Origin of the sequence: Hymenobacter jeongseonensis (assembly GCF_015694725.1) — a bacterium.
GTDB classification, from domain to species: domain Bacteria; phylum Bacteroidota; class Bacteroidia; order Cytophagales; family Hymenobacteraceae; genus Hymenobacter; species Hymenobacter jeongseonensis.
Genome location: NZ_JADQDQ010000001.1, coordinates 1 through 115,343, shown reverse-complemented (window position 1 = coordinate 115,343; position 115,343 = coordinate 1). Strand labels below are relative to the sequence as shown.

General features: G+C 60.1%; 100 protein-coding genes and 1 pseudogene (1 of these 101 running past the window's edge). 46 read left to right on the top strand and 55 right to left on the bottom strand.

The genetic code is table 11. The annotated features are described in order from the left end of the window. The 11 genes from I2I05_RS00500 to I2I05_RS00450 all read right to left on the bottom strand — a co-directional run. Positions 1-366, bottom strand: partial view of an SdiA-regulated domain-containing protein gene (locus I2I05_RS00500; protein WP_196280263.1) — the start only. The gene continues 582 nt to the left of window position 1, outside the view; 366 of the gene's 948 nt are visible here — the first part of the coding sequence; its start codon is at positions 364-366; its stop codon lies off the left edge, out of view. A gap of 74 nt (positions 367-440) precedes the next feature. Beyond that, the gene (locus tag I2I05_RS00495) at positions 441-689 is read right to left on the bottom strand and encodes a hypothetical protein (protein ID WP_196280262.1); all 249 of its coding nucleotides are present in this window, start codon (positions 687-689) and stop codon (positions 441-443) included. Between the two features lie 140 nt (positions 690-829). Continuing rightward, the gene (locus I2I05_RS00490) at positions 830-2,206 is read right to left on the bottom strand and encodes a HAMP domain-containing sensor histidine kinase (protein WP_196280261.1); all 1,377 of its coding nucleotides are present in this window, start codon (positions 2,204-2,206) and stop codon (positions 830-832) included. Next, complete coding sequence (locus I2I05_RS00485; RefSeq protein WP_196280260.1) at positions 2,200-2,883, bottom strand: response regulator transcription factor; 684 nt, start codon at positions 2,881-2,883, stop codon at positions 2,200-2,202. The genes I2I05_RS00490 and I2I05_RS00485 overlap by 7 nt, the downstream gene beginning before the upstream one ends. A gap of 101 nt (positions 2,884-2,984) precedes the next feature. Next, positions 2,985-3,428: a DoxX family protein gene (locus I2I05_RS00480; protein ID WP_196280259.1), complete on the bottom strand. Its 444-nt coding sequence runs from the start codon at positions 3,426-3,428 to the stop codon at positions 2,985-2,987. Between the two features lie 173 nt (positions 3,429-3,601). Continuing rightward, positions 3,602-6,493 (bottom strand): DNA polymerase I, encoded by a 2,892-nt coding sequence (gene polA, locus I2I05_RS00475; protein WP_196280258.1) that lies wholly within the window; start codon positions 6,491-6,493, stop codon positions 3,602-3,604. A 121-nt stretch (positions 6,494-6,614) separates the two neighbouring features. Then, positions 6,615-9,077, bottom strand: coding sequence for a hypothetical protein (locus I2I05_RS00470; protein WP_196280257.1), 2,463 nt, complete (start codon positions 9,075-9,077; stop codon positions 6,615-6,617). Positions 9,078-9,080: 3 nt separating this feature from the next. Further along, positions 9,081-10,262, bottom strand: coding sequence for a DUF4249 domain-containing protein (locus tag I2I05_RS00465; protein ID WP_196280256.1), 1,182 nt, complete (start codon positions 10,260-10,262; stop codon positions 9,081-9,083). Further along, positions 10,263-13,025 (bottom strand): TonB-dependent receptor, encoded by a 2,763-nt coding sequence (locus I2I05_RS00460; RefSeq protein WP_196280255.1) that lies wholly within the window; start codon positions 13,023-13,025, stop codon positions 10,263-10,265. It lies immediately after the preceding gene. Positions 13,026-13,077: 52 nt separating this feature from the next. Next, the gene (locus I2I05_RS00455) at positions 13,078-13,827 is read right to left on the bottom strand and encodes a hypothetical protein (protein WP_196280254.1); all 750 of its coding nucleotides are present in this window, start codon (positions 13,825-13,827) and stop codon (positions 13,078-13,080) included. A 65-nt stretch (positions 13,828-13,892) separates the two neighbouring features. Then, a complete protein-coding gene (locus I2I05_RS00450) occupies positions 13,893-14,603 on the bottom strand; it encodes a LytR/AlgR family response regulator transcription factor (protein ID WP_196280253.1) in 711 nt (236 codons plus the stop codon). 200 nt (positions 14,604-14,803) lie between these two features. On the opposite strand from I2I05_RS00450, the gene I2I05_RS00445 reads away from it, so the two are divergent. Beyond that, positions 14,804-15,220, top strand: a complete 417-nt coding sequence (locus tag I2I05_RS00445) for a hypothetical protein (RefSeq protein ID WP_196280252.1) — start codon at positions 14,804-14,806, stop codon at positions 15,218-15,220. A gap of 83 nt (positions 15,221-15,303) precedes the next feature. Here the strand turns inward: I2I05_RS00445 and I2I05_RS00440 are convergent, their stop codons facing one another. Beyond that, the gene (locus I2I05_RS00440; RefSeq protein ID WP_230688056.1) at positions 15,304-16,689 is read right to left on the bottom strand and encodes an FAD-dependent oxidoreductase; all 1,386 of its coding nucleotides are present in this window, start codon (positions 16,687-16,689) and stop codon (positions 15,304-15,306) included. Between the two features lie 256 nt (positions 16,690-16,945). After that, positions 16,946-17,113 carry a hypothetical protein gene (locus I2I05_RS00435; protein ID WP_196280251.1) on the bottom strand — a complete coding sequence of 56 codons (168 nt, stop codon included), beginning with the start codon at positions 17,111-17,113 and terminating at the stop codon, positions 16,946-16,948. Positions 17,114-17,284: 171 nt separating this feature from the next. Between I2I05_RS00435 and I2I05_RS00430 the strand changes: the two genes are divergently transcribed. Then, complete coding sequence (locus tag I2I05_RS00430) at positions 17,285-20,002, top strand: TonB-dependent receptor (protein ID WP_196280250.1); 2,718 nt, start codon at positions 17,285-17,287, stop codon at positions 20,000-20,002. Between the two features lie 64 nt (positions 20,003-20,066). On the opposite strand, the gene I2I05_RS00425 is transcribed toward I2I05_RS00430, so the two are convergent. From I2I05_RS00425 to I2I05_RS00405, 5 genes are all read right to left on the bottom strand, one after another. Next, positions 20,067-20,660, bottom strand: a complete 594-nt coding sequence (locus tag I2I05_RS00425) for an alpha-ketoglutarate-dependent dioxygenase AlkB family protein (protein ID WP_196280249.1) — start codon at positions 20,658-20,660, stop codon at positions 20,067-20,069. Between the two features lie 100 nt (positions 20,661-20,760). Beyond that, complete coding sequence (locus tag I2I05_RS00420) at positions 20,761-21,462, bottom strand: hypothetical protein (protein ID WP_196280248.1); 702 nt, start codon at positions 21,460-21,462, stop codon at positions 20,761-20,763. Between the two features lie 94 nt (positions 21,463-21,556). Continuing rightward, positions 21,557-22,834, bottom strand: a complete 1,278-nt coding sequence (gene kynU / locus I2I05_RS00415) for a kynureninase (protein ID WP_196280247.1) — start codon at positions 22,832-22,834, stop codon at positions 21,557-21,559. A 70-nt stretch (positions 22,835-22,904) separates the two neighbouring features. Then, on the bottom strand, positions 22,905-23,954 hold the full coding sequence (locus I2I05_RS00410) for an amidohydrolase family protein (protein ID WP_230688055.1): 1,050 nt from the start codon (positions 23,952-23,954) through the stop codon (positions 22,905-22,907). 28 nt (positions 23,955-23,982) lie between these two features. Next, positions 23,983-24,513 (bottom strand): 3-hydroxyanthranilate 3,4-dioxygenase, encoded by a 531-nt coding sequence (locus I2I05_RS00405; RefSeq protein WP_196280246.1) that lies wholly within the window; start codon positions 24,511-24,513, stop codon positions 23,983-23,985. A gap of 273 nt (positions 24,514-24,786) precedes the next feature. Between I2I05_RS00405 and I2I05_RS00400 the strand changes: the two genes are divergently transcribed. The 3 genes from I2I05_RS00400 to I2I05_RS00390 all read left to right on the top strand — a co-directional run bounded on the left by I2I05_RS00400 (position 24,787) and on the right by I2I05_RS00390 (position 26,742). Beyond that, complete coding sequence (locus tag I2I05_RS00400) at positions 24,787-25,581, top strand: SDR family oxidoreductase (RefSeq protein WP_196280245.1); 795 nt, start codon at positions 24,787-24,789, stop codon at positions 25,579-25,581. 79 nt (positions 25,582-25,660) lie between these two features. Further along, positions 25,661-26,386 carry a glycosyltransferase family 2 protein gene (locus tag I2I05_RS00395; protein WP_196280244.1) on the top strand — a complete coding sequence of 242 codons (726 nt, stop codon included), beginning with the start codon at positions 25,661-25,663 and terminating at the stop codon, positions 26,384-26,386. Between the two features lie 89 nt (positions 26,387-26,475). After that, positions 26,476-26,742 (top strand): glycosyltransferase, encoded by a 267-nt coding sequence (locus I2I05_RS00390; protein ID WP_196280243.1) that lies wholly within the window; start codon positions 26,476-26,478, stop codon positions 26,740-26,742. A 75-nt stretch (positions 26,743-26,817) separates the two neighbouring features. Here I2I05_RS00390 and I2I05_RS00385 read toward each other — a convergent pair whose 3' ends face one another. From I2I05_RS00385 to I2I05_RS00360, 6 genes are all read right to left on the bottom strand, one after another. Further along, positions 26,818-27,363 (bottom strand): carbohydrate binding domain-containing protein, encoded by a 546-nt coding sequence (locus I2I05_RS00385; protein ID WP_196280242.1) that lies wholly within the window; start codon positions 27,361-27,363, stop codon positions 26,818-26,820. 30 nt (positions 27,364-27,393) lie between these two features. Further along, positions 27,394-27,975, bottom strand: coding sequence for a hypothetical protein (locus tag I2I05_RS00380; protein WP_196280241.1), 582 nt, complete (start codon positions 27,973-27,975; stop codon positions 27,394-27,396). A gap of 14 nt (positions 27,976-27,989) precedes the next feature. Then, positions 27,990-29,567: a glycosyltransferase family 39 protein gene (locus I2I05_RS00375; protein WP_196280240.1), complete on the bottom strand. Its 1,578-nt coding sequence runs from the start codon at positions 29,565-29,567 to the stop codon at positions 27,990-27,992. Positions 29,568-29,667: 100 nt separating this feature from the next. Beyond that, on the bottom strand, positions 29,668-30,234 hold the full coding sequence (locus I2I05_RS00370; RefSeq protein WP_196280239.1) for a hypothetical protein: 567 nt from the start codon (positions 30,232-30,234) through the stop codon (positions 29,668-29,670). A 40-nt stretch (positions 30,235-30,274) separates the two neighbouring features. Continuing rightward, positions 30,275-30,865 (bottom strand): hypothetical protein, encoded by a 591-nt coding sequence (locus I2I05_RS00365; protein ID WP_196280238.1) that lies wholly within the window; start codon positions 30,863-30,865, stop codon positions 30,275-30,277. 20 nt (positions 30,866-30,885) lie between these two features. Next, positions 30,886-32,445, bottom strand: a complete 1,560-nt coding sequence (locus I2I05_RS00360) for a hypothetical protein (RefSeq protein WP_196280237.1) — start codon at positions 32,443-32,445, stop codon at positions 30,886-30,888. 185 nt (positions 32,446-32,630) lie between these two features. On the opposite strand from I2I05_RS00360, the gene I2I05_RS00355 reads away from it, so the two are divergent. The 4 genes from I2I05_RS00355 (at position 32,631) to I2I05_RS00340 (ending at position 36,748) form a co-directional block, all read left to right on the top strand. Beyond that, positions 32,631-33,992: a hypothetical protein gene (locus I2I05_RS00355; protein ID WP_196280236.1), complete on the top strand. Its 1,362-nt coding sequence runs from the start codon at positions 32,631-32,633 to the stop codon at positions 33,990-33,992. 219 nt (positions 33,993-34,211) lie between these two features. Continuing rightward, positions 34,212-34,919 carry a glycosyltransferase gene (locus I2I05_RS00350; protein ID WP_196280235.1) on the top strand — a complete coding sequence of 236 codons (708 nt, stop codon included), beginning with the start codon at positions 34,212-34,214 and terminating at the stop codon, positions 34,917-34,919. Positions 34,920-35,009: 90 nt separating this feature from the next. Then, positions 35,010-35,768, top strand: a complete 759-nt coding sequence (locus I2I05_RS00345) for a class I SAM-dependent methyltransferase (protein ID WP_196280234.1) — start codon at positions 35,010-35,012, stop codon at positions 35,766-35,768. Between the two features lie 29 nt (positions 35,769-35,797). Next, positions 35,798-36,748: a glycosyltransferase family 2 protein gene (locus I2I05_RS00340; RefSeq protein ID WP_196280233.1), complete on the top strand. Its 951-nt coding sequence runs from the start codon at positions 35,798-35,800 to the stop codon at positions 36,746-36,748. Positions 36,749-36,755: 7 nt separating this feature from the next. On the opposite strand, the gene I2I05_RS00335 is transcribed toward I2I05_RS00340, so the two are convergent. Further along, positions 36,756-38,696: a hypothetical protein gene (locus tag I2I05_RS00335; RefSeq protein ID WP_196280232.1), complete on the bottom strand. Its 1,941-nt coding sequence runs from the start codon at positions 38,694-38,696 to the stop codon at positions 36,756-36,758. A gap of 130 nt (positions 38,697-38,826) precedes the next feature. Between I2I05_RS00335 and I2I05_RS00330 the strand changes: the two genes are divergently transcribed. The 7 genes from I2I05_RS00330 (at position 38,827) to rfbA (ending at position 46,647) form a co-directional block, all read left to right on the top strand. Further along, on the top strand, positions 38,827-40,269 hold the full coding sequence (locus I2I05_RS00330; RefSeq protein ID WP_196280231.1) for an aldehyde dehydrogenase: 1,443 nt from the start codon (positions 38,827-38,829) through the stop codon (positions 40,267-40,269). A gap of 94 nt (positions 40,270-40,363) precedes the next feature. Beyond that, positions 40,364-40,996: an acyltransferase gene (locus tag I2I05_RS00325; RefSeq protein WP_196280230.1), complete on the top strand. Its 633-nt coding sequence runs from the start codon at positions 40,364-40,366 to the stop codon at positions 40,994-40,996. 17 nt (positions 40,997-41,013) lie between these two features. Next, positions 41,014-42,309, top strand: a complete 1,296-nt coding sequence (locus I2I05_RS00320) for a nucleotide sugar dehydrogenase (protein ID WP_196280229.1) — start codon at positions 41,014-41,016, stop codon at positions 42,307-42,309. Positions 42,310-42,364: 55 nt separating this feature from the next. Then, positions 42,365-43,399: a UDP-glucose 4-epimerase GalE gene (galE, locus tag I2I05_RS00315; protein ID WP_196280228.1), complete on the top strand. Its 1,035-nt coding sequence runs from the start codon at positions 42,365-42,367 to the stop codon at positions 43,397-43,399. 113 nt (positions 43,400-43,512) lie between these two features. After that, positions 43,513-44,568, top strand: coding sequence for a dTDP-glucose 4,6-dehydratase (gene rfbB / locus I2I05_RS00310; RefSeq protein WP_196280227.1), 1,056 nt, complete (start codon positions 43,513-43,515; stop codon positions 44,566-44,568). A gap of 108 nt (positions 44,569-44,676) precedes the next feature. Next, entirely contained in the window at positions 44,677-45,684 is a 1,008-nt protein-coding gene (locus tag I2I05_RS00305; RefSeq protein WP_196280226.1) for an SDR family oxidoreductase, read from the top strand. Positions 45,685-45,768: 84 nt separating this feature from the next. Further along, the gene (gene rfbA / locus I2I05_RS00300) at positions 45,769-46,647 is read left to right on the top strand and encodes a glucose-1-phosphate thymidylyltransferase RfbA (RefSeq protein ID WP_196280225.1); all 879 of its coding nucleotides are present in this window, start codon (positions 45,769-45,771) and stop codon (positions 46,645-46,647) included. A gap of 86 nt (positions 46,648-46,733) precedes the next feature. Here rfbA and I2I05_RS00295 read toward each other — a convergent pair whose 3' ends face one another. Together I2I05_RS00295 and I2I05_RS00290 are read right to left on the bottom strand one after the other, a co-directional pair. Then, positions 46,734-48,392 carry an FAD-dependent oxidoreductase gene (locus tag I2I05_RS00295; protein WP_196280224.1) on the bottom strand — a complete coding sequence of 553 codons (1,659 nt, stop codon included), beginning with the start codon at positions 48,390-48,392 and terminating at the stop codon, positions 46,734-46,736. An 81-nt stretch (positions 48,393-48,473) separates the two neighbouring features. Next, a complete protein-coding gene (locus tag I2I05_RS00290) occupies positions 48,474-49,892 on the bottom strand; it encodes a sensor histidine kinase (protein ID WP_196280223.1) in 1,419 nt (472 codons plus the stop codon). Positions 49,893-50,078: 186 nt separating this feature from the next. Between I2I05_RS00290 and I2I05_RS00285 the strand changes: the two genes are divergently transcribed. The 5 genes from I2I05_RS00285 to I2I05_RS00265 all read left to right on the top strand — a co-directional run bounded on the left by I2I05_RS00285 (position 50,079) and on the right by I2I05_RS00265 (position 58,947). Beyond that, on the top strand, positions 50,079-50,726 hold the full coding sequence (locus I2I05_RS00285) for a hypothetical protein (RefSeq protein ID WP_196280222.1): 648 nt from the start codon (positions 50,079-50,081) through the stop codon (positions 50,724-50,726). A 96-nt stretch (positions 50,727-50,822) separates the two neighbouring features. Continuing rightward, positions 50,823-52,220 carry a DNA repair protein RadA gene (gene radA, locus I2I05_RS00280; RefSeq protein WP_196280221.1) on the top strand — a complete coding sequence of 466 codons (1,398 nt, stop codon included), beginning with the start codon at positions 50,823-50,825 and terminating at the stop codon, positions 52,218-52,220. Positions 52,221-52,463: 243 nt separating this feature from the next. After that, positions 52,464-54,326 carry a TlpA family protein disulfide reductase gene (locus tag I2I05_RS00275; RefSeq protein WP_196280220.1) on the top strand — a complete coding sequence of 621 codons (1,863 nt, stop codon included), beginning with the start codon at positions 52,464-52,466 and terminating at the stop codon, positions 54,324-54,326. Positions 54,327-54,487: 161 nt separating this feature from the next. Continuing rightward, the gene (locus tag I2I05_RS00270; protein ID WP_196280219.1) at positions 54,488-55,510 is read left to right on the top strand and encodes an SPASM domain-containing protein; all 1,023 of its coding nucleotides are present in this window, start codon (positions 54,488-54,490) and stop codon (positions 55,508-55,510) included. A 47-nt stretch (positions 55,511-55,557) separates the two neighbouring features. Beyond that, positions 55,558-58,947, top strand: coding sequence for a DEAD/DEAH box helicase (locus I2I05_RS00265; protein ID WP_230688054.1), 3,390 nt, complete (start codon positions 55,558-55,560; stop codon positions 58,945-58,947). A 117-nt stretch (positions 58,948-59,064) separates the two neighbouring features. On the opposite strand, the gene I2I05_RS00260 is transcribed toward I2I05_RS00265, so the two are convergent. The 6 genes from I2I05_RS00260 to I2I05_RS00235 form a co-directional block, all read right to left on the bottom strand. Further along, positions 59,065-59,451 (bottom strand): hypothetical protein, encoded by a 387-nt coding sequence (locus I2I05_RS00260; protein ID WP_230688053.1) that lies wholly within the window; start codon positions 59,449-59,451, stop codon positions 59,065-59,067. An 80-nt stretch (positions 59,452-59,531) separates the two neighbouring features. Beyond that, on the bottom strand, positions 59,532-59,753 hold the full coding sequence (locus I2I05_RS00255) for a hypothetical protein (protein WP_196280218.1): 222 nt from the start codon (positions 59,751-59,753) through the stop codon (positions 59,532-59,534). Between the two features lie 39 nt (positions 59,754-59,792). Further along, positions 59,793-60,593 carry an inositol monophosphatase family protein gene (locus I2I05_RS00250; RefSeq protein ID WP_196280217.1) on the bottom strand — a complete coding sequence of 267 codons (801 nt, stop codon included), beginning with the start codon at positions 60,591-60,593 and terminating at the stop codon, positions 59,793-59,795. Positions 60,594-60,627: 34 nt separating this feature from the next. Then, complete coding sequence (gene lnt / locus I2I05_RS00245) at positions 60,628-62,286, bottom strand: apolipoprotein N-acyltransferase (RefSeq protein WP_196280216.1); 1,659 nt, start codon at positions 62,284-62,286, stop codon at positions 60,628-60,630. Next, complete coding sequence (rsmI, locus tag I2I05_RS00240) at positions 62,264-63,025, bottom strand: 16S rRNA (cytidine(1402)-2'-O)-methyltransferase (protein ID WP_196280215.1); 762 nt, start codon at positions 63,023-63,025, stop codon at positions 62,264-62,266. Before rsmI ends, lnt begins: the two co-directional genes overlap by 23 nt. Before the next feature lie 150 nt (positions 63,026-63,175). Further along, on the bottom strand, positions 63,176-63,427 hold the full coding sequence (locus tag I2I05_RS00235) for a 4a-hydroxytetrahydrobiopterin dehydratase (RefSeq protein ID WP_196280214.1): 252 nt from the start codon (positions 63,425-63,427) through the stop codon (positions 63,176-63,178). A 119-nt stretch (positions 63,428-63,546) separates the two neighbouring features. On the opposite strand from I2I05_RS00235, the gene I2I05_RS00230 reads away from it, so the two are divergent. From I2I05_RS00230 to I2I05_RS00215, 4 genes are all read left to right on the top strand, one after another. Continuing rightward, the gene (locus tag I2I05_RS00230) at positions 63,547-64,044 is read left to right on the top strand and encodes a hypothetical protein (protein ID WP_196280213.1); all 498 of its coding nucleotides are present in this window, start codon (positions 63,547-63,549) and stop codon (positions 64,042-64,044) included. Positions 64,045-64,111: 67 nt separating this feature from the next. Next, complete coding sequence (locus tag I2I05_RS00225; protein WP_196280212.1) at positions 64,112-64,336, top strand: hypothetical protein; 225 nt, start codon at positions 64,112-64,114, stop codon at positions 64,334-64,336. Between the two features lie 81 nt (positions 64,337-64,417). Then, on the top strand, positions 64,418-65,116 hold the full coding sequence (locus I2I05_RS00220; RefSeq protein WP_196280211.1) for a metallophosphoesterase: 699 nt from the start codon (positions 64,418-64,420) through the stop codon (positions 65,114-65,116). Between the two features lie 557 nt (positions 65,117-65,673). Beyond that, positions 65,674-68,232: a hypothetical protein gene (locus I2I05_RS00215; RefSeq protein WP_196280210.1), complete on the top strand. Its 2,559-nt coding sequence runs from the start codon at positions 65,674-65,676 to the stop codon at positions 68,230-68,232. Between the two features lie 133 nt (positions 68,233-68,365). Here the strand turns inward: I2I05_RS00215 and I2I05_RS00210 are convergent, their stop codons facing one another. Both I2I05_RS00210 and I2I05_RS00205 read right to left on the bottom strand, forming a co-directional pair. Continuing rightward, positions 68,366-69,181 (bottom strand): anti-sigma factor, encoded by an 816-nt coding sequence (locus tag I2I05_RS00210; RefSeq protein ID WP_196280209.1) that lies wholly within the window; start codon positions 69,179-69,181, stop codon positions 68,366-68,368. After that, positions 69,178-69,666, bottom strand: coding sequence for an RNA polymerase sigma factor (locus I2I05_RS00205; protein WP_196280208.1), 489 nt, complete (start codon positions 69,664-69,666; stop codon positions 69,178-69,180). The genes I2I05_RS00210 and I2I05_RS00205 overlap by 4 nt, the downstream gene beginning before the upstream one ends. A gap of 150 nt (positions 69,667-69,816) precedes the next feature. On the opposite strand from I2I05_RS00205, the gene I2I05_RS00200 reads away from it, so the two are divergent. The 4 genes from I2I05_RS00200 to I2I05_RS00185 all read left to right on the top strand — a co-directional run bounded on the left by I2I05_RS00200 (position 69,817) and on the right by I2I05_RS00185 (position 74,745). Next, positions 69,817-71,109: a serine hydroxymethyltransferase gene (locus I2I05_RS00200; protein WP_196280207.1), complete on the top strand. Its 1,293-nt coding sequence runs from the start codon at positions 69,817-69,819 to the stop codon at positions 71,107-71,109. Positions 71,110-71,269: 160 nt separating this feature from the next. Further along, positions 71,270-72,124 carry a twin-arginine translocase subunit TatC gene (tatC, locus tag I2I05_RS00195; protein ID WP_317192288.1) on the top strand — a complete coding sequence of 285 codons (855 nt, stop codon included), beginning with the start codon at positions 71,270-71,272 and terminating at the stop codon, positions 72,122-72,124. Positions 72,125-72,199: 75 nt separating this feature from the next. Further along, a complete protein-coding gene (gene rpiB, locus I2I05_RS00190; RefSeq protein WP_196280206.1) occupies positions 72,200-72,628 on the top strand; it encodes a ribose 5-phosphate isomerase B in 429 nt (142 codons plus the stop codon). A gap of 161 nt (positions 72,629-72,789) precedes the next feature. Further along, positions 72,790-74,745, top strand: a complete 1,956-nt coding sequence (locus tag I2I05_RS00185; protein WP_196280205.1) for a sensor histidine kinase — start codon at positions 72,790-72,792, stop codon at positions 74,743-74,745. A gap of 32 nt (positions 74,746-74,777) precedes the next feature. Here I2I05_RS00185 and I2I05_RS00180 read toward each other — a convergent pair whose 3' ends face one another. Continuing rightward, the gene (locus I2I05_RS00180; RefSeq protein WP_196280204.1) at positions 74,778-76,826 is read right to left on the bottom strand and encodes a M13 family metallopeptidase; all 2,049 of its coding nucleotides are present in this window, start codon (positions 76,824-76,826) and stop codon (positions 74,778-74,780) included. Positions 76,827-76,847: 21 nt separating this feature from the next. On the opposite strand from I2I05_RS00180, the gene I2I05_RS00175 reads away from it, so the two are divergent. Next, positions 76,848-76,994 carry a hypothetical protein gene (locus tag I2I05_RS00175; RefSeq protein ID WP_196280203.1) on the top strand — a complete coding sequence of 49 codons (147 nt, stop codon included), beginning with the start codon at positions 76,848-76,850 and terminating at the stop codon, positions 76,992-76,994. Positions 76,995-77,116: 122 nt separating this feature from the next. Here I2I05_RS00175 and I2I05_RS00170 read toward each other — a convergent pair whose 3' ends face one another. Next, entirely contained in the window at positions 77,117-78,751 is a 1,635-nt protein-coding gene (locus I2I05_RS00170) for an NADP-dependent glyceraldehyde-3-phosphate dehydrogenase (RefSeq protein WP_196280202.1), read from the bottom strand. A 160-nt stretch (positions 78,752-78,911) separates the two neighbouring features. Between I2I05_RS00170 and I2I05_RS00165 the strand changes: the two genes are divergently transcribed. Then, on the top strand, positions 78,912-79,343 hold the full coding sequence (locus I2I05_RS00165) for a hypothetical protein (protein ID WP_196280201.1): 432 nt from the start codon (positions 78,912-78,914) through the stop codon (positions 79,341-79,343). A gap of 79 nt (positions 79,344-79,422) precedes the next feature. On the opposite strand, the gene I2I05_RS00160 is transcribed toward I2I05_RS00165, so the two are convergent. Next, complete coding sequence (locus I2I05_RS00160; RefSeq protein WP_196280200.1) at positions 79,423-80,016, bottom strand: HdeD family acid-resistance protein; 594 nt, start codon at positions 80,014-80,016, stop codon at positions 79,423-79,425. Positions 80,017-80,242: 226 nt separating this feature from the next. Between I2I05_RS00160 and I2I05_RS00155 the strand changes: the two genes are divergently transcribed. Both I2I05_RS00155 and I2I05_RS00150 read left to right on the top strand, forming a co-directional pair. Then, positions 80,243-80,488, top strand: coding sequence for a hypothetical protein (locus I2I05_RS00155; protein WP_196280199.1), 246 nt, complete (start codon positions 80,243-80,245; stop codon positions 80,486-80,488). Positions 80,489-80,499: 11 nt separating this feature from the next. Then, positions 80,500-80,754: a hypothetical protein gene (locus I2I05_RS00150; protein WP_196280198.1), complete on the top strand. Its 255-nt coding sequence runs from the start codon at positions 80,500-80,502 to the stop codon at positions 80,752-80,754. A gap of 92 nt (positions 80,755-80,846) precedes the next feature. Here I2I05_RS00150 and I2I05_RS00145 read toward each other — a convergent pair whose 3' ends face one another. The 6 genes from I2I05_RS00145 to I2I05_RS00120 form a co-directional block, all read right to left on the bottom strand. Beyond that, a complete protein-coding gene (locus I2I05_RS00145) occupies positions 80,847-81,344 on the bottom strand; it encodes a YciE/YciF ferroxidase family protein (protein WP_230688052.1) in 498 nt (165 codons plus the stop codon). Positions 81,345-81,795: 451 nt separating this feature from the next. Further along, positions 81,796-82,410: a hypothetical protein gene (locus tag I2I05_RS00140; RefSeq protein ID WP_196280197.1), complete on the bottom strand. Its 615-nt coding sequence runs from the start codon at positions 82,408-82,410 to the stop codon at positions 81,796-81,798. 87 nt (positions 82,411-82,497) lie between these two features. Next, positions 82,498-83,160, bottom strand: a complete 663-nt coding sequence (locus I2I05_RS00135) for a carotenoid biosynthesis protein (protein WP_196280196.1) — start codon at positions 83,158-83,160, stop codon at positions 82,498-82,500. A gap of 70 nt (positions 83,161-83,230) precedes the next feature. Further along, positions 83,231-84,709 carry a 1-hydroxycarotenoid 3,4-desaturase CrtD gene (gene crtD / locus I2I05_RS00130; protein ID WP_196280825.1) on the bottom strand — a complete coding sequence of 493 codons (1,479 nt, stop codon included), beginning with the start codon at positions 84,707-84,709 and terminating at the stop codon, positions 83,231-83,233. A 58-nt stretch (positions 84,710-84,767) separates the two neighbouring features. Further along, positions 84,768-85,688: a citrulline utilization hydrolase CtlX gene (gene ctlX, locus I2I05_RS00125; protein ID WP_196280195.1), complete on the bottom strand. Its 921-nt coding sequence runs from the start codon at positions 85,686-85,688 to the stop codon at positions 84,768-84,770. A 60-nt stretch (positions 85,689-85,748) separates the two neighbouring features. Further along, a complete protein-coding gene (locus I2I05_RS00120; protein ID WP_394368719.1) occupies positions 85,749-86,945 on the bottom strand; it encodes a class I SAM-dependent rRNA methyltransferase in 1,197 nt (398 codons plus the stop codon). Between the two features lie 79 nt (positions 86,946-87,024). On the opposite strand from I2I05_RS00120, the gene I2I05_RS00115 reads away from it, so the two are divergent. Beyond that, positions 87,025-87,489, top strand: coding sequence for a GNAT family N-acetyltransferase (locus I2I05_RS00115; protein WP_196280193.1), 465 nt, complete (start codon positions 87,025-87,027; stop codon positions 87,487-87,489). A 16-nt stretch (positions 87,490-87,505) separates the two neighbouring features. Here I2I05_RS00115 and I2I05_RS00110 read toward each other — a convergent pair whose 3' ends face one another. The 6 genes from I2I05_RS00110 to I2I05_RS00085 all read right to left on the bottom strand — a co-directional run bounded on the left by I2I05_RS00110 (position 87,506) and on the right by I2I05_RS00085 (position 95,917). Further along, entirely contained in the window at positions 87,506-87,946 is a 441-nt protein-coding gene (locus tag I2I05_RS00110; RefSeq protein ID WP_196280192.1) for an SRPBCC family protein, read from the bottom strand. Between the two features lie 59 nt (positions 87,947-88,005). Next, the gene (locus tag I2I05_RS00105) at positions 88,006-89,991 is read right to left on the bottom strand and encodes an OmpA family protein (protein WP_196280191.1); all 1,986 of its coding nucleotides are present in this window, start codon (positions 89,989-89,991) and stop codon (positions 88,006-88,008) included. Between the two features lie 162 nt (positions 89,992-90,153). Next, positions 90,154-93,132: an SNF2-related protein gene (locus I2I05_RS00100; RefSeq protein ID WP_196280190.1), complete on the bottom strand. Its 2,979-nt coding sequence runs from the start codon at positions 93,130-93,132 to the stop codon at positions 90,154-90,156. A 120-nt stretch (positions 93,133-93,252) separates the two neighbouring features. Next, the gene (locus tag I2I05_RS00095) at positions 93,253-94,485 is read right to left on the bottom strand and encodes an ABC transporter permease (protein WP_196280189.1); all 1,233 of its coding nucleotides are present in this window, start codon (positions 94,483-94,485) and stop codon (positions 93,253-93,255) included. A gap of 104 nt (positions 94,486-94,589) precedes the next feature. Next, positions 94,590-95,399, bottom strand: a complete 810-nt coding sequence (locus I2I05_RS00090) for a class I SAM-dependent methyltransferase (protein WP_196280188.1) — start codon at positions 95,397-95,399, stop codon at positions 94,590-94,592. 95 nt (positions 95,400-95,494) lie between these two features. After that, positions 95,495-95,917, bottom strand: a complete 423-nt coding sequence (locus tag I2I05_RS00085; RefSeq protein ID WP_196280187.1) for a ribosome-binding factor A — start codon at positions 95,915-95,917, stop codon at positions 95,495-95,497. Between the two features lie 143 nt (positions 95,918-96,060). Between I2I05_RS00085 and I2I05_RS00080 the strand changes: the two genes are divergently transcribed. Next, positions 96,061-97,470 (top strand): hypothetical protein, encoded by a 1,410-nt coding sequence (locus I2I05_RS00080; RefSeq protein WP_196280186.1) that lies wholly within the window; start codon positions 96,061-96,063, stop codon positions 97,468-97,470. Positions 97,471-97,488: 18 nt separating this feature from the next. On the opposite strand, the gene I2I05_RS00075 is transcribed toward I2I05_RS00080, so the two are convergent. The 3 genes from I2I05_RS00075 to I2I05_RS00065 all read right to left on the bottom strand — a co-directional run bounded on the left by I2I05_RS00075 (position 97,489) and on the right by I2I05_RS00065 (position 99,751). Next, complete coding sequence (locus I2I05_RS00075) at positions 97,489-98,082, bottom strand: hypothetical protein (RefSeq protein WP_196280185.1); 594 nt, start codon at positions 98,080-98,082, stop codon at positions 97,489-97,491. A 20-nt stretch (positions 98,083-98,102) separates the two neighbouring features. After that, complete coding sequence (gene selD / locus I2I05_RS00070; RefSeq protein ID WP_196280184.1) at positions 98,103-99,140, bottom strand: selenide, water dikinase SelD; 1,038 nt, start codon at positions 99,138-99,140, stop codon at positions 98,103-98,105. An 83-nt stretch (positions 99,141-99,223) separates the two neighbouring features. Beyond that, positions 99,224-99,751 (bottom strand): DUF2911 domain-containing protein, encoded by a 528-nt coding sequence (locus I2I05_RS00065; protein ID WP_196280183.1) that lies wholly within the window; start codon positions 99,749-99,751, stop codon positions 99,224-99,226. 292 nt (positions 99,752-100,043) lie between these two features. On the opposite strand from I2I05_RS00065, the gene I2I05_RS00060 reads away from it, so the two are divergent. The 3 genes and pseudogenes from I2I05_RS00060 (at position 100,044) to infB (ending at position 105,200) form a co-directional block, all read left to right on the top strand. Next, positions 100,044-100,514, top strand: coding sequence for a ribosome maturation factor RimP (locus I2I05_RS00060; RefSeq protein ID WP_230688051.1), 471 nt, complete (start codon positions 100,044-100,046; stop codon positions 100,512-100,514). A 16-nt stretch (positions 100,515-100,530) separates the two neighbouring features. Continuing rightward, a pseudogene (gene nusA, locus I2I05_RS00055) lies at positions 100,531-101,763 on the top strand (transcription termination factor NusA); the annotation flags it as partial. A 359-nt stretch (positions 101,764-102,122) separates the two neighbouring features. Further along, positions 102,123-105,200 carry a translation initiation factor IF-2 gene (gene infB / locus I2I05_RS00050; protein ID WP_196280182.1) on the top strand — a complete coding sequence of 1,026 codons (3,078 nt, stop codon included), beginning with the start codon at positions 102,123-102,125 and terminating at the stop codon, positions 105,198-105,200. An 82-nt stretch (positions 105,201-105,282) separates the two neighbouring features. Here the strand turns inward: infB and I2I05_RS00045 are convergent, their stop codons facing one another. After that, complete coding sequence (locus I2I05_RS00045) at positions 105,283-105,732, bottom strand: hypothetical protein (protein WP_196280181.1); 450 nt, start codon at positions 105,730-105,732, stop codon at positions 105,283-105,285. Positions 105,733-105,971: 239 nt separating this feature from the next. After that, a complete protein-coding gene (gene mscL, locus I2I05_RS00040) occupies positions 105,972-106,400 on the bottom strand; it encodes a large conductance mechanosensitive channel protein MscL (protein ID WP_196280180.1) in 429 nt (142 codons plus the stop codon). A gap of 237 nt (positions 106,401-106,637) precedes the next feature. Between mscL and I2I05_RS00035 the strand changes: the two genes are divergently transcribed. The 8 genes from I2I05_RS00035 to I2I05_RS21715 all read left to right on the top strand — a co-directional run. After that, the gene (locus I2I05_RS00035; protein WP_196280179.1) at positions 106,638-107,429 is read left to right on the top strand and encodes an enoyl-CoA hydratase/isomerase family protein; all 792 of its coding nucleotides are present in this window, start codon (positions 106,638-106,640) and stop codon (positions 107,427-107,429) included. A 99-nt stretch (positions 107,430-107,528) separates the two neighbouring features. Then, positions 107,529-109,037: an oligosaccharide flippase family protein gene (locus I2I05_RS00030; RefSeq protein WP_196280178.1), complete on the top strand. Its 1,509-nt coding sequence runs from the start codon at positions 107,529-107,531 to the stop codon at positions 109,035-109,037. A gap of 59 nt (positions 109,038-109,096) precedes the next feature. Continuing rightward, a complete protein-coding gene (dut, locus tag I2I05_RS00025) occupies positions 109,097-109,531 on the top strand; it encodes a dUTP diphosphatase (RefSeq protein WP_068190758.1) in 435 nt (144 codons plus the stop codon). 62 nt (positions 109,532-109,593) lie between these two features. After that, positions 109,594-110,604, top strand: a complete 1,011-nt coding sequence (locus I2I05_RS00020; protein WP_196280177.1) for a sugar phosphate nucleotidyltransferase — start codon at positions 109,594-109,596, stop codon at positions 110,602-110,604. Between the two features lie 113 nt (positions 110,605-110,717). Next, positions 110,718-112,538 (top strand): tetratricopeptide repeat protein, encoded by a 1,821-nt coding sequence (locus I2I05_RS00015; protein WP_196280176.1) that lies wholly within the window; start codon positions 110,718-110,720, stop codon positions 112,536-112,538. Further along, positions 112,531-113,310, top strand: a complete 780-nt coding sequence (locus tag I2I05_RS00010; RefSeq protein ID WP_196280175.1) for a DUF4292 domain-containing protein — start codon at positions 112,531-112,533, stop codon at positions 113,308-113,310. The genes I2I05_RS00015 and I2I05_RS00010 overlap by 8 nt, the downstream gene beginning before the upstream one ends. Before the next feature lie 138 nt (positions 113,311-113,448). Beyond that, the gene (locus tag I2I05_RS00005) at positions 113,449-114,867 is read left to right on the top strand and encodes a murein hydrolase activator EnvC family protein (RefSeq protein WP_196280174.1); all 1,419 of its coding nucleotides are present in this window, start codon (positions 113,449-113,451) and stop codon (positions 114,865-114,867) included. Between the two features lie 293 nt (positions 114,868-115,160). Next, positions 115,161-115,343 (top strand): hypothetical protein (locus I2I05_RS21715; protein ID WP_230688050.1); only part of this gene is annotated, 183 nt, incomplete at its 3' end.

Here is a 115,343-nt window from a genome sequence, read left to right as displayed (position 1 = left end):
AATAAACCAGTCGTTGCCCACGCCGGCCAGGTCCTCAAAGTCTCCGTTGCCAGCGAATTTCACCGTGCGCTCCAGCTTGCGCGAGGTCAGGCTGTAGTGGTACAAATTGCCAGTTTCATCCTCCACGCCGGTGATGCCGTTCGGGCCGTCGAGCGCGATGCCGGAAAGCTCGGCTAGCTCTGAGGGCATGACGTAGGTGGCGGCCGGCTGGCTCAAGTTGTAGCTCATCACCCCAAAGGCCGGTCGGGTAGTAGACGAGACTGGCGGGGCACCGGCAGTAACGGGACTGGCGGCGAGCGAGGGAGCCGCGGAGGTACTGCACATGTTGGGCAACAGCAGCAAAGAAATCAGCAGAACAGGATTCATTAGAGAGATTGAAAAGTGGAGGAAAAGCCTCGGGAGAGAAATTAAAGTGGTAGTGGAAAAGGGGTATTTACTCGTCAGCGACGGGTTGTAACACCTTCAGCGAAGGGAGGCCGCGCCTGGCATTCCGCCAGTTGTTGGCGCGCTTGGCGCAGCTCTTCGGTGAGTGCAGCCCAGGAAGCATCGTCCTCTTCTTCGTCATCGTCATCCCAAGCGGTGCGCAGCGCAGCCACGTCGGGCCGCTCGGAACGGTACGGTGGGGTTAGCCAATACAGATTGGCCCCGACCGAGAGCAGCAGCGCTCCGGCCAGGACCCAGGTCAGCAATTGGAAAGTTGAGCGGGCAGCCAGTTGCATCCAGTGGTCCGTTGATTGACCACAAAGGACCCACCCCGACATTAAGACGGCCTGACTACGACATTAAAAGAGTATTAACGGCCCCTGGCCCAATGTCCCACTCGGCGCCGCTATAAAGCTGGCAGGCGCACCGTTACCTGCGTTCCTTGCCCTAAGGCAGAATGAATGCGCAGTTCGCCCCCGTGCGCTTGCACAATCTTGTGGGTGACGGCCAAGCCCAGGCCATAGCCGGGCTGGTTGCGGGCATTGGCGGCCCGGTAAAGCGGTTCCAGCACGCGGGCGGCCTCCTCTGGGGAAAGGCCCGGCCCGGTATCGGCCACGGTGAGCAGCAACCACTGGGGCGTTTCGTAACCTAAAGTAACCGAAACGGCCTGCTGGGAATACTTGCACGCGTTATCCAGCAAGTTGAGCACGGCCGTGTGCAGTAGTTGCGCATTGCCCCGCACCTGAAACGGCGCTTCCACGGATTCGGGCCAGCTGCCAAAGTCTACTTGCATGGCCCGGCCCGGGTGCCGAACGGCGCAGGCATCCACGGCTTGCAGCAGCACGTCATCGAGCGGCACGATGGCCCGCCGAAACGAGGTGTCGTCGGCCATGGCCAGGGCCAGCAGGCCGTTGGTCAGGTCGATGACTTTTTGAATTTCTTCCACCGCCGATTCCATGCTGTGCCGGGCGGCGGGCAGGTCGCGGTCGTAGGCGGCTGCGGTTTCTAGGGTGCCCAGCACGTTGGCCAGCGGGGTGCGCAGCTCGTGCGAGGCGTGCGAAAGAAAGCTTTTCTGCGCTTCAAAAGCTTGTTCTAGCCCGCTGAGCATCTGGTTGAAAGTGCGCGCGAGCTGGGCAATTTCGTCCACGCCGTTGCCCTCGTTCACCCGCTGGCGCAGGCTGGAGGCGCTGATGCTCCGCACCTCGGCCACCATGCGGGAAAGCGGCCGCAGCGAGCGGTCGGCAAAGTACCAGGCCGCGGCAATGATGAGCACCAGCGCGCCCAGGTTGCCGCCCAGCAAAATGGACCGGAGCGTCTCAAATTCCTTACCCCCAAACTGGTCGCGCCCGCTCACAAACACGAAATACGACCGTCCCTTGTGTCGGTACAGAATGCCCAGCGTTTCAATATCGCCTTCTTTAAAGCGGGCCGGTTCTTTGCGGGTGATGCGGTCGAAATACTCCGCGTCGCGAGCCGACGGCGTGGCCTGCTTCTTTTCCTGAGCCAGGTGAAACAGCAGCCGGCGCTGCTCGTCGTAGATGCTGATGCGCTCATTGTGCATGGTCAGCAGGTCCTTTTTGCGAAAGGTGCTGAGCAGGTCCTCGTCCAGGTTCAGGCGCCGGATGAGCAGGATGGCCGTTTGCACGGCCTTGCCTTCGAGCCGGTGGTAGAAACGCAGCTCGCGGGCCCGGGCGCTGTAGAAGTAGATAAACGCCGTGAGGCAGAGCTGAATAGCGAACACCAGCCCCAGAAAGCGCAAGATGAGCTTGTGCCGAATCAACATGGGTCCTCCCGCAGCATGTAGCCCATGCCCACTACCGTGTGTATCAGCTTGGGCGTGTGGCCCTTGTCGAGCTTGCGGCGCAGGTGGCTGATGTACACGTCGATGATGTTGGTATTGGTGTCGAAGTCCAGCTCCCACACTTTTTCGGTGATGTCGACCCGCGAAATGATTTTGCCGCGGTTCAACAGCAGGTACTCCAGCAAGGAGTATTCTTTGGCCGTGAGGTCGATGCGCTGCCCGGCGCGGGTCACGGTTTTGCTTTCCAGGTTCAGTTCCAGGTCGGCCACCCGCAGGGTGCGCTTCACGGCCGAGGCGTCGGCGTTGCGCTTGGTGAGCGCCCGGGCCCGCAGTAGCAGCTCCTGGAATTTGAAGGGCTTGACGAGGTAATCATCGGCGCCGGCCTCAAAGCCCTGCACTTTGTCTTCAATGCTGTCGAAGGCCGTCAGAAACAGCACGGGCACGTGGGGGTTGTCGGCCCGGATGAGGGCACAAAGTGCAAACCCGTTGAGGACCGGCAGGTTGACGTCGAGAATAATCAGGTCGTAGGCCTGCTGGCGGAACATAGAAAGCCCCAGTTGCCCATCAAAAGCCACGTCCAATTCGTAGCCCTCGCTGAGAAAGCCTTTTTGGATGAACGACGCCAGCTTGGGCTCGTCTTCGACCAGGAGTAGTTTCATGCGACCATCGTAAAGTATCCTTTCAACCCCAACCCAGTCGCTCGGTTGCCGTGGACGCTGGTTTGTACAAGGCGAGCGAGCAGGCGCTGCGGTGAGTGGGCCTATGTGTTTTCTTGGAACTGTTGCGGCCGCGCCCGCAAAGCCGTTAATGCGCCGGTAGACCACAGCGCCCAACCCATCAGTACGGGCTGGAAAAATAACCGCCCCAGCCGCTTGGCGTCGGTATCAAGGCCAAAGGCAGAAATGTGGTGGGTGTACTGGTGCACGTTGCCGGGAAATACCAGCGCATAGAAGGCGGCCAAACCCACGCCCATGCGCACCCGGTTCCGGCCCTTCAACAAGAGCAAGGCCAAGCCCAGCCCAATTTCCACTACGCCCGATTGCAACACGACGGTGTCTTTGTCGAAAGGCACAAAATCAGGCACCTGCGCCTGAAATTCCTGCCGCTGAAAGGTGAGGTGCCCCGTGCCGGCCACTATCATAAAGGTGCCCAAAATGCCACGGGCGACGTTCTGTAAGGTTGTGGTGTGCGTTTGGGGTGCCATAGCTTACCGAAGGGTTAGTCGAAAGCTTGTCTATACGGAAGGCCGCCGCCAGAGTGTAAGTAGCGTGGACTCTGCGAGTCCGCGTGTGGGCAGACGACTCCTGCAATGCGCGGACTCGCAGAGTCCCTCCGGGTACGACCACGCTACTTCGCGTTTCCGACTTCAAAAGCAGTTTAGTGGGCCTGCAGCCAGTTGTCGCCGGTGCCTACTTCCACTTCCAGGGGCACACCGCGGGGCAGTAGCAGGGCCGTGGTCATCAGCTCCTTGATTTTGGGGGTGATGTAGGCCACTTCCTCTTTCACCGCGTCGAACACCAATTCGTCGTGCACCTGCAGTATCATGCGGGTCTGGAGCTTCTCCTCGCGCAGCCAGTGGTAGATGTTAATCATGGCCATCTTGATGATGTCGGCGGCCGTACCCTGGATGGGGGCGTTGATGGCGTTGCGCTCGGTGTAGCCGCGCAGCGTGGCGTTGCGCGAGTTGATGTCGCGCAGGTAGCGGCGGCGCTTGAGCAGCGTTTCGGCGTATTCCAGCTCCCGGGCCCGGTTGATGCTCTCGTCCATGAACTGCTTCACCGACGGGAATTCCTGGAAATAGGTCTCGATGATGTCCGTGGCTTCCTTGCGGCTGATGCCGATGCGCTGGGCCAAACCGAAGGCCGAAATGCCGTAGATGATGCCGAAGTTGACCGTTTTGGCTTTGCGGCGCATCTCGCTATCTACTTCTTCGATGGGCACTTTGAAGACTTTGCTAGCGGTGCTGGCGTGCACGTCGAGGCCCTGGCGGAAGGCCTCAATCATGGTTTTATCGCCCGAGAAGTCGGCCATGATGCGCAATTCCACCTGCGAGTAGTCGGCCGCGAGCAGCACGTGGTTTTCGTCGCGCGGCACGAAGGCCTTGCGAATTTCCCGGCCCTTTTCCGTGCGGATGGGGATGTTCTGCAGGTTGGGGTTGGTGCTACTCAGGCGGCCGGTGGCGGTCACGGCCTGGTTGAAGTTGGTGTGCACGCGGCCATCGGCCACGCACACCAGCTGAGGCAGCGCCTCCACGTAGGTCGAGCGCAGCTTGGTGAGCTGGCGGTACTCCAGTATGAGGGCCACGATGGGGTTGTCGGCGGCCAGCAAGCTCAGGATTTCCTCGCCGGTGGCGTACTGGCCGGTCTTGGTTTTCTTGATTTTGCCGCCGCCAATCTGCATTTTGTCAAACAGCACTTCGCCCAACTGCTTCGGCGAGCCGATGTTGAACTCCTGCCCGGCTTCGCGGAAAATCTGCGTTTCCAGCTCCTGAATGTAGCCTTGCAGCTCGGCCGAGTACTCGTTCATGGCGTTGGAGTCAATGCGCACGCCCTCGTACTCGATGCTGCTCAGCACCGGCACCAGCGGGTTTTCCACGTCGTTGAGCAAGCCCAATAAACCCAGGTCCTGCAGCATGGGCTCAAACACATGCTTGAGTTGCAGGGTCACGTCGGCGTCTTCGCAGGCGTAGTCCTTCACCTCGGCGGGCGGGATGTCGGCCATGGTTTTCTGCTTCTTGCCTTTGGGGCCGATGAGGTCGATAATCGACACCGGCGAGTAGTGCAGGTAGGTTTCGGCCAGCACGTCCATGTTGTGGCGCATGTCGGGCTCGATGAGGTAGTGGGCCAGCATGGTGTCGAACAGCTGCCCGCTCACCTCCACGCCGTAGTGCCGCAGAATGGTGAGGTCGTACTTAATATTCTGCCCGATTTTGAGAATGTGCTCGGCCTCGAAAAACGGGCAGAATTCATCCACGATGGCTTGCACCGCTTCCGGGTCCTCCACCGGTACGGGCACATAATACGCCTCGCCTGGCAGCCAGCAAAAGCTCATGCCCACCAGCCGGGCCGTCATAATATCGAGCCCGGTGGTTTCGGTGTCGAAGCTCACTTCGGTTTGCTGCAACAGGAAGCCGAGCAGCATCTGGCGCAGCTCGGGCGTGTCAATCAAATGGTATTGGTAGGGCACGTCTTCCAAGCGCTTGCGCGGGCCGCTGGGGGCGCCGTACTGGCCGGTTTCGCCTTCTTCCGCGTCAACGGCAATGGCCCCGTCTCCCGGGTTGCCGAAGAGCGAAGCTTGGTCGCCGGCCACTAGTTTGGGGCGGCGCACCGGGGTGCTGCCGGGCTTGGCCACGCTGGCCGGGGTGCGGGCGGGACCGTTGCCGCCGAGCACGCGGGCCGCCAGCTGCCGGAACTCCAGCTCGTCGAACAACTCGCGCAGCTTGGCTTCGTCGGGCGCGTCGAGCACCAGCGCATCGGGCTCGAAGGGCAGGGGCACGTTCACGTGGATGGTGGCCAGCTCCTTGCTCATCAGGCCCTGCTCGGCGAAGTTGCGCACGTTTTCCTGCTGCTTGCCCTTGAGCTCGTCCACGTGGGCCAGCAGGTTTTCCACCGAGCCGTACTTCTGAATCAGCGTCTTGGCCGTCTTCTCGCCGATGCCGGGAATGCCGGGAATGTTGTCGGAAGCGTCGCCCTGCAAACCCAGAATGTCAATCACCTGCTCCACTCGCTCAATCTCGAAGCGGGCCAGCACGTGGGCCACGTCCAGGATTTCGGCCGCGTTGCCCATGAAGGCCGGGCGGTAGATTTTGATGTGCTCGGTCACGAGCTGGCAGTAGTCCTTGTCGGGCGTCATCATAAACACCTCGAAGCCTTGGGCCTCAGCCCGCTGCGCCAGGGTGCCGATGACGTCGTCGGCCTCAAAGCCGTCCAGCATCAGCACCGGAATGTGGAAGGCCTGAATGATTTTCTTGATGTAAGGAATGGCGATGCCTATGTCCTCGGGCATGGCCTGGCGCTGGGCCTTGTAGGCAGCAAACTGCTCGTGGCGAAAGGTCTTTTTCGGCCCATCGAAGCACACGCCGATGTGGGTGGGCTTTTCCTTTTGCAGCACCTCCACCAGCGTGTTGGTGAAGCCGAGCACGGCGCCCGTGTTCATGCCCTTGGAGTTGATGCGCGGGTTTTTGCTGAACGCGAAGTGCGAGCGGTATATCAGAGCAAAAGCGTCGAGGAGGAAGAGTTTTTTGGGAGGGGTGGCGGATTGTTCAGGCATAGTGCGAAGGTACGGGCGACCAGTACAGAAGGGTATAGCAAAATAGCCAGTTCCACTGTTACGGCTACTGGTATTGGCACCTTGGGCCACTGCCGCGAGTGGGGGCGCTCAGCCCGGCAAGCTACAGCGCCGGCTTCACCTCCAAGACAAAACTGCTGCTGCCCGCAAGGCCACTAGCGGCAAGGCCTTGAACTACAACCAGAAATCGCCCGGCTTGGTCACCGGTATAAAACTCTACCGGGCGGGTAGTGCCACTGGACGTTGCCAGTTCCGGATTCCAATACAGCAGATTGCGCAGGTCGGGCAAGCGACTTTGCTTTTCTTGGTCGGTTTCGTAGCGGGGGGCGTAAAACTCGCGCTGTTGTTGCACCCCTTCGTATTCCTGCACCAGCGCCCGTGCATCGAGCTGAAACCCTTCGAGGTTGCCCTTATACGTCGTGAAGCTCACAATGCCTTCATAAGCCGCCACACCGTGGAAATACCGGGCGTCGACAACTTCCAGCTTTTGGATTTTCAGCGGGTCCATCGCCATGATTTTGTTCATGTTAAATACGGGCACACCGTCCAGGAGCACCATGGGATTTTTCTGAAACAGTTCCTTGTTCAGCCGGTCGGTCACGGCTAGGTGAAAGCCGTCCTTGCGGATGCGCACCAGCACGCCTGGCACGTATTCGCGCAGCACTTCCTCCAGCACTTTGAAGCGGGTGTATTTATCAAGCAGATAGGATTCGTTGGGCTTGCCAAAAAAAGACAGACTATCGACGGGCTGGGCCACGAAGCGGTTACGGTACTGGCCCGCAAACACGTGCTGGACCTGCGCCTGCAGATGCCGCTTGGCGTAGTCGAGCTGAAAGCGCCCCGTTAGGCCAAACGCAGAGCCGACCGCACTGGCGTACTGCTTCGAAAAAGGAGAAAGCACCGTCAGCTGCAGGGTTGTGTCCTGCTGCGGGGCGGTTTGCAGGACCAAGTTTTGAGTGCCGGCAAACTGTTGCATCTCAAATTTCACCCGGCCATCGGCGGTGCTTTCGGAGTTGCTCAAGTGCGTGATGCGGCTCGGCGAGGACAAGTATGTGATGACGCCCTGGACCGGCGCGTTGGTGCCGGCCCGGGTAACATGGCCTTGCACTACCAGCCCGTTGGGCTCAGGCAGGTGCTCGAAGGGCTTGGGCGTCGCGGTCAGCACCTCTTCCCAGCGAAACCGACTCCAGCCTTGCGTGAGCATCAGGTTATCGACGGCTAGGGCTGCTTCGGCCGCCGGCGCGGTGAAATAGTAATCGGGGTTTTCCACTGCACCCTTCAGGTCAGAGCTCAGCCAGAGGTAGCGGTCGATGGCCGTGGCCTGGGTGGTGGTCAGCGAATCGAGGCGGTACACGGCCATCGAGAGGTTGGCCGCGATAAAGTGAGTGTGCTGGTCGGCTGTGCCTACCTGCACACTCACTTTATCGCGGAGACCGTACTGGGCCTTGCTGGGGCGTGCCGTAATAGCCAACTGGCGTTTGGGTGCCTGGAAGTATAGCCGTTCGCACAGCGGGCGCCGGGCCGAGTTGAACAGGGTGAAATGGGACACGCCCTCCAGCAACTGCGTTTTGTTTACTATAAACGCCGCCTGGCCGTTGACGAGCTGTGCCTGCAGGGCTACCGCCGGGTGCTGCCGCGAATGAGCCAGCAGAAACACTGTTTCGGGACTCATAGTGGTGGCTATAACGTTCACGGTGAGCTGGTCGGCCCCGGTATCCTCGAGACGTAGCACGTAACCGTGGTCCTGGGTCTGGGGCAGTAGCCGACGCAGCACCTGGTTTTTGCCCAGCGTTACAACTGCGGTGTAAGCACCTTGCCCGGCAACCGTTGGGGTAAGATTGAACGTGCCCATGCCCAGCTGCTGAGTCTGGAAAGTGGCCACCACGGCGCCGCTCTGGTTCAAGACCTTACCCGTGGCGGCAATGCCCTTGCCGGCCTTGTCGGTCACTTTGAAAGCTACTTTGCCTGGCAGGCCCTGCACGAGGTTGCCGCCTTCGGGATAAAACTGCGCGTCGTACGTAGACGAATCCTTGGTGCCCGCGCCCGACGACGTGAGGGTATTTATGACCGTGACCGACGTGTGGAAATACGCCTCCGGCCCGGCGTTTTGCATCCAGCTAGTGTACGCCCGCACCGTGTAGCGGCCCGCGGGCATGGAGGTGGGTAGCAGGAAAGAGCCCTGTCCCGTGGCGTTTTTCAACTCGATTTTGCCCTGCAGCACGGGCTGTTGCTCTGCGTTGATTATTTCCACGTAGGCCACGCTGCTCAGGCGCAGAGGGCTGCAGTACGTTCCTTCCACGGCGTAGAGCTTGAACCACATGGTCTCGCCGCTCAGGTACACCGGCCGGTCGTGGTGGAGGAATATCTTTTCGTGCGGCCCCCGTTGCTCGTATTCCGCCAGCTTGCGGGCAATGTCGGTGCTTGCATCGGCCTGTGCTGCAGCCGAGCCCAAGCCAGCCAACCCGCATAGCAGCACGGTTCCCAAACCGGTGCAAAAGTGCCGTGAAGCCAGATGTGTGAAGTTGGCCATGAAGTTTTTGCGGTGCTGGAAGGGTTTGAACGCCATATTCTACCAGAAAGTAGGCCTTACGGTCGTCCCCCGGGTGCGACAGTCAATGCAATCACGGGACTTGGCCGTGTAGCCCTGTAGCACGGGGCCTGGACCATAAACAGGTTCAATGGGCAGGTTACCGGACAAGGGGTTGAAAGCGCCGTACAGAATAACCACTGGATTGGGGATAGGAGGATTGGGACGGTCGATGTAAACGGTGTCGGGCGGAAGGCACCCCTCGTAACCAGTGCGCACATCCCACTCCTGGGGCAGCTCTTGCCGAGCGATAAAAAGGCGTTTCTCAGTGCAGGAATGGGCGCTGACAAAACCCAGGGCAAGCTGGTCGGGGGCGGAGAGGCATCGCACGTTGCCCGTGAGCTGGGCGGGCTGGGGGTCGAAGAGCGAGCCGAGGCTCTCAGTGTTTTTGCGCAGCAACTCCCAGTAGGCGTACTCCTCCTTGGTCAAGGCGTGCTGCTGGACCAAGACGCTGTAGCGCGAGGTCAGCCGCTCAGAGGTGCGTGCCAGCCGCCGCACCCTAAAGCCCGACACCACGTCTTGGCTCAAAGCCGTAGTCTTGTCAATTTGTATAGCAGTTGAAAGAGCACTGCCCCAGCAAATGGTCGGGTACGGCACCACGATGTCCCGCATTTGTCCGTTAACGTACTCCACATTAGGTCGGTAAGGCGGATTAATTTCCCAGGTCTCCTCATAGTCCCAACGATAATACTGGCTGGCGTTTTGGTCGTCGTGCGTGTCGACGAGCACGTCGACACCTTCCGGGGTAGCGCGCCAAGCCACCGCGTCGATGGGCGGGGTAAGCTTGACGGGTACGAATTCGGACGCATAGTCCTGCCCGGCTTGGGTCAGCACGCGCAGGCGGTACTTTTTGGCCGGGTCGAGCACCAGCGGGGCCGAAACATACGCGCCAGCTACGCCCTCGCGCAACCCCAGGCGCGCTCCGGCTTCGTCTTCAATAAAGGCGTTGGCGCGGAGTTCGGCTGGGGCCACTGCCTTCGAGTCCACCGCGTAGGTACGCGAAAGGCGGACGGTCGTCACACCCTGCGCGTTGAGGAAGCCGTCCACTACCAAATAGTTCGGTGGAGATTCAAGCGCCTCGGGCAAATACGAATCCGTACAGCCCATTAGCAGCGCCAAGCACCATATTAGACTCCGGCCAATGGATAGAGGAAAGGTGCGCATTTAGAACTTGAAATTGTAGGTTATACTCGGAATCGGCGCACCAAAAACGGCCAGTTGGTAGCCCTTGATTTGCCCGTTCACCGCTTTGAAGTAAATGGAATACGGATTGCGGCGGCCGGTTACGTTATAAATGCCCAGCGTCCAAGAACTGTGGGCCAGCTTCTTCACTTTGTGGCCGCCTTCGATGTTGAAAGCGAAATCGAGGCGCATGTAGTCAGGCACTCGGTAGGCATTGCGGTCCGAATAATATACCCGCAACGAGTTGGCCACGTAGTACTTGGCCAGCGGCAGGGTAATGGGTCGGCCCGTGCTATAGGTGGCGTTGAGCGAGGTGCTGAAGCGGCGGCTGAACCGGTAATTGCCCACCATGGTCACGTCGTGGGGCTTGTCGAAATTAGTGGGATAATAACGCCCGCCGTTTATCATGTCCGACGTGGTGGCCGCATTCACCTGCACCAGCGAGCGGGAGTAAGTATAGCCCACCCAGCCGTTGAGCTTGCCCGTGAGCTTCTTTAGAAAGAACTCCACGCCGTAGGCTTGGCCTTGGGCGTTGATGATGTCGGTTTCAATGTGGCGGTTGAGCACCAGCGTGGCGCCGCTTTTGTAGTCAACAAAATCGCGCAGGGTTTTGTAGTAAGTCTCGACCGATACTTCGATGGTATTGCCCTTGAAGTTGCGGTAATACCCCACCGAAACCTGGTCGCCAATTTGGGGGCGAATGTTGCCGTCGCTGAGCTTCCAGACGTCGGCTGGCGAAACAGAGGCAGTATTAGTCAGCTGGTGAATGTACTGGCGCGTGCGGGTGTAGCTCGCCTTTACCGACGAGTTGTCGTTGAGCGAATAGCGGGCCGAAAGGCGGTATTCCGGGCCGTGGTACTGGGCCAGCACCTTATTAGAAGCGTGCTGCACTGTGTCGATAATCGTCGCTTCCGTGCGCGACTCTCCCGGCGCGTACACGTACACCTCGCGCGGGCCCAGGGCTTGGAATAACGAGTAGCGCAGCCCCACCGAAAGCGAAAACCGCGGCGTGATGTCAAACCGGTCGGAGAGGTAGAGGGCGCTTTCCAAAGCCTTCTCCTCGGGCAGTACGTTGGGCCGTATCAGCGAGGCTTCACCGCGAGGTATGAAGCTGCCCGGGGCAATGCGGTAGAGTTGCGAACTACCGCCAAAGTCGACGGTGTGCCGGGAGTTCGGAAAAAAGCTAAAATCCGCTTTCAGGCCGCCTTGGTTGATGGCGTAGGCTAGCTCCGACGCCGTGGTTTCGTTTTTGATGCTGGTAATGCTGTAGTCGTAGTGGCTGTAGGTGCCCGTGAGCACTCCATAGAGTTGGTTGTTAAACGTGTGGCGCCACTTCACGCTGGCTGCCTGGTTGGTGTAGCGGTACGTGGTGTCGCTGGCCAAACGGAACCGGTCGGTGCTGAAATACCCCGTCGCGTACACCGAATTTTTGTCGTTTATCTCGTGGCTGATGTGGCCCGTAACATCGTAAAACCCCGCCGCGCTTTGCTTGAAATTTTTGTCCGACAGCTGCTTTAAAATCCAGTCGGAGTAGCTGGCCCGTCCGCTGATAATGAACGCGCTTTTGTCTTTGGCCAGCGGCCCTTCCAGCGTGAGGCGGCTGGTAAGCGGACCGATGCCGCCCGAACCCGAAAACTTCTTTTTGTTGCCTTCTCGCGTGGTAATGTCCAGCACCGACGACAGGCGCCCGCCGTACTTGGCCGGAATGGCGCTTTTGTACAGCTCCACACCCTGTAGGATGTCAGGGTTGAAGGCCGAAAAGAAGCCAAACAAGTGGGACGGGTTATAAATCGTGGCGTCGTTGAACAAAATTAGGTTCTGGTCGGTGGCCCCGCCGCGCACGTTCAGACCGGTGCTGCCCTCGCCCACCGTTTTCACGCCCGGCAAGGTCATCACCACGCGCAACACGTCAGTTTCGCCAAACGCCGTGGGCACTTGGCGCATGGTCTTGATGTCGAGTTTTTCCAGGCCCATTTGCATGCCCGATACGTTCTTGTCTTTTTCGGCCTCAATCACCACCTCTTTCAAGGTCACGATATCCTCCTCCACTTCCACCTCGAGCTTGCCGTTCCCCAGCAGCACCACCTGGCGCCGGGTGTTCTTGATGCCGACGCCCCTGATTTTGAGGTCGTGCCGGCCGGTGGGCAGCGTCAGCGAAAAGTAGCCAAACTGGTCGGTGCTCGCGCCAATGCTCGTGGCTTCGGAGTAGATGGACGCCCCAATCACGGGTTCGCCCGATTTCTGCGCGCGGATGTGCCCGGCCAGGGTGGCTCGGGTGCTGTTGCTTGCTGTTCCAATTTCGTACACCTTGAATTCCGACGCCGTCACGTAGCGCGAGCGCGCCACCGGCCCGGTGGCCGCGGCCTCGTCGGCCTGGGCCAGGGGAGTGCCTGCCTTGGGTTGGTAAAACTCACCGGGCAGGTTGGGATTAATAGTGACTCCCGATGTGATAAAGACCCGGTTTTCATCGTCGATGGCAAACCGAAACGGCGTGTTTTGCAGGACCTGCTCCAGTACGGAGCGCACCGGTTGATTCTGCACCTGCAGTGTTATAAACAAGCTGTCGACGACGCTGGGCTCAAAATAGAACCGCAGGGTCGTCTGTGACTCCAACTGTCGGGCAAACTGCTCAAAAGGTAATTGCGTGAAATTACCACTAACTGCTTTTTCGCTCTGCTGCGCGGTGCTGATAAAGCACTGCAACGTGAAAAACAACATGAGTAACACGGGGTAAACATGCTTCATGAACCGCAGAAAAGAGAATGGAACGGAATAAAATACTTGCTCGCCAGCGCGATTACGAACGCAAGCTCGAGTAATAGCGCAGCAGTTCAACGGTGGCTGCTTCGCGTTGCTTCTTGTTAAAATTCAGTTTGTGCTCCTGAATGTACCGCTGTATTTCCTTGTTGCGGTCGGCAAGCAGGCGCACAACCGAGGACTTGTTGCGGATAAGATGGTAAACGCCACCCTTTTTGATAAATAATTCATCGATATCAAAATACGCAACATCGATTTTGCCGTCGATGATTTGCTCTTGTTGGCGCTTGGCTCGTTTGGCCAGCAGCTGAACTTGGCTATCAACCAAGACTTCGTAGTAACCCGTGCGAATGACGTTGCGCGAAGCGCTATCGGCCACCAAGCGGACAAATTGGTGGTCGTTGAGGGTGAAAGCCCGCATCTGTTCGTTGATGAGCCGCATGGTCAGCGGGCTGGTAGGGTGCTGCAACACCACTTGGTCCAATACCACGTCGTAGTTCAGCCGCAGATTATTAAAAACCTGGTTGTTGTACTCAACGCTGCCCGGCTGCCTGTCTGGCGCCGAAAAGAACTGATGACCAATCTGAGCATGGTACCGCTTGGCATAGTCCACGTATTCGGGGCCATTGTATAACTTGGGCGACCCAGCAAAAGAGTCGGTGTACTGTTTTTGAGCTGCCGCTACGGACGCCGCTAGTCGGGCATCGCCCAAGGACTGCTGGCCCCAAGTGGGCAAACTGAGCGCGAACAGGCACAAGCTGAGCCCACCGGTAATGCGAAGCATCTTCATGGTTGCAAAATGCAGTAGAGACGGAAGTGACGGCGGCGAAGGGGAAGCTTACCCAATCAAACAGCTTAAATCCGCTGCAAGCTTTTGTAAAACGCGTCCTGGTACGATTTGCCGATGGGCACGAAGTGGCCTTCCCGTAAGTTGGCCGTGTTGTCCTCGATGGATTCGATGTGCTGGGTATTGAGCAAGTAGCTGCGGTGCACCCGAATGAAGTTCGGAAAAGTGCTGAGGCGGGTTTCCAGCGCCTTCAGGGTCGTGTAAACAATGTATTTGTGCTTGTTGGTCACGATGTTGACGTAGTCCGACAGGGCCTCCACGTACAGCACCTCATCGAAATTGATGCGCACCATCCGGCTGTTCACCTTCACAAATAGGTCCGTGTTGAGCGGCCCCTCGGCTGCGGCCGGCGTCACCGCCGGGCTCTGCCGGGATTGCACGCGCTGCACCGCTTGCGTGAAACGGGCAAAATCGAAGGGCTTCACCAAATAATCCGTCACGCGCAGCTCAAACGCATCGACGGCAAAGTCCTGCCGCGAAGTGGTGATGATGACTTCGGGCGGGTCGGTGAGCACGCGCAGCAGCTCCAGTCCGCTGAGGTGGGGCATCTCAATGTCAAGAAAAAGCACGTCGACCTGCTTGCCTTCGCGGAAGTACGTAAGCCCGGCAATGCCATCGGCTAACGACGCTTCCAGCTTCAGGTTAGGGGAAAGCTCGATGTAGTGTTCGAGCGTCAGACGATTGATTTCATCGTCATCAATGATGGCGCATGTCAACATAGCAAAGGAAAGGAGAGGCGGGCAACACAATTGACGAAAGAAGAGAAGAACCATTCGCCGCCATAAAGTAACCACTCGCTGGGCAATTAAGCCCAACGGCTTGGCACCAAAAAGGCCGCTCAACAGTAATCTCTAGTTTTGAGCACTCAACCACCTCGCTTTGAGGTGTTGCTTTCTTTTACTCCTTCTGCTTTTTTGCGATGTTTACTAAAGGTCTCCTCTTGCTGGCAATGGTAATGATTTCGGGTGCATCAACAGGACAGGCCCGTCCCCGCCCCCGGGCCGTTTCGGTGGCCGCAGCCGACGCCCGCGGCGAAAAAGCCACGCCCAGTTTTGCCGTCCAAGTCCGCGAAGCGCACCGCATCAGCGGTTACCTAACCGATGCCCTGGTGCTCACCAGCGCGCAAATGCACGCCGTAGAAGATTGTACCATAGCCGAATGCGAAGCCCTGGCGCTGGCAGTCACGCCCGCTGATGCTGCGCAGGCCCGGCAGCAGTATTTGCTTGCCTTGGGCCGGACGCTGGCTCCCAGCCAACTGGATGCCTATGTCGCCATCCGCGAGCAGTTGGCTGGTACCCTTATGCCGCTCGACGGCATGGGCCTCGCTTCCCGATAGCACCGTAGTCACATAAAGAGCGGGGCGTTGGCCGGAAGCACTGTGCTTCCGGCCAACGCCCCGCTCTTTATGTGGGATAGTTCTTAGTTCAGGTCCTTCTGCTGCATTTCCTGTTGCACCAGCGCCTGCACGGCCGGCAGGTCAAAATCGGCTTCGGTCTGAATGCTGGGCATCAGCCGGGCCATGATGGCTTCCTGGCGCTGGCCAGCGGCCCAGGCTTCGGCATAGGGCGTGTGCGAAAACGTGACCTGGGAGTAGAGCGGCGTCCAGCGCCCAGGGAATTGATTCGAGATTTTGGCCTCTATTTTCTTTTGCAGCAGGAAGCGCGGGTCTGCCACCCGGTCGCGCATCTCGGTGAAGTTGTAGAGGGCCAGGTCGGCCATGGCGTCGGCATTGGGCTTGCGCTGGGCCTGAAACTCGCTGAAAATCGTGGGCCAAGCAGCGTCGCCGTGCTGGTCGAGCAGCTCGTTGAGCACGCTGCAGTCTTCGAAGCCGGCGTTCATGCCCTGCCCGTAGAAGGGCACAATGGCGTGCGAGGCATCGCCGAGGAGCAGCACGTCGTCGTCGTACTTCCAAGGGTAGCAGCGAATGGTGACCAACGAGCCAGTGGGGTGCTCAAAAAACTCCTGCGTCAGGGCCGGCATGAGTGGCATCGCGTCGGGAAACACGCGGGTGAAAAAGGCGGTGACGTCGGCCGGCGTTTTCAGCGCGGCAAAGCTCTCTTCGCCTTCAAAGGGGAAAAACAGCGTGCAGTTGAACGAGCCGTCGAGGTTGGGCAGCGCAATCATCAGGTATTGGCCGCGGGGCCAGATGTGCAGGGCATTCTTCTCCAGCTGCCACGCGCCGCCGGGCCCAGCTTCGATGGTGAGTTCCTTGTAGCCGTAATCGAGGTAATCCTGCGAGTAGTCGTAGCGGTCCGTCTTTTGCAAGGCGCCGCGCACGGCCGAAAACGCCCCGTCGGTGCCGAACAGGCGGGTATACGGTTCGGTATGCTCCTGCTTGGTGGCGGTGTCGAGCAGGTGCAATTCCTGCTTTTTCAGGTCGAGGTGCAGGCACTGCTGGCCAAAATGCAGCTCCACGTTGGGGTTGGCATCGGCCAAGTCGAGCAGGCGGCGGTTGAGGTGGCCGCGATTGACGGAGTAGATGGCTTGGCCCTCGTGCCCGTAGGGCTGGCGGGTGAGGTTGCCCTGCACGTCGTGCATCACCCGGCCGCTCATCGGAATGCCTACCTGGCGAATGTCGTCGGCCACGCCCACGCCTTCTAGGGCCCGCCAGCCGCGGTCGGAAAGGGCCAAATTGATGGAACGGCCTTCCTGGAAGCCTGCCCGGCGCGGGTCGGCGCGCCGCTCAAATACCTGCACGGCATGCCCGCGCCGGGCCAGGTACAACGAGAGCAGGGACCCCACCAAACCGGCCCCCATGACGGTGAGGGGCTCGGCAGCGGGCAACGAAGAAGCAGGAGCGGACATAAGAAGAACAGTGTGAAGCAACGAAGCTACTACGTGCCGGGCATGCAAACCGGCCATTGGGCCAAGCCAGGCGATTCCAAAGCAGGGAATGCGTTTCCCACTTTGATTCGTCGGGTGCTGGCGAATGTTTGTCGGGCGCAGGGATTGGTTTGTCGGAATTTGGCCAATTACCAAGTCGACAACCAGACCTTTGATGCATTAGAACTAAACTACTTTCTACTATGAAAAATTTTCGAATTCGCCATCATCGCATCTGCTACATGCGGTGGCGCTGCCGGGCCACGAGCCGCCGGGCCATGTTGGTGGTGCTCCCGTTTTCAATGGTTGATAGTTTCGGTCCCAGCGCTGCTGCCTGGCGGCGTACCATTCCCGTAAAGGTGCTATTAAAGCCAGCGGCCAATGTATTGCGGGTGGGAGACTTCATAGTTGGCGAAGAAGGAGACCCTCAATTGTTGGGGCATCCCGGCATTCTTTACTAAGGGTTTATTAATCAGAAAAATAATCGCCTGCTAGGGCGGGGCTGCCGAATTAATTTTTTCAGCTGTCTGGAAAAAAAAGCAGTAGATTTGCAGCCTACTTTTTCAAATTTCCATACATGCGTCAACATTACTTTCTTATTATTTTATGCTTACTGCTGCCCCTGGGGAGCTGGGCGCAGGAATCCCAGGCCATCAGCGGTACCGTTCAAACCGAAGCGGGGACGCCGCTGCCCGGCGCCACGGTCTTTATCAAGGGCACGTACACCGGCGGCAGTAGCAACGAGGAAGGGCAGTTTCAGGTAAAAGCGGATTTTTCGAAAGGGCCGCTTGTCCTTTCGGTCTCCTTTGTGGGCTTCGAAACCCAGGAGTTGCCCATCAGTGCGCCCGATAATGCCCTTATCGTTACGTTGCGGCCCAGTGCCATGCTCGACCAAGTAGTAGTTGCGGCTTCCCGCGTGGAGGAAAGCATTGGCCAGGTGCCGGTTACGGTGGAAAAGCTGAACCAGCGGCAGGTTGAGCAAATCACGACGCCGGACTTGGTGGCGGGCCTGGCCCGGTTCAAGGGCATCGACATCAGCAGCTCCAGCATGTTGTCGACCAGCTTCAGCACGCGGGGCTTCAACTCCTCGCGCTCGGAGCGCGTGATTCAATTGGCCGACTACATGGACACGTCCATTCCCAGCCTGAGCAGCAACTTCGGCAACCTCCTTGGCACGCCCATTCTGGACATTGCCAGCGTGGAGATTGTGCACGGCCCAGCCTCCGCGCTCTACGGCGCCAACGCTTTCAACGGTGTACTGCTCACCAATTCCAAAGACCCCTTCAAGGACCAGGGCCTGACGGTGCGCCTGCGCGGCGGCAACCGCAGCCTGCTGGACGGCCAACTGCGCTACGCCCAGAAATTTGGCGAGCGGGTGGCGTTTAAACTCGCCGGTAGTGCCACCATGGCCGATGATTTCATTGCCGATAACGAAAGCGCCACGTCCAACCTGATTGAGCCAAATAACAACGCCATGGGTTCAAACCTGGGCTACGACGCGGTAAGCCGCTACGGCGACATCGGCAATACGTTTGGGGCCAGCGGAGGCGCCCTCAACGGCAAAACGGTGTTTCTGCCCGGCTACACGGAGGCGGCCCTGATTGCCGGCGACGACAAAACGCACTCCTATAAAGTGGCCCCCAGCCTGTCGGTGCTGCTCACCAACAGCATCAAAGCCACGGCCGATTACAAGTATACCAACGCCACCACCACCTACCAAAGTGCCAGCCGCTACCGTTTCGTGAACAGCGGCGCGCACCAGGGCCGGATTCAGGTAGAAGGCCGCAATTGGTTTGTGCGCGGTTTTACCACCCGCGACTATTCCGGGCAGCGCGACCCCAGCTCGGACGGTTCTTACAACCTGGGCTTTTTGGGAGCTTTCCTGCAAACGCGCTTGGTGCCGAATACCTACGCTGGTCAGCCCGGCCAGCCGGCTCAGCTGCCTTTCGCCAACAACTACTTTCAGGTCTATGCCCGCAACTACAACCAGGAGTTTGCCAGAAATGGCAGCAATGCCGATGCGGCAGCCCTGTTTGCCCGGACCGAAGCCAACCGCCTGAGCCCGCAGCTGAAGCCCGGCGAGGCTGATTTTAACGACGCCCGCAACGCCATCACCCACAATCCCACGCCGGGCCAGGGCGCGCGCGTGATTCTGCGCTCCATCATGAACGACGGCAGTGCCCAGTACAACTTCAAATCGGACATTGCCGACCTGACCGTAGGCGGCGCCTACCGCCAATACCTGCTCGGGTCGGACGGCTCGGTGTTCGAAGACACGAAAGACGGCGACCGCATTCCCAACTACGAGTACGGCGCCTATGCGCAGGCCAGCAAAACCCTGCTCGACGACCGCCTGAAACTGGCCGCGGCCGGCCGGGTAGACCGCTTCAAGAACTTCGGAACGGCGTTCTCGCCCCGCGCCTCGGTGGTGTACTCGCTGGGCGCCGACAAGCAGCATAACTTCCGCGCCAGCTACAGCCGCGCTTTCCGGGCCCCGACCCAGAACGACCAGTACATCAAGCTCGACGTGGGCCGGGCCATCTTGCTGGGCAACGTCCGCAACGGCTTCGACGGCTACTCCGTGAACGTGCTGCGCGGCGCCTCGCCCGCCGATGCGGCCAACCTGTACCGCGCCGACAAGCTCACGCTGGAGGAAGTGAACAGCTACGAAATCGGTTACCGCGCCCAACTGGCCAAAAAGCTGTATGTGGACGTGGACTACTTCCGCAACAGCTACAACAACTTCATTGCCACGCAAAACTTTGTGGGCAACGTGGACGGCACCCGCCCCACGCCGGCCCAGTTGGCCACCACCAACGCTCCTGGCAGCGCGGTGCGCGTGATTCAGGTGGCCGCCAACGTGGACCAGGAAGTGGAAAGCCAAGGCGCCGCCATCACCTTGAGCTACTCGTTTTCGCCGGCCCTCATCCTGAACGGCAACTACAGCTACAACGAGCTTAGCACCAATGATTTTAAGGCAGGCACCCAATCGTTCTTCAACACGCCCACACACAAGTTCAACGTGGGCCTCGACGGCTTGCTGCTCGAGCGCAAGCTGAGCTACAACCTGAACTACCGTTGGGTTGATGCCTTCCTCTACGAGTCGACGTTTGCGACCGGCACCGTGCCCGTGGCCCATACCATCGACGCGCAAGTGGGCTACACGCTCCCCAGCCTACACACCACCCTGCAGGTGGGCGGCACCAACCTGCTGGACGCTCAAAACCTGCAGGTATACGGCGCGCCCAGCATCGGCCGCATCGCCTACTTCGGGCTGTTGTTCGACATCAAGTAGCCGCGACTATCCCCAACTACAAAAAGCCCCGGCCTGCCACAGGTCGGGGCTTTTTATGTGCCATTCAAGGAGAATATACTTGCCGGAAGGTCAGGTTGAGCCGCGGGCCGATGGGCCGGGCGGTTTTGGGCAAGGCATGCTGCCAGTGCTGCTGGGTGGGGCCGCGCATCAGGAGCAGGCTGCCGGTGGGCAAATCCAGTCCGAAAGGGGGCAAATCGAGCCCGGCGCGGGGCCGCAGGCGAAAGCGGCGCGTGGCGCCCAGGCTAAGGGAAGCAATGGCGGGCGATTGCCCGAGTTCCGGCTCGTCGTCGGAGTGCCAGCCCATGCTGTCGCGGCCGTCGCGGTAGTAGTTCAGCAGCACGCTGTTGAAGGCCGTGCCCGTGGCGGTTTCGATGCGCTGCCGCAGGGAATGCAAGGCGAGCGTCCAGGGCCGCGGCTCCCAGGCCAGGCCCGAGTAGCTGTAGCGGGCATCCGGGTCGCCGTACCAGGCCGTGAGGCGGGGCTGCGGTAGCTCTTTTCCAAAAATGCGGATATTCCGGTGCTCCCAGGACACGTCGCGGATGAGTTGCGCCAGCAGGACGTCGGCTTCTGCCGCCGGCAGGAAAACAGGGTCAAACAGTAGGTCGGCCCGCGGCAGGGGCAAAGGCGAGAAAGTCATGCGGATGCTTAACCCAGCTTCGTGATGTTAACAACGCCTCCTTATAGCCCGGTTGAGCGAGGCCGGCCCGTTGCTGGAAACAAAACCGCCGGCCCTGCCCTCACTTGGGCAGCATTTTTTCCATCTGCTCGCGTACTTCTTTGGGTTGCTTCTCCATGATGTAGCCGTTCAGCTTTTGGAGGCCGTACTGGAGGCCAAGTCCCAACGCAAAGCACACGAGCAGGGCAGAAAACCAGTTTCGGCTGCGGTAATTAACGTTGCCCACGTTGCGCGGCCAGAACCATAGAATGTACACCAGCACGGCTGGCAGGTTGAACAGCGGACCATACCAAGAACTCAGGCCGTAGCGGGGCAGCGCCCATTTCAGCACCAGCCCGCCGAGTACCATGTAGGCCACCACGAACAGCACTAGGCCCAGTATTGCCCGCTTGCGGTCGAGCCGCCACAGATTCAGGCCCAGCAGGGCCCCGCCCGCCAGAAAACTGAAGGGAATCGAAAACAACACGATGGTGATGGGCGAGTACAGCGCCGGGCCCGTTGCGGCTTCGGTCCCGTCATCGACAGTGGCCGCGGCGGCGTCTTCGCGCTCGGCTTCGGCGGCGGCTTCGCGGGCGCGCTGCTCGGCGGCGGCAATTTCTAGGCCGGGGCGCAGGGTGGCTTCTTCGGGCGCGGGCTGGCCGCGGCGCCGGAGTTCATCGAGGGCGGCCAGCACGGCGGCCTCGCGGTACTGGGCATGGCCGGTCACGTATTCGCGCAGGGCCGCGTCGGTCTTGAGCAGCATCTTGGCGGCGTAATCTTCCATTTTCAATGGGGGAATGCGTGAATGAGCGAGTGGGTGAGAGAAAGAAGGTGGGGAGATGGACAGTTTAAAAACGAACAAATACACATTCGCTCATTCATCCATTCGCCCATTGTTGCAGCGCTTGACCCACCCGACTTACATCCTCAAACGAATTATAGAGCGGCACGGGTGCCAGCCGGATGACGTTGGGCTCGCGCCAGTCGGCAATAATGCCCTGACTGGCCAGGTAGTCGAACAGCTCGCGGCCGCGCTGGTGCACCAGCACCGACAGCTGGCAGCCGCGCTGCGCCGGGTCGGTGGGGGTGATGATTTCCAGCTGGCTGGTAGGCAAGCCCAGGCCGCGAATGAGGGCTTCGAGGTAGCCGGTGAGCTGCTCGCTCTTGCGGCGCAGCGCCGCCAGCCCGCCGGCCCGGTCCACCATGTCGAGGCTGGCGCGGTGAATGGCCATCGGGAAAATCTGGGCGTTCGAAAGCTGCCAGCCGGCCGCGCCCGGCATGGGCCGGAAGCCTTTTTTCATCTTGAAACGGTCCGAGGGGTCGTGGCCCCACCAGCCAGCCAGCCGCACCAAGTCGGGTCGGTTGGCAAACCGCTCGTGCACAAACACGCCCGACGTGCCGCCCGGCCCCGAGTTGAGGTATTTGTAGGAGCACCAGCAGGCAAAATCCACGTCCCAGTCGTGCAGGTGCATTTCCAGGTTGCCGGCCGCGTGGGCCAGGTCGAAGCCGACCAGCGCGCCCACCGCGTGCCCGGCCCGCGTAATAGCGGCCATGTCGAATGCCTGCCCGGTGTAGTAGTTCACGCCCCCGATGAGGACGGTGGCCAGTGAGTCGCCCAACTCCTGGATGGTGGATTCAATGTCTTCGGTGCGCAGGGTGTATTCGCCGGGGCGGGGCACCAGCTCCACAATCACGTCGGCGGGGTCGAGGCCGTGCAGGCGGGCTTGGCTTTCGATGGCGTATTGGTCGGAAGGAAACGCGCCGCCTTCCATCAAAATCTTGAAGCGCGTGGCCGTGGGGCGGTAAAACGACACCAGCAGCAGGTGCAGGTTCACCGTCAGGTTGTTCATCACCACCACTTCCAAAGGGCGGGCGCCCACCAGGCGGGCCGAGCCCGCGGCCAGGGTTTCGTGGTAGTGCATCCAGGGGGACGTGCCGTGGAAATGGCCTTCGACGCCCAGCCGCTCCCAAGCCTCGAATTCTTGCTCGACGGCCGCACGGGCAGCTTTGGGCTGCAAGCCCAGCGAGTTGCCGCAGAGGTAGGCGCAGGGCTGCCCGTCGGGACCCGGCGGAATGTGAAACTCCTGGCGGAATGCGGCGAGGGGGTCAGCCGCATCCAGTTGGGCAGCGGAAAGGGCAGCGGAAACGTCGTTCATAAAGCGCAAATATCGGCAGTAGGGCGCGCGCCCGGCTGTGAGTGGCTGGAAAGATTCGGGCCAACGCGGGCTAGCGGCCCGCCAGCAGGGAAGAGGCGTTGGCGAATTTCTCCTGGGTCAGCCCCAGCCAATCCAAGGCATTCTGGCCCAGTATTTGGGCCTTGATATCGGCCGGAAACGGCATCGACTTGATGAGTTGGCCGGGTTCCAACTCGCCGAGCGGGAAGGGATAATCGGAGCCCAGCGTGATTTTGTCGGCGCCCAGCGTCTTCACCAGGTAGTCCAGCATCAGCGGGTCGTGCACCAGAGAATCCACCCAAAACTTGCCCAGATACTGGCGCGGGTTGTGGGGGTTGTCCACGGCGCAGAGGTCGGGCCGCACCTGCCAGCCGTGCTCGATGCGCCCAATGGTGCTGGCAAACGAGCCCCCGCCGTGCGCCACCGCCACGCGCAGCTTGGGCAGCCGCTCCAGCACGCCGCCGAAGATGAGCGAGCAGAGCGCCAGTGTGCTTTCGGCGGGCATGCCCACCAGCCAGGGCAGCCAGTACTTGGGCATTTTCTGCTGGGCCATCATGTCCCAGGGGTGCACAAAGACGCAAGCGCCCAGCTCCTCAGCGGTGGCGAATACTTCGAACAGTTCGGGCTGGTCGAGGTTCCAGTCGTTCACGTGCGAGCCGATTTGCACGCCGGCCAGCCCGATTTTCATGCAGCGCTCCAGCTCCTTGATGGCCAGGGTGGGCGCCTGCATCGGAATGGTGCCCAGGCCCACGTAGCGGGTGGGGTAGCGGGCGACTACGCCGGCAATGTGGTCGTTGAGCAGCTGGCTCAGGTCGAGGCAGTCGGCCGGTTTGGCCCAGTAGCTGAACATGACCGGCACGGTGCTCAGCACCTGCACCTGCACCCCAAATTGGTCGTACTCGCGCAGCCGCACGGCCGGGTCCCAGCAGTTGTCCTGCACTTCGCGGAAGAACTTGTCGTCCTGCATCATGCGAGCGCAGCAGGGCTTGTGGTGCTCCAGCCGAATGAAGCCCCCGTAGCCGTAGCGGTCCGCTAAATCGGGCCAGCGCTCGGGCAGAATGTGGGTATGAATGTCAATGCTCAGCACAGGGTGGGGCGGCAACGGGGCAAGAGGGTGGAGCGGGCGGGAATTAGGCAGCAGGAACCGGGGCGGGCGGCTCCATCACGGTGCCGCAGTTCTTACACTTCCGCAGCTCTTCGGAAGCCCAGAATTTGTTCATGATGGGCGGGAGCTGGGCCACGATGTCGGTGATGACGGCGAACTCTTCGTGCAGCTTGTGCCCGCAGTTTTCGCAGTACCATTGAAAGCCGTCTACTTCCTCGGCGTCGCGGTAGCGCTCCAGCACCAGGCCCACGGTGCCGGCCGGGCGGCGCGGCGAGTGGGGCACGTTGGGCGGCAGCAAAAACATCTCGCCGGGCCCAATGGTGATGTCCACCGGCTGGCCGTCTTCGATGATTTTAACCGTCATCGTGCCTTCGATTTGCCAGAAAAGCTCCTCGCCGGCGTCCACGTGGTAGTCTTTGCGGGCGTTGGGGCCGCCCACTACCATCACGATGAAGTCCTTGTTGTCTTTGAACACCTGCTGGTTGCCCACCGGAGGCTTCAGCAAATGGCGGTGCTCGTCAATCCACTTTTGGAAATTAAACGGACGGGTTATCATGGGCGGCAAGGGTTGGTTGGGAATGCTAATCTACTGCCGAGCACCGGGCCCGCGCATGCTGTCGTTCTCCACTGGGGGGCGCTTTGCAAAAATAACGACTCCGGCACCGCACCGGTAGCGTGCGCGGGTTGGGTAGCTTTGCTTGCAGCAAGGCCAGGAGCAGGTGGCACGCAGCGCAACTTTGGCGTCGCATTGGTTCGCCTTTTCTAACCAAAAGCACATCACCTGCCAGCGCCAGCGCACCGGGCGTTCTTTTAATTTTTCTTTCTATTCATGACAAGCTTCCCCCTTTCTTCCCGGCGCGCCCTCGTGGGCGGCTCCACGCAGGGCATTGGCCGCGCCATTGCCGAAGCCCTGGCGGCCCAAGGCGCCACCGTGACCCTGCTAGCCCGCGACGCGGCTCGCCTGCAGGAAGTGGCGGCGTCGCTGCCCACGCCGGCGGGCCAGCAGCACGACTTCATCGCGGCCGATTTTACCGCACCTGAGGCCCTGGCGGCTACCGTGCGGGCGTACCTGGCAACTGCCGCCACCGGCTTCCACATTTTGGTAAATAACACCGGCGGCCCTCCCGGCGGCCCCTTGCTCGCGGCCACGCCCGCCGATTTTAGGGCCGCTTTCGAGCAGCACCTCGTGGCCAACCACCTGCTGGCCCAGGCCACGGTGCCGGCCATGCAAGCAGCAGGGTTTGGGCGCATTATCAACGTCGTCAGCACGTCGGTGAAAGTGCCGTTGCCCGGCTTGGGCGTGAGCAATACCATTCGCGGGGCCGTGGCCAGCTGGGCTAAAACCCTGGCCAATGAGTTGGGCCCGGACGGCATCACGGTGAACAATGTGCTGCCCGGTGCCACCCTCACGCAGCGCCACACCTCGCTCATCGAAAAGAAAACTGCCCAAACTGGCCAGTCGGCCGACGCCATCGAGGCCGACATGCTGAAGCTGATTCCGGCCCGGCGCTTTGGACTGGCCGAGGAAGTGGCGGCAGCCGTGGCCTTCCTAGCGTCGCCGGCGGCGGCCTACATCACCGGCACAAGCGTGCCCGTGGACGGCGGCCGCACCGGCAGCTTGTAAGGGACTTTCTACCCCAAAAGGCAATGCTGCAGCCGGTCAATGTCCTGTTACTTTTGCGCCACGCAAGCCCTTCCCGATTTTGGTAAAATTCGACACGCTTTCCATCGTTATTCCGGTATATAACGAAGCCCGTACCATTCATCAGGTTCTGGATTTGCTGCGCGAACTGAAATTACTAAACAACATCGGCAAGGAAATCATCTTGGTCAACGACTGCTCCACCGACGGGTCGGGCGATGCCATCCGGGCGTATGCCGTGCGTTACCCCGAAATGGGCCTGCGGCTGCTGGAGCACGCCGTGAACCAGGGTAAAGGGGCCGCCCTGCACACGGGCATTCGCGAGGCCACCGGCGACTACGTCATCATTCAGGACGCCGACCTGGAATACGACCCGGAGGAGTACAACATCCTCCTCAAACCCGTGCTCAAGGGCTTTGCCGACGTGGTGTACGGCTCGCGCTTTATGGGAGGCAACCCTCACCGCATCCTGTTTTTTTGGCACAGCATCGGCAATAATGTGTTGACGTTCCTCTCGAACATGGTGACCGACCTAAATCTGACGGACATGGAAACGTGCTACAAGTTATTCCGGCGCGACATCATTCAGAACCTTCGCCTCGAAGAGAAGCGCTTTGGCTTCGAGCCCGAAGTCACGGCCAAAGTGGCGCGGGTGAAAGACGTACGACTCTACGAAGTGGGCATCAGCTACTACGGCCGGACTTACGCCGAGGGCAAGAAAATTGGCTGGCGCGACGGATTTCGGGCCATTTACTGCATTATAAAGTATGGACTGTTGGGGCACTAGGCCAAGCCGCGTTACTTGAATTCAGCCGTAGTTTTAACGGCTTTACAACCCAACACCAGCGGGCAGGCCTCTGGTTTTAATGCACATCGGTGAAAATTTCTATCGTCATTCCCGCTTACAACGAAGAGGAAAACCTGCCGGAAGTGGCCGCTCGCATCAAAGAGCATTTGAGCGGGCGCTTCGAGCGGGAGCTGATTTTTGTCGATGACGGCTCGCAGGACAACACCCAGCAGGTGCTGCGCGACATGCGGGCCCAAGACCCTGACATCCACTTTGTGGTGCTGGCGCGCAACTTTGGCCACCAGAGCGCCTTGCGGGCGGGCATCGATTACGCCACAGGCGACTGCGTTATTTAGCTCGATGCCGACTTACAGCACCCGCCGCGCCAGAAATAATCTGGAATGCAGCCCATGAGGCTGTACACGCGCGCCTTACGGCTCGACTGATACTTTCAAGTCGTCGATGTAAACCGGCTGGCTTCCGCCCGTGCGCCACAGGAAAATGCTCAGCCTATGCGAAGCGTTGATGCTGGCGGGCAGCGTAATAACCTGGCTGACCTCCGTCCACTTGCCAGTGGTTTTCACCTGCTCGTTTAGTTTGATGCCTTGCCAGAGCAGGGGCTTGGCCGAAGCACCAGCGGCTGGGTCGGCAATAGAGGCCACAAGCGTCGCTTCGGCTTGGTTGCCGGGCAGGTAAGCCCAGGCCGACACCCTTATTTTGTCCGGACGCGCTTCGCGCAGCTCGCTTAGGACGTTCGTGTACGTGAGGCTGTACTCGTGGTTGGCGTCCACCTTGAGCGACGTTTTTCCCGAATGCGCCTGCTCGGTGGTCAGCGTGGCGCTCAGCGGCTCGGGTAGCCAGCCGTCGAGCGTTTCGAAACCGCTTACGAACAGCGTATTCGGGTCACCATCTGTCGTGGCAGTGCCGCCGCACCCTGTCAGGCTTAGCGTACTCAAAAAGAACAGAAGATTTTTCATCGAAATCGCAGGCAAAAAACGGGTGATGGGCTACCAAAGCTCGGTGATGCGCAGGTCGTCGGCATACACCGGGACCGGCGAGCCGGCTTGCCACATATAAACAACGAGCACGCTGCTCGACGGCAGGTCGGCGGGCAGGTCCAGGCTTCGGCTCACCGGCTTCCACTCCCCAAAAGGGCGGCTATCGGCCAGAAAAACGTATTTGGTGAAGAACGGATGGTCTGGGTCGCCGGCAGGAGCAATGGACAGCACGAAGCGGGCATCGGCTTCGGGGCCGGGCACCCACGCCCAGGCACTCAGGGTTATGCGCCGGGGGCGGTGGTGCGGGCTAAGCTTGCTCAGCAGCATGCGGTAGGTAACCGAATACGGGTGTTTCGAATCGACGCGGATGGCGAATTTGCCCGCGTAGGCTTTTTCGGTGGTGAGGCTGGCGTGCGGCTCGGGGAGCCAGCTGGCCAGTTCCTCGAAGCCGGTCTGCATCAGCACCCGGGGCTGCACTGGCTGGCGGCCAGCGCTGGGCTGGCACCCGGCCAGGCCCAGTAGGCCGACAAGCGCCAGCGCGGCGGCCCGGCAAGGTTTGGCAAATAAGAGCATGCGGCTGGCGTGTGTCATCAGATAAAAACCGGTTACCACGGGCGGCGACGGTCGCGGCGGCGCAGCACAACGCCCGGCTCCCGCCCAACCTGCTCGAAGCCGGCGGCAAAAGCCGCGTGCTGGGGCGCCAGTTGGGCGTAGACTGCGGGAGGCATCACCAAGTAGTCGAGGCTGTCGGCGGCCATGCGGTTGAGGCATTCTTCCGCCGTAATCTCGCCCATTTCTCCCGGCTGCCAGGCCACCCCGCGCCGGTCAAAGTAGACCTGCCCGGTGTTGACGGCTTCGTTAATTACCAGAATAGTGGCCGTTTGCGGAACGCCGGCCCGTTGGAGCTGCTCGGCGCCGCCCCGCATCCACAGGTGGGTGTAGTACTGCGAAAAAGGCGGGTAGTCGTCGCTCATGCGGCGGTTCAGGCGCTTGTAACCGGTGGCACCCAGAAACAGCACCAGTGCCGCCAGTCCCACGCTAGTAGCGTAGCGAACGGGCCCGGTGTACTTGCCCACGTTGAGCAAGGCCAGCACCAACAGCAGCACGGCCGGCGGAATAAAGGAGCATATCAGGTAATAGTCGTGGACGCCCAGACTGCTGCCCATCAACTGCACAAACAGGTAGGCGATGACGACGGAGGCCAGCAGCAGCAGGGTCAGGGGCAGGTAGCGGCGCAGGTTGGGCCGCAGAAAAACGAGCAGCAGCCCGCCGCATACCGCCAGCGTGCGGTACTGGGTGGTGGTGGCGTATTCGGCCAGCCAATTGGTGCGCACCGACTGCACAATGTCGTGCTGCGTCTCCGGGTCCAAAATAGGGTTGATGGACGAGAGGAACTGCCACGAGCGGTAGGTGTTGTTGAGGTACTGATTGTGCAGGAAAAAGGCGACAATGGCCCCAAAGCCCACCCCGGCCCACAACAGAAAATGGCGCCGGTGCCTGGGCAGCAGCAAGGCCGGCTCCAGAAAAGCCCACAGCAGGGTAATGCCCACCACCGCCCCCAGGTGCAGGGCCGTAGTGGTTTTTACCAGGCCGGCCAGCGTGAGCACCAGCAGGGCCAGGCGCAAGTCTGGGAACTGCCGGTTCTCGAAAAAACGGAACCAGTAGTAATAGCCGATAAAACTCAGACTCAGACTAAACGGGTCAGGCAGAAAGCTGCCGGCGTAGAAGGCGTAGAATGGCGAGGCCAGAAGGAAAGCTCCGGGCACCAGGCCGGCTACAAAGTGGTTGGTGCGCTCAAATACCAGCCGGAACAGGTAAAAAAAACCCGTCACCGTCATGGCCACATCCAGTAGGCGAAACAAGGGCACGATGCTGTTCCGGCCAAACACCACGCCGCCTAGGGCCGCCAGATAGGCCTGAATTGGAAACTCTACCCCCGTAACACCGCCAATGGACACCAGCGACGAGGTGCGCGGAGTAAGAAAGGGAAGCCCGTAATCGTAAAAATTCAGGGCCAGCGACAGCCGGTCAGACTGCGCCCAGGTGTGGATGCCGGTGGGCAAGGCGTGCAGGTAGGGCAGGTAATACACAGCCGCCACCACCACAAATAGCAGCGCCGCGGCCACGTGGTAGGGCCGGGACCGCAGGGGCCGCATCAGGGTATCGGAAAGGAAGGAACGCAAAACTAAAGGAGAGGTCGCTAGGGCAAGTGGCAAACAAAACTAGGGGCCGGCACCTGCGCCGGGGGACGGGGCTCGGTCCCGGCCTGCCACTGCCCGAGGGTTACTTCACGATGCTGACCGAGAAATCGTCGAGGTAAACGGGCTGGTCGACCGAAGTGCGCCACAAGAAGAAGCCGATGTTGTCAGTGGCTGTGGCGTTTTTTGGAATTTCCACCACCTTGCTGATTTCCACCCATTGGTTGTACTTATTGCCCACGGCCTGCGTCACATCGAAGCCATCCCAGAGCACGGGCTTGGTAGCGGGGGGCTGGTCGCCGACGTGGGTTACCAGCAGCGCCGTGGCGTTGCCGTTGGGCACAAATACCCAGGCCGTCAGTTTCAGCTTATTGATGCGAACCCCCTGCAAATTGCCTAGCGTGCTACTGAAGCCCAGGCTGAACTCGTTGTTGGCATCCACCTTGATGGCATACTGGCCCGAGTGCGCTTTCTCCGTCGTGAGCGTGGGCGTGGGCGCCGCGCCCAGCCAGCCCGCCAGATTATCAAAGTCGTTGTGCACCACCGTGGCGCTATCAGCCGCGGCGCCTTTGTCGGTGCTGCAGGCCGGGGCCACTAAGGCAAGCAAGCCGAGTAGCGCCAACCGCCGGCCGTAAGAAACTACATTATTCATAGGAGAAAAAAGAAAAGCAGGGAATAGGCAAGGAGGTTGGTTAGCGAATTTCAGTTAGCTTCCAGTCGTCGGCATACAGCGGGTGGTTGGCGCTGAAATGCCAGAGAAACACCACAATCTGGGCATCCGAGGCAATCTCGGGCGGCAGGTTAATGTCGCGGCTAATGTATGTCCACCGCTTGTAAGGCCACTTATCTGCCAGAAAAAGGTGGGTGGAAAAGATGGCTGGCATGCCCTCGACCGCGTTGGGCGGGTTGAGCAGGAAAATCAGGCGGCCTTCCTCCAAGGGGCCCTCCACCCAGGCCCAGGCGCTGAGCCGCAGCCGGCGCGGCCGCTTGCTGAAGCCGTCGCGCAGGGTGAGGCGGTAGGTGACCGAAAACGGGTGTTTCTTGTCCACTCTTACCGAGTAACGGCCGGAATGGGCGCGCTCGGTGGTGAGCGACGAATCGGGCACGGGCAGCCAGCCAGGCATTTGCTCGAAGTCGTTTTCGAAAATGACGTGTTCGCGCACCACGTCCGGGTCGTCGGTGCGCGCCCGGCACTGGCTCAGGCCCAGCAGCAGCGCCAGGCCCGCCAGCCGGCCCCAGCGGCGCATCAGTGCCCCGCCCCGGCAGCTCATTGGAATTTGCATAAAAGTGTTGCCGCCTTGCATTACCACGCGCGTTGTTCGGGATGAAGCCGCCGCAGCACTACTACCTGCTGTTCGACCACGGGGGCAAAGTTCTCGAGCAGGGCGGCGCGCTCCGGCTGCAGCCGCTGGTAGGCTTTCTGCTTCATAATAACATATTCCAGCCCAAAGGCCGACATGTACTCCACAATGGCGCCCAGCTTGGTATCGGGCAGGTAGGTGGCCATGTTGCGCCCGCGCCGGTCAAAAAACACCAGCGCCATGTTGGGCGAGTAGTCTTCCAGCACCAGTACCAACGCTTTCTGGGGCACCCCGGCCTTGGCCAGCAAGTCCGCGCCGCCGCGCATCCAGCGGTGTGTATAGCCGATGCTGACCGGCGGGTGGTCATCGCTCATGCGGCCGGCCAGTTGCCCAAAGCTGCTGTGCACCAAGTAGCCCGAGAGTACCAGCAGCCCTCCCGAAAAGGCATAGCGCAGCCACGGCCGCCGCACCAGCGGCGCCACCAGCACCAAGGCCATAACCACGGCCAGCACCACCGGCGGCAAAAACGAGCAGATGACGTAATAGTCGTGCACCGCCAGCTGGGCCCCCATCAATTGGTAGAAGAGAAACGCTATAGCCAGCGTGGCCAGCAACAGCATCAGCAGCCGCAAGTGCAGCCGCCAGCTGCGGTACACCAGTGCCACGCAAACCACCGAACACACCAACAAAATGCGGTATTGCGTGCGCGTCAGGTATTCGAACCACCAAGTTTCTTTGACCACACGCAGGTACTCGTGCCAGGTTTCCACGCCTTCGGCCGGCTTGGGCACGGCCAGGAATTGCTGAGATTGGTACTCCTCGTTGAGGTGGGTGTTGTGCAAGTAAAACCCGATGAGCAAGGCCAGCCCAACCCCCAGCGTGCCGAGAAACTGCAGCCGCTGCCAATGGGTGAAGCGGTTGGGCTCCAGAAAAGCGTAGAGCAGGGTGATGCCCGCCACCGCCCCCAGGTGCAGCGCGCATGTGGTTTTGATAAGTGCCGCCAGAATCAACACCGCCAGTGCCCACAGCAAATCCGCAAACCGATTGGAGGTATCGAAATAGCGCAACCAGTAGTAGTAGCCCGCAAACGTGAGCGACAAGCTGAACGGGTCGGGCAAGGTGCTGCCCGCGTAAAACGCGTAGGTGGGCGCCGTAAGCAGAAAAGCGCCCGGCAGCAAACCGGCGGCAAAGTTGCCAGTCCGCTCAAACACAATCCGAAACAAGTACCAGAACCCAAGCACGGCCATCGCCACATCGAGCCCCCGAAAGACGGCCACGATGTTGTCGCGTCCAAAAATCAGCCCGCCCAACGCCGCCAGGTAAGGCTGAATGGGAAACTCCACGCCCGTAATGCCCCCGATGGATTCCAGCGACGACGTGCGCGGGTGCCAAAAATCAAACTCAAAATCGTAAAAATTGACGGCCAGCGAAAGCCGGTCCGTCTGCGGCCATACGTGCGTGCCTTCGGGCAGCATCCAGAGGTAAGGCCCAAAAAGACAGGCCGCCGCTATTGCTAATAAAACGGCCGCCGCCACGTGGTAAGGGCGGGAAAGTTTCAACAAGGGGTTCGACGTAGCGAATGAAAACAAGGACAAAGCTAGGCGTGGGCTTATTGAATAACTTGGCAAAAGTATACATTTTAGCGCTGGCAATACCCGGCGTTTGCCGCTAAAACGAGCTTGTCAGTAGCAGCTTTTGGGTCGGATTTGCGTTATAACGAGCCCGCGCCTCCTTCTCTGCTCCTGTAATGCCTTGCCTTCTCCATTTTTATTCACGGCCCTTGTGGCACTATTGGGCTTTGCTGCTGGGTCTAAGCAGGGGACTGAGCGTGCCGGCGGCCGCACAGCCAGTGGCTGGCACGGGCCCGCCCCGCGTGGTTCTTTCCGACTCGTTGGTGCGGCATTTTTTGTCGCGCTCCATCACCGTGCAGGGGATTCATGGCCTGCCGCCGGCTGAGCGCCAAGCTTTTGCAGCGTGGGCCGGCTCGGCGGGCGCACGCTTTGCGGGTCGGGTCGGCGGCTTTTGGTACACGCCCGAAAACGCCGTCCAGGAGCGAGCGGCCTTCGATACCCTGCGCCGCATTGTGGCCGAACTGCACCGGGTGCAGCCGGGCATGGTGGTGCAAGGGGCCATTTTTGAAATTGTCTACGCGCAAGTCAACAACCTGCGCGTGCCCAACGCCGCCCGCGCCGAGTTTGGCGAAGACACCGTGGCCGTGCCCACGCGTAATTTCCGCCTCGCCGACATGGTGTACCCGGGCTATTTTAACGTGAAGGAAATCGACGGCTACCGTTGGGACAGCCGCCCGCCCGGCGAGGCCCCGGGCATCCCCGACATGAGCCGCACCGAAACCCAGCTCTGGTTTTACTGCTGCGCCCGCCGCCAGCTCGATGCCGGCTGCGAGGCCATCCATTTCGGACAGGTGATGCTGATGGACAAGCGCGACGCCGGCCACCATGGCTGGTGGAGCATGCTGCAGCGGGTGCGCGCCTACGCCCGCACCCGCAACCGGGGCTTCGTGCTCTGCGACGCCCACACCCACAGCGAGTACTACGACCCCGACCCCCAACGCCCGCTGCCCGATTCGGCCCGGCAGCTACTTTTTGACTTTCACAGCTACCCACTGCGTGCCACCGAAAACGACACTGTGCGCGCTGGCACGCACGGCGCCCGCCTCGAAATTGCTACCTCCGACGCCCGTAACGCCGCCATTTTTGGCCGCAGCGGCGGGGGCGTGGCGCCCGGTGGGTGGGCGGTGCGCCGGTTGCCGGCCCTGGTTGAGCTCGACAACTGGGGGCGCTGTACCCGGCCGGGCCAGCCGGGCCAGTGGCCGTGCATTTGGGGCTACGACGAGATTTCCTGGTTTGCCACCCAGCCCTCGGACTACCGCGACGAGTGGCTGGTGTACGCCACGGCCCGTGTTCAGCAGCTCGACCCCAACGTGTACTTACAGATGCCGGGCATTCGCGGCGTGGAGGCGCCGCCCCGCCCGGTGGGCCTGTACCGGGCCGATATTGCTGGGCAGGGCGACATCATTCGGGCCATCTGGGCGGGCGAAACCGCCCAGCGCGGGCAGCGCCTGCTGCTCTACGGCCCGTCGCCGCCGTGAAGGCCGCCTGGAACCCTGGCAAGTGGCCGCGTCCTGCACCCGCTGTTTACCTTTGCACAGCTAAATTTCGATGCAGAAGTTAAGTAACTGTTTGTCAGAATAAAAGCCAGGCATTGCCGCGGGGTTTCCCAGGCCTGGCACCAGTGTTAGCAGTTGCCGAATGGCAGTGCGTTCTTCAAAACCCTTCCTGGCTGCTCTGCCTGCGGCCGCGCTTCGCTGATGACGTCATTTGACTTGGTCTTGCCCTGTTATAACCCCATTCCGGGCTGGGCCACCAATTTGCTCGCGAGCGTAACCCGGCTGCGAGAAGCCCTGCCCGAAGCGGAGCCGCACATTATTCTGGTAAACGATGGTTCGGCCCAGGGCGTGAGCGCGGCCAATATTGAGGAGCTTCGCCGTGCCCTGCCGCAGTTTACCTACGTCGACTACGCGCTTAACCAAGGCAAAGGCCACGCCTTGCGCACAGGCGTGCAGCACTGCAAGCACCCGCTGTGCCTGTTTACCGACATTGATTTTCCCTACGAGGAAACCAGCATGGCCCAGTTGTTTCGGGTGCTGGCCGCCGGCCAAACCGACGTGGCGGCGGGTATTCGTGACAGCAACTATTACTCGCACGTTCCCCCAGCCCGCGTGGCCATCTCCCGCACCCTCCGGTTCCTGACCAAGCAGCTGCTGCACCTGCCGGTGAGCGATACCCAATGTGGCCTCAAAGGCTTCAACGACGCCGGGAAAGCCCTTTTCTTATCCAGCCAAACAAAGCGGTACCTGTTCGATTTGGAGTTTCTCTACATGAGTGCCCGCCAGCCGGGGCTCCGGGTGCAGCCCGTGGAGGTTCGTCTGAAAGAAGGGGTGGTATTTTCCAAAATGCCCTTGGGCGTGCTAAGTTCGGAAGGCTACAGCTTGCTTAAAATTCTACTGCGAGGCTGAGCAGTTTTCCCCGAGCTAAGTGTCAAGAGCGTCTTGGCGGTTCGGGAAATAAGCAGAAACGTGGCCCGCCCAAATGTGTACTTTTGAAAAATGGACCTGACTTACGAAGCCAAATACCATCAACTCGAGGAACAGCACTGGTGGTTTGCCAGCCGCCGCGACGCGGTTTATGACCTCATCAAAAGTCTGAATTTGCCCCGCACGGCCGCTATTCTGGAAATTGGCTGCTCGGGTGGCCCGCTCATGCAGCGCCTGCGCGCGGCGGGCTACATTGACCTCACGGGCATCGACGTGAGCACGCCCGCCATCGAGTTGGCCCAGGCCCGCAACGTACCCAACGTGTCGGTGATGGACGGGGCTGCCCTGGAATTTGCAGATGCCCGGTTCGACCTCGTAATTGCCTCCGATGTGCTCGAACACATTGAGGACGAAGAAAAAGCCTTGCGCGAATGGACCCGGGTGCTGAAGCCGGGCGGGCAGCTGCTGGTGTTTGTGCCGGCCCACGCCTACCTCTGGAGCGAGCACGACGTGGTGAACCACCATTTTCGTCGCTACTCGCGCCAGGGGCTGGTGGCCGCCCTGGAGCGCGCCGGCTTGCGCACCCTGCGCAGTTCGTTTTGGAACGCGGCCATGTACTTCCCCACGGCGGCCTTGCGCCTGGGCCGGCGGTTGCTGTCGGGCCCGGCTTCCCCGGAAATCAAGCCCGGCGCTACCGGCGATTTGCACCACTTTGCCGGCCCGGCCAACAGCCTGCTCCTGCACTGGGTAAAGCTGGAAAACCGGCTGCTCCGCCACGTCAACCTGCCGCTGGGCGTGAGCGTGTTCGCCCTTGCCCAAAAGCCTGCCTAATTCCTTCCCTTCGCCTGACCCTTACCCGCGTGGAACTGTCCGTCATCATTCCTATCTACAACGAGGAAGCCAACATTGGCGAGCTCTACCGCCGCCTGCTGAGCGTGTTGGAGCCGATGGCGCTGCCCGGTGGCTTCGAGCTAATCTTCATCAACGACGGCTCACGCGACCGGTCGCTGTCCCTGCTGCTGGCCCTGGCCACGCGTGACGAGAGGGTGCGCTACATTGATTTGAGCCGCAATTTCGGCCACCAAATTGCCGTGACGGCCGGCCTGGACCGGGCGGCGGGCGCGGCCGTGGTCATCATCGACGCCGATTTGCAAGACCCGCCCGAACTCATTCCGCTGCTGCACCAGCGCATGCGCGAGGGGTTCGAGGTGGTGTACGCCAAACGCCGCTCGCGGCAGGGCGACAGCATGGCCAAGCTGCTGACGGCCCGCCTGTTCTACCGCGTGCTGGCCAGCATCACGCACATATCCATTCCCGTGGATACGGGCGACTTCCGCATTATTTCGCGCAAAGTGGTGGAGGGCCTGCGCCTGATGCCCGAGCAGAACAAGTTCATCCGGGGCCAGATTTCCTGGATTGGCTACCGCCAAACGTTCATCGAGTACGACCGGGCCGAGCGCGCCGGAGGCGAAACCGGCTACACCTACCGCAAGATGATGCGCCTGGCCCTGGACGGCATCACCGCCTTCTCCGATGTACCGCTTAAAGTGGCTACCATCAGCGGGTTTGTGGTGTCCGGACTAGCCTTTGTGGTGGGGCTCTACACGCTGTACTCGCGCTTTGTGACCCACGATTACCAGCCCGGCTGGCCGTCGCTGATGGTCAGTATTCTGTTTCTGGGCGGGGTGCAGCTCATTTCCGTGGGCATTATCGGGGAGTACATGGCCCGGCTCTCGGCCAATGTGCGCCAGCGGCCGCTGTACCTGATTTCGGATACCAACATTCCGCCCGTGGCACCCCCGGCCCGCTAAAGCAAGCTTAGGGTTTGGGTGAGCTGGCCGCTGCCTTGGGGTACCATTCGTAGAGTGACCAGCTGCCTTGGTGGCTGACGCGCCGCATGTTCTGCTCGCGAATAAAATCGGGCGTGCGCTCAAACAGGGCGCGCATTTCGGGCCGGTCCTTCAGTTGGTCGCGGTAGTAATTGTTGCTGCCATTGTAGTACGCCGAGTCGAGGAACACGAGGATTGGCCGCTGGTCGAGCCGGGTCAGCAGCTCCGGGTCGGGGCCGCCGGGGCGCAGCACCGAGTACAGGAGTTCGGCTTGGTGGTACACGGTGCGCGCCGCTTTGTGCGACATCAGGGGCAGACCCGTCACCATCGACAGCTGGTAGGTTGTGTTGCTGTGCGGGTCGTCGGGGTCGATGATAATATTCAGCTGCCCGTTGGCGGCTTCCGTGCCTACGTGGAAATAGGGGAGGGGCAGAATGGCCTGATAGGCTTCCGATTTAATCCAGCCGGTGAGGCGGCGCACGGGTTCCGTATCGGCTGGCAGCGCGAGCAAATTGGTGCTTTGAGTGACTTTGTGGTAGTGGTGTGTGGCGTTCACCGTATCGATTATCAACAGGCCGCACAGCACCAACAATCCCCAGCGCAAGCCCGCCAGTTGCCGCCACCGTGCCACGTACCAGCTAAAGCCGAGCACCACCGCCCACCAGAAAGGCCAGATGAACCGGCCCAGCGTCCGGAACTGGGTGATGCGCTCGGTGAGTTTGTGGGCGACAAAAAAGACGTTGAGGTAATTGTGAATAACGTAAGCGCCGTTATCCAGTTCAATGGTTTCTCCCAGCGAAGCCAGCGCCAGCGGCAGGCTGGACAGGAAAAGCAGCTTAAGGAAATGCGCTCGCGAGTCGGCGTCGCTGCGGGGTAGGCGCGCGGCGGCCGGCAGGCGCTTGAGCAACAGCAACACCCCCACCAGCAACAGCCCAAACAGCACAAAGCTGGTCAGATAGGCCGAGGATTCGTACGGAATGTGGGCCGTGCGCTCCAGCGGAAAGCGCACTTTATTGTAGTCATAACCTCGAAACAGCGCGCCAAACTGGAATTTCCATTCTATCCAACCATAGCCGCCGCCGCCCACTGGGCGCTCGCGGGAGAGCGGGTCCAGCGCGGTGAGGAGGCCCCAGGTCATCAGCAACGCGCCGAACAAAGTCAGGCCCGTGCCCACCACCAGCGGGCGCCACGGCCGTTGGCGGCGCCACCCGTCGATGAGCAGGCAGGCCACGAAGAAAGCCAAGCTGCCACCCAGCAACGGCAGGTAGTAAAAGTGCAGCCACGACGCTACCACAATGCCCAAAAACAGCCACACGAAATGCTTGCGCAGCGGCGCGTTGGTGCGCCACGCTTCGTGTAGCCCCTGCAACGCCCAAATCAGGAACAGCAGCGCCGGCGTGTAGGCTAGGTTCATGTGCCCCACATTCAGCCGGATAGTTTGGGGGCCGAGCCAGGGCAACGCCACGCTCAAAAGCACGGTGAGCCACGCCGGCAGGGCCAGGCGCCGGAAAATTAATACCAGCAAACCAGTGCTTACCACGAGGCTGGAGAGGATAAACAGGTCGTATAGGTACAAGCCGTAGGGCGCCAGAGCCGGAATGGCGTGCACCAGTGCATGCAGCGGCGCCATGAGCAAGGGCGCGCTATCAGTAAAGTACATGTACTCACCGAAAGGATAGTTGTGCCCGTGCACCAGCATGCCATCGCGCTGGGGCTGACGCAGAAACGAAGCAATGGAGAAATAGCTCTTAATGCCGTCGTAGTGCGTGACAATAAGACGTTTGCCAGGGTTAAAAATGAGGTAGGAGTAGGTGTAGCAAAGCAGCACCAACTGAACCAAAATGGCTATCAGGCCTACTTTCCAGCGGGAAAAAAGCGTGGGTTCGGCCACAGGTAGGGTATGCTGAAAAGTTTCTTGGGTGGGGGCCATATAATAAGGCTCGGTATAAACGGCCCGCAAGTTAGGGCCATGACGTTGCGAAAGTAGGGGTGCGGCGTACCCACCGAAGGGATGGTTTTGGTCCAACGCCTACTTTTGGTGCCTACACGTCCCGCCTCCCATGCTTCGCATTCAAAACTATATCAACGGCCAGCTCGTGGCGCCCCAATCCGGCCGCTACCTTGATAACATTGAGCCTGCTACCGGTCATGTATATGGCGAGATTCCGGACTCGGAGGCCGCCGAGGTGGCCGCCGCCGTGCTGGCGGCCACGTCGGCGCTGCCCGCCTGGCGGGCGTTGTCGGCCGAGGAACGGGGCCGCCTCCTGGTTCGGATTGCCGCGCTGATAGACGCCAATCTGGAACGCTTGGCCCGCGCCGAGAGCCAAGACAATGGCAAACCGCTGAGCTTGGCGCGCGCCATGGACATTCCCCGCGCCGCATCTAATTTCCATTTCTTCGGCACGGCTGCCGAGCATTTTGCCAGCGAAGCACACATGCAGGAGGGCGTGGCCCTCAACTATACCGTGCGCCATCCCATTGGCGTGGTGGGTTGCATTTCGCCCTGGAACCTGCCGCTTTATTTATTTACTTGGAAGATTGCGCCAGCCTTGGCCGTGGGCTGCTGCGTGGTAGCCAAACCGTCGGAAATCACGCCGGCTACCGCGTTTTTGCTGAGCGAGCTGTGCATCGAAGCGGGCCTGCCGCCGGGCGTGCTCAACATTGTGCACGGCACCGGCCCGGCCTGCGGGCAGGCTATTGTGGAACATCCCGGCATCAAAGCCATCAGCTTCACGGGGGGCACGGCCACCGGGCGGCACCTGGCCCGCACGGCCGCGCCCCTGTTCAAGAAGCTGAGTCTGGAACTGGGTGGCAAAAACCCCAACCTCGTGTTTGCGGACTGCGACCTAGCGGCGGCCGTGGCCACCAGCATCCGCAGCAGCTTTGCCAATCAGGGCCAGATTTGTTTGTGCGGCTCCCGAATATTTATTGAGCGGCCGATTTACGACGCCTTCAAAGCCGAATTTCTACAGCAGCTGGAAGCCCAAAAAATTGGCGACCCGCTGGCCGCCGACACCAAGCAGGGCGCTTTGGTGAGCGAAGCACACTTGAATAAAGTGCTCGACTACATCAAGCTGGCGCACGAAGAAGGCGGCCACTTGCTGGCCGGGGGCCAGCGTGTAGCTGTCCCCGGCCGCTGCGCCAGTGGCTATTTTCTGGAGCCCACGGTGTTCGAAAACCTGCCCCACGACTGCCGCACCAATCAGGAAGAAATCTTTGGCCCTGTGGTCACGCTCACGCCGTTCGATACCGAGGCCGAAGCCGTGGCCTGGGCCAATAGCACCGATTACGGCCTGTCGGCCTCCATCTGGACCAGCAACCTCACCCGCGCCCACCGGGTGGCACAGTCGCTGCACAGCGGCATCGTGTGGGTGAACACTTGGCTGCATCGCGACCTGCGCACGCCCTTTGGCGGCATGAAGAATTCCGGCGTGGGCCGCGAAGGAGGCTTGGAGGCGTTGCGGTTCTTTACCGAAGCGCAAAACGTGTGCGTGAAGTTCTAAGGATAGGAGCGTTAGCCGTTTAAATTTCAAAGAGCGTCCGGCCAACCCCGACCTTCGCCTTACCTTTGCAGGCTGAACCACCCGCTTGCCCCGAATGCCGCATTCTACTACTGATTACTACGCCCATCCCACCGCCATCCTCGACGAGGGGTGCCAGATAGGTTCAGGTAGTCGCATCTGGCACTTTTGCCACATCTGTGCCGGCGCCGACATCGGGGAGCAGTGCAACCTGGGCCAGAACATCTTCGTGGCCGATGGCGTGACGCTGGGCCGCAACGTGAAGGTGCAAAACAACGTGAGCCTCTACGGCGGCGTTATTTGCGAAGACGACGTTTTTCTGGGCCCGTCGGTGGTGTTCACCAACGTGAAAAACCCGCGCAGCGCCGTGCCGCGCAAAGGCAACGGACAATACCTGACCACTTACCTGGAGCAGGGCGTGACCGTGGGCGCCAACGCCACCATTGTGTGCGGGGTGCGGCTGGGGCGTTATGCTTTTGTGGGGGCGGGCAGCGTGGTCACGCACGACGTTCCGGCCTACGCCCTCGTATACGGCACGCCCGCGCAGCCGCAAGGCTGGATGAGTGCGTATGGCCATCGCCTGAAGTTCGACAGCAACCGCCGTGCTACCTGCCCAGAAAGCGGGGAAACGTACTGCTTAAGCCCCGATGGCCAAACGGTTCAGCCAATGCCGGCGGCCACTGGTAAACCATCAAAAACCAGCAACTAATACTAATTCTTACTCCAGTGTACGAAAAACTATTGCGCAAAGAGGCCACCCTGGCCGTCATCGGCCTCGGCTACGTGGGCTTGCCCATCGCCTTGGAATTCGCGAAACAACTCAAGGTAATCGGCTTCGATATCAACGCCGGCCGCGTGGCCCAGATGAAGGAATGCATCGACCCGAGCGGCGAACTGGAAAAGAAGGATTTTGAAGGTTGTGACATCACGTTCACCGATTCGTTGGACGTGTTACGGCAGGCCCAGTTCTACATCGTGGCCGTGCCCACGCCCATCGACGAACATGCCCAGCCCGACCTCAAGCCGCTGCTCGGCGCGTCGGGCTCGGTGGGCAAGGTGCTGAAAAAAGGTGATTACGTGGTGTTTGAAAGCACCGTGTACCCCGGGTGCACCGAAGAGGACTGCATTCCGGTGATTGAGCGCCTGTCGGGGCTGAAATTCCCGACCGATTTTAAGGTGGGCTACTCGCCGGAGCGCATCAACCCCGGCGACAAGGAACACACGTTGCGCCGCATCGTGAAAGTGGTGTCGGGCAACGACGAGGAAGCCCTCGATACCATTGCCAAAGTGTACGAGTTGGTGGTGGACGCCGGCGTGCACCGCGCCAGCAGCATTCGGGTGGCCGAAGCCGCCAAAATCATCGAAAACACCCAGCGCGACGTGAACATTGCGCTGATGAACGAGCTGTCGATGATTTTCGACCGCATGAGCATCAACACCTACGAAGTGCTGGAAGCGGCCGGCACGAAGTGGAATTTCCTGCGGTTTTCGCCCGGTTTGGTAGGTGGACACTGCATCGGCGTAGACCCTTACTACCTGACGTATAAGGCCAAAGAGCTGGGCTACGACGCTAAGGTGATTCTGAGCGGCCGCACCACCAACGACAACATGGGCGCCTACATCGCTCGTAAGACGGTGCAGATGATGATAAAAAAAGGCAAGGACGTGGCCAAAAGCCGGGTGCTCGTGATGGGCGCTACCTTCAAGGAAAACGTGGAGGACATCCGCAATTCCAAGGTGGCAGACGTTATCCAGGAGTTGAAAAACTTCTCGGTAAACGTCGACATCATCGACCCGCACGCCGATTCCGACGAGCTGCACCACGAATACGGCTTCCGCCTCACCGCCAACGACGACGTGCGCACCGATTACGATGCCGTTATCGTGGCCGTGAGCCACTTACCCTACGCCGCAAAAGACGAAGCGTATTTCCAGTCCATCACCTCTGACAACGCCGTTCTGGTCGACATCAAAGGCCTATACCGGGGCAAAATGAAGGAGCTGCAGTACTGGAGCCTCTAAAATCTCGACATCAAGCCGTGCTCCGCACGTTGAGCACCTTTCGTCCCTTCCCGCTATGACTGCACAACGCACTAAGATTCTCGTTACCGGCGGGGCCGGCTATATCGGCTCGCATGCCGTGGTAGAGCTGTACCAGGCCGGCTACCAGCCGATTATTATTGATAATTTCAGCAACTCGGAAGAGTCGGCGTTGGCGGGCATCGAATCCATTTTGGGCACTGCCGTCCCCACCTACCGCATCGATTGTGCCGACGAAGAGGCCCTGCGGGGCGTGTTTGCGGCCGAACCCAACATTGCAGGCGTCATTCACTTTGCGGCGTTTAAAGCCGTCGGCGAATCGGTGCAAAAGCCGCTGGCATACTTCCAGAACAACGTGGGCTCGCTGCTCACGCTGCTGGCCATGATGCCTGATTTTGGCGTGGAAAACTTAGTGTTTTCGTCGTCGTGCACCGTGTACGGCATCCCGGATTCCCTGCCCGTGACGGAGGCTACGCCCACCAAGCCGGCCTCGTCGCCCTACGGCCGCACCAAGCAGATGTGCGAAGACGTCATCCACGACGTGTCGGCCGCGCCGAGCAATAAGCTGCACACTATTCTGTTGCGCTACTTCAACCCAATTGGCGCGCACGAATCGGCTAAGATTGGCGAGCTGCCGCTGGGCGTGCCCAACAACCTCGTGCCGTTCATCACCCAAACGGCGGCCGGCATTCGCGAAAAGCTGACCATTTACGGCAACGATTACGACACGCCAGACGGCACCAACGTGCGTGACTATATCCATGTGGTCGATTTGGCCAAGGCGCACATCGTTGCTGTGCAGCGCCTGCTCGACCGCAAGGGCACCGAAACCGTGGAAACCTTTAACGTGGGCACTGGCCACGGCAACTCGGTGCTGGAAGTGGTACAAACCTTCGAACAGGTGAGTGGCCAGAAGCTGAACTACAGCATCGGCCCGCGCCGTCCTGGCGACGTGCCCGCCATTTACGCCGACGCCACCAAGGCGGAGCAGGTGCTGGGTTTTAAAACCGAAACCTCGCTGGCCGACTCGCTCGCCAGCTCGTGGAAGTGGCAAGTTGCATTGAAAAAGTAATTGTCATGCTGACGAAGGAAGCATCTTCTCACGGCTGCTTTCGTCGGATTTACTAACCCTTGAAGTGCAGTCGTGATAAGGTCCTTCGCTGCGCTCAGGATGACAGAAATAGTATGAAAATCCTCATCACCGGCGGCGCCGGCTTCATTGGCTCTCACGTCGTTCGGTTGTTCGTGACGAAGTATCCGGCCTATCAGATTCTCAACCTCGACGCGCTGACGTACGCCGGTAACCTGGAGAACCTGCGCGACATCGAGAATGCGCCGAACTACCGCTTCATCAAAGGCGACATTTCCGACCAGTCGTTTATCGACCAGCTTTTCGCCAATGAGGAGCCCGACGCCGTGATTCACCTCGCGGCCGAGTCGCACGTGGACCGCAGCATCACCGACCCCATGGCGTTTGTGAAAACCAACGTCATTGGCACCGTGAACTTGCTGAACGCGGCCCGCAACCTATGGCAGCCCGGCGGCTACGAAGGCCATGTGTTCTACCACGTGAGCACCGACGAGGTATATGGCTCGCTGGACTTCGGCCCCGAGATGTTCACCGAAGAAACGTCGTATGACCCCCGCTCGCCGTACTCGGCTTCCAAAGCCAGTTCCGACCACTTTGTGCGCGCCTGGCACCACACCTACGGCCTGCCCATCAAGCTCAGCAACTGCTCGAACAACTACGGCCCCAACCACTTCCCCGAGAAGCTGATTCCGTTGGCCATTCACCGCTTGCGTACCGGCCAGCCCGTGCCCGTGTATGGCAAAGGCGAGAACGTGCGCGACTGGCTGTTTGTGAAGGACCACGCCACGGCCATCGACGCGGTGTTCCACAAGGGTAAAAACGGCGACACCTACAACATCGGCGGCGTAAACGAGTGGCAGAACCTGAAGCTCATTGAGTTGCTCTGCGACGTCGTGGACGAGAAAACCGGGCAGGCACAAGGCACTTCTCGTAAGCTCATCAAGTTCGTGACCGACCGCGCTGGCCACGACATGCGCTACGCCATCGATTCCTCAAAAATCATGAACGAACTGGGCTGGAAACCCAGTGTGACCTTCGAGCAAGGGCTAGCCCACACCGTGGACTGGTATCTCGAAAACGAGGAGTGGCTGAACCACGTAACCAGCGGCGCCTACCAGGACTACAACCAAAAGCAGTACGCGGGACGCTAGGGATTCAGTTAAGAGTTAAAAGTTAGGAGTTAAGAGTTGATGCTTAAGCGACTCAAGCTACCGGGCCTCAACTCTTAACTCCTAACTTTTAACTCTTAACTCAACAAAGTGTACGAAAACCCTTTCCACGAGCAGCCGCTCGATAATCTTACGTTTCTCGTGACCGGCGGCGCCGGCTTCATCGGCTCCAACATTGTGGAGTATCTGCTGAAATACGGCGTGAAAAAAGTGCGTACGCTGGATAACTATTCCAACGGCTTCCGCAAAAACCTGGCGCTGTTTGCCGACGATGCCCGGCTGGAAATCATGGACGGCGACATCCGCGACGCGGCCGTGTGCGCCGCTGCCTGCGCTGGCGTGGATGTGGTGTTGCACGAAGCCGCTCTCGGCTCGGTGCCGCGTTCCATTAAAGACCCGGTGCTGACCAACGACGTGAACGTGGGCGGATTCGTGCAGATGCTGACCGCCGCCAAAGACGCGGGCGTGCAGCGCTTTGTGTACGCGGCGTCGTCGTCGACCTACGGCGACCACCCCGGCCTGCCCAAAGTAGAGGACCGGATTGGCAAGCCGCTCTCGCCCTACGCCGTCACCAAGTACGCCAACGAGCTGTACGCCGACGTATTTGCCCGTACCTACGGCATGGAAATCATCGGCCTGCGCTACTTCAACATCTTCGGCCCGCGCCAGGACCCTGGTGGAGCCTACGCCGCTGTTATTCCGCTTTTCATCGACGCCATTCTGCAAAACCAGGCGCCCACGCTCAACGGCGACGGCGGCCAGACCCGCGACTTCACCTTCGTAGAAAACTGCGTGGAGGCCAACATCCGCGCCGCGCTGGTGCAGAATCCTGAAGCCCTAGGCCAGGTGTACAACATCGCCGTGGGCGACCGGACTTCGCTGGTGGAGATGTACGACATCCTGCGCGAAGAAGCCGGCTCGGACCTAGCGCCGAAATTCGGTCCCGACCGGGCCGGTGATATCCGCGACTCGCTAGCAGACATTTCGAAAGCCAACCGCCTGCTAGGCTACCAACCCCAGATACGCATCCGCGAAGGCCTGCGCCAAACGCTGGCGTGGTTCAAAGCCAACCAGGAATTCATTCGGGAAAGAAACTAAACCGTAGCCTGGACTCTGCGAGTCCGGGTATAATTCCGTTTTTTCATGCATGGGCTCGCAGAGTCCAGGCTACTATTTCATCTTATGAAAGGAATTATCCTCGCCGGCGGCTCCGGCACCCGCCTGCATCCGCTCACGCTTGCTGTGAGCAAGCAGCTTATGCCCGTGTACGACAAGCCGATGATTTATTATCCGCTGTCGATACTGCTCATGGCGGGTATTCGGGAGGTGCTGATTATCACCACGCCCCACGACCAGGCGCAATTTCAAAAGTTGCTGGGCGATGGCAAGAACCTGGGATGCAACTTCCAGTACGCCGTGCAGGAAGTGCCGAATGGTCTGGCTCAGGCCTTCGTCATCGGCGCCGATTTTATCGGTGATGACAAGGTGGCGCTGGTACTCGGCGACAACATTTTCTACGGCGCAGGCCTGGAAGAGCTGCTGAAATCCAACAGCAACCCGACTGGCGGCGTAGTGTTTGCCTACCACGTACTCGACCCCGAGCGCTACGGCGTGGTCGAGTTCGATGGCGACAAGAAAGCCCTCAGCATCGAAGAAAAGCCGGCCCAGCCCAAAAGCAACTACGCCGTGCCCGGCCTGTATTTCTACGACAACGACGTTATTGAAATCGCCCGGAACCTGGAGCCTAGCCCACGCGGCGAGTACGAAATCACCGATGTCAACCGCGAATACCTGCGCCGCGGCACGTTGAAAGTAGGCATCCTCGGCCGCGGCACCGCTTGGCTTGATACTGGCACCTTCGAGAGCCTGATGCAGGCCGGCGAATTCGTGCGCGTAATCGAGCAACGTCAGGGCCTGAAGGTTGGCGCTATTGAAGAAATGGCTTACCGTCAAGGTTTTATTGACGCCGACCAGCTTCGTGCCATTGCCGCGCCGCTACGCAAGAGCGGCTACGGCGACTATCTGATGAATCTGCCCGAGCAGCTGGTGATGGCCGAGTAGCACACGCCTTTATCCGAAAGCAAAAGCGCCCCGCAACGATATTGCGGGGCGCTTTTGCTTTTACTTAAATTCAGCGATAACAGCAGCTATTCGTCCAAGTACTGGTGCACGAACTTGATGGCCATGCTGCCCTCGCCCACGGCTGAGGCCACGCGGGCCATGGCGCCGGCTCGGCTGTCGCCGGCAGCAAAAATGCCCGGAACGCACGTTTCGAGCAAAAATGGTTCGCGCTGCTTTTTCCAGGTGGCGGCGAAGCGCGAATCGCCGAGCAGGTCGCGGCCGGTGAGCAGGAAGCCTTTGCCATCGCACAGAATTTGGTCGTTTACCCATTCGGTGCTGGGTTTCGCCCCGATGAAAACAAACAGCGCCCGCGCTGCTCGCTTCTCCACCGTGCCGTTGATGTCAACCATCACGGCCTCGAGGTGGTCCTGGCCGCACACTTCTTTTATTTGTGAAAACGGCAGCAACTCGATGTTGGGCGTAGTGCGAATCTGCTCAATAAGATAAGCCGACATGCTGGCCGCCAAGTCGGCACCGCGGATGACGATGAATACCCGGCGGGCATACGTGGCCAGGTACATGGCTGCCTGCCCGGCCGAGTTGCCGCCGCCCACAATGTACACGTCCTGGGCATCGCAGCTGCGGGCTTCGGTGCGGGCGGCGCCGTAGTACACACCGGCGCCGCTGAGGCGGTCCATGCCGGGCACGTCGAGCGTGCGGTAGCTCACGCCGGTCGTCAGGACCACGGCTTTGGTGCTGATTTCGCTGCCATCGCTCAGAGTCAGAACCTTGTATCCGTCCTGCACACACAGCTGGCTTACTTCCTGTGGGGCCAGGAACTCGGCCCCGAGGCGTACGGCCTGCGACCAAGCGCGGTGGGCCAGTTCGGCTCCACTCAGGCCGGTGGGGAAACCCAGGTAGTTTTCGATGCGCGAACTGGTGCCGGCCTGGCCGCCGGGCGTCTGGCGCTCGATGATGAGCGTTTTTAGGCCCTCGCTGGCTCCGTACACGGCCGCAGCGAGGCCGCTCGGGCCGGCGCCCACTACCACCACGTCGTACATCTCCTGCGTGGTCTTGTTGCTGATGCCCAGGTGCTGAGCCAAGGCCGCTTTGGTGGGGTTGGGTACGGCAGTGCCGTCGGCGCAAATGACGAGCGGCAGGTCCGTGGAGTTGTACCCAGAGGCTTTCAATAGCTCCTGCGCTTCGGGCTGGGTTTCAAAATCCAGCCATTGGTAACCCACCATGTAGCCGCTCAGAAAATCCTTGAGCTCGTGCGAAAGCGGCGACCATTGGAAGCCAATGAGTCGGATGCCGTCGTATTTGGGTTTGTGGGCGGCTTGCCAGGCGTTGAGCAAGTCGCGAAGCGTGGGAAAGAGCAATTGCTCGGGCGGGTCCCAGGGCTTCATTAGGTAATGGTCGAGCCGGGCCGAGTTGATGGCCCGGATGGCGGCCTCGGTATCGGCATAGGCGGTGAGCAGCACGCGTTTGGTGTCCGGAAAAAGCTCGCGCGAAGCGGTAAGCAATTCTACGCCTTCCAAATCGGGCATGCGCTGGTCGGCCACAATCAGGGCCAGCGGTTCCTCCTTCACGCGCAGTTCGTGCAGGGTAGCCAGTGCCTCGGGCCCCGAGCCCACACGCAGGATGCGGTACTCTTGGCTGAATTCCTGCCGCAAGTCGCGGGTGATGGCGGCCAGCACTTGCGGGTCGTCGTCAACGGCTAAGATAAAAGGCTTTTTGGAGGCCATAAGAAGGGGGTAAAAGCTAAATCAAGGGCGCGCTGCTGTATTCTGCCTGCCATTTGCCGCGCATGTCCACACATGGCTATATCAAGCTAGCGGGGCGGCTACGGGCAGCCACGCGCAAAACTCGGTATGGCCGGGCCATGAGCTGACTTCCAACCGGCCGTCGTGCTGCCGGATGATGCGCTGGGCAATGTCCAGCCCCAGGCCGGAGCCTGCCCCGGCCTGCTTGGTGGTGTAAAATGGCTCAAAGATGTGCGGCAGCACGTCCGCCGGAATGCCTGCGCCGTTGTCAATCAAAAATACGCGCACGAAATCGCCTTCCTGACGGGTGCGGAGCGTGAGTTCGCCGCCCTGGGCCGGCAAGGCGTCAACGGCGTTGTCGATGAGGTTGGTCCACACTTGGTTGAGGCTGCTGACTTGGCCCCGAATCTGGGGCAAGCCGGGGGCGAAGTCGCGGGTGAGGCGCACGTTTTTTTGGCGCAGCTCAAAGCCCAGCATGTTGAGCGTGCTGTCCAGCCCAGCGGCAACGTCGAGCAGCTCAAACCCGCCGGCGCGGTCCATGTGCGAGTAGGTTTTCACGTCGGCCACCAGCTTGCTGATGCGGCTGCCGGCTTCCTGCACGTCGCGAATAAGCTGCAGGGTCCCTTGCTGGCTCTCCAGCCATGCAAAGGCCGCGGGGCGGGCCGCCACCGGCAGCACCTGGGCCGCCGTGGCCAGTAGTTCTTCGGTCAAGCCGGTTTCGAGCAAGCCCGGCGCTAGGCGGTACCCGTTGGCCACGCCCTGGCCGGCCAGCCAGTCGGCCAGCGCGTCTTCTTGCTCCGAACGTTGCAAGGGCGAGAGGTGCGGCTGGGGCGTGGCATGTTCGGCTAGGGGCACCGCCAGGGCCGTGAATGCGCAGAGTGCAGCGGGGTCGGGGCACTGGTCAATGAGCTCACGGAGCAGTTGGGGCTTGGCGGCGGCGCGCTCAGCTAGGGCCTGAGCGGCGCGGGCAATGGCGGCGGCGGGGTTGTTCAGTTCGTGTGCGAGGCCAGCCGAGAGCTTGCCCAGGGCCCGCAGCTTGTCGTCGCGCTCTTGGCCGCGGGCTTCGTCGCGGGCGCGGTCGCTCATCAGGGCCACCAAGCGCTGAATCAGCTCGGGGCTGATTTGTTCGAGGGCCGGGAAATGGTTGCGGTGCAGCAGGTACAGCACCGTTTCGCCCACGGCCGCGCCCAGGCCGCTGATGATGCGCAGCCGCGAATACGGTAGCACGCCGCTCACCTGGCCTTTCTCGACCCGGAACCGGGGCTCCCGGGTGCCGTTCTGCACCAAGTAGAACTGAATGCCGCCCTTTAGCACGGCCATGAGGTACTCGGCCGGGTCGCCGGGCTGGGCCACGCTGCCGCCGTCGGCCAACACCCGCTGCTCGCCGTGAGCGAGCAGCCAGTCGAGCACGTCATCGGGTAGGCCGGCAAAGGCGGTGATGGTCGCTAGTTCGGTGGTAGTTAGGGCAAGGGTTTCGGACATGAAAAGACAAGCTAGGGAAGGGGGGAAAGTTGAGCAGCAACCGGTAGCGCCGGGCCGTACCTTGCGGCCCAATTAGAGGCGGCCCGTGAACGGGAATATTTTATGAAGATAAGAGTTTTACACAGGGCATATTCCTTCCCCAAAGCCCTGTGCCCTACAGCTTGGCTGACCTTAGCCGGCCTTGTTATGGGCCCAACGGCCTACGCTCAGCGGCCGCCGCGCGTGGCTACGCACATCGACTCATTGCGGGCCGCCCGCAGCCCCGCGCTGGGCGACGTGTACCCGGCGACGTTTACGCTGGTGGGCGGGCGCCGGGTCTCGGCCTTCCTCACGGGCATTGAGCCGTGCTACGTCGAACGCATTGAGTGCTACGAGCGCCACCCCAGCCAACTGCCCGCCCCGCCCCTGAAGGCGCTGAGCATCGACCGCATCGAGAAAATGGAGCTCGCAGGCCACCACTACGAAAGCCTGCGCCTGAACGGCAAGCTGCTGGGTCTCATGGCCGAAAGCCTGACTGGGGCCGGGCCTGTGGCGCTGTTTGGGTACTACAAAGTGAAAAACGGCTTCCCCATTATCATTCCCCTCCCCCTTCCAGGGGCCGCCATTTTCATTCCTACCGAAGGCCACAACAAGTACTTCTGGTATGTGCGGCAGCCCGGCGGCGAATTGCTGGAAGTACTGCGTGACAGCTACTCTTTTGCTCGGGAAATGAGCGTTTTCTTCATCGGGGCGTCTGAAATGGCGGCCCAAATCAAGGCCAAGGCGCCCAAGCACCGCTTCGAAGACCTACCCACTCTAGTGCAGGCCTACAACGCCCGGGCGGCCGTGAAATAAGCGACCTGGAAACCAGCTGTTGCGATATTAAAGGCAACTTTTTTAGGCGGGGCTACCTTGTAAATAATTGCCATACCTCATTCAAATACGCCTTTCATGGCCAAAGCTAGAACTGTCTTTTTCTGCCAATCCTGCGGTGCCCAATCGGCAAAATGGATAGGCCGCTGCCCGGCCTGCGGCGAGTGGAACACCTACGTTGAGGAGGTCATCCAGAAAGAAACCGTGGCCACCACCACGGGACAGTGGAAGCCGGCCAGCACCGTGCCCGGCGGCAACCTCACCAAGGCGGCCAAGTCGGTGCCGCTCGGCGATATTCTGGCCGAAGACGAACCCCGCATCATCACCCCCGATGGCGAGCTAAACCGCGTGCTGGGCGGCGGCCTGGTGCCCGGCTCCATTGTGCTCATTGGCGGCGAGCCCGGCATCGGCAAAAGCACGCTCATGCTCCAGATTGCCCTGAGCCTGCGCAAGATGAAGGTACTCTACGTGAGCGGCGAGGAAAGCGAAGCCCAGATAAAGATGCGCGCCGAGCGCCTGGCCGACGGCCAGCACCCGGGCTGCTACATCCTCACCGAAACGAACACCCAAAACATCTTTCGGCAGATTGACCAGGTGCAGCCCAACATCCTCGTCATCGACTCCATCCAGACCATGCACTCTACGCTGGTGGAAAGCGGCGCGGGCAGCGTGAGCCAGGTGCGCGAGTGCACTGCCGAGTTCCTGAAGTTTGCCAAGGAGACCAGCACACCGGTGCTGCTCATCGGTCACATCACCAAAGACGGCAGCATCGCCGGCCCCAAAATTCTGGAGCACATGGTGGACACCGTGCTGCAGTTCGAAGGCGACCGGCACATGAGCTACCGGATTTTGCGCACCACCAAAAACCGCTTCGGCAGCACCTCCGAGCTGGGGATTTACGAGATGCAGGGCGATGGCCTGCGCCAGGTGAGCAACCCCTCCGAAATCCTGCTTTCGCAGCGCGGCGAAAGCCTGAGCGGCATGGCCATCGGGGCCACGCTCGAGGGCAACCGCCCGCTGCTGGTGGAAGTACAGGCCCTCGTCACGCCTTCCACCTACGGCACCCCGCAGCGCAGCAGCACCGGCTTCGACGCCAAGCGCCTACAAATGCTATTGGCCGTGCTGGAAAAGCGCGCCGGCCTGCGCCTGGGGCAGCACGACGTGTTCCTGAACATTGCCGGTGGCCTGCGCCTCGACGACCCGGCGCTGGATATGGCCGTGTGCGCGGCCGTGGTTTCGTCGCTGAATGACCTGCCCATCCCCGGCGATGTTTGCTTGGCCGCTGAAGTCGGGCTGAGCGGCGAAATCCGGGCCGTTTCGCGCCTCGACCAGCGCCTCGCGGAAGCCGAAAAATTGGGCTTTCGGGAAATGTACGTTTCCCAGTTTAACGGCAAAGGGCTGGACCTCGCACGTTTCGGATTAAAAGTGCAAGCCGTGAGCCGACTCGACGAGGTACTGAATGGCTTATTTGGCTGAGCCAAAACCATGCTGATAATCAGTTGCTGTTTGCCTAGTTTGGGGAAGCCCCTTGCGGCGCTAAGCCCAACGGCTTGGAAGACGATAAGTGGCTGATTTGGATTTTATAAACCAAAAAGCCTTATCTTCGGATGACTGATAGGCTTTTACCGCGAATTGTTTAGGTAACTGTCATCGGTAATGTCGAGTTTCGTCGGTTATTGATGGTCCATGCCATCAGTCCTCTGCTAGATTTTTTGTGATATGATATCTGCCTTCATCACTTCTGTACGCGGCTTGCTGGGCACGACGCTGCTGTTGGTGCCGGTGCTTAGCTACGGCCAAAGCAAGCCCGCGCCTACGGCCGCAACTGCACCAAGTAAGTCTGCTTCCGCCGCGACTACTGCGCCGCGCAAGGCGGCTTCAGCGGTTAAACCAGCAACTAAATCGGTCCTGAGCAAATCGGCTTCGAACACCAGCACCGCGCAACGCAAAAAGGTGGTAGCGCCCGCTGCAGTAGCCGACCCTGCTGCTACGCCAGTGCCCGTTCCCGCCGAGGAAACGGCCGCGGTGGCTACCCCGGCCGCACCTGCTGCTGCCCCCAAGCCCGCCCCGGTTAAGGCCGCGCCGGCCAAGGCTTTTGCGGCGCCGCCCACGGGCACGGCTATTCTTACCGGCCGGGTGAGTGGCAGCACCACCGATTCGGTAGGCGTTACGTTGCGGGAAAACCCGCTCGACCCGAAAGAAAAACTCATCCGGGTTGCGCTGAGCGATAAAGGCGATTTTAAATTGGTGATACCCGTGCACGGCTCAACCAAGGCTGATTTGGTGTACGGCGACGACGTGGCACCCCTGTACCTCGACGCTGGCACGGACATGGATGTGCGCTTCAAAGGTGATGACATGTCGGGCACCTTGCGGTTTAAGGCCAACGATGTGCCCACGGGCCTGGCCACGAAGCTTCGCAACCGCACGAATCTGAGCGACGAGCAAAAGCACCGCCAGCAAGCAGCCAACGCCAACAACTACTTGGTGGAAGCCGACGCCCAGTTTGTGGAAAACGACGGCTTTCAGGTGCTGCCCGACAACATTCAGCTTTACGAAGCGCCGTTTCTGTCCTTTCTGGAGTACCGCCGCAAGCACCAGCTGGAGTTTCTGGAGGACCACGCGGCCAAGCAGTCCTTCACGCAGGATTTTTACAACTATGCCCACGCCGAAGTGGTGTACGCCTACGCCAACGACCGGCTGACTTTCCAGGACCTGCGGGAGCAAGTGGTGAACACCGAGGGCCGCCTGAAAATGGAGCCCACCTATTATAGCTTTCTGCGCGAGCCCGGCCTGCTTAATGAGCCCAACGCCGCGCAAAGCGAGTTATACCACGAATTTCTGCTGAACTACGTGCACTTTGCCGTGGCGCAGGACAAGCGCCAGCGCTCCGACCCGGATTTCTATCCTGCCTCTTATGCTTTGGCCAGCAAGAAGCTCACCGGCCCTACGCGCGCCATTATTTTGGGCAGGATTCTGCAGGAATCCTTTCGGTTTGGGCACGTGAAGCAGTCGGCCGCGATGCTGGCTGATTTCCGCAACTACGACCCCAAGAATCAGTACTACTCCACGCTGGAGAATGATTTTGACCGCCACAAAGATTTTGCTATTGGGGCGCCGGCGCCCGATTTCAAGCTGGCCACTGCCACTGGCGATACCGTGCACCTGCACGACTTCGTCGGCAAGCTGGTGTACCTCAACTTCTGGAAAACCACCAACGGCCTGTGCTTGCGCGACTTGGCCTATGCGCAGGAATTGATTCGCAAGTTTGAAGGCAAGAACATCACCTTCATCAACATTGCCCTTGATGAGAACGAGCAGGCTTGGCGCCAGCTTGTGACCGTGAAAAAGCTACCCGGCGTGCAAGTGCGCGTGCCCGGCGGCGGCCTGCGCTCAGAGCTGGCCAGTGCGTACGCGTTGCAGGAAGTGCCCACCTACATGCTGGTGGGCGAAGACGGTACCTTCCTCAACACCAAGCCCAAACGCCTGAGCAGCCGCGCGGCCATCGACGAAATCAACCAGTCGTTTGGCAAGGCCAGTACCTACACCAGCGCCATTGATTTTCCGGCCACTAAAAAGTAGGCCGCAATAAATTATCGGTTATCCCGAGCATCGCGAAGGACCTTATCGCGTTGGGATTGTTGAGGTGGTGATTTTTCCCCTCCGCAGTCCCGGCGATAAGGTCCTTCGCTGCGTTCGGGATGACGTATTTTTAGGCCCTTCTATCCAGGCCCGCGCTGCTTATGTCCTTCCCGTTTGCCGATAGCCTGAATGTTTTATCGAAAGCCACGCCGTTGCGCGTCTGGAATACGGTGCAAATTGTGGGCTCTTATATCCTCAGCAAGTTCACGGGCAAGGCCCGGCTGGCGGGCCTGCCCATGGCCCTGAGCTTCGAGCCCACCACCAGCTGCAACCTGCGCTGCCCGGAGTGCCCCAGCGGGCTGCGTTCGTTCACGCGGCCCACCGGCATGCTGCCGGCCGATTTATTTAAACGAACGATTGACGAAGTGGCCAGCCGGCTCTGGTACCTGATTTTCTACTTCCAGGGCGAGCCGTATTTGCACCCGCAGTTTCTGGACTTGGTGAAGTACGCGGCTGACAAAGGCATTTACACGGCTACCAGCACCAACGCCCACTACCTCAACGACCAGAACGCCCGGCGCACCGTGGAAAGCGGCCTGGACCGACTTATTATCTCCCTAGACGGCACCACTCAGGAAGTGTACCAGCAGTACCGCGTGGGTGGCAAGCTGGAAAAGGTGCTGGAAGGCACTCGCAACATCGTAAAGTGGCGTAAGGAGTTGAAATCAAGTACGCCGCGTATTATCTTCCAATTTCTGGTGGTGCGGCCCAACGAGCACCAGATTGACGACGCCAAACAGCTGGCCGAAGCCATGGGCGTGGACGACGTGTGGTTTAAAACCGCGCAGATTTATGACCACGAGCACGGCTCCCCGCTCATTCCCACCATCGATTACTACTCGCGCTACCAGAACAACCAAAACGGCACTTGGAGCTTGAAAAATAAGCTCGTGGACCACTGCTGGAAAATGTGGCACTCCTGCGTCATCACCTGGGACGGCCTCGTGGTGCCGTGCTGCTTCGACAAAGACGCCGAGTACCGCCAGGGCGACCTCAAAACCGAAACCTTCCGCCAGCTCTGGCGTGGGCCCAAGTACCAGCAGTTCCGCGGCAGCCTGCTGAAGGGGCGCGACCAGATTGAGATGTGCCGCAACTGCTCCGAAGGTACCAAAGTGTGGGGTTAAGCGGCGATGCGTGCCGGCTAAGGCGCTAGAAAATAAAAGCTCACGATATGCCTGCTCCGGAACCAGCCCCGCACCAGCCCGTCGGCGCCCATCCGCACAAGTACGAGTTTCCGGGGCGCGCCGTGGTGGAGTTGAGCAGCGCCATTATCGGCAAGCACTGCAGCGTGTGGCCCACGGCCGATGCCCGCACACTGGCGGCCATCCAGCCCGAAACACTGGCGCTGAACCACGGGGTTTTTACCAGCACGGTGGGCTCGGGCCAGCTGCGGTTTCCAACGGTGGTGGTGCAGCAGGAAGACACGGGCGTAGTGGTTTCCTGTGCTTGCGAGGCGCCGAAAAGTGCGCTGTGCGAGCACCAGGCGCTGGTGCTGCTGAGCATTTTGCAGCGGAAGGAATTGCGTTTGTTTTTCGATAAAGCCGCCCGGCAGCAGTATTTGCTGGCCTCGGCCCGCGACTACGGGCTGGAGGAGGACGAAGATTTGGACGCGCATTTCGACCTCGTCTACAGCCGTTCATCGGCCGTGGCGGTGCAGCCCAAGCGCCCCAACCTCTACCCCGTAACCGCCGCCGCCAAACAAGAGCTGATGGGGCATTTGCTGCCTGTGACGCGTCTTCCCGTGCTTCCATCGCCCGTTGGCAGCCGCCTGCTTATCCTGGACCGCCACCGGTACTATGGGCACCTGACCATTCATTTGGCCGAAGCGGCTACCACAGCCATGGGGAAGCTCAAAAGCCCCGTGAACCTGCTCAACCCGCTGGATGGCATCTGGCAGCTGCAAAACCCGGATGAGGTGAAGTTTTACACCGCCCTGGGCCGCTTTCAGCACAATTACGACGAGGTTCGTTCCGTAGCGGGCATCGAGGCGCTCCGGGCCATTGTGCGCAATCCGCACGCGCTGCCGGTGTATGCGCACAAGCCGGCCGTGTCGGACAAGCCAGCGGCAAAATCGTTGGTTCCGGTGCAGCTGCGCAGCGCCAAAACCGACCTGCGGCTGCGCGTCACGCAGCAGGGGGACTACTACGAAGTGCGCGGCGAACTGCTGCTGCACGACGAGCCATTCGACTTGAAAACCTTGGCCGTGCGCTTCGAATATTTCCTGGCGGCCCGCGAGGCGTTGTATTTAATTGACGACTTGGAGGTGTGGCGGGTAATTGAGTTTTTCCAGAAGCGCAACAATACCCTGTTGATTCACCAAACTAAGTTTGCTGAATTTCAGCGTGGTGTACTGGCGAATCTGGAAGACAAGCTGCACATCAACTACGGCTACGTGCGGCCGGCCACGCCCGCACAACGGGTGGAGAGCGGCTTCGACCAGCCACCTGAGCCGCTGCTGTACCTCACCGATGCCGGCGCGCACGTGGAGGTGCTGCCCGTGCTCCGCTACGGCCCCAAGGAAGTGCCCATTCTCTCGCGCCGCCAGCTCTACGCCACCGATGAGCTGGGCCGGCCCTTCCTGCTGGCCCGCGACGCGGCCGCCGAGGCCCGGTTGCTGGCGGCGCTGCTCCGGCACTACCCCGACTTCCAGGACCAGCTCAACCAAGACGCGCTGTATGTGCCCAAAACGTTGTTTTTGAGCGAAGAATGGTTTCTGGAAGCCTTCGACGACTGGCGCAGCCACGACATCGCCATTCTGGGATTCAACCAGCTTAAAAACAACACGCTAAACGCCCACAAAGCCCGGGTGAAAATCTGGGTGACGGGCGAAACCAACTGGTTCGACACGGTGCTGCGGGTGAAGTTCGGCAAGCAACAGGCCAGCATGCAAAACTTGCACAAAGCCGTGCGCAACAAAAGCCGCTACGTGCAACTCGACGACGGCACCCGCGGGATTTTGCCCCAGGCATGGCTGGAAAAATTTGCGGCCTACTTCGAAGCCGGTACCGTGGTGGCAGAGCACATTCGCACGCCTAAAATCAGCTTTGTAACCTTGTCCGAGCTCTACGAGCCGCAGGACCTGACGCCCGCCACCCAAGCCGAGCTGGCCCGCTACCAGGCCGCCGCCGCCGATTTTACGGGCATTGCCCCGGTGGCGGTGCCCGTGGCCCTGCGCGCCACGCTGCGCGACTACCAGCAGCAGGGACTCAATTGGCTAAATTTCCTCGACACCTTCCACTTTGGGGGCTGCCTGGCCGACGACATGGGCCTGGGCAAAACCCTACAAGTGCTGGCGTTTATTCTGCTCCAGCGCGAAAAAGGCCTGGCCGTGGCCAACTTGGTGGTTGTACCCACTTCACTGGTGTTCAACTGGCAGGCCGAAGTGGCCAAGTTTGCGCCTTCGCTGCGGGTACATGTGCTGCACGGCGCCAACCGCCGCCCCAAACCGCAGGATTTCTACGCCTACGACATCGTGCTGACGACCTACAACACCGTGGTGTCGGACATCCGCTGGCTAAAGGAATATTGCTTTAACTACGTCTTTCTCGACGAATCGCAGGCCATCAAAAACCCCGATTCGCTGCGATACCAGGCGGCATGCCTGCTGCAAGCCCGCAACCGCGTGGTGCTGACGGGCACACCGGTAGAAAACAACACCTACGACCTCTACGGGCAGCTTTCGTTTGCTTGCCCCGGCCTGCTGGGCAGTCGGCAGCATTTCCAGGACCAGTACGCTACGCGCATCGACAAGTTTAAGGATGTGCGGGTGGCGCAGGCGCTGCAGCGCAAAATCAGTCCCTTTGTGCTGCGCCGCACCAAGGCCCAGGTAGCCACCGAGCTGCCCGATAAAACCGAGATGGTGCTTTACTGCGAAATGGGCGCCGAGCAACGCCGGGTGTACGAAGCCTGCCGGCAAGAATTTCGGGCCAAACTGATGGGCCTGCACGAGGAAACAGCCGGCAAAAACAGCGTGCACATCCTGCAGGGCCTCACTCGGCTGCGCCAGATTTGCAACTCGCCGGCCTTGCTGCCCGAGGAGGAATACTACGGCCCGGCCTCGGCCAAGCTGGAGGTGCTGCTGGAGGAAATAAGCGGTAAAGCGCCGCAGCACAAAATCCTGATATTCTCGCAGTTCGTGGCCATGCTCAACCTCATTCGCACGGAGTTGGACCAGCGCGGCATCGCCTACGAGTACCTGACGGGCCAGACCCGGAACCGGGCCGCTGCCGTCGCCGCTTTTCAGGAAGATGCCGGTGTGCGGGTGTTTCTCATCAGCCTCAAAGCCGGCGGCACCGGCCTCAACCTGCCCGCTGCCGACTACGTGTACCTCGTGGACCCGTGGTGGAACCCTGCCGTGGAAAACCAGGCCATCGACCGCAGCCACCGCATCGGCCAAACCAAGAAAGTGGTGGCCGTGCGCCTCATTTGCCCCGATACGATTGAGGAGAAAATTATGAAGCTGCAGGAAGCCAAGCGCACCCTGGCGCACGACTTGGTGAAAACCGACGCGGCCTTCTTCAAGGAACTCACCCGGCAAGAGTTGCTGGCATTGGTGAGCTAAGCCGGGGACTAATGCCTCGACAGGCTAGCGCCTAAAAAAAGCAGCCGCAACGGCAAACGCTCGAACAGGGTTTTGTTCAGGCATTTACCGCTGCGGCTGCAGAATGGTGGAAAGCGGTTACTTGTGCTTCTTATCCAGATTCTTGCCGAGGGTTTCTACTTCCTTGAGGAATTCCAGTGCGTCGGTATCGCCGTAGGTGCCGTAGGCGGAAGATATGGTGCCGCGCACACCGTCGTTGGCCTCCAAGGCGTAGAGGATGGACATGTCATCGGGGTCGCTTTCGCCTTCGAACCGGTAGAAATCGACGATGGTGACCTCACTGGGCGCGTAGCTCTTTTCGGAGTCGTGGCCAATGGTCTGCAGGCGGCCGTCCACGACGTTGAAATCCTGGGTGAAACCGTCCTTTTTCAGTTGCTTTTCGACGTTCACAAGGGAGCGTTCTTCTTCTTTGTCCTGCATGGCGGTGGGTGTTTTGGAGTAGTAAAGCAAAGCGGAAGTGGGCAAACGCAGCCCGCCCCCGCTTCGGCTATACGCAGCCAAGGCGGGGGCGGGTTATCTAAACGGCTAGAAAAATGCACGCCGTATCAGCGGCCGGTGTGGGCCGCGGCGCGGGCTTCTATGGTGCGCTGGAGTTGGTCTACGTCGAGGCTGCCGCAGGCACCGCCGCAGCCTTTGGCACAGCCGGCGGCGGTTTTGCTGAAGAAAACCCGCCAGAAAATCCGGCCCACGTAAAAGGCTGCCGCCACAAACAGGGCGCCAATCAGAAAATACTGAATTTCGACGGAGGTGAGGGCGAGCAGGAGCATGCTGGGTAAACTGCGATGCGAAAAGAATAGTTTGCGAAGTTACGACCAGAACTCGCCGATGGTCTGCTGCATCTCGGCGTGGATGTGGCCGTTGCTGGCCACCACTTCGCGCCCAAAAAGCGGGTCGCCGGCTTCTAAAAATTGCGACACGTGCCCGCCGGCCTCGCGCACCAGCAAAATTCCGGCGGCCACATCGTAGGCGTTGAGATTAAACTCAAAAAAAGCTTCGAAGCGCCCGGCGGCCACGTAGGCCAAGTCCACGGCCGCTGAACCCAGGCGACGCAAGCCGTGGGTGCGGGTCATGAAGGCACCCAATACGTGCAGATAGTTGCTCATTTTGTCGAAATCCTTATAGGGGAACCCGGTGGCAATGAGACTGTTGTTGAGGGCCGAAATGTCGGTGACGCGGATGGGCAGGTCGTTGCAAAACGCGCCCCCGCCGCGCACGGCCCGGAAGCTCTCGTTGCGGTTTACTTCGTGCACCACGCCCACCACCAGCTCCTTGTGGTGCAGCAGCGCCACACTGATGGAGTACACCGGCAGGCTGTGCACAAAGTTGGTGGTGCCGTCGAGCGGGTCAATTATCCAGGTAAATTCCTCAGTGTGGGTGTCGGGGCCGGCGGTGCCTTCTTCGGTGATGAAGCCCGCTTCGGGCAGCAGCGCCCGCAGGCCGGCCACCAGGCGGCGCTCGGTTTCCTGGTCTACGTAGCTCACTAAGTCGTGCAAGCCTTTATGCTCAATTTTGGCCCGGTCAAAAATGGCTGCTTCCTGATGGATAAACTCGGCTGTGGTGCGGCACAGCGTCGCTAGGTCGAGGGAGAGTTGGGTGAAGTCGGTCATCAGAGATTGTTAAGAAGAACGCCAACTCCGCTCCTTAGCCAAGGAGGGGAGTTGGCTTTTTGCGCCAGCCTTGCATAATGGCCACCAGCAACAGCAGCACCGCCAGCACCTGCGTGCCGCGGCCAATCAACTCGCCGTAGCGCACATAGAATGTCACTTCATCGTTCAGGTGCACGGTGCCGCGGCTGGCCGTCGGAATCCAGGCCTGTTCGCGTTGAATGACTTCGCCCTTTTGGTTAATGAAACCGGTAAAGCCCGTGTTGGCCGAGCGGGCCAGGTCGCGGCGGGTTTCGATGCAGCGCAGCGCGCCGTAGCTGAACAGCTGGCGGTAGCCGGGGGAGTCGTGCCACCACGCATCGTTGGTGATGACGCTGAGCAGCGTGGCGCCGTTTTTGGCGTATTCGCTTACAAAGTCACCGTAAATGGATTCGTAGCAGATAATGGGCGCCACGCGCAAGGCCGGCGCCGCGGGGTGGGCCGGGTATACGGTGCGGTCGGGCTGGCTGCCCACGCTGCCCACGGTGCCGCCCAAGTCGATGTGCGAAATAATCGAAGCCAGGGCCGGCGGAATCTTTTCCACTCCGGGCACAAGGCGCGACTTGTGGTAAAAGGAAATGGGCGCCGTGGCGTTGGCGAAATAAGCGCCGGTGTTGAAGATGTCGTAGTAGCCCAGGTCGTCGCGGAAGCGTGCGGTTTCGCTGGCTGCTTCTTTGTTGGGGTACGAATCGATGGTAGTGATGCCAGTGAGCAGGGCCACGCCGGGGTGCTGCGCCAGCCACGCCCGGATGCGCTGAATTTTGGGGTTGCTCTCGATGGTATTCTGCCAGTACGCCTCTTCCAGGGCAGTTTCGGGCCAGAGCACGAGGCGGGTTTGGGGCGTGAGTTGTTGCTCAGATAGCGCCAAAAGGCGGGTTATCTGCTCGTCGTAGGGCACAAATTTGGCCCCGCCTTCAAACTTCTCTACGTAAGGGTCGAGATTGGGCTGCACCACCACGACTTCGGCCGTGGGCCCTTTCTCCTGGTAATTGCGGCCAATGACTGTGGAGGCAACGATGGGCACCCACAATGCTAGCACAGGCAATGCCCAGCGCCACCGCCGAGGGCCCGATATGGCCCAGGGAGCAACGCCCCCGCGGCCCCACCACGCCCAGAATATCAACAAATTCACTGCCCACACCCACACCGAGCCCCCCAGAAAACCAGTGTACTCGTACCACTGCACCCACTGCGGCGCGGCGGCAAAGCCATTGCCCAGCGTGAGCCAGGGCCAGGTGAGGTCCCAGGTGAGGTGCAACTGCTCGAAGGCAATCCAGAACACCGGCAGCGAGAGGTAGCCGATGCGGTTGCCCAGCCGCTTCTTGGTTTGGCGGAATGCCATGAGCGGCAGGCACATGAGCAAAGCATTGAGCACCACGGCGGCAATGCCGGCCGTGAGCTCGGCGTAGCTTACCCACCACGTGGTGAGGGCGTTCCAGAGCACCAGAAACAGGTAGGTATGCGCAAATACCCGCCGCTTGCGGGCGCCCTGCCGCGTGAGCTTGCGCTCGAGCAGCAAGTAGGGCACCCAGCCGATGAACAGCAGCAGCGACAGCGGCGCCGACGGGTAGGGGGCCCAGCCGCCCCACAGCAGCAGGGCGCCCAGTACCGCCAGCACCGCAGGCCGTGGCAGGCTAGTCTTCGGCGTCGACGTCATCGTCGTCGGCGCGGCGGTATCGGTCTTCGCGGCCGGGGCGGGGCTCGCGAGGGGGCGGGGTAAGGTTTCCTTCGACGACAACGACAATTTCTCCTTTGATAGTGGGACGGGCGGCGAAATCAGCCTCCAGGCTGGCCAGCGTCCCGGTTACGGTTTCTTCAAACAATTTGGTCAATTCGCGGCTGACCGACGCCGGCCGTTCGGGGCCCAGCACCTCGGCCAACTGGCCCAGCGTCTTCACAATGCGGTGCGGCGACTCGTAGAAAATCATGGTCCGGGTTTCCGAGGCCAGTTCTTTCAACCGCGTTTGCCGGCCTTTTTTCACCGGTAAAAACCCTTCAAACGTGAACCGCTCGGCCCCAAAACCGGACTTGAGCAGCGCCGGCACAAACGCCGTGGGCCCCGGCAGGCACTCCACGCCCAGGCCCTGCGCCAGGCACTCGCGTACCAACAGAAACCCGGGGTCTGAAATTCCGGGCGTGCCGGCATCCGAAATCAGGGCCATGGTTTCGCCCTTGGCCAGCCGCTCCAGCAGGCGGGGTACTTGCTGGTGCTCGTTGTGCAGGTGGTAGGAGAGGAGCGGCTTTTTCAGGCCCAGGTGCTGCATGAGGCGGCCGCTGGTGCGGGTGTCTTCGCATAGCACCGTGCCCACTTCGCCCAGAATGCGGATGGCCCGCAGGGTAATGTCTTCCAGATTGCCAATGGGCGTGGGCACGAGGTAAAGGACCGTGTTGGGCATGGGGCAAAGGTAGCCGCTGAGCTTGTTGAAGGCGAAGACGCAATGAGAACGTCATGCGGAGCTGGCCGAAGCACCGCTACTGCAGTACTAAAATGGATTGATTGCGCGGTATTGGTGCTTCGGCCAGCTCCGCATGACATCCTTTTCTCCTCATTCCACTGTCTCATAGCGCGTCGCTACAGCGTCAATAGCATCCGCCAGTTGGTGGTCGCGCTTGGTCACGGTGTTGCCGGCATCGTGGGTGCGGAGGCGGAATTCAACCACGTTGTACTCGTTGCTGAACCAGGGATGGTGGTCGAGCCGCTCGGCTTCAGCGGCTACTTCGGTGAGGAAGGCGAAGGCCGTTTTGAAATTAGCAAATTTCAAGCGGCGGCGGAGGCTCTGGTCGGTTTCAGTCCACATGGGTATCAAGGCATTAGTATAATTAGGTACGCCGCAAGAAGGGTTTGGAGCACAACCTAAACGGCTAAACTAAAGTACACCTTACTCCTAGTTGCATCACTAACTCTCCTCCCAAACCAATGGCCATCGACCCTAATAATCGCCCCGTTCGCGTCATCAACGACGACACCACCCATGAGGAAATGGAGGCCGGCCACCACATCCCCAACGCCGACCCGCCCAAGAACGACGCCGCCCGCGGTGGCTTTGGCAACCGCGACGGCAAGGAAGGCTTCGGTACCGACAGCGAGGATGGCATTACGGCCGTGAGCGTGAACGCCGACGCCGACCAAGTGGGCCACCCCAAAGACAACATGCGCACTTCGGACGAAGGCCGCCCCGACCGCCCCAACCAAGACCTGCCCGAAGACGACTACGACGCTACCATGCGCCCCGTCGGCCCGGTCGATGAAATTGATGCGCACGACCGCCGCCCCGGCCTCGACGAAATGCGCAACCCCAACTCGCACGTGGGCATGGGCCAGATGGAGCCCCGCCCCATTCAGCCCATCACCGGCACCGATACCAACGCTGAGCTAAACGACCCCAACGCGGCCGATACGGCCATCGACCAATAGCAAGCCGGGCTGCACGGAGTTAAGACAAAAGAATTAGTCCTTTTTCCACATTTCAACTTCTTTTATCATGCCGTACAAAAGCAATAGCACCAACCAGCAGTCCAGCGAAAACAAAGGGGCGCCCACCGGCGACGGCCAGCCCAAAGGCACCGGCGACTTGCCCGTGAACGAGCAGGACGCCGAAACCCAGGCGCGTCTTGAACAAGAAGCCCTGGATGCGGGCACGCGCAACCCCAACCGTAACCTCGACAAGCCGGAACTTGACAAGCCGGCTTACGGCGGCGGGCATTAATTCCTAATTCGCGCTTAGATTTGAAAAGAAGGTCACGCCCCGCGTGACTTTCTTTGTTTCTAACCCACTGGCCTTCTCCCCGTGCGCCGCTTCGCCACCACCGACCTGCACGGCTGCCTGCAGACCTTCCGCTACCTCGTAGAAGAGGAACTGCGCCTGACCACCGCCGACGCGCTGTACCTGCTGGGCGACTACGTGAACAAAGGCCCCGATAGCCGCGGCGTGCTCGACTACCTCATGCACTTGCAAGCCACTGGCTACCAGGTGCACTGCCTGCGCGGCAACCATGACCAATCTTTGCTCGATGCCGCCCGCCACCGCTGGCGCTGGGACTGGCTGGGGCCTCGAGGCCGGCTGCCCACGCTGCGCAGTTTTGGCGTGCGGCGCATGGCCGACATCCCGCCGCGCTACCTGGAATGGCTGGGCGCGCTGCCCTACGAAATCGAGCTGCCTGATTTTCTGTTGGTGCACGCGGGCTACAACTTCGCGCTACCCGCCCCCGAAATGCGGCGCGACCACAACGCCATGCTCAACATCAAGAAGTTCGTCTACGACGCGTCGCGGCTCGAAGGCCGGCGCCTGCTGCACGGCCACGTGCCCACGCCCACAGCGCAGGTCCGCACCAAGGCCGCCGCTCACCCCGGCGCCCTAGGCCTCGACACGGGCTGCGTGTACCGCCACAACCCTGAACTCGCCCACCTCACGGCGCTCAACCTGGACACCTGGGAACTGACCATGGTGGCCAATCGGGAGCCGGCTTACGCCATCGGCAAGCGCTAGGCGCTGGCAGCACACCAACTCACCGGACAAACCCTTTGGCTGTTATGCAGTCAAAGGGTTTTTGCATTATGGGATAATAATTTTATCTGGTTCTGGGTTTGAAATCGCTGGGCGCTCAAGTGGAGTGAGGTAGAATAGTTATAAAAATGGCAGAGCCGCGAGTTGGCTGAAATCTTGGGTATAAACCCTTGGAAAGATTGGACGAGGCTTTGCTCGTGAATTGTCCTGTTAAAAAAATAATAGCAATATTATTCGTTTGGCGTTGGATGGTGCAAATAATAGTGCTGATGAATTGTATTTTCTTGTTTGGCAATTGATTGCTCTATTGACAATAGATGTAAGTGGTAATAAGTTTGATAAGTGCTATTGATATTGATTTGGAAATAGATAAAAAAAAGCCAAATTGAAATCATAAAATTTCTTTATAATATAATTATTCTTGGTTGATTGGTTTGTATCGCCTGTTGACAGAGAATAAACTTAGAATAAGTAGCGGTTACACTGCAAAGTGGCTGGCTAGTAAGCAAAAAACTCATTTCGCCCCTATTTACGCTTGTATGAAAAACACTCTACCTTCTTGGAATCAATTAGTTCATCACACTGCGGCCTCGTGTTGGGGCGGGCAGCGCGGGCTGTTTACGGGCGCGTTGGTCGCCTTGCTGGCCCTCAGTGGCAACAGCGCCGAGGCCGGCGTCATCATCAACGTCGGCGTTGGCACGAGCCATCCGACCATTGAGAGTGCGCTCGCCCAGATTCCGGCTGTTCTCGACCAACCCTACGAGCTCTACCTTCAGGACGAAACGTATGCGGAAGACGTGGTGCTGAACAAAACCGGTTCGGCGCTGAACACCCTCACCATTCGGCCCAGCGCAGGCAAAAACGTCGTTATTCTTGGTACGTTCACGTTCGGTGCCGGCAGTGCTTACGCCACGCTGAGCGGCGACAACGGGGTGGCGGCGGTTCGGGCCCTCACGCTGCGCGAGGTGTCGGCTTCCGAGCCAACCATGGTGTTCAGCGGCGATGCGGCCCACAATACCGTCACCAACGTCGCGGTGTTTGGCGCCAACGCCTTGCCCACCAGCGGCGTGATAGTAATCGGAAACGGCACAAGCACCGGCAACGACCACAACACCGTCACCCAGAGCTATGTGGCCAATGCCAGCGCGGATGCCGTACCCACCAACATGGTGTACGCGGCCAATGCGGGCGGCGGCCTCAACGATGCGTTCACGTTCACCCAAAACCAGTTGTTCAATTTCACGGGCACCGGTGTATTGGTGACGGCCGGCAATGGCAACGCGTGGAACATCAGCGGCAACAGCTTCTACTACAACCTAGCCAGTGTGCCCACCACGGCCCAAGCCGGCATCGATTTCCGCCCCGGCGCCGCCGCCAACGACGTGACCGTGGCCAATAACTTTATTGGTGGCCGGCCCGGCGAGCCCTCGGGCACCATCTGGACCAATGCCAGCCCCGAGACGTTTCGCGGCATCCGCATAAACTGCGGCAGCAGCACGGAATTCACTAACGAGGTAAACGGGAATACTGTGACCAGCGTGAGCATGACCGGCGCCGGCGCCGCCTCCATCATCGCCTTGGAAATCGTGGCGGGTCGTATCCTGGTCAATAACAACGTGATAACGAGCCTCGCTAACTTGGGTACGGGCGGCGTTTATAACTTGGTGAGCCGGGCAACCACCATACTGAGTTCTTTCGCAACCAGCAACGGGCAGGTAATGGAAGTAGCCGGTGGACTGACCGAAGTGCAAGGAGACCTGACCAATGCGGGTATTCTCAACCACACCGGCGGCGACATTCTCATCACGCGCCACCTGTTGAATTCGGGCTCTTTCGTACAAACGAGCGGGGATACCGAAATCAAAGGCGATATGCTGAACGGTGGCCTCTTTACCTGCTCTACCGGCAAGGTGAAGCTGACCGGCAACGGACCGCAAAAAGTGAGTGGCGGCAACTATTTCAACTTGGAAGTGAACGGGGCCGGCACCAAGACTTTCAACCGCGATGCCGAGGTCTACAACGGGGTGCAGATGCTGAACGGGATTCTGGCCACTGGCCGCTACGCCCTCACGCTAGCCCCGCTGGCCAACCTCAACGAAACCGAAACGTCGTACGTGCTGGGGCAAGTAGACGTGGTGCGCACGCCCGTAGCTGGTGCTACCGAGGATTTTGGAGGCGTGGGCCTGCTGATGCACCCGGCTGCAAACTCCTCTTCGCCCGGCGAGACCTTCGTAACGCGTTTCACAGGCATTGCCCCCACCATCGTGGCCGGCCGTCAAGGCATTTTGCGCTACTTCGACATCGAAGCGGGCAGCACCGCGCTGTTGAATGTCGACCTCACGTTTAAGTATTTTAACCACGAGCTGCGAGGCTTGGAAGTGAATAACCTGCGCTTCTTCAAATCAATCGACGGCGGCACCGTGTGGCAGAGCCAGGGCGTAAGCGGCGCTGGCCCCGGCTACGCGGTGTTGAATGCCGTGACCGACCTCTCGAACCGGGCTCAAGAGAATTCCGTGGCTCGTTGGGCGTTGGCCGAGATTATCAACCCGCTGCCCGTGGGCCTCACCGCCTTCCGGGCCGAGCGCCAGAGCCGCAATGCCGTGCTCACCTGGGCCACGGCCAGCGAACAGGATAACCGCGGCTTCGGCGTAGAAGTATCAGCAGATGGCAAAGCCTTCCGCGAAATCGGCTTCGTCGTTGCCGCGGGCAATGGCACCAGCAGCGCCGTCCGCAACTACCGTTTCGTGGACGCGGCCGCCGGCAAAACCGGCACCCGCTACTACCGCCTCCGCCAAACTGACCTCGACGGGAAAACAGCTTACTACGGCCCGCAGCAGCTGAGCTTCGACGCTACCCCCGCTTCCTTCGCCGCGTACCCGACCCAGTTTGGTGCCGAGTTGACCGTGCTACTCACCAGCCCCATCACCGACACCGCCACCCTGCGGCTGCTCGATGGGATGGGCCGCGAAGTATGGCACCAGGAAGTACCCTCCGGCTCGGCCCCGCTGCAGGTGCGGCCTGCCTGCGCTGCCGGCAGCTACATCCTTACCGCTACGGTCAATGGTCAGGTGTTGCGCCAGCGCGTAGTAAAAGAATAGCCCGGCACACGAGCAGCTTTTAGCCCTCCTAAAAAAAGCCCCTGCCTTTGACTGGCAGGGGCTTTTTTCGTCAATTAGGTGCTGTGGGTTGGGTGAAAAACCCACGCGCACTCGGTTTTTCCAGTTCCGGCGGCTACCGTTGTTCGAGTACGCCCGAGGCGACGGCTTTTTGGGCCGTACGGCGGTAAGGATTAAGCGAATCGGCGGCTACCGTCCGCAGCTCCACGAGGGCTTCGCGCATTTCTTTGGCTTGCCAATGGGCCATGCCCAGGTGGTAGCGGGCGCGGCGGGCGAGTTCGGTGGTGCTGTCGGTGGCGCCCACGCGCCGGAGGTACAATTGGGCAGCATCGCCCTGGCCCTGCCGCAGTAGGATGAGGCCCCGCAGGTATAGCAAAGTATCGGCCCCCACTTTGGCTGCCGACACGCGCCCGAGTGAATGCAGCGCCGCCGGATAGTGGCCCGCCTGGTACTGGTCGAGCGCCTCGCTGAGCAACGGGCGGCTGTGCAGCAAGCCGGTGGTGACGGCCGGACCGGGGTCGGGCTGGTAGTAGGCTTCCCAGTTGCGGGCGGGGCCGGCGGTATTGGGGCGGCTGAAGTGCCAGGCTGCCACGGCCGCAGCCAGCAGCAACACCACGCCCAGTCCGCCCAGAACGGCCCAGCGCCGCTGCCGGCCTTTGGCCAGTCGTTGGGCTCGTTCCAGGGCATTGCCCCGCTCGTTCATGCGTTCGTCGAGGGCTTGCAGGCGCAGGCGCAGGGTGTCGTGCCCGGCGGCCCAGCGCAAGTCGGCAGTTAACTGCTCGTAGGCGGCGTAAGCGTCGGCCAGGGCCTCGTCTTCTTCCAGCCGCAGCTCGAAAGCATCCTGCTCGGCCGGCGACATTTGGCCGTCGGCAAAGCGTTCCAGCTCATCGAGGTAGGGGCGGAGGTCGGGATTGGGAGCCAGGGGACTCATTTCAGCAGCTCGTAAAGTTTGCGCAAGCAAGTGCTCTTCTGAAGGCGCGCCACGGTGGCGTTGGGGAACCCCATTTTGCCGCCCATCTTTTCAAAATTGTAGCCGCGGAAGTAAAAGTAAGTCAGCACTTGCTGGCAGTCGCTGCCGAGCTGATTGAACTGGGCCAGCAGGCGCTGGCGGCGGCTCGCCTCCGCCGCGGGCAAGGGCTGGTGCGCGGGCACGTGCGCTGCCAGTCGCTGCTGGGCCATGCCGTAGACGTGGGCGCGCAGGTCGGCGGGCAGCAGGGTGAGGCGGCCGTCGGCTACTTGGTCGTAAAAATCGAGGAGGGTGTCTTGCAGCAGCTCGTGGGCCTGGGGCGCGGCCAGCTGGTGCTTGCGCTGGGCCCAGCGGGCAAACAGGTGCCGGCTGCGCTGGTAAAAGTCAATCAGAAACTTCTGATTGCCGACGCGCAGCTGGGTAAGGGTTTCGGCGAGAGGCGCGGACATGGTGGAAAAGCAAAGGCACTGGCAAGTAACAACCGAAACCGTTATGAAAGGACGAGGTAATGGTGTAAAAAGTGAAGTCGAACGGTATGCCGGAGCCGGCCCGCCACTTTTCAAATCCACTAACACGCCCGACCTGTTACCTTTGGACTTATGCAAACAGTCGCCCCCGCCCGCCTCCTCGACACCGCCGTTTTCGACCTCATTGCGCAGGAGAAAACCCGCCAAACCCACGGCCTCGAACTCATTGCCTCCGAAAACTACGTTTCCGAGCAGGTGATGGCCGCCCAAGGCTCCGTGCTCACCAACAAGTACGCCGAAGGCCTGCCCGGCAAGCGGTACTACGGCGGCTGCGAAATCGTGGACCAGGTGGAGCAACTAGCCATCGACCGCGTGAAGGAGCTGTTTGGTGTGGCCTGGGCCAACGTGCAGCCTCACTCCGGCGCCCAGGCCAACGCGGCCGTGTTCCTGGCCTGCCTCAAGCCCGGCGACAAAATCCTCGGCTTCGACCTGAGCCACGGCGGCCATCTCACCCACGGCTCGCCGGTCAATTTTTCGGGCAAGTACTTCGTGCCCAGCTTCTATGGGGTGGAGCGAGAAACCGGCCTCATCGATTGGGACAAGGTAAAAGAAACCGCCCGCCGCGAGCGGCCCAAAATGATTATCTGCGGCGCTTCGGCCTACTCCCGCGACTGGAACTACGCTGCCCTGCGCGAAACCGCCGATGAAGTAGGGGCCCTGCTGCTGGCCGATATTTCGCATCCATCGGCCCTCATCGCCACTGGCCTGCTGAACTCGCCGTTCCAGCACTGCCACATCGTGACCACGACGACTCACAAAACCCTGCGCGGCCCGCGCGGCGGCCTCATCATGCTGGGCCAGGATTTTGAGAACCCCTTCGGCCTGAAAACCCCGAAAGGCGAAATCCGCCAGATGTCGGCTGTGCTCGACGGCGCGGTATTCCCCGGCACGCAGGGCGGCCCGTTGGAGCACGTCATCGCCGCCAAGGCCGTGGCCTTCGGCGAGGCGCTGAACAGCGACTTTAAAAACTACACCCAACAAGTGGCGCGCAATGCCCAGGCGTTGGCCGCTGGGTTTGTGGGCCTGGGCTACGACATTATTTCCGGCGGTACCGACAACCACCTCATGCTCATCGACCTGCGCTCGAAAGGCATCAGCGGCAAGCTGGCCGAAAACACGCTGGTGCGGGCCGACATCACCATCAACAAGAACATGGTGCCCTTCGACGACAAGTCGCCGTTTGTGACCAGCGGCATCCGCATTGGTTCGGCGGCCGTAACTACCCGCGGATTGGGCGAAGCCGACATGGGCCGCATTGTGGAGCTGATTGACGAAACCCTGACCCACCACGACAACGACACCCGCATTGGGCAAGTGCGCCAGCAGGTGAACACCTGGCTGCAGGACTACCCGCTTTTTGCTTAAATTTTACGTGAGAAGGGCTGTTTGTCTGATAAACATACGGCGATGCTGAGCCGACCGAAGCATCTCTACCACAAGTTCCTCGGTAGAGATGCTTCGGTCGGCTCAGCATGACGTTCTTCTTTGGTCCTTCTTTCCATCGCCGTACTTACCTAATTACTCTGTGCAATCCAAATCGCAACAACCTCCGCTGGGCGAACAGCACGAAATGTCCTTCATCGACCACCTGGAGGCGTTGCGCTGGCACGTCATCCGGGCCGCGATTTCGGTGGTGGTGTTTGCCACCGGGGCCTTTTTTGCCAAGGACTTTCTGTTTCACGATTTGATTCTGGGCCCTTCGCGCAACGATTTCTGGACGTACCAAACCTTGTGCAAGGTGGGCCAATGGGCGGGGTCGACGGAGCCCTGCGCCAACAGCGTCAACTTCGTGATTCAGAACCGTGAAATGAGCGGACAGCTGGCCATGCACATCAGCACGTCCTTCATAGTGGGCATTGTGCTGGCCTTTCCTTACCTGTTTTGGGAAATCTGGCGCTTCGTGAAGCCCGGCCTGTACCCGCACGAGCGGAAAAATTCGCAGGGCGCCGTATTTTTTGTGTCGGTGCTGTTCATCCTCGGGCTGTTGTTCGGCTACTACGTGGCCGCGCCGCTCAGCATCAACTTCCTGGCTTCGTATACGGTGGACGCCACCATCGAAAACCAGATTGACATGCAGAGCTACATTTCCACGCTCACGACCATGACGCTTTCCTGCGCCTTCGTGTTTGAGCTGCCCATGGTGGTGTTTTTCCTGGCCAAAGCCGGGCTCATCACCCCCGAAATCATGCAGGTGTACCGCAAGCACGCCATTGTGGTTATTCTGATTCTCGCGGCCGTCATCACCCCGCCGGATATCTCGTCGCAGATTATCGTGACCATTCCCATCCTCTTGCTCTACGAGCTCAGCATCAACATTGCCCGCGCCGTGCGCCGTGGCGACGTCGACCGCCTGAATAGCGAACTCAATAACAGCAAGTAACCGCGAAATCGGGCAGCCCAAGTGTGCTCGCGATGCCGTGATTACGTATTTGCCTTACCCGTCAACCACTGCCCCATGAAACTTGCTCTCGGTTCCGACCACGCTGGCTTTGCACACAAGGAAGTGCTGCGTACCTGGTTGAGCGACCAAGGTTACGAAGTGAAGGATTTCGGCACCTTTTCCGCCGACTCGATGGATTACCCCGACGTCGCCCATCCCTTGTCGGCGGCCGTGGAATCGGGCGAATTCAGCCTAGGTATTCTGCTCTGCGGCTCCGCCAACGGCGTATGCATCACGGCCAACAAGCACGCGGGCGTGCGCGCGGCCATCGCGTGGCTGCCCGAAATCGCCGCCTTGGCCCGGCAGCACAACAACGCCAACGTGCTGTGCGTGCCGGCCCGCTACGTGAGCGAGGAGCAAGCCAAGGAAATTGTATCGACCTTTCTCAAAACAGACTTCGAAGGCGGAAGGCATCAGAACCGCGTGTCGAAAATAAACTGCTGAGAACGGTGCAGGTTGTTTTTCTGCAAACGGCGGCTTTAACACCCAAAGGGCTGAATTTGTTAGAATAGCATTAAAGCATGAATTTGGCTGCACAGTGACTATCTTTGGCTAGCACTATGCAGCTATTCGTGAGCAGGCCTGTTTCTTTCCTTAGATGGCTGATGGCCTTTGGGTTGCTCGTGGCTGCTTCGGCGCAGACCATGGCTGCGCCGCCATCGGTGGCCGACACGGCGGTTTTGCGCCGGCAACTGGCCGCTCACCTGCCCGATACCGCGCGCGTTCGGCTCCTGACCGCCATGTGCACCGCGTTGCATAGCGGGCAGCCCGCGCAGGCCTTGCCCTTCGGCGAAGCCGCTGTGGCCCTGGCCCGCACGCTGCCCTCCGGCCAACACGAGCCCATCCTTTTGCGCAGCCTGCTCCGGCTGGCCAGCTGCTACGCCAACCTCTCGAATGGTCCGGAAGCCTTAACTCTCCTCTCGGAGGCCCAAATGCTGGCCCGACGCCTGCAGGATACCGACGCCCTCACGCGAACGTACACGGCCCAGGGCAGCATTTACCACGAGCGGCGGGATTCGGCCACTGCTTGGCAACACTACCGCCGGGGCTTGCAGCTGCTGCCGCAATCGGCCGTGCGGCCCCGCACCCGCATGCGGCTGCTGGGCAACGTCGGGAGCTTGTTTTTCTACCGCCAGCAGTACCCGCAGGCCATGCACTTCGACTCGCTGGCCTTGGCCCTGGCCCGGCGCGACGGCGACTCCACGGCCCAATCCAACTACCTCTCCAGCCTGGCCACTTACCAGATGCGCGTGGGAAATTTAGGGCGGGTAAAGCGGCTGCTGACGCAGGCGCTGGCTATCAGTCGCCGCCAAAACGCCGTGCGGAGCCAAGCCAACCAGCTGATAATGTTTGCGATGTACTACATCGAAACCGGCCAGCCGGAACGGGCCGACGCGGCCGCCCACGAAGCCCTGCGCATAGCCCGCCAAAGCAATTACTTGGAGCGGGCCCTCGATGCCTACGGCATTCTGGCTACCGAGGCCGCCCGCCAGGAACGCTACCGCCAAGCCTACGAGTGGAACCAGCGCTACGTGGCCCTCAACGATACACTGAACAGCCGGCAAACCATGCAAACCCTGGCTTCGGCTCAGGTCAACCACGAGACGCAGGAGCGGGCGCGCCGTTTGCGCCAGCTCACCGAAGAGCATGAGGAGCAGGTGTGGCGCAGCCGCTTGTTGGTTGGGGTAGTGGCTATTCTGACCATTGGCTTGTTGATTTCGGCGTACCTCTACCGCAATTTGCGCCGCCACCGGGCCGCGTTGGCCGCCAACAACCGCGCCCTAGAGCAGGCGTCGGCCGAGCTCCGCAGCGTGGCCGCTTTCAAGGACAAACTGTACGCCATTGTGGCCCACGACCTGCGCGGGCCGGTCACGGCGTTTGCGGGCGTCACCAGCCTCATCGATTCCTACATTGCCCAAAACGACCAAGCCGGTTTGGCGCGTCTGCCGGCCCTCGTGCGCCAAGCCGCGGATAGCCTGAACCACTTGCTTGACAACGTGCTGAACTGGGCCGTGAGTCAAACGGGTGAGTTGGACTGCCGCCCCGCGCCGTTGCTGGTTTCCGAGATTTTTGCCGAGTGCCAAGCGCTGTATCAAACCACAGCGGCCGCCAGCTGGCAGCACATCACTATGTCGGCCCCCGTGGGCCTGCGCCTGCTGGCCGACCGCAACATGACCCGCACCATTCTGCGCAATCTGGTGGGCAATGCGTTGAAATTCATGCCGGCCGGAGGCCACGTGCACCTGGAAGCCGCCCTCGACCCCGACGACCCGCAGATGGTGCTCCTGAGCTGCACCGACACGGGGCCCGGCATGAGTCCCGCCACGGTCGCGTCGCTCATGAGCGGCCCCGCGCTGCCCGCCCCCATTTCCTCGCCCCAGGCCACGGGCTTGGGCCTGGGCCTGGCATTGTGCCGGGCGTTTGTGCACCGGCACGGGGGCACACTGGTGATTCAGAGCCGGCCGGGAGCGGGCACCAACGTAACGGTGAGCCTTCCCACTGCGAAAGCCAAAGCGAAAGAAGCCAAGGCCGTTGAACACGAAAAAAGCCCTTCCTTTTAGCGGAAGGGCTTTTTTTCGTGTTGTGGGATTCTTTACCAGATAACCACGCGGGTGGAATCGGGCTGGTATAGTTTCTGCCCGGGCTTCACACCAAAGGCTTCGTAGAATTCGGGAATGTCGGCCATGGGGCCATTCACGCGGAATTTGGGCGGCGAGTGCACGTCGGTAAGGAGGCCCGCGGCCAGGCTTTCGTCGCGTTGGTGGCCCTGCCAGCCCAAGGCATAACCCAGGAAATACCGTTGCGTGGGCGTCAGGCCGTTGATTTTCTTGCCTTCCTTGTACTGCGCGGTTTTCTTGAAGGCGTCGAAGGCGATGACGATGCCGCCGAGGTCGGCAATGTTTTCGCCGGCCGTGGCCTTGCCGTTGATGTGCATCGAATCGAGCATGGTGTAGCCGTTAAATTGCCGCACGATGCCGTTTACGCGCTGCGTGAAGCGGGCGCGGTCGGCCTTGCTCCACCACTCCTTCAGGTTGCCTTGGGCATCGAATTGGCTGCCTTGGTCGTCGAATCCGTGGGTGAGCTCGTGGCCGATGGTGCTGGCCCCGGCGTAGCCGTACACCAGGGCATCATCGGCGTCGGCATCGAGCAGGCCGGGCACGGCGAAGATGGCGGCGGGCAGCACAATCTCGTTGTTGGAGGGGTTGTAGTAGGCGTTGTAGGTCTGCGGGGTCATGCCCCATTCGGTGCGGTCCACGGGCTTGCCCAGCTTATTGTTCTGGTAGCGGTAGCGCCATTGGTTGGCTCGCAGTACGTTGGCGGCAAGCGAGCTGCGGTCAACCTTCAGGCTGGAGTAATCCTTCCACTTATCGGGGTAGCCGACTTTGGGGGTGATTTTCTGAAGCTTCCCCAAGGCCACTTTCTTAGTAGAGTCGCTCATCCAATCCAGCTTCTGAATGTGCTCGCCAAAGGAGGTCGAGACGTCCTTCACCAGCTTTTCGTAGCGGGCTTTGGCCTCGGGCTTGAAGTATTCCTTCACAAAAAGCTGGCCCAGGGCATCGCCCAATGCGGTTTCCTGCATGTCGAGTACTCGTTTCCAGCGGGGACGCTGGCTTTTGGCGCCGCGTAGCACCGTGCCATAGAAACGGAAGTTCTCTTGGTCGAATCCCCGGGAGAGCGCAGGCGCGAACGTATGCGCCAGCTGCCAGCTCAGGTAGGCCTGCCAATCGGCGAGGGGCGCCGTTTTCAGCAGCCGGCCCACGGTTTGGTAAAACTCGGGCTGGCCCACAATGACGCTGTCTACCGTCTTCACTTCCAGCTGCGTCAGCCACGCGTTCCAATCGACGCCGGGCGTGAGCTTGTTGAGCTGGGCAATGCTCATTTTGTTGTAGTTCTTGTAGGGGTCGCGCAGGTCTTCGAGCTTGCGCGACGATTTGGCCAGCGCCGTTTCCAGGGCCATCACGCGCTGGGTATTGGCCTGGGCCGCCACCGAATCCTGGCCGAGCAGCCGGAAAGTGGCGGCCACATGGCGCAGGTACTCGCGGCGGATGTTCTTGGTGCGCGCGTCGGTGTTGAAGTAGTAGTCGCGGTTGGGCAGGCCCAGGCCCGCCTGCCACAGGTACAGCGCCATCTGGTCGCTGCGCTTGGCGTCTTGCTCCACGCCGGGGCCAATCAGGGCATTCACGCCCAGCGGAATGAGGCGGGCACTCACGGCCGGTACTTCGGCCACCGATTTCATGGCCGCGATGCGGTCCAGCTCCGGCTTGATAGGCGCCGCACTCAACTGGTCGGCCTTCACCGAATCGATGCCCACGGCCCAGAAGTCCCCGATTTTCTGCTGGTTGCTACCGGCAGCGGCATTGCTTTTCGCCGCTTCCAGACTAGTCTGCCGCAAGCGGGCGTACACTTCGTTCTGCACTTCCCGGCCTATGCCCCAGGAACTTTCGGAGGACGGAATGGGGTGGTTTTTGAGCCAGGTCCCGTTGGCGTACTGGAAGAAGTCATCGCCGGGGGCCACGGTGGTATCCAGCGCGGCGTGCAGCAGGTCGGGCTTCTCGCCGGATTCGGCCGTCTTCAACGTATTGGACGGGCAGCCAGAAACGGCGGCGGCCAGTAGGGGCAACAGAAACAAGTGTTTTTTCATGCAGAAACGCAGCAACATAAGGTGATAAGAAACGCAAACGCCGGCCTCGGCGGGCAGGCACGCCAGCCGTTCGGCAACGACAAGCCCTTACCCGAACCGTTGCACGGGCCCGCCGATGGTCTGACCGGCAGCCCCGAAGCCGCATTTGGTGCCTCCAAAGTACAATAATCAGCTCCGGGAAGTCAATTGGCCGTGCTGGGGAATGCTTTGGTTAGGTCAGGAAGTGCTTCGGCCACACCGGGAAGTATTTCCGTCGCGCCAGGAAGTGTCTTGTTCCGGCCGGAAGGCGACTAGAGGATAAACCGGGTGCTCAGGAAGCTGCTTTCCTGGCCATCGACGATGTCGTTAAGAAGCTGCTTATTGGCCTCGGTCTGCTTGGTGGCCACCACCGTGCGGATGCTGAAAGAGCGCAGCGCATCGTTCACCGACAGGGTGCCCTCGGCCGAGTCTTTGCGGCCAGTGAAGGGGAAGGTGTCGGGCCCGCGCTGGCACTGGGCGTTGATGTTCACACGGCTCACTTGGTTCACCAGTTGGTCGACCAAACTGGCGACATCCTGCGATTCGGAGCCGAAAATGCTCACCTGCTGGCCGTGGTCGGAATCAATGATGTACTGAATGGCTTCGTCGACGTGGGCGAACGAGGCCACCGGCACCACGGGTCCAAACTGTTCTTCGCGCCACACCTTCATGCCGGCCTGCACGGGGTACATCAGGGCCGGGTACACCAGCGGGCCGGCCGCGGTGCCGCCGCCTTCGTTCACAATGCGCGCGCCCTTGGCCTGGGCATCGGCAATGATTTCGGCCAGGTAATCGGGCTTCTGGGGCTCGGGCAAGGGCGTGATGTTCACTTTGTCGTCCCAGGGCATGCCGGGCTTGAGCTTGTTGATTTCGGCGGCGAAGCGCTGCACGAAGGCTTCGGCAATGGCTTCGTGCACAAAAAACAGCTTGAGCGCCGTGCAGCGTTGGCCGTTGAAGCTGAGCGCGCCCAGCACCGATTCCTTCACGGCCACGTCCAGGTCAGCATCGGGCATGATGATGGCCACGTTCTTGGCATCGAGCCCGAGAATGGCGCGCAGGCGGTTGGATTTGGGGTGCAGCTTTTTGAGCGAATCGGCCACGCGGCTGCTGCCAATGAGGCTCAGCACGTTAATCTGGCCCGAGGACATGAGCGCTGGCACAATGGTGTTGCCGCGGCCGTACACGGTGTTCACCACGCCTCTGGGGAAGGCTTCAGTGAAGGCTTGTAGCAGCGGAAAGTGCAGCAGCGCGCCGTGCTTCGGCGGCTTGAAAAGCACCGTGTTGCCCATAATAAGGGCCGGAATCAGCATGCAGAACGTCTCGTTCAGCGGGTAGTTGAAGGGGCCCATGCACAGCACCACGCCCAGCGGCGAGCGCCGAATCTGGCCAATGATGCCTTCCTCGATGGTGAAGCGCGAGGAGTCGCGGTCCAGGTCCTTGAGGGCGTCAATCGTGTTGCGGATGTAGTCGATGGTGCGGTCGAATTCTTTTTCCGAATCGGCGGCCGACTTGCCGATTTCCCAGAGCAGCAGGTGCACAATTTCCTTTTTCTGGGCTACGATGAGGCGTGTGAATTTCTCCACTGCCGCAATGCGGTCGGCCACGCTCATGGCGGGCCATTCGCCACGGCCGTGGTCGTAGGCGCGCACGGCAGCATCGAGAGCGTTGAGGCTTTCTGCCTCGTCTAGCAGCGGGTAGGAGCCGATGACCACGGGCTGCAGGGTGCCGTCGGGCTGGCGCAGCTGGATGGGCGAAAGAACTTCCTGAGTGGGGCCGCTCCATTCGCGCAGTTCGCCGTCGAGCAGGTACTGGCGCTGGTGCAGGGGCGCGGGCCGGCGCCAGGCTTCGGGAATGGCCGCTTCGTCGGGCGGGAAAAGTTGGGTTAGGCTGTGGGCGGTTACGGACATCGATGGGAAGAGCATGGTGCGGTGCGAACCTACTCACAAGTTGGGGTCAAGCGAACTATTCACCTTTTCGCAGGCACTGGCCCGGAATTTACGGGAACGTTTTCGTGCCTCGGGCGAGCCGTAAAGCCGTATGTTCAGGCCAGAATTATTTTTCTTCGACATGTCGCTCCGCCTTTTACTGCTACTCAATTTTGCCGCCACTGCGTACCTCACCGGCCTCATCTGGACGGTGCAAGTGGTGCATTACCCCAGTTTCGGGCAGGTACCCAAGGCGGCGTGGGCGGCGTTTCATGCAGCTCACACCCGCCGCATGAGCTACGTGGTGCTGGCACCCATGGTCGTGGAGTTGGCCCTGGCCATCTGGCTTGCGTGGGCGGGGCGCGCGGTGTTGCCCAACGGTAGCGGCTGGTGGTGCCTGGCGCTGGTGGTGCTGGTATGGGCAGCTACTTTCTTCATCTCCGTGCCGTTTCATAACCGCTTGGCGGCCGGATACGACTACATCGCCATCGACGGCCTCATCCGTACCAACTGGTTTCGGACGCTGGCCTGGACGGCGCGGGCGGGCCTGCTGGGCTGGCTGCTGGCGCGGTAAGCGGGCCGGCTTTCAGGGCTGAAAACTGCGGGCAGCCGTTTCATTGCCCCAGCCTCTGCAACCAGGAGTTAGGGGGCCGCTAGCCCGCCGCGCTGGCTACCGAGGAAGAAGATGCATCGGTGGAGCGGACTGGGTGGCGCCGCAGCCGAAAGGCCAGCACGCTCATCAGGATGCCGACAAAGAAAATATAGGCCCCCATCCACCAGGCAATAGCCAGCGCCCCGACCCCGGGCCATGCCAACACCACGCCACCAAAAAGGATGGACAACAGCCCACTCAATAGCAGTATCCATTCCCCGGTAATCTCCTTGCGCAGCCGGATGGCCGTGCCAATTTGCAGCCCACCGGTGACAATGGCCCACACGGCCACCGCAAACAGCAGCCCCATCAGCGTCATGCGGGGCCATACCAGGGTGAACATCCCAACCAGCACGCTAAACGACCCTTCCAGCACCAGCCACCACCAGCGCGGCCGGCCCCGCCCCCGGCGGAAAGCCACCACCATGGCCAAAATGCCGTTGACGATGCAGAACCCGCCAAACAGCACCACCAGCACCAGCAGCGTAAGTCGGGGGTTCAGGAAGGTGAGCAGGCCAAATGTGGTGGCCACCAACCCACGCAAAGCCAGCAGCCACCAGTTCGTTTGCAATTGTAAAACCGAAGGAATTATCATGGCCGGCAGGAATAAATAGCAGCCCCGGAGCGCAATCCGCGTCCCAAAGCCTGTGGATATTCGCACTTACCCAATTACTCCCTTTTACCAGCCGGTGGCGTTCCGGCATCGGCGGCGCAAGCACCCGTTTTCCGTGTTTTTCAGCGCTAATTACGTAGTTGTCCCCCGCGCCGATGCGGCTGCTACGGAGGCCCAGCCAGCAACCGGCAGCGCAATCGCTGGGAACTTGCGCCAGACTGTTAGCGCTATTGATGGGCTTTTTGGCCCGATTTTCGCAATTGCTGCGCCGTTCCCGAACTGGCGACGCGGCCCCACTGATGCTGCCAATTGGGCAAATGCCCTCCGCCGCCGCAATCCAAGCTTTCTCAGTGCCTCGGTCAGCCAATTTGAGCCGGCGGGCCATTTCCGGCTTGAGTACTGCTCCAAGACCCGCAAATCCTTCCGGCCCTTGCAACTATTCTTCAACGATTGACTCTTCTTGCTATGTCTTCTAATTATTTTTTACCCCAACCTTCCAATCTCGAGCCCGAACAGCACGCCGCGTGGGCCCGGCGCCAGTACGTGGCCGATTGTGCTGTTACCTTTCTGGCCACCAAAACAAATCCGCTCGATAGCGCCGTGCTTGCCCATCTGCAGGATTACGTGGCCGGTGCGGCCACTTTGGGCCAAGCCATTGGCCGCATCGTGGACCACGTAGCGCAGGAATCCCAGCCCTTCGGGAGTCTTCAGGCTTCATAATCCTCAAAATCATACCAAAAGCCCCCACGGCCCGCTGTGTTCCTTCGCCAGGAAACACGGGCCGTGGGGGCTTTTAATGTGAACAACCAGGGCTACATAGCTTTGACGTTCAAATAGTTTTTGGCTAGGTCGTTCAGCTTGGTGTCGGTTAGCTGCTCTTCTTCCAGGCTTTGGCGTAGCAGGTTGGCGGCTTCGTTGTGGCCCAGGCGCTCGGCAAAGTGCGCGGCGGTGCCGTAGCCCGAAATTTCGTAATGCTCAATGCGCTGCGAGGCCGCAATGAGGGCGGCATCCATCACCTCGTCTGTGGCACGCTCCGACATGGTTTCCTGGCCTTCGGTAATCAGGCCGGCCATGGCTTTGCACGTGTGGCCGTCGAGGGAGAAATCCAAGTTTTTGCCAATCCGCTCCAGGCGTTCCACTTGCTTTTGGGTTTCGCGCAAGTGCTGCTCAAAACCGGCCCGCAGGCGGCTGTCTTTGGCTTTGGCGGCCATCATGGGCAGTGCCTTCACCAATTGGTTTTCGGCGCTGTACAAGTCTTTGAGCTGCATCTCGAACAGGTCATCGAGGGTTTCCATTTTGTCGAAGAACATAACCGTAAGGATAAGGTGGAAAATGAGGAAAAGGCCGGTAGCTGGCGTGGCTATCCGGTTGGTAATTCATGAAATCCTCTACGTTCTGACCGGTGTTCTGGTAGCCAGCGAATACGCGGATTCGCGGCCGTCCGGGATGGTTGAGCTTGGTGCAGCTGTTGTTATATGGCTGGGGATTATTGTATTGGTGCTGTTATATGTCGCGCTTAGTAAGTGGGCTTCGGAAAATACGGAAGGAAAAATCCGTACTTCCCGAAGCATCTTTTAGCGCCTCCAAGGCACGGAAAATGCCACGGCCGAGCTATGAGACGGGCGGTGCTGGGGGACACAAAGAATGGCCCGGGCAAGCGACACGTATCGTGTCGCTTGCCCGGGCCATTCCATTAGTTAACAGTGCTGTTGTCACTGCGCCGGAACCAACCGCTATTGCGTTAGAGCGGCCGCGGGCGCACTACAAACGGGCGAAATGCTCGGCCGCGATACGGCCGCCTTCATCGGTGCAAATGCCGCGGATGTAGTACAGGAAAATGCTCCGGAACACTTCGCCCATGTTGAAGCGCTCTGGCGGAAACACTTGTGGATTGAGCATCATGTTGAGTTGCTCAATCAATATCTTGGTTACCAAGTTGATATTGATGTCAGACCGAAACAGTCGGTTGCGAATCCCATCGTTGAGCAGCTGCTGGAGCTGTGGCGACGAATAAGTGGTGAGGTGGTGCAAGGCCGCCTCCCAACTCTCGGGAAAATTGGTTTGCAGGTCGGCGTAGAAATTTCCGGGAATGGTCGTTAAATCGCGCAGCCCCAGCTGCAACAAGCCATAAAGCCGTTCCACGGCGGTTGGATACTGCGTGTAGAGCGCGATGTGCTCGCGCTTTTGGCGCTCCATATCGGCCAGCATGGTGCCGTACACCAAGCTCGCCCGGTCGGGATACTGTTGGTTCAGGTCCGCTACGCTAATGGCCAAGGCCTGCGCCAGCAGGGTATCGGGCGCGGTGCGCAGCCCGTGCGCAAAAAATACGGGCAGGGCCGGTTCCAAGGAAATGGTTGCAGGAGTAGCAAGGGGCATAGGCGGAGAGGATTTTTTGGCCTAACGGAGGCAGCGTCGTGTAAGTTCGCCACCTTGGTTAAACCGGATGTGCTCTATGTTAAGTGCTTATCGCAAAGCGCCTAGCAAGAAAAAAAACAGGAGCTGGGTAAGGTAGACCAGCGGAACCAGCGCGTTGAGCTTGGTAAAATTAGCCCGGTTGAATAGCATTTGCAGCAAGCAAGCAAAAATGAACCAGTCGCGGAAATTCTGGAACGGAATGACGTTGGCAGTCCAGTGCCAGAAGTCGTAGGTGCTGGCCACGGGCTCCATGCACATATCAAGGCCCACCATCAGCAGGGCGGCCACAAGTATTCGCGGCAGCTCGGGCAGGGGCATATAGCGCGCCAGAGTGCCGCACACGTACGTCAGCACCAGCCAGTTGAGGCCAATGGCTACGGGTACTTCCAGCACTTTGTAGCCCAGGGTGTCGCCGTAGTAGTAATGCCCAAAAAACCAGCCTGTGTGCACCCCAATTACTTCGGCAGCAAAGCCCAACAGGGCCACCGAGAAGCAGAAGCTCCAAAATCCAAGGCCGCGGTCGGGCTGAAATGCCAGCAGCAAGCCCGCTGTGAGCAGGAGCGTGAGCGGCGTGAAGCGCAGGTAAAAACCGGGGTTATCGGAGAAAGCCAGCCCCACAAAGCCTGTGATGTGAAACAAAAGCACTAGGCCCTGGGCCACGCGCAGCCGCTGGGCATTCACGGCCGGGAGCGGCTCGGAGTAATCAACCATATGAGGGCATGAAGTACGAAAAACGAGGGAAACAGCAATAGCAAGTACTATTGCTTTACTTCCGCCCGCCTCATTCTTCATCAATAAGAGACGAAACGATTTTGGCTGACAACAGACACAGCGGAATGCCGCCGCCCGGGTGCACCGAACCGCCGCAAAAGTACAATCCCTCCAGCCGCCCCGAAAAATTGGGGTGGCGCAGGAACGCCGCCAGCGCGTTATTGGACGAACTGCCGTAGAGCGCGCCCCCAAACGACGAGGTATCGGCCGCAATGCCGGGAGGCGTCCACACTTTCTCGGCGACAATCAACGGCTCAATTGCCGTGCCCAGTGTCTGGCTCAGCTTACGCAGGACCACGGCCCGGGTTTTCGCGGTGAGGGCGTCCCAGTCTTGGCCCTGGTCGTGGGGCACGTTCACCATCACAAACCAGTTTTCGTGGCCCACGGGGGCATCGCCGGGCGTTTTTTTGGAGGTGATGTTCACGTACACGGTCGCGTCATCGGCCACGGTGCGCTCCTGGAAGATGGCCTGAAACTCCCGCTGGTAATCAGCCGAGAAGAAAATGTTGTGCAAGTCCAGCTCCGGAAACTCGCGGGCGATGCCCCAATAAAAAATCAGGGCCGATGAAGAGCGGGGCTGGCTGAGCGTGCGCTCCGGCGCGGGCTCGCGCGGCAGCAGGCGCCGGTAGGTGGGCACCACGTCCATGTTGCTCACCACCCGGCCAAAATCGTACACATCGAAGGCCGTGCGCACGCCGGTCACGCGGCTTTCGGCAGTGATGATTTCCTCCACTGCCTCGTTGTACCGGAATTTCACGCCGAACTCAGCGGCCAGTGTCGCCAGGCTTTTGGCAATGGCATAAATGCCGCCTTCGGGATAAAACGCCCCGATGCCGTGCTCCAGGTGCGGAATCATGCTCAGCGTGGCGGGTGCCTGGTAGGGGTCCGAGCCGTTGTAGGTGGCGTAGCGGTCAAACAGCTGCACGAGGCGCGGGTCCGAAAACGCCTGCGCGTGGCGCTGGTGCATGGTGCCGAGCAGGCCCAAGCTGGGCAGCGCGGCCACTGCCTTCAGCGTTTCGGGGCTGAAATAGGTTTTGGCTTTGTGCAGCGACTTGTGCAAAAACGTGCCCGCCGTGGCGTCATATGCCTTGCCGCCGTGGGCCAGGAACGTGGTTACCTCCGCCGCGGGAGTAGCGAGTTTTTTCTCCACTTCGGCGGCAAATTTTTCTGCATCGGCCCACGCCGTGAGCCGGGTGCCATCGGCAAAAAAGTACTGGGTGATGGGGTCCAGCCGCTCGTAGCGGAAGTACTCGCTCGGCTCACGGCCCGCCAGCCGGAAAACGTCATCCACCAGTTGCGGCAGCGTGAAAAGCGACGGCCCGGCATCGAACCGGTACCCGCCCGGCAGGCTGAACTGGTGCATCTTGCCCCCAAACGTGCCGCTGGCCTCGAACACCGTCACGGCATGGCCCGTCACAGCCAAGCGTACCGCCGTGGCCAGCCCGGCAATGCCTGCGCCGATGACGGCTACAGGCTGGCGCGAAGGCATCTTATTTTTTTTGTTGCGGAACACAGGTAGAACAGTGGAAAGAGCAACAGTTGAAAGCCTACGCTGGTTTAGTTGGCAAGAATATCTCCGCCAGCATGCAGCGGGCGCTGCCGCCACCCACTGTCTCGATGGTGGGAATGGCCAGCGGCAGCAGTTCGGCGTAACGCTCCAACGCCTGGCGCTGGGTGGGGTTGAGGGCGTCGTGGGCCTGCCGCGACATCACAAGCAGAGGCCGCCCGCCAGCTTCCGGCGCCAAGGCCAGCATATTGCCCACAAATTGGCCTACCTGCGCCTGCGAAATGGTCACTATTTCATGGCCGGTTGCGGTGAGCGAAGCCACCACAGCGGCTCGCTCGGCCGCATCGGCAATACTGTCGAGGCATATCACGGCAAAGCCCGGCCCCACGCACATCATCACATTGGTGTGATAGATTTCCTGACCCTGCGCATCGGTCGCCCGAAAGGCCACCGGCCGGTAGCCCAGCCGCTGTGCCACCTGCTCGAACAAGGCCGCATCGGTGCGGGGAGATAAGCCCGCGTAGGCCACCCGGTGCGCGTGGTCGAAGATGATGCTGCCCGTGCCTTCCAGAAACCGCTCTTCTTGCTCCGTGCCTGATAAATCAATGACCTCGCGCACGGCAAACTCGCGGGCCAGTGATGCCACCAACTCGGGCTGGCGCTCGGCGCGGCGATTGGGTGCGCACATCGGGTAAAGCAGCAGCCGGCCATCGGCGTGGGTCGTGAACCAGTTGTTGGGAAACACCGCGTCGGGTTTGGCCGGCTCCGGCGCATCATCGAACACCCGCACCCGCACCCCCCGGCCCCGCAAGGCGGCCACTGCCGCATCAAACTCGGCCAACACCTGCGCGGTCAGGCCGGTTTCGGTCAGCTGCTGCTGGTAACGATTGGAAACCGCCGTCTCAGCATTGAATCCAAAGCTGGCTGGGCGCACCAGCAGCACCGTGGTGGCAAAGGGCATAAAGCGTATTTTAATTCAGTGGTTTGCCGTGCGTTAAATAAATGTAGGCCGACGACTTACCTACTCCACCGCCAGCACCAGTCCTTTCAAATACGCGCCTTCCGGGTGGAATAGGCTCACCGGGTGGTCGGCGGGCTGGGTGAGGCGGTGCAGAATGCGCGCCGGGCGGCCGGCCTCAATGGCGGCGGCCAGCACCGCGCCCTCGAACAATTCGGGGCTCACCACTTGGGAACAAGAGAACGTGAACAACAACCCACCCGGCGCGAGGTGCGCAATGCCGGCCGCGTTCAGTCGCTTGTAGCCCATGAGAGCGGCGTGACGGGCGCCCATGTGCTTGGCGAAAGCGGGCGGGTCGAGCACCAGCAAATCGTACTGGGCCGAGTGGTTTTTGAGGAAGCCCAGCACGTCGTCGGGGTAGGCGGCGTGGCGGTCGGCGTGGTTGGAAAGCTCGGCGTTGCGCTCGGTGAGGGCAATGGCCTTCTTACTGGAATCCACGGAGTGCACCAAATCGGCGCCCGCTTCGAGGGCGTACACCGAGAAGCCACCAGTGTAGCAAAAAGTGTTGAGCACCTTGCGGCCGGGCGAGTAGCGGGCCAGCAGGGCGCGGTTGTCGCGTTGGTCGATGAAAAAGCCGGTTTTTTGCCCTGTTTCCCAATCCACGGCAAACTGGTGGCCGTTCTCGTGCACGAGGTGCTCGGTGCCAGTGCTTTCGCCGAAGAGGTAGCCGTTTTGGGCGTCGGGTACAGCGTTGCCGGGCACGGTTTCGGCGCTCTTGTCGTAGATGGCGCGCAGTTGGTTGCCGAACACGGCTTGCAGGGCCGCCGCAATTTCGGGGCGGGCGCGGTACATGCCCACGCTGTGGGCCTGCACCACGGCCACGTCGCCGTACACGTCGATAATCAGGCCGGGCAGGCCATCGCCCTCGGCATGTACCAGCCGGAACACGTTGGTGTCGGCGGTGCCGGTGAGGCCCAGGCGCTGCCGTAACCGGTAGGCATTGCCCAGCTTGGCTTCCCAAAACTCGGGCGAGGGCAGGGCCGCATTCACCCCGAAATCGAGCATGCGCACGGCAATGGAGCCGCCACCCGAAAAGTGACCCACGCCCAGCAATTCGCCGTCGATGGCTTCCACCCGCACGGGGTCGCCCTCGTGGGTGTCGCCCTTTACACGGGCAATGGCGCCCGAGAACACCCAGGGGTGGCGGCGGCGCAGGGAGTGGTCTTTTCCGTTTTTGAGGACGATGGTGGCGGGGTTCAGCATAGCCCACAAAGGTACGGCGCCCGCTGTGCGAACTTTGCTTCTCCATTTCTGCAGCACCTCCGCTATTTCGTAAGCCATGAACCACGACCTCGCTATCCTTGATTACGAACCCGCCCACCAGTCTGCTTTCCGGGCCCTCAACCACGAATGGATTGCGCACTATTTCACCATCGAGCCCATCGACAACGAGATGCTTGACGACCCCGAAGGCTACATTCTGGCACCCGGTGGTCACATCTTCATGGCCTGCCACAACGGGGAACTAGTGGGCACCTGCGCGCTTATCAAAGAACACGAGGGCGTGTACGAGCTGGCCAAAATGGCGGTTTCGCCCCGGGCGCAAGGGGTGGGCATTGGTTGGGCGCTGGGGCAAGCGGCACTGGCTAAAGCCCAGGAAATGGGTGCCCACCGCGTCGAGCTGCTTTCGAATTCGCGGCTGGGCCCCGCGTTGCGGCTGTGCGAAAAATTGGGCTTCCGCCATGTGCCGGTGCCGCCCACTCCATACCAGCGCACCGACGTGAAAATGGTGCTTGACCTTTAGTTATTCTGACTTACGCCTACTTAAACCAGCGGCGGTAAATGGGCTTGCGCCAGGCAAACTGCGCCCACATGGCCGGGTAAAGCAGAGCGTCGAGCAGGGGAGTGGCCGTGCGGTATTCCAGGGCATCCACAATCACGCTGCCGCCGTTCGGGCCGGGCTCAATGAGGTGGCGGTGGCGCCAGAATCGCAAGGGCGGAGGCAGCACCTGGCCTTCGTCCACGAAGAAATGGGTGCCGTCGGGCAACTGGCCATTGTCCAAAATCAGGGACGTCCAGCGCAGGCGTTTTACCAGCGTGTTGAGTTCGATTTCAACTTGGTCGCCGGTCATGCAGCCGTCGAACCGCAGCACCCGCAGCTTGGGAAACGGTGGCGCCAAGGCCACAAAAAGCTCACGAGTAAAGCCGGCCATCACCTGAGCGGGTGGCTGGGCAACGGTGGTGCGGAGGGTGACGTGCATAAGTAGTCAGCACAACGGCTCGGGCCGGGCTTTGTTTGCCGCCCCTGCTTGGAGGCGGGCTATTGCAGGCCGGTTATTCGGAATTCAACCCTCCGGTTGAGCTTGCGGGTGTACTCCTGGTCGTTGCTGGCGGCGGGTTGGGCGCCTCCCAAGCCAATGCCGCTGATGCGGGCTTCGCCAATGCCGTGGCCCACCAGGTATTCCTTCACCGTGCCCACGCGCTGTTCGCTGAGCACCACGTTCTTCTCCGGCGGCCCCACGTTGTCGGTGTGGCCGCGCAACTCAATGGTCATGCGCGGGTTTTCGGTCATCAAACTCACCAATTTATCAAGGGCTGAAAAAGAAGTTGGGAGCAATACGGCCTGGCCCTGCTCAAACTGAACATTGTCGAGCTGAACGGTGGCGCCCACGGCCAGTGGTTGGAGCAAAATGTCCCGCACCAGAGAGCCGGGAGCAGCCATCCAAGTGCTATCGGCCGCGATGTAGCCAGTGAGCTGGGCGCGGTAGCTGTGGGTCACCCCGGGCTTCGCGGCGTACGAAAAAGCACCTTCCGGGCTCAGCCGCACCACTTTGCCAAACCCGCTGAGGCCCAAGCGCAGCTGCGCCTGAGGCAGCGGCTGGTAAGTGGCAGCGTTCAGCACGCGGCCACGCCACAAAGCAGTGGTGGGCGGCGGGGGCGCCGGGGCAGGCCGCGGCACAATGCGGAAAAGATTGCAGCCCGCGAGGTCGGTGTAAGTGCCCTTGCGCACGAGCGTGGCGCGCTTCCTAGCCAGGTCCACCTTGTACACCGATTTGGGACCGGCCAGGTAGAGGCGGCGGCGGCCCGCACGGTCGTTCTGCATCAGCAGGTCGCTGTAGCCGCCTTTCTTGGGCAAGCCGCCGAGCGGCATCATCTCAGGTGTGGGCCGTTGGGTTTTCAGGTCGATCTTGAGCAGGGAGCCGTCGGTGCTGTACACCAGGTACATCGTGTTGGCGTCGTCCAAACAAAAGTTGCCGTGCGTGCCGGCGCCCGAAAAGGCAATGGTCGGGTAAAAAGGCGCTTTTTGAATGGGGTCGACGTACCAAATGGGCGTTACTACGCCTGTGGCAGGGCTGACTTTTATCAGCCGATTGGCATCGGAAGTCATGAAAAACAAGTCCCCTTTGTCATCCGTCGCCGCCGAAATCCAGACGTTATCGGGGCCCTGGGGCGGCAGCCGCCACGCGGTGTAAGCGCCCTTGCGGGTAGCTGGGTCGTAGCGGTACACCAGCTCCGGGGCGTCGGTGGGGGCTTTTGTGACGGAGTACAGGCAGTTGTCGAAGCCTTTGGCCAGCGCGTACGACTGGAAGGGTAAGGCCTGCCGGTGCACCACCGGCGCATCGGTCAGGTCGTTGTTGGCAAACTCGTGAATGGTGCGGCAATCGTCCTCCCAGTTGCCGTTGTGGTAGCGAATGGCCGCAATGCCGTAGAGTTTGTCGTCGCACATCTGCGCGGCATAGCGGCGGCTGGGCCACGACTTTTCAGTGAATGCGAACGAACCGACCAGTTGCTTTCCCTCGGCGAAGTAGCGGCCGTCCTCTTGAATTTCGCCGCGGTACTCAATCTGAAATTGGTAGCCTCCGCGCCAGATGCGCCGTCCCACCACGTGGGTGCGGGCCGCGGCCGGTGGCCCAGGCAAGTAGCTGTACTCGTAGCGCACTTCCTCGTAGCTGCCAAAGTCCTGCTGCTCGAGGCCAAGCACCTGCGCCCGGGGCATCCGCTGGATACGGCGCCACATCGAATCCAGTCCCCCGTAAGCGGTGAGCTTTAAATCTTTAAGCTGTTCAGATAGCACCTGCGACGTCAGGGTGACGATGGCGGAAGCAGCCGGAGATGGCGTCCCGGGGTAGAACGTGGCCTCGGTGCCATCGCCGCGCTTTCGCAACTGCCAGCTCCGGGGATACGCGAGTTGGTAGCGGCCACTGGCATCAGCGTATACCACCGGGGCCCCGGCCGTTTCCGGTTGGGCATGGAGCACGGCCGGAAACACGAAAAGTAGAAAAACCAGCGTCAGAAAAGCCTTCATAAACAGCAGCCCGGACGTTAGCAATACGGTCTTGGGGGAAAGTGCACCCTCGTTTATGGGAAAAAACGAAAGGCGGGTGAGAGAAAATGCAAGCGCCTGTTAAAAAAGAGGACGGCCGCTTCGGTAGTTTATCGGGGGGCTCGAAAAATTAAAAAACAATTATTAACCCAGTAACTCCTCAATATCTGCCCGGGTGAGGTGCTTGATTACTGCCTCGTCGGTTGCAATCAACTCGCTCACCAAGGCCAGCTTGCGGCGCTGCAAGGCCAGGATTTTTTCCTCTACCGTGCCCTGGGTGATGAATTTGTAGGTGAAAACCGGCCGTTGCTGCCCAATGCGGTGGGCGCGGTCTACGGCTTGGGCTTCCACGGCCGGGTTCCACCACGGGTCGAGGATGAAGACGTAGTCGGCCGCAGTGAGGTTGAGGCCCACGCCACCGGCTTTCAGACTGATGAGGAAAATTTTAAGGTCCTCGTTGTCCTGAAAGCGGGCCACTTCGGCGGGCCGGTCCCGGGTGGCTCCGTCCAGGTAAGCATACGGCATCTGGCGCTCATCCAAGCCCGCGCGCACCAAGGACAGGTGCTGCACAAACTGACTAAAAACCAGAACTTTGTGCCCTTCCGCTACCACGTTGCGAATCATGCGCAGCACCTCGCGCAGCTTGCCCGAGTCGTGGGTGTACGTCTCGTCGGCCAAGCGTGGGTGGTTGGCAATCTGGCGCAGGCGAGTCAGGCCTTGCAGCAGCAAAAACTGGGTGCTGGCCGGCCCGTTCTCATCGAGGTTGCGCAGGATTTTGTTGCGGTAAAAGCTTTTGGTTTCCTCGTAGGCGTGGGCTTGCTCCTCGGTCATGGGGCAGTAGCTGAGCTGCTCGGTTTTGTCGGGCAATTCTTTGGCTACTTGGGCCTTGTGCCGGCGTAGGATGAAGGGTTTGATGAGGGCGTGCAGGCGCCGCGTGCGGCCTTCGTCCTGATGTTTCTCGATGGGCTTGAGGAATTCCTTGCGAAAAAAAGCCTGGGTTCCCAGCAGGCCGGGGTTGATGAACGACATCTGCGACCACAGGTCCATGGTGCTGTTTTCCACGGGCGTGCCCGTGAGAATGAGCCGGTGCTTGGAGCGCAGCTGCCGCACGGCCTGCGACGTGGTCGACGACGGGTTTTTGATGGCCTGCGATTCGTCCAGAATTACGTAGTCGAACTTGTAGCTGGCCAGCATTTCGGTGTCCAGGCGCACGATGCCGTAGCTGGTCAGCACGACGTCGTAATCGGCAAACCGGTCGGGGTTTTTGTCGCGGTAGGTGCCGGTGTAAGCCAGAATCCGGAGGTCGGGAGTGAACTTCTGCGCCTCGTTCAGCCAGTTGAAAACCAGCGAAGTTGGCAACACCAGCAGCGACGCGGCGCCCTGCGCGTCGCCGCTTTCGCAGCGCTGCTGCAGCATGGCCAGCGTCTGAATGGTTTTGCCCAAGCCCATGTCATCGGCCAGGCAGCCCCCGAAATGGTAGTCTTGCACGAAGCGCAGCCAGTTGTACCCGGCTTTTTGGTAGGGCCGCAACTCACCCAAAAAGCCGGTGGGTAGCGGATGGTCTTCTACCTCGGCAAAGTCGCGCAGCTTGGCCAGCTTGCGGCCCATGCGCACCGTGGCCAGCTCGTTGCTCTGCAAATCGGCTACCAGGGCCAGGTGGTGGCGGCGCAGGTTGAGGCCTTCCTCCGTCTCTTCGCCAAAGGCAAACAGCTCCAAATAGTCCGTAAACCACTCTTCGGGGATGATGGCAATCTGGCCGTTGGGCAGTTTAAACTCGCGCCGCCGCTGCAGAATGTGCCCGCGCAGCCGGATAAACGGCACCTCGATGTCGCCAAAACGCACCGTGCCGCGCACATCAAACCAGTCGCCGGCTTCCTGAATGCCCACGTGCACACTGGTGGGGCCAATGAAGTAGCTCTTGGTGGCCGTCGAGGCCGCTTCCACGGTGTAGCCCAGTTCCATGAGCACGGGCGTGTTGTCGTGCAGCCACTTAAAGGCTTCGCCCTTGGGCAGGGTGGCGTGGCCGTTTTCTACAATGAGCAGGCGTTCATTTAGTTCGGCCACCGTGGCTTGCTCCTGCTCCGGGTTGCGGAGCAATCGGTGAAACACGTAGCTGTCGGCCGTTTTTTCCAGCCGCACGCTTACGGGTTTATCCGTGCCCAGCGGCATGAGGTGCGGGCCGTAGCGGAAACTCAGCTCGAAATGGATTTGCTCGGCTTCGCTGCCCGTGAGCACCGGCGCCACGGGCTTGGGCAGTGGAATGCGGCCCCGACGCGGCGGTCCGGGCGGGCGCACGGGCGCTTCGGGAGCGGGCGCCGCCGGCAGGGCATCGCTGAAGGTGAGCCGCGGCCGTGCCACGTAGCGCTCCGACCGAATGTCGAACCCGCGGGCGTGCACCTCAAACGATTCCATGAGCGGCGCCACAAACTTCTGAAAATAGCTTTCCTCCACCTGCCGGGGCACCACAATGAATTTTTTCTTCAGAAACGGCAGCAGCTTGCGCCCGTCTACTTCGGTGCGGAAAGAGTAGAGCAAGTCGCCCAGGAGCAGCCAGGCCGGCTGCAGGCACACCAGCAGCGCATCCTTGTACTGAAAGTCGAGGCGCTGGTTCTGGTACTGAATGGTGGGGAAGTAGTGCGTGCCTTCCTCGTTGCGGCGGAAGTGGAAGAGGATGGACGCCTTGGCCGGCGCCAAGCCGATTTCCTTCCACGTCGGCTCGCCGTCGCGGCCCATGATGAACACGCGCTTGCCCGCCAGCCGCGCCAGCAGCGCGGCCATACGCGTCTGCACGTGCCGGGCAATCACTTCCTGCAGCGGTTTATCGCCTTTCTCGGCGTTGTAGGTTTTCAGGAAAAATTCGGCCGTGGCAATCTTGCGGGGCCAGAATTCTTTGACCACTGCTTCCTGCTGAATCTGGTCGCACAGTTCCACCAACTCGAAGTCGGTTTGGTCGAGGCCTTCCGCGAATTCGTGCACGTTTTTGCCCGAAACCGTTTGGTGCAGCAGCGTTAATTGGTCGCGCGGACCCAGCTGCACCACGTAGGCCGCGAACAAGTGGCCGAGGAACTCGTGCTCGAAGAGCGAGTAAACAATCTGAAACGGTTCTGAGGTAGATACTTTCATAGCCGGACACGCGTGAAGCGCAAGGTAGGGCTGAAAGCGGAAACGGGCACGGTGGAGCTTTGCAGCGGAGAAGGAAGGTTAGGCCCTTACGGCTGCGGGCGCCAAGGGATGCACGGGAAATTATAAATTCTCACGCAGGCCCAACCTGCTCGCATTCAGCGCTGGCCGAATGCTTACTGCTAAGGTGATGAAGATGATGGACGCGCAGGTAAAAATTAGGTCCGAAAGCTGCATTTTTACCGGGTATGCATCCACCACACTCGTGGCCATGCCCATGCTCACGAAGCCAAAGTGCTGCTGCAGCCAGCACAGCGTCACGCCAAAAACCAGGCCCACCGTCGCCCCCACCAGCGCCACAATGGCGCCCACTAGCAGGAATGTGTGCCGCACCGTTTTCTGCGTCGCGCCCATGGCCATGAGCACGGAAATGTCTTTCTTTTTGTCAATCACCAGCATCGACAAGGAAAAGAAAATATTGAGCGAGGCAATGAGCAAAATGAGGGTGAAGGTGATGAAAACGAACAATTTCTCCACCTTAATGGCCTTGAACAGGCTCACGTGCTGCTCGTCCGAATCCTGCACCTTGAAACCCGGCCCGAGTTGCTGGCGCAGCTGGGCCTTTACCTGTTCTATCTCGAAGCTGGCGCCCACTTTCACGTATAGTGCCGTGCGGCGAGTGCTGTAGCCCAGCAGGCGCTGGGCGAAGCTGATGGGCACGAAAATGTAGCTGTCGTCGATGTGCTGCTCGATGAGGAAGACGCCGCCGGCAATCAGGTTTTGCTCGTTGAACGCATTTTCGGGGTTCATGCTAAGCGTTTTTTTGCCTGGCGTGTTGCGCGGGTACAGCAGGCGCATAGGCGCCAAACGGTTGTTGAGCGTAATGCTGAGCTCGTGCTGCACGCCGGCGCCCACCAAAGCAACTTCCAGGCTGTCGCGGCGCAGGCGGTGGTCGCCTTCTTTGATATTGGCGTCAATCTGGCTTTGGCCGAAGTAATTGTCGCTCAGGCCGCGCATCTTCACCACCATCTGGCGGTCGTGGTATTGCAGCAGGGCGTTGTCCTCGATAACTTCGGTGACCAAGGCCACGCCGGGCATCCTTTCCAACTTCATCAGGAAGGTGCGGTCCACGTCAAACGCCTTGCCCTTGGCAGCGGAAATGACCAGGTTCGGGTCCGACTTGCCGTAGAGCGTGCGCACCAAGTCCTCCAGCCCGTTGAACACCGACAGCACAATGATAAGCGCAGCCGTGCCCACCGCCACCCCAATCATCGAAATGTTCGAGATGATGGTGATGATGTTGCGCTTGTTCTTGGAACGAAAGTAGCGCTGGGCAATGAGGAAGGGAACGTTCACCTAAAAAGTTTGGATAGGGTACGCGAGGGCCCGGTTTAGCAGGAAAGTAATTCTGGGTAAAGCTACCGCATGCATCACTGTTGACTTCAGCCAGGCCCGATATTTTACTTCCAGGCCTTCACAATGAGTCCCGTGCCCGAGTCGTGAACGGTGCGGGCATCGAGCCAGTTCAGTAGTAAGCAGAACGGGAACGTGATGAGATAGTAGAACGGCAGGACCAGAAAAAACAGGCGCGATTTGCCCAGCATCAGGATGGGGTATTTCATGCTCAGGCGCCAGGAAATCTGGCCCGGCTCGCCGTAGGCGTAGCGGGCTTCGATGCGCTCAAAACCGGCCGTGCTGAGCTTCTGCTGAATTTCGCGGATGTTGTAGCCGTCGCGCACGTGCTCTTCGATGAAGCTGGTTTCGCCGTCGTCGTGCACGTCGGAACCGCCTTGGTCGCTGGGCGTGGAAATGAGCAGCATGCCGCCGTTTTTCAGCGAAGCGTGGATGTTGCGGAACACCTCCACGTCTTCCAGAATGTGCTCCATCACGTCCACGGACAAGGCCAAATCAAACGAGTTGGGCTCCTGGTAAAGCACTAAATCTTGCACCGCAAACTGTACGTTGCGGCGGCCAATCTGCCGAAAAAACTGGTTGGAGTCGGCCACCTGGTCGTCTTTCACGTCCACGGCCAGGATGTTCCACTTGGCGCTCAGCCCGCTCAGCCAGTACGTGTACTGCCCGTAGCCCGAGCCCGCGTCGAGAATGTTGAGCGGTTCCTGGGTCCGGCCTTTGGCCCATTGGCGCAGCTCGCGGTGCACGTGCCAGGTGCGCAGCAGGAGCAAATCCAGCAAATGATAAAACAGTCGGCGCAGCCACGGCGTGCGGTTAAAAACCTGGCCGAGCGTCTTCTTAATCGGGTCGTAATACAATGCGGTGAAGGAGCGAATGGGTGAATGAGTGAATGGCCGAGCGGATGAAGGAGCACAAGACCGCAGCGCAGTCATTCGCTCTTTCACCTACCCGCTCATTCACCCTTAAACAAGCGCGGCCGGGTGGGCTTTTCGTCCTCGTCGGAAGCGTCGTCTTTGGGCGCGGGCGGAATGTCGAGCGTGCCGAGTACTTGGTCCATGTGGGCGGCGTAGGCCGCGCTGTCGTCATGAAAGAAGATGAGCTCGGGCACCACGCGGGCCGTTTGGCGGATGCGCTTGGCCAGCGCCTGGCGGATGGCCTTGGCGTTTTCGCGAATGATTTCGAGACGGTCGTTGGCATCGGAGCCCAGGAGCAGGCTCAGGTACACGCGGGCCTGGCCCAGGTCGGGCGTCACGCGCACCAAGCTGATGCCGGGCGCCAGGCCGCCGCCGAAGAGGTGCGGTAAGTCGCGCTGCAGCACCTGGGCCAGCTCCTGCTGGAGCAGGCTGGCCATTTTTTGTTGTCGTTTGCTTTCCATAATAAGATGCAAAGGTAAGTTTCTTGTTGCGGGTTTCCTGTGCCTTGTTTCGGGTGTGGCCCGCGCCGGGTGAACTGATATGTACGACTGCGTTCAATCTTTACAACCCGAAACCGGATACCCGCCCCCAGAACCCTCCAAACTTGCTTCGCTTTTTCAAAAGCTCTCTTCCTGCGCAGCTGCTGGCCCTGCTGCTGCTGGTGCTGGCCCTGCGGCTGCCACTGCTTTGGCTGGGCCTGCCCGTGACGGCGGCCGAGCTGCGGGCGCTGCTGGTGGGCGAGCGGCTGCATGGCGGCGCCATGCCGTACCGTGACCTCTTCGATGGCACCGCGCCGCTGGCCGCCGCCACCTTTGCCGTGCTCGACGCCGTGGTGTCGCGGCCGGTGTGGCTCTACCGGGTGTTTGCGCTGGCGTTGCTGCTGGTGCAGGCCCTGCGCCTAAACCTGGTGTTCAACCGCTACGATGTGCACCCCGAGCGCGGCTACGTAGCGGCCCTGACGTACTTGCTAATCGGCAGCGTGAGCACCGATTTGGATACGCTCTCGCCCCTTTTGCTGGGGCACACCTTCATCGTATTTGCCCTGAGCGCCCTGCTGCCCACCTCGCGCGAAGGGTATGATAACCGCCGCCTGTTCCGGGCCGGTTTTCTGATTGGCGTGGCGGCACTGTGCTACCTGCCGCTGAGTTTGTTCGTGATAGTCGGGCTGTTTGCCGTGGTCATCTTTGCAGCCAATTCTTTCCGCAGCTCCTTGCTGCTGCTGTGCGGGTTTTTCTTCCCGTATGCCCTGCTGGCTACTTTTTTCTTTTACTTCGGGGCAATGCCGGGCTTTGTGCAGTTTCACTTGCAGCCGGGGCTTACCGATTTGATTGCCAGTGGTCTGCCCGCTGGCTTGCAGCTGCGCCTATTGGTGGTGCCGGGTATCGTGCTGTTGCTGGGCCTGCTGCGGTCGTTGGGCACTTCGCTGGGGTTGGTTTTCCAAGTGAAATTCCGGCAAATGATGCTCGTGTGGCTGGCAATAGGCGTTGCCACCGCGGCCGTGGAGCAGGGCGCGGCACCGGGTGTGCTGGTGCTGCTGCTGCCGCCGCTGGCGTATTTCAGCTTGTTTTTGTGGCAGCGCTACCAGCACAACTGGCTGCTGGAGCTGGGGCTGCTGCTCATTCTCAACGCGGCGGTGGTGCTGCGTTATCGGGCGCATGTGCCGCGCCTAGAAGCCTTGCTCCACATGCCCGCCGAAAGTCGCTTTGGCCTGCAGCCCGACCCGCGCTACGCCTCCCTACGCAACCAAACCTTGCTCATCCTCGGCCAGGACGACCGCGCCTATTTCCACAACCGCCCCGCCACGCCCTACCTGGACTGGGCCCTCTCGCAGGTTGATTTCGGCCATCTGAGCGAATATGCGGCCGCAGTGCGGATAAGCCAACGCATCGGCCCTACTCCCCCCGCTTACCTGCTCGACCAGGTTTCCATTGTGCCGCGCCTCAAGCAGTTGTTGCCCAGCATATTTGCTTCCTACGAACCCACGGGCACTCCCGGTCTCTACCGTCGGCGCTAGGGGAAATAGCGCTGAAAATCAGACCCAACACCACGTCTTGGTCGGTCGGTCGGTCGGCAGGTTTCGCAAGAAAACCGTCAGGGGCTCCAAATCAGTTAGCAGCGAGGTAAGCACGAGGCTGCGGCCGTCGGCGAGGTGTAGGGTCAGGTAGTCGTACTTGGCCCAGAAGGTGCGGCGCGCACTACACGTCACGCGTTCCACACGGGCAAGGTCGCGGCGCTCAAATGCAATGCGTTGGCCGGCCTCGTACACTTCGAATTGGTTATCCGCAGGGTTGAAAACCAAGACGGTGGCGTGGTTCAACGCCCAATAGCGCAGAAACAGCAGCAGCGCCGGCCCGCTCAGCACCAGCGTAAACAGAAAAAAACCGCAGGCCAGCAGCCATTCATATGCCGTGGTGTGGGAGCCGCCCAGCGCCGTAGCCGGCAGCACACTCAGGCCCGCGCCGAAGGCTAGCAATGGCCAAAACAGCAGGCGTAACTGCCGCGCAGCCGTAATGCGATGGACATAGGTTCGCTTAGAAAATAGCCCCGTCACCCAGCGCGCGGCCCCCAAAACCACAAGCAGTACCACCGCCACTTCCAGTAGCGGCCGCAGAAAAGAAGACTTCATAAGTAAAGGCTCAACCCTGGCTACGCGCCGACCTGAACCCACGCCTCGCCTTCCTGGTGCGCGCGCAGGCGCCCAAAGCTTTCCAGTGCCAGCCCGTGCTTGGCAAATACGTCCAGCACCGCCTCACGGCCCTGAGGTGCCACGCACACCAGCAAACCACCCGAGGTTTGAGGGTCGCACAGCCACGTCCGTTGCTCATCGCTGATGGGGCCCACCTTGTGGCCATAGCTGGCCCAGTTGCGGCCCGTGCCGCCGGGCACGCTGCCCTGCTTCACATACGGCTCGGCCGCTGCAATCCGCGGCACTTTCGAGAACTCGATTTCGGCTGTCAGGCCGCTGCCTTCGCATACTTCGGAGAGGTGCCCCAGTAAGCCAAAGCCCGTCACGTCGGTCAGCGCCGTCACGGCATCCAGCTTGCTCAAATCCGCGCCAATCTTATTGAGCTGCATCATTTGAGCCGGGGCAATGGCCGCATCCTCATCCCGTAGAATCCCCTTTTTCTGCGCCGTAGTCAGAATGCCCACGCCGAGCGGCTTGGTCAAAAACAGCTCCGAGCCAGCCGTGGCTGTATCGTTTTGCTTCAGGTCCACGATGTTCACCATGCCCGTCACGGCCAAGCCAAAAATGGGCTCGGGCGAGTCGATGCTGTGCCCGCCGGCCAGCGGAATCCCGGCTTCGGCACAGATGCTGCGGGCGCCTTCCAGTACGCGGCGGGCTACTTCAGGCGGCAGCTTATCCACGGGCCAGCCCAGCACGGCAATGGCCAGCAGCGGCCGCCCGCCCATGGCGTACACGTCCGAAATGGCATTGGCCGAGGCAATGCGGCCGAAATCGTACGCGTCGTCCACGATGGGCATGAAAAAGTCCGTGGTCGAAATCACCGCTTCGCCGCCGCCGATGTCGTACACGGCCGCGTCGTCGCGGCTGGAATTGCCCACTAAGAGCTTCTCATCATAAGGCTGAGCAATGCTGGTATGCAGCATCTGGTCGAGCACCGCCGGCGCAATTTTGCAGCCGCAGCCGGCGCCGTGGCTGTACTGGGTGAGTTTGTATTCCATGGATTCAAAAACAAGAGAAGGCCACAAAAGTAAGCGGGCGGCCCGCCTGGGCCGCCCGCTTACTTTGTTGGGGTGAATGAGCGTTACTTAATGGCTACGGGCAGTTCCACGTTTGCCCAGCGCAGCACCAGCGCCTTGGGCGTCACCTCGTAGGCCAGCCGCTCGGTCAGGGCCGTCGTTATGCGGGGCGTTACCGTGGCCCGCAGCGCGTCCTGCTTCTCGTCGTACTTAAAAGCGCCCCACTGCTCCGGCGTTTTATTGAAAATGACCGTCCAGTCTTTCTCGGTGGGAATCACGAAGAAGCTGTATTTGCCCGCGGGCAGCGGCTTGCCTTCCACCGTCACCGGCTTGCTGAATTCCACGGTGGTGGCCTCATTGGCACCGGCGCGCCATACTTTGCCGTACGGCTCGAGGCCCCCGAAAATGGTGCGACCCTTTACAGCGGGGCTGCTGTATTTCACGGTCACGTCGGCCGCGCCTATTTTGCCCGTGGCGGTGGCTGCGGGGCTGGGCTTGGCTTTCGGCGTCTCGGTTTGGGCATAAGCAGCACTAGTAGTAAGCACCGTGGCCAGGCCAAAAGCAAGGTGACGAAGGAGGTGAAGGGTTTTCATGTGATTCCGGTTTAAAGTGAGTGGGAAATACCAACCGTGTTTGCGGTCTGCGCCGTGAAACCCAGCGGGCGGGCTTGTGGTTTTAAAGTCAGTAATTTAGGACAGGAGTTGCTTCCTGTAGCTACCGCTGTGGTTGCTTGCGCAGGCCAGCAGGAGCGGGAGGGCCCCCTCAAGCGGGCCTGTGTTGCATTCCGCCGCCCATTGTCGTATCTTTGCACCCGAAGTTGGTATTCGCTTTAGCAAAGAGGGGACGCGCAGTCCCCTCTTTTTTTGCCCGCTTGTTTCAAGATTTATGCATTTCGACCGTACCCTACTGCTGGAAATGCTCCAAGACGCCATTGGCGACGAGGAGCTGTTCATCGTGGGCCTCACCGTATCCGATTCGGTGATGCCGAAGGTGACCGTCACCCTTGACGGGCCCACCGGCCTGGCAATTCAGGCGTGCGCTACCATCAGCCGCCGCCTGGCGCGCCGCATCGACGAGCACTACGGCGAGGATTCGGCCTACTCCCTGGAAGTCACCAGCCCCGGCGCCGACCAGCCCCTCACCGACCCGCGCCAGTACACCCGCCACATCGGCCGTTCGCTGGCCCTGAAGCTCAACGATGGCACCGAGAAAACCGGCGTCCTCACCGCTTCGACCCCGGAAGGCGTAGAAATCGAAGAAGTTATCAAACAAAAAACCAAGAAAACCACCCTGCCCGCCGCCTTCTATCCTTTCGCGGATATCCAGGAAGCCAAGGTTGTTATCTCCTTCAAATAAATCCCGTTCTGCCTCTATGAACAGCCACGAATTAATCGAGTCCTTCAGCGAATTTGCCCGGAGCAAGAACATCGACCGGCCCACGATGATGAGCATCCTGGACGACGTGTTCCGCACGATGATTCGCAAGAAGTACGACCAGGACGAAAACTTCGACGTTATCATTAACCCCGATAACGGGGACTTGGAAATTTGGCGCAACCGCGAAATCGTGGATGACAACTCCGAGGACATCTGGGACCACGACAAGATTACGCTCACCGATGCCCAGAAAATCGAGCCCGATTTCGAAGTAGGCGAATCGGTGGCCGAAGCCGTGAAGCTGGAAGATTTTGGCCGTCGGGCCGTGCTCATGGCGCGCCAAACGCTGATTCAGCGCGTGAAGGACCTCGAGCGCGACAACCTCTACCAGAAGTACAAGGACCAGGTGGGCGAAATAGTGACCGGCGAAGTCTATCAGGTGTGGAGCCGCGAGGCCCTCATCATGGACAAAGACGACAACGAACTGGTGATGCCCAAGGGCGAGCAAATCCCCAAAGACCGGTTCCGCAAAGGCGACACCGTGCGCGCCGTGGTGCACCGCGTGGAGGTGATTAACGGCACGCCGAAAATCATCCTGTCCCGCGCCGCGCCAGCTTTCCTCGAGCGTTTGTTCGAGTTGGAAGTGCCCGAGATTTACGACGGCCTCATCGTTATCAAGAACGTGGTGCGCGAGCCCGGTGAGCGCGCCAAAGTAGCCGTAGAAAGCTACGACGAGCGAATTGACCCCGTGGGCGCTTGCGTCGGTATGAAGGGCAGCCGCATCCATCCGGTGGTGCGCGAACTCGAAAACGAGAACATCGACATCATCAATTACACCGACAATCTGGAACTCTACATTGCGCGGGCACTATCGCCGGCCAAAGTGGGTTCTATGAAGATAAACCAAGAAAGTGGCCGGGTTTCGGTTTTCATGAAACCCGACCAAGTGAGCTTGGCCATCGGCCGCGGCGGTGCCAACATTAAGCTGGCGAGCCGGTTGGTGGGCATGGAAATCGACGTATTCCGCGAAGCCATTGACTACGAAGAGGATATTTCGCTGGACGAATTCCAGGACGAAATCGAACCTTGGGTACTGGCGGAGTTGAAGAAAATTGGCCTGGACACCGGCCGCGCCGTACTAGCCGTCAAGAAAGACGACATTGTGCGCCGCACGGAGTTGGAAGAAGAAATGGTGGACGATGTTTATCGCATTATTCGCCAGGAATTTGCCGACGACGAAGAACTCGACGAAACCTCTTTGGAGGCCGCTAAAAAACGCGTTGCCGGAGACAGCACCGCCGAGGCGAAAGCCGATAGCAAGGACGAAGAAGCAGCCGTTACGCACGCTTCAGAAGCCGAAATCACCCCTGAACACACCCCTTTGGTGGCTGAAATGACCGAACAACCCAAAGCAACGACTGAGGATGCGGGCGCAAGCTCTCCCGCCGAGCCAGCCCAATGACGGCCGCGCGGCCGGTACGGCAAGGGTAACAAATCGTGCCAGTTGGCGCGGTTTGCGCCCTGCTGGCAAGATTTATTGTAATACCTTTGCACTTAGAAGCGTATCGTACGCGAGTAACAGATAGAATGGCGGAAGCAACCCCGAAACGGCTACAACAGGCGGCCAAAGACCTGAATATTGGAATGGACAGGGTGGTCGAAGCCCTGGCCAAGAAAGGTATACAAGTAGAGAACAAGCCGACCACGAAGCTCACTGGTGAGCAAGTGGCCTCGCTTGAGAAGGAATTCGCAGCCTCTGCCCACGACCGGCAAGAAGCGCAGAAAGTCATTCAGGCCAAGCGCCAGAGCGACCTCGACGCTGCTCCCAAACCTGCTGCCCCGGCCCCGCGGCCAGTGCAGGCTGCTGCGCCGGCTCCCAAGCCGGCCGCGCCTGTTGCCCCTGTAGCAGCCACTCCGGCGCCTGCTCCGGTAGCGCCAGTTGCCCCTGTGGCGGCTGCACCGGCTCCGGCTCCGACCCCTGTACCAGCTCCCGCTGCGCCAGCCGCACCGGGCCTGAAGGTGTTGGGTAAAATTGAATTGGATAGCAAAGGGCGTGTGGTGCCTCCCAAGCCAGTAGCAGCCGCACCGGCTCCTGTAGCGCCTGCCCCAGCACCAGCTCCTGCTGTTGCACCGGTAGCTGCTGCTCCGGCACCAGTTGCTCCTGCTCCTAAAGTAGAGGCCCCGGTTGCGCCTGCCCCAGCGGCTCCCGTATCACCGCCTGTTGCGAAAGCTGAAGCCGCTCCGGCGGCTCCCATAGCCGCGCCGACGGCTGCTCCTGCAGCGCCGACTCCAGTGGCGCCGGTTGCTCAGGCCCCGGCTGCTCCCGCAGCAACAGCCCCTGCGGCCCCCGTTGAAGGCAGCACGCCCGAGGATACAAGCACGATTGTCGCCAAGTCGGATACCCTGAAGGGCCTCACGGTTCTCGGCAAAATCGACTTGTCATCTATTAACAACGACCGTCGTGGTCCGGGTGGCCGCGGCCCCCGTCCCATTGCTTCGTCGGATGTAAGCAAGCGTGGCTTGCCTGCTGGCCCCGGCCAGAAGAAGCGCACGCGCCTGCCTGGCCCTCCCGGCAGCACCACGTCGCCACCCAGCCCCGGCTACCAGGGCAACCGCCCGGCTGGCGGTCCCGGTCAAGGCGGCGGCTACCAAGGCAACCGTCCGGCTGGAGGTCCTGGCCAGCGCCCCGGTGGTCCGGGTCAGCGCCCCGGTCAGTCGGCGCCAAAGCCTAACGCTCCCGCATTGACCCCTGAGCAGGCTGAAAAGCAGATTCAGGAGCAGATTAAGGCTACGTTGGCCAAACTCGGCGGCAACAAAGCCACCGGTCAAGCCAACCGTGCCAAATATCGCCGCGACAAGCGGAGCATGCTGGCAGAAGACCGCGAGGCTCTGCGCGCTCAGAACGAACTCGACGCCAAAACCCTCAAGCTCACTGAATTCATCTCGGCCCATGACTTGGCCTCGCTGATGGACGTGAACGTGAACGAGGTAATCAAAGTGTGCTTGGGCATGGGCATGTTTGTGTCCATCAACCAGCGCCTTGATGCCGAAGCCATTACGGTAATTGCCGACGAATTTGGTTTCGATGTTGAATTCCTATCGAAAGAAGAGGAAGAAATCAGCATTGATGCCGGCGACGACGAAGCTGACTTGGTGCACCGTGCTCCAATTGTGACCATCATGGGTCACGTCGACCACGGCAAGACGTCGCTGCTTGACTACATCCGCGATGCGAGTGTGGCCAAGGGCGAAGCCGGTGGCATCACGCAGCACATTGGTGCTTACGAGGTGCGGACCAAATCGGGCCAGCCCATTACTTTTCTTGACACACCTGGTCACGAAGCCTTTACGGCCATGCGTGCCCGCGGTGCCAAGGTGACGGACATTGCCATCATCGTGGTAGCCGCCGACGACTCGGTAATGCCACAGACGAAAGAAGCCATCAACCACGCGCAAGCGGCTGGGGTGCCGATTATCATCGCCCTCAACAAGATTGACAAGCCTTCGGCCAACCCCGAGAAAATCCGCGAGGAGCTTTCCCAGATTAACATTCTGGTGGAAGAGTGGGGCGGAAAATACCAGAGCCAGGAGGTTTCGGCCAAATCGGGCATTGGTATTGAAGAGCTGTTGGAAAAGGTATTGCTGGAAGCCGAATTGCTCGACTTGAAAGCCAACCCCGACCGTGGTGCCATCGGCACCGTTATCGAAGCCTCGCTGGACAAAGGCCGTGGCTACGTAACCACCGTGCTGGTACAAACCGGTACGCTGAACGTGGGCGACATCATCCTTGCCGGCCCGCACTTTGGCCGCGTTAAGGCCATGACTGACCACCGGGGTAAGAAAATGAAGACGGCGCCGCCCGCAACGCCGGTGCAGGTGCTCGGCCTCACCGGTGCCCCACAGGCCGGTGACCGCATCCAGGTAATGGAAACGGAGCGCGAAGCCCGCGAAACGGCTACCCAGCGCTTGCAACTGGCCCGTGAGCAAACCATCCGGACTAAGAAGCACATCACGCTGGACGAAATCGGCCGCCGTTTGGCTATCGGTTCGTTTAAGGAACTCAACATCTTGGTGAAGGGCGACGTGGACGGTTCGGTAGAAGCACTCTCCGACTCGCTGCTGAAGCTTTCGACGCCGGAAGTGAAGGTGAACATCCTCTCGAAAGGGGTGGGCGCCATCTCCGAAAGCGACGTGCTGCTGGCTTCGGCTTCCGACGCCATCATCATCGGCTTCCAGGTGCGGCCCTCGCAGAGTGCCCGCAAACTGGCCGAGCAGGAGCAGATTGACATCCGTCTGTACAGCATCATTTACAACGCCATCAACGAGGTGAAGGATGCCATGGAAGGCATGCTGGCTCCGACGGTGCAGGAAGTGGTGACCGCCAACGCCGAAGTACGGATGGTGTTCAACATCACCAAAGTGGGCTCAATTGCCGGCTGTATGGTGACGGAAGGCACGTTCCAACGCAAGACCCGCGTGCGGGTGGTGCGCAACGGCATCGTGCTGCACACCGGCGAAATTCAGGACCTCAAACGCTTCAAGGACGACGTGAACGAAGTTCGCCAAGGCTACGAATGCGGTATCTCCATCAAGAACTTCAACGAGTTGCAAGAAGGCGACAATATCGAAGGTTTCGAAGAGAAGGAAATCAAGCGCACGCTGTAAACACAGCGCGACGAGTGAACATAAGAAAGCCCCGACTGCATCGCAGTCGGGGCTTTCTTATGTCTTAACTGATTACAGAGGATTAGAAGACTAAATACTTCTTCTTCATTTTGCTCTTGTGCACCAGTGGTTTGCCCGGAGGGTTGGAGCCGCCAACGGAGTGGCTCATGCCGCGCTTGAGTTCCGAAAAGCCTTTCTTGGCTTTGTATTTACGCACCATAAAACCTTGGCCGCTGCGATTGGAGTCGAACTGACGGTCGGGAGCGCCGTTGCGACCGAAACTGGTGTTGCCAGTGCGGGCTTGCAGGAGTTCCAACTGCTGGTCTTGTTTGATTTGGTCGGGCGTCATGGCGGCGCGGCGCTGGTTGCGGGCCAATTCCTCGGCGTTGTTCCCGTTGTTGCGGCGCGCGCCGGCTTCGCTGGTGCCTTGGCCCGAACTGGGGAAGGCAGGGCCAGTAGTTTGGGCAGTAGCACCCGAGATAGCAACCAAACTCAAGCCGCTGAGAAGAGTGGCAGCAAGAAAAATCTTCATGTGAGCAAAAAGTGGAGTGGGAAGAATAACTGCTGCCTAACGGTTGGGGGCGATGAGTGGTTCAACGTCCCCGATAAGAGAATGGCAACCGAGTGATTCGATGCCTCTAAGTTCGCAACTTATTTTGATTCGGCAATTTATCTATCCTTGATAAAATTGATACTTGAGCTTAAAACGGCGAAACCGCTGCTCACAACTCGGTGGACAGCGGTTTTTTCACGTTGAACGAAACGGGCCTCTTAGCCGCGGTTGGCGCGTAGCGAATCGCGGATTTCCATGAGCAACTGCTGGTCGGTGGTAGGGGGTGGAGGAACGGCGACCACTTCTACCGGGGCTTTCTTCATGCGGTTGGCCACCTTCACCACCCAGAAAATAACGAAGGCAATGATGAGGAAGTAAATGATGGCATTGATAAAATTGCCATACGCAATGGCTGCCGAACCGGCTTTCTTGGCGTCTTCCAGCGTGGCGTAGGACTTGCCATCGAGCGTGACAAACATATTCTGGAAGTCGATGCCTCCGGTGAAGATGCTCAGGATGGGCATCAGGATGTCGTCGGTCAGCGAGGTGACAATTTTGCCAAACGCTGCGCCGATGATGACGCCGACAGCCAGGTCTAGGACGTTGCCTTTGGAAATAAACTCTTTGAATTCGGAAACAAAGCCCATAAGCGTAAGAGAAAAAGTGAGCGATGAAAAAGGTGTATTGCGAAATCTAGGGAAATAAATACATATTCCATTTACGAAAACCGCCAGCGTAGTAGAATAATTTGCGCTAGAAGTCGCTCAGTGATTCCATGCCTAGCCTCAATCAAGCCCAGCCTTTGGGAGCCGGGCGCGCCCCGCCTCCCAAAGGCTTAGTGCTATCTTTGGCCGGACCAATTCCTTCAGGCTTTTTCCCGCGCCATGTCTGCTTCCTACGAAAACTTACTCTATGAACTGGACGCCGCCAGCGGCATCCTCACGCTCACCATCAACCGGCCCAGTAAGCTGAATGCGCTGAACGCGGCCACGATTGCCGACATTGCCGCGGCCATGCAACAGGCGCTGGACGAGCCTCAGGTGCGCGGCATCATCGTGACGGGCAGCGGCGAGAAGGCCTTTGTGGCCGGCGCCGACATTGCCGAGCTGGCGGCCCTCACGCCCGCCCAAGCGGCCCGCGCAGCCGAGCACGGGCAGGAAGCTTTCTGCCGCATTGAGGAAAGCACCAAGCCCGTGATTGCAGCCGTGAATGGCTTTGCACTGGGCGGGGGGTGCGAGCTGGCCATGGCCTGCCACATGCGCGTGGCCTCCGAAAATGCCCGTTTCGGCCAGCCCGAGGTGAACCTGGGCCTGCTGCCGGGCTACGGCGGCACCCAGCGCCTGCCCCAGCTCATTGGCAAGGGCAAGGCCATTGAGTTGCTGCTCACGGCCGATTTGGTAAAAGCCGATGAAGCATTGCGCTTGGGCTTAGTAAACCATGTGGTGCCGCAGGCCGAACTGCTCTCGTTTTGCCAACAACTGTTGGGCAAGATTTTGAGCAAAGCGCCTCTGGCCGTAGGCATGGTGCTCGAATGCGTGAACGCGCACTACGCCAAGAATGCCAACGGCTACGAGACGGAAGCAAAGGCTTTCGGGCGGGCTTTCGAAAGCGACGATTTCAAGGAAGGCACTACGGCGTTTGTAGAGAAGCGCGCCGCCGTATTCACCGGTAAGTAAGCCTTCGTTATTGGGGACCAAGACTTGAGGAATGAAGAATTACCGGTTTCGGTAGGGCTTTGTTCCTCATTGTTTGTCCTCGTTCTTCATTGTCAAAGAATGAGTGTAGCTAAAAAACTAGCGTCGCAGACGGCCGTGTACGGGGTGAGCAGTATTGTGGGCCGCGTGCTCACGTACTTGCTGGTGCCAGTGTACACGGCGTATTTCGCGGCGGCGGAGTATGGCATTGTTACGGCGCTGTATGCCTACGTGTCATTTTTGAACGTTGTGTTTACCTACGGGATGGAAACGACGTTTTTCCGCTTCGCTAACCAAGCGGGCACAGACCGGCGCGAGCTTTACGGCCGGGTGCTGAGCCTGCTACTGGTAAGCAGCGTGGGGCTCACGGCGCTGTTGGTGTTGCTGGCGGGGCCCTTGCTGGGCCTGCTCGATATTCCGGCCGGCCACGAGGGGTACGCCGTGTGGGTGGCGCTGATTCTGGGGCTGGATGCGCTGGCTGCTATTCCATTTGCCCGGCTGCGGCTGGAGAACAAGGCCCGCAAATTTGCCACCATCAAACTGGCCAACATTGTGCTGAATGTGGTCCTGAACCTGTTTTTTATTGTGCTGTGCCCGGCCGTAATGAGCGGGAAGTGGCTGCCGGCTTTGCAGCCGCTGGTAGCGCGGGTATACGACCCCAGCATTGGCGTGGGCTACGTTTTTCTTTCCAATCTGGTAGCGAGCGGCTTCACGCTGCTGCTGCTGTGGCGCGAGCTGCTGGACTTCCGCTTTCGCCTGAACCTGGCACCGCTGCGGCCCTTGTTGAAGTATGCCTACCCGCTCATGCTCATGGGGCTGGCCGGTATGGTGAACGAAACCCTGGACCGCATTCTACTGCCCAAGTGGCTGCCGGACAACTTCTACCCCGGACAAAGCAGCCTCACGGCGGTGGGTATTTATGGTGCTTGCTACAAACTGAGCATCTTTATGTCGCTGGTCATTCAGGCTTTTCGGTACGCGGCCGAGCCTTTTTTCTTTGCCCAAAGCACCGAGAAGAACTCGCCCGCCACGTTTGCCATGGTGTTGAAGTGGTTTACCTTGTGCTGCGTGGTGATTTTCGTGGGCATCAGCCTGAATGTGGAGGATTTCGGGCAGCTGTTTCTGCGGCGGCCCGAGTACCTGCAAGGGTTGGTGGTAGTGCCAGTACTGCTGCTGGCCAACCTGTTTCTGGGCATGTATTACAACCTCTCGGTCTGGTTCAAGCTCACAGATAAGACGTATTACGGCACCTACATTGGGGCCGGGGGCGCGGTGCTCACCATTGCGCTCAATTTCCTGCTGATTCCGGTGCTGGGCTATCTGGGTTGCGCCATTGCTACGTTGGTTTGCTACTTCACCATGGCGGTGCTGTGCTGGCGGCTGGGCGAGCACCATTTTCCGGTACCGTATCCAGTAAGGCGGCTGGGGCTATGGCTACTGGGCGCTTCGGCGGTGGTGGCGCTGGGCTGGGGCGTGCAGGTAGAAGATTGGTGGGCCCGCCATGCCTGGCACGCGGGCCTCACGGTGGTATTTCTGATGGCCTTGTGGCTTATTGAGCGGCCTAAAGCGGTGAAGCCCGTAGTCGTGTAATCGTATTTTGTTAGGATAGCACGTTTCCTATCTTTGCCCGGCTGACCTGCTAAACGACCATGCAAATTCCCGTAATCAACCGTTCACACCACCCGCTGCCCGAGTACCAAACGCCCCACGCCGCTGGCCTTGACCTACGAGCCAATCTGGAAGCACCTGTAACGCTGGGTCCGCTGGAGCGCGCCCTCATTCCAACGGGACTGTCGTTGGAAATACCGGTGGGCTACGAAGCTCAGATTCGCCCCCGCAGTGGCTTGGCGTACAAGCACGGCATTGGATTGGTGAACAGCCCGGGAACGATTGATGCCGACTACCGCGGCGAAATCAAGGTGCTGCTGGTGAATTTATCCAACGAGCCGTTTGTGGTGAACGACGGCGAACGCATTGCCCAGCTGATAGTTGCCAAACACGAGACCATCGCCTGGCAGCCGGCTGAGGCGCTCAGCGAAACCCAACGCGGCGCGGGCGGGTATGGAAGCACGGGCGTGGGCTAGTGCCCTGGTATATTCTGCGCTGCTTTCTCTACATTTAATCCTCCACTTCAATACCTCTAACTGTGAAAATCATTGTCCCGATGGCCGGCATGGGCAAGCGCATGCGCCCCCACACCCTCACCGTTCCCAAGCCCCTCATTCCCATCGCGGGCAAGCCCATTGTGCAGCGCCTCGTGGAGGACATTGCCAAGGTGTGCGGCGACCAAGTGGAGGAAGTAGCGTTCATCATCGGGCGTTTCGGCGACGCGGTGGAGAAAAGCTTGGTGAAAATTGCCGAATCGGTGGGCGCGAAGGGCACCATCGTGTACCAAGATGAGCCGCTGGGCACGGCCCACGCCATTCTGTGCGCCAAGGAGTCGCTGAGCGGCCCGGTGGTAGTGGCTTTTGCCGATACCCTGTTCAAAGCCGACTTTACGTTGGACGCAAGCGTACCCGGCACTATTTGGGTACAACAAGTGGAAGACCCGCGGCCCTTCGGCGTGGTAACGCTAAACGAGCAGGGGCAAATCACGGAGTTCGTGGAGAAGCCCCAGGACTTTGTTTCCGACCTAGCCATCATCGGCATCTACTATTTCCAGGACGGCGAATACCTGCGCAGCGAACTGCAGTACCTGCTCGACAACGACATCAAGGACAAAGGCGAATACCAACTCACCAATGCCCTGGAAAACATGAAGAACAAGGGCACGGTGTTCGTGCCCGGCCGCGTGACCGAGTGGCTGGATTGCGGCAACAAGGACGCCACGGTGTTCACCAACCAGCGCTACCTCGAGTACCTGAAGGAGCGGGGCGAATCGCTGGTAGCCGAGTCGGCCCAAATCACCAACTCAGTCATCATCGACCCGGTGTATATCGGCGAGAATGCCATCATCACCGATTCGGTGGTGGGCCCGCACGTGTCGCTGGGTGACCACGCGAATGTGCGCGACTCGCGCCTGTCCAATTCCATTGTGCAGCAGTCGGCTTCGGTGCTCAACGCCGTCATCACCAATTCCATGATTGGCAACTTCGCTACTGTCACCGGCACGCCCGACGACCTGAGTCTCGGCGATTATAACCAACTGCGCGTGTGACATTTTAGGGAGTAAATGCGTTACAACGACGCGGCCTTCTGCGGAGGGCCGCGTCGTTGGGCATTATTACCCGTAATTTCGTGAGCCGGGCCCAGGGTCCGGTTTTATTGTATATGCGTCAAGTTGTTCTTAGTCTGATGTTTTGGTTGGGGCTCACGGCCATTGGCTACGCGCAGCCTACCAACGGGGCCCCTACGCCACCCGCCAAGCTGACCCGCAAAGAACAGCGGGCCCTGGAAAAAGAGCAGCGCGAACTCGACAAGAAGCTGGCCGAGGCCCGCGCCAAGCGCGCCGTTGCGCCTCCGCTTTCGGAGCGCGAGCGCGAGCACACCGAAGCCTTGTTTGTAGAAGGCGTGAAACACGTGCTGTTGGAAGACTACAACAAGGCCCTCGAGCAGTTGCTGCGCGCTTACACCCTGAACCCCGACAATGCGGCCGTTAACTACAAAATAGCGGAGGCCAACCTGCTGAGCGGCAACCTGCGCGACGCGGCCAACTACGCCAATGCGGCCATTCGGCTCGACGCCCAAAACGCTTATTACTACTTGCTACTAGCCGATATCCAAGTCAGGCAGAAGCAGTACGAAGGGGCCACCAAAACCTATGCGGCGCTCATCAAGCAAGTGCCGAATTCGGGCAGTTATTTGTTTAATCTGGCCGACCTGTACCTGGCCCAGAACAAGTTGCCTGATGCCTTGACCACGCTGGACTTGGCCGAAAAAGAATTTGGGCAAGTGGATGAGATTTCTTTCAAAAAGCAGCAGATTTACCTTAAACAGAACAAGCTCGACCTTGCGCTGGCCGAGGGCGAGAAGCTCATCCGGGCCAACCCGAACGAAACCCGCTACGTGCTGGCTCAGGCTGAGATGTATGCCAGCAACAACCGCCTGCCTGATGCCATGCGGGTGGCCGAGCAAGCCCTGCGCGTTGACCCCGACAGCCCCCAGGCCCATATGATTCTGGCCGAAGTGTACCGCCAGCAAAGCCAGCCCGACCAGGCCGCCGAGCAGCTAAAGCTGGCTTTCGCCAGCCCGGCCTTGGACATTGACGAGCGGGTGCGCATTCTGGTGGGCTATATCAAGCAACTCCCCAATCCCAAAGAGTCGGTAAACCAGTTGGCCCGCGACTTGGCAGCCGCCACCATCAAAACCTATCCCAAGGAGGCCAAGGCGTACGCCGTGGCCGGCGATATTCATACCCTGACCGACCGCAAGAAAGACGCCCGCGATACCTATTTGAAGGCCCTGCGCTACGACAATTCCAAGTTCCAAATCTGGCAGCAAGTCGTGTTGATTGACGCCGAGCTGAACCAAACCGATTCGCTGCTGGTGCACACCGACCGGGCATTGGAGCTATTTCCCAACCAAGCCTCGCTGTGGTTTTACAATGGCGTGGCCAATTTGCTTAAGAAACAGCCCCAACGAGGCGTGAAAGCGCTGGAATACGGTCGCAAGCTCGTGGTGAGCAACCCGGAGCTGCTAGGGCAATTCGATGCCCAATTGGGCGACGCTTACCATGAGATGAAGGAGTACGCCAAATCGGATGCGGCCTACGAAGCCGCGCTGCAGAGCGACCCCAACAACATTCAGGTGCTGAACAATTACAGCTACTTCTTATCGTTGCGGGGCGAAAAACTCGAAAAGGCCAAGCAGATGTCGGGCAAAGTAGTAAAGCAATTTCCCGACAACGACACCTACCTCGACACCTACGCCTGGGTACTCTATAAGATGAAGGACTATGCCGGCGCCAAAACCACGCTGGAAAAAGCCCTGCAAACCACCAAGGACGCTTCCGTAATCGAGCATTACGGCGATGTGCTCTACCAGCTCGGGCAGCAAGACGAAGCCGTGGCGCAATGGCAGCGGGCCCGCAAGGCCGGTTTGGCCTCCAACCTGCTGGAGCGCAAATTGAAAGACCGAAAACTCTATGAATAAAGTAACGTTGCTGTTGGCCCTGGGGCTATTGGTTGGCAGTTGTGCCCGCAAGGCCGTGCCCACCGCTTCGACTACCGGGCCCGGCACTTCTGCCCCAATAGCCGAGCCATCGGTGCGGGCAATAAATACCTCCTTCCTGTTTTTGAGCGCGAAAGGCAAAGCCCAAGTGACGATGAAGGGCGGCCAGCAAGGAGCAAACTTGGCGCTACGAATGCGCCGCGACAGCATCATTTGGGTATCAGCATCGCTGGCGGGCATCGAAGGCGTGCGGGCCGTGCTCACCCCCGATTCTGTCCAAGTGCTGAATCGATTGGAGAAAACGTATTTTTCGGGCGGCTATGATTACTTGAGCAAGCTCCTGAACGTGCCCGTTACGTTCGAGCAAATGCAAGCCTTGCTTTTGGGCGACTACTTGCCGGCCCCCGACGGCACCACGCCCAAGGTAACCGAGGAAGAGAACGGCCGCCAGCGCGTCACGTACCCGCTGGCCGATGTCATCATCGAGCGTCTGTTGCAAGGCGGCACCGGCCGCGTACAGCAGCTAAAAGTAAGCGACGCCAGTTTGCAGCGAAATTTGACCGTGGATTATACCGATTTCCGGCCCTTGGATGAGCAATCCCCGTTGCCATTTGCCCACGCCACGTTCATTCAGGCCCAGCAGCCGTCATCGGGCGTGGTCACGGCCGCCATTAACTTTACTAAAGTAAATGCTGGCCGCGAGCGGTTAGCCTTTCCTTTTACCGTGCCCAAGGGCTTTAAGCGGCAGAAATAATTAGCAGCTTTTGAATGGCGCACTTTGAATAAGCAGGTAAAGACGGCTGGAAGGATGAATAAGGACCTGGGAAACATTGGGTTCTGGCGCGGCTGTGGGGCATGGTTTCTCCCGTGTCTGCTAACCGTCTGGTTGGCTATGCCCGTCACTGCCCAACAGCGAGAGAAAAAGCAATCCACTAAAGCCAGCTCCACCAAAGCCCGGCGGCCTGCCACGCGCCCCGCCACTCGTCGCGCTCCCAAAAGCAAAGCCCAGTTGGAACGCGAACGCCTTGCCAACCTGCGCCAGATTCAGCAAACCAGCAAGGAGCTGAATCAAACCCAGGAAAAGAAAAAAGCCAGCCTGGGCCAATTGAACGTTATTAAAGTAAAGCTGACCGAAAAAAAGCAAGTCATACAAGGTATCTCAACCCAGTTGCGGGGCATCGAGAGCAATGTGCAGCAAACTGCCCAGCAGGTGCTGCAAACCCAGAAAACCCTGCGCGAACTGAAGGCAGAATACGCCCGGCTGTTATACACTGCATCCAAAACCGCGAATGGTTTCAATCGGTTGATGTTTCTGTTTGCGTCCGACTCCTTTAATCAACTTGCGCTCCGGCTCCGCTACATTCGGCAGTACACCGAAGAGCGGCAGCGCCAAGCCGCGCGCATAATGGGCACCCAGCAGCAATTGCACCAGCAACTCACGGGCCTCACCAAGCAGCAGCAGCGCAAGAGCAGCTTGCTTAACAGCCAGCTGAGTGAAAACAAAAACCTGCTGACCTTAAAAACCAAGGAAGACCAAATGGTGCAGCAACTCAGCCAGCAGGAGCAGGGCTTGCGGCAGGAGTTGGAGCAGCGCCGCCGGGCTGTCGTCCAACTCGATAACTTGATTGCCCAGCGAGTTCGGGAAGAAATCGCCCGCGCCGCCCGCGCCGCCCGCTTGGCTGCCCGCCGCCAAGCCGAATTGGCCGCAGCCCGGCGTAGCGCCGCAGCGCGCCGCCCCGCTGGCAACGCCAGCTCAGCCAGCACGCGCTCCGACTCCGACAATGATAATGCCTCAGCCACTGCGGCGCCTGAATCGGATGTGCCCGAAACGGCCGCAGAAGCAGCCGCTGACCGCCGTGCGGTGCGTATTGCCCTTACGCCGGAGTCCGCGCTGCTCTCTTCATCGTTTTCCGGCAACCGCGGTCGGCTGCCTTGGCCCGTGAGCCGGGGCTTCATCAGCCAGCGCTTTGGGCGGCATCCGCATCCAGTCTTGAAAAATGTGACCGTAGAAAATCGCGGCATTGACATTCAAACCGGCGCTGGCGAAGCTGTCCGATCGTGCTTCGACGGTAAAGTGCTGACCATCGCCAATATCGCGGGCATGAACACCATCGTTATGATTCAGCACGGCGACTTCTTCACAGTATATGCCAAGCTTAAGTCTGTGAATGTGCGTGAGGGCCAGCGCGTAAGCGCCAAAGAAGTCATCGGCATAGTAGCTACCGATGGTGAAGGTACTTCAGAAGTACAGTTTCAGGTATGGCACAATTCCTCTAATCTAAACCCCCAGAATTGGCTGGGTAGCCGATAGCCTTTCAATTATTGATGCCATTTTATTCGACTGCAGAATAGCATCTTAGGAGGCAGTAATGGGGGGAATCGTGAAAAGGGTGAAGTTTTCTTGAGGTATCCCCTTGCTCCCTGAGAAAACCCTCTTACCTTTGCACCCCCAATAAGAAAGGGCTTCAATCGGAAGCAAAAATCTTAAACGGAACGAACTAGCAAGGGCAGGTAGGAAGGTTGTTCTCCATTCTCCTTAGGCCAGTTAACTTTCGTAATGAGTCCTGACTCTGCCGAAAAAAAAGATTGGCTGTTTGTTGTGAGTTGAAAAATTCCTCTTACCTTTGCACTCCCAAATCGAAAGAAGGGAAAAGAAGAAGAGAAGATTACTGGCCGATAGGCCACACGGTTCGCCTAATTGGGGCGGGCGCACGTTCTTTGAATGTTTGGAAAAGACAAATAGTAAGGGTGGTTCGCCGCAAGGAGAACCACAACCATTACAAGCGT

Bases quoted from the DNA above. Each gene is read 5' to 3' on its own strand.
- I2I05_RS00420 (WP_196280248.1), bottom strand. From the start codon at position 21,462: ATGGAAGATTACGCCGCCAAGATGCTGCTCAAGACCGACGCGGCCCTG.
- I2I05_RS00215 (WP_196280210.1), top strand. From the start codon at position 65,674: ATGAAAAACACTCTACCTTCTTGGAATCAATTAGTTCATCACACTGCG.
- crtD (WP_196280825.1), bottom strand. From the start codon at position 84,709: ATGCCTTCGCGCCAGCCTGTAGCCGTCATCGGCGCAGGCATTGCCGGG.
- I2I05_RS00105 (WP_196280191.1), bottom strand. From the start codon at position 89,991: ATGAAGGCTTTTCTGACGCTGGTTTTTCTACTTTTCGTGTTTCCGGCC.
- I2I05_RS00325 (WP_196280230.1), top strand. From the start codon at position 40,364: ATGCCGCATTCTACTACTGATTACTACGCCCATCCCACCGCCATCCTC.
- I2I05_RS00290 (WP_196280223.1), bottom strand. From the start codon at position 49,892: ATGTCCGAAACCCTTGCCCTAACTACCACCGAACTAGCGACCATCACC.
- I2I05_RS00425 (WP_196280249.1), bottom strand. From the start codon at position 20,660: ATGACTTTCTCGCCTTTGCCCCTGCCGCGGGCCGACCTACTGTTTGAC.
- ctlX (WP_196280195.1), bottom strand. From the start codon at position 85,688: ATGCCCTTTGCCACCACGGTGCTGCTGGTGCGCCCAGCCAGCTTTGGA.
- I2I05_RS00275 (WP_196280220.1), top strand. From the start codon at position 52,464: ATGATATCTGCCTTCATCACTTCTGTACGCGGCTTGCTGGGCACGACG.
- I2I05_RS00205 (WP_196280208.1), bottom strand. From the start codon at position 69,666: ATGTCCGCGCCTCTCGCCGAAACCCTTACCCAGCTGCGCGTCGGCAAT.
- I2I05_RS00405 (WP_196280246.1), bottom strand. From the start codon at position 24,513: ATGATAACCCGTCCGTTTAATTTCCAAAAGTGGATTGACGAGCACCGC.
- radA (WP_196280221.1), top strand. From the start codon at position 50,823: ATGGCCAAAGCTAGAACTGTCTTTTTCTGCCAATCCTGCGGTGCCCAA.
- I2I05_RS00165 (WP_196280201.1), top strand. From the start codon at position 78,912: ATGTCGCTCCGCCTTTTACTGCTACTCAATTTTGCCGCCACTGCGTAC.
- I2I05_RS00100 (WP_196280190.1), bottom strand. From the start codon at position 93,132: ATGAAAGTATCTACCTCAGAACCGTTTCAGATTGTTTACTCGCTCTTC.
- I2I05_RS00255 (WP_196280218.1), bottom strand. From the start codon at position 59,753: ATGCTCCTGCTCGCCCTCACCTCCGTCGAAATTCAGTATTTTCTGATT.
- I2I05_RS00145 (WP_230688052.1), bottom strand. From the start codon at position 81,344: ATGTTCTTCGACAAAATGGAAACCCTCGATGACCTGTTCGAGATGCAG.
- I2I05_RS00270 (WP_196280219.1), top strand. From the start codon at position 54,488: ATGTCCTTCCCGTTTGCCGATAGCCTGAATGTTTTATCGAAAGCCACG.
- I2I05_RS00180 (WP_196280204.1), bottom strand. From the start codon at position 76,826: ATGAAAAAACACTTGTTTCTGTTGCCCCTACTGGCCGCCGCCGTTTCT.
- I2I05_RS00135 (WP_196280196.1), bottom strand. From the start codon at position 83,160: ATGGTTGATTACTCCGAGCCGCTCCCGGCCGTGAATGCCCAGCGGCTG.
- I2I05_RS00385 (WP_196280242.1), bottom strand. From the start codon at position 27,363: ATGAAAAATCTTCTGTTCTTTTTGAGTACGCTAAGCCTGACAGGGTGC.
- I2I05_RS00440 (WP_230688056.1), bottom strand. From the start codon at position 16,689: ATGTCCGCTCCTGCTTCTTCGTTGCCCGCTGCCGAGCCCCTCACCGTC.
- I2I05_RS00170 (WP_196280202.1), bottom strand. From the start codon at position 78,751: ATGTCCGTAACCGCCCACAGCCTAACCCAACTTTTCCCGCCCGACGAA.
- I2I05_RS00035 (WP_196280179.1), top strand. From the start codon at position 106,638: ATGTCTGCTTCCTACGAAAACTTACTCTATGAACTGGACGCCGCCAGC.
- I2I05_RS00225 (WP_196280212.1), top strand. From the start codon at position 64,112: ATGCCGTACAAAAGCAATAGCACCAACCAGCAGTCCAGCGAAAACAAA.
- infB (WP_196280182.1), top strand. From the start codon at position 102,123: ATGGCGGAAGCAACCCCGAAACGGCTACAACAGGCGGCCAAAGACCTG.
- I2I05_RS00380 (WP_196280241.1), bottom strand. From the start codon at position 27,975: ATGACACACGCCAGCCGCATGCTCTTATTTGCCAAACCTTGCCGGGCC.
- I2I05_RS00445 (WP_196280252.1), top strand. From the start codon at position 14,804: ATGTTTACTAAAGGTCTCCTCTTGCTGGCAATGGTAATGATTTCGGGT.
- rfbA (WP_196280225.1), top strand. From the start codon at position 45,769: ATGAAAGGAATTATCCTCGCCGGCGGCTCCGGCACCCGCCTGCATCCG.
- I2I05_RS00110 (WP_196280192.1), bottom strand. From the start codon at position 87,946: ATGCACGTCACCCTCCGCACCACCGTTGCCCAGCCACCCGCTCAGGTG.
- kynU (WP_196280247.1), bottom strand. From the start codon at position 22,834: ATGAACGACGTTTCCGCTGCCCTTTCCGCTGCCCAACTGGATGCGGCT.
- I2I05_RS00365 (WP_196280238.1), bottom strand. From the start codon at position 30,865: ATGCAAATTCCAATGAGCTGCCGGGGCGGGGCACTGATGCGCCGCTGG.
- I2I05_RS00490 (WP_196280261.1), bottom strand. From the start codon at position 2,206: ATGTTGATTCGGCACAAGCTCATCTTGCGCTTTCTGGGGCTGGTGTTC.
- I2I05_RS00185 (WP_196280205.1), top strand. From the start codon at position 72,790: ATGGCCTTTGGGTTGCTCGTGGCTGCTTCGGCGCAGACCATGGCTGCG.
- I2I05_RS00140 (WP_196280197.1), bottom strand. From the start codon at position 82,410: ATGCCCCTTGCTACTCCTGCAACCATTTCCTTGGAACCGGCCCTGCCC.
- galE (WP_196280228.1), top strand. From the start codon at position 42,365: ATGACTGCACAACGCACTAAGATTCTCGTTACCGGCGGGGCCGGCTAT.
- I2I05_RS00370 (WP_196280239.1), bottom strand. From the start codon at position 30,234: ATGAATAATGTAGTTTCTTACGGCCGGCGGTTGGCGCTACTCGGCTTG.
- I2I05_RS00265 (WP_230688054.1), top strand. From the start codon at position 55,558: ATGCCTGCTCCGGAACCAGCCCCGCACCAGCCCGTCGGCGCCCATCCG.
- I2I05_RS00435 (WP_196280251.1), bottom strand. From the start codon at position 17,113: ATGAAGTCTCCCACCCGCAATACATTGGCCGCTGGCTTTAATAGCACC.
- rsmI (WP_196280215.1), bottom strand. From the start codon at position 63,025: ATGCCCAACACGGTCCTTTACCTCGTGCCCACGCCCATTGGCAATCTG.
- I2I05_RS00065 (WP_196280183.1), bottom strand. From the start codon at position 99,751: ATGAAAACCCTTCACCTCCTTCGTCACCTTGCTTTTGGCCTGGCCACG.
- I2I05_RS00460 (WP_196280255.1), bottom strand. From the start codon at position 13,025: ATGAAGCATGTTTACCCCGTGTTACTCATGTTGTTTTTCACGTTGCAG.
- I2I05_RS00455 (WP_196280254.1), bottom strand. From the start codon at position 13,827: ATGAAGATGCTTCGCATTACCGGTGGGCTCAGCTTGTGCCTGTTCGCG.
- I2I05_RS00235 (WP_196280214.1), bottom strand. From the start codon at position 63,427: ATGTGGACTGAAACCGACCAGAGCCTCCGCCGCCGCTTGAAATTTGCT.
- I2I05_RS00350 (WP_196280235.1), top strand. From the start codon at position 34,212: ATGACGTCATTTGACTTGGTCTTGCCCTGTTATAACCCCATTCCGGGC.
- I2I05_RS00160 (WP_196280200.1), bottom strand. From the start codon at position 80,016: ATGATAATTCCTTCGGTTTTACAATTGCAAACGAACTGGTGGCTGCTG.
- I2I05_RS00450 (WP_196280253.1), bottom strand. From the start codon at position 14,603: ATGTTGACATGCGCCATCATTGATGACGATGAAATCAATCGTCTGACG.
- lnt (WP_196280216.1), bottom strand. From the start codon at position 62,286: ATGACGTCGACGCCGAAGACTAGCCTGCCACGGCCTGCGGTGCTGGCG.
- I2I05_RS00115 (WP_196280193.1), top strand. From the start codon at position 87,025: ATGAACCACGACCTCGCTATCCTTGATTACGAACCCGCCCACCAGTCT.
- mscL (WP_196280180.1), bottom strand. From the start codon at position 106,400: ATGGGCTTTGTTTCCGAATTCAAAGAGTTTATTTCCAAAGGCAACGTC.
- I2I05_RS00200 (WP_196280207.1), top strand. From the start codon at position 69,817: ATGCAAACAGTCGCCCCCGCCCGCCTCCTCGACACCGCCGTTTTCGAC.
- I2I05_RS00045 (WP_196280181.1), bottom strand. From the start codon at position 105,732: ATGAAGATTTTTCTTGCTGCCACTCTTCTCAGCGGCTTGAGTTTGGTT.
- dut (WP_068190758.1), top strand. From the start codon at position 109,097: ATGCAAATTCCCGTAATCAACCGTTCACACCACCCGCTGCCCGAGTAC.
- polA (WP_196280258.1), bottom strand. From the start codon at position 6,493: ATGCCTGAACAATCCGCCACCCCTCCCAAAAAACTCTTCCTCCTCGAC.
- I2I05_RS00355 (WP_196280236.1), top strand. From the start codon at position 32,631: ATGCCTTGCCTTCTCCATTTTTATTCACGGCCCTTGTGGCACTATTGG.
- I2I05_RS00210 (WP_196280209.1), bottom strand. From the start codon at position 69,181: ATGAGTCCCCTGGCTCCCAATCCCGACCTCCGCCCCTACCTCGATGAG.
- I2I05_RS00085 (WP_196280187.1), bottom strand. From the start codon at position 95,917: ATGGAAAGCAAACGACAACAAAAAATGGCCAGCCTGCTCCAGCAGGAG.
- I2I05_RS00295 (WP_196280224.1), bottom strand. From the start codon at position 48,392: ATGGCCTCCAAAAAGCCTTTTATCTTAGCCGTTGACGACGACCCGCAA.
- I2I05_RS00150 (WP_196280198.1), top strand. From the start codon at position 80,500: ATGTCTTCTAATTATTTTTTACCCCAACCTTCCAATCTCGAGCCCGAA.
- I2I05_RS00015 (WP_196280176.1), top strand. From the start codon at position 110,718: ATGCGTCAAGTTGTTCTTAGTCTGATGTTTTGGTTGGGGCTCACGGCC.
- I2I05_RS00330 (WP_196280231.1), top strand. From the start codon at position 38,827: ATGCTTCGCATTCAAAACTATATCAACGGCCAGCTCGTGGCGCCCCAA.
- I2I05_RS00400 (WP_196280245.1), top strand. From the start codon at position 24,787: ATGACAAGCTTCCCCCTTTCTTCCCGGCGCGCCCTCGTGGGCGGCTCC.
- rpiB (WP_196280206.1), top strand. From the start codon at position 72,200: ATGAAACTTGCTCTCGGTTCCGACCACGCTGGCTTTGCACACAAGGAA.
- I2I05_RS00430 (WP_196280250.1), top strand. From the start codon at position 17,285: ATGCGTCAACATTACTTTCTTATTATTTTATGCTTACTGCTGCCCCTG.
- I2I05_RS00335 (WP_196280232.1), bottom strand. From the start codon at position 38,696: ATGGCCCCCACCCAAGAAACTTTTCAGCATACCCTACCTGTGGCCGAA.
- I2I05_RS00480 (WP_196280259.1), bottom strand. From the start codon at position 3,428: ATGGCACCCCAAACGCACACCACAACCTTACAGAACGTCGCCCGTGGC.
- rfbB (WP_196280227.1), top strand. From the start codon at position 43,513: ATGAAAATCCTCATCACCGGCGGCGCCGGCTTCATTGGCTCTCACGTC.
- I2I05_RS00250 (WP_196280217.1), bottom strand. From the start codon at position 60,593: ATGACCGACTTCACCCAACTCTCCCTCGACCTAGCGACGCTGTGCCGC.
- I2I05_RS00005 (WP_196280174.1), top strand. From the start codon at position 113,449: ATGCCCGTCACTGCCCAACAGCGAGAGAAAAAGCAATCCACTAAAGCC.
- I2I05_RS00060 (WP_230688051.1), top strand. From the start codon at position 100,044: ATGCATTTCGACCGTACCCTACTGCTGGAAATGCTCCAAGACGCCATT.
- I2I05_RS00030 (WP_196280178.1), top strand. From the start codon at position 107,529: ATGAGTGTAGCTAAAAAACTAGCGTCGCAGACGGCCGTGTACGGGGTG.
- I2I05_RS00470 (WP_196280257.1), bottom strand. From the start codon at position 9,077: ATGGCGTTCAAACCCTTCCAGCACCGCAAAAACTTCATGGCCAACTTC.
- I2I05_RS00230 (WP_196280213.1), top strand. From the start codon at position 63,547: ATGGCCATCGACCCTAATAATCGCCCCGTTCGCGTCATCAACGACGAC.
- I2I05_RS00285 (WP_196280222.1), top strand. From the start codon at position 50,079: ATGGGCCCAACGGCCTACGCTCAGCGGCCGCCGCGCGTGGCTACGCAC.
- I2I05_RS00485 (WP_196280260.1), bottom strand. From the start codon at position 2,883: ATGAAACTACTCCTGGTCGAAGACGAGCCCAAGCTGGCGTCGTTCATC.
- I2I05_RS00075 (WP_196280185.1), bottom strand. From the start codon at position 98,082: ATGAAGTCTTCTTTTCTGCGGCCGCTACTGGAAGTGGCGGTGGTACTG.
- selD (WP_196280184.1), bottom strand. From the start codon at position 99,140: ATGGAATACAAACTCACCCAGTACAGCCACGGCGCCGGCTGCGGCTGC.
- I2I05_RS00345 (WP_196280234.1), top strand. From the start codon at position 35,010: ATGGACCTGACTTACGAAGCCAAATACCATCAACTCGAGGAACAGCAC.
- I2I05_RS00010 (WP_196280175.1), top strand. From the start codon at position 112,531: ATGAATAAAGTAACGTTGCTGTTGGCCCTGGGGCTATTGGTTGGCAGT.
- I2I05_RS00465 (WP_196280256.1), bottom strand. From the start codon at position 10,262: ATGCGCACCTTTCCTCTATCCATTGGCCGGAGTCTAATATGGTGCTTG.